The 112,810-nt window shown below is 66.7% G+C and carries 106 protein-coding genes and 1 tRNA gene (2 of these 107 only partly in view); 32 read left to right on the plus strand and 75 right to left on the minus strand.

Annotated elements, in window-relative coordinates; genetic code table 11:
• The 3 genes in view from paaZ to BMW87_RS08705 are tightly spaced (at most 29 nt apart) and all read left to right on the plus strand, a layout consistent with a single transcriptional unit that may run on beyond the window.
• Positions 1-1,607, plus strand: the 3' portion of a protein-coding gene (paaZ, locus tag BMW87_RS08695) for a phenylacetic acid degradation bifunctional protein PaaZ (protein WP_093075797.1). It extends 466 nt beyond the left edge of the window; 1,607 of the gene's 2,073 nt are visible here — the last part of the coding sequence; its start codon lies off the left edge, out of view; the stop codon is at positions 1,605-1,607.
• Positions 1,607-2,365: an SDR family NAD(P)-dependent oxidoreductase gene (locus BMW87_RS08700; protein WP_093075799.1), complete on the plus strand. Its 759-nt coding sequence runs from the start codon at positions 1,607-1,609 to the stop codon at positions 2,363-2,365. Before paaZ ends, BMW87_RS08700 begins: the two co-directional genes overlap by 1 nt.
• A gap of 29 nt (positions 2,366-2,394) precedes the next feature.
• Positions 2,395-2,955 (plus strand): methyltransferase family protein, encoded by a 561-nt coding sequence (locus tag BMW87_RS08705; RefSeq protein WP_093076072.1) that lies wholly within the window; start codon positions 2,395-2,397, stop codon positions 2,953-2,955.
• A gap of 35 nt (positions 2,956-2,990) precedes the next feature.
• Here the strand turns inward: BMW87_RS08705 and BMW87_RS08710 are convergent, their stop codons facing one another.
• Positions 2,991-3,368: a DUF3703 domain-containing protein gene (locus BMW87_RS08710; RefSeq protein ID WP_093048810.1), complete on the minus strand. Its 378-nt coding sequence runs from the start codon at positions 3,366-3,368 to the stop codon at positions 2,991-2,993.
• Positions 3,369-3,540: 172 nt separating this feature from the next.
• Between BMW87_RS08710 and BMW87_RS08715 the strand changes: the two genes are divergently transcribed.
• From BMW87_RS08715 to BMW87_RS08740, 6 genes are all read left to right on the plus strand, one after another.
• Positions 3,541-3,990, plus strand: coding sequence for a hypothetical protein (locus BMW87_RS08715; protein WP_093075800.1), 450 nt, complete (start codon positions 3,541-3,543; stop codon positions 3,988-3,990).
• Between the two features lie 162 nt (positions 3,991-4,152).
• Positions 4,153-4,749 (plus strand): phosphatase PAP2 family protein, encoded by a 597-nt coding sequence (locus BMW87_RS08720; RefSeq protein WP_093075802.1) that lies wholly within the window; start codon positions 4,153-4,155, stop codon positions 4,747-4,749.
• Complete coding sequence (locus BMW87_RS08725; protein ID WP_093075803.1) at positions 4,746-5,798, plus strand: glycosyltransferase family 2 protein; 1,053 nt, start codon at positions 4,746-4,748, stop codon at positions 5,796-5,798. Before BMW87_RS08720 ends, BMW87_RS08725 begins: the two co-directional genes overlap by 4 nt.
• Positions 5,795-7,375, plus strand: a complete 1,581-nt coding sequence (locus BMW87_RS08730; RefSeq protein WP_093075804.1) for an ArnT family glycosyltransferase — start codon at positions 5,795-5,797, stop codon at positions 7,373-7,375. Before BMW87_RS08725 ends, BMW87_RS08730 begins: the two co-directional genes overlap by 4 nt.
• On the plus strand, positions 7,368-8,195 hold the full coding sequence (locus BMW87_RS08735; protein ID WP_093075806.1) for a ChbG/HpnK family deacetylase: 828 nt from the start codon (positions 7,368-7,370) through the stop codon (positions 8,193-8,195). The genes BMW87_RS08730 and BMW87_RS08735 overlap by 8 nt, the downstream gene beginning before the upstream one ends.
• A 49-nt stretch (positions 8,196-8,244) precedes the next feature.
• Complete coding sequence (locus BMW87_RS08740) at positions 8,245-9,048, plus strand: CPBP family intramembrane glutamic endopeptidase (protein WP_093075807.1); 804 nt, start codon at positions 8,245-8,247, stop codon at positions 9,046-9,048.
• Between the two features lie 7 nt (positions 9,049-9,055).
• Here BMW87_RS08740 and BMW87_RS08745 read toward each other — a convergent pair whose 3' ends face one another.
• The 4 genes from BMW87_RS08745 to BMW87_RS08760 form a co-directional block, all read right to left on the minus strand.
• On the minus strand, positions 9,056-9,664 hold the full coding sequence (locus BMW87_RS08745; protein WP_093075809.1) for a flavin reductase family protein: 609 nt from the start codon (positions 9,662-9,664) through the stop codon (positions 9,056-9,058).
• Between the two features lie 103 nt (positions 9,665-9,767).
• A complete protein-coding gene (locus BMW87_RS08750; protein ID WP_093075810.1) occupies positions 9,768-10,652 on the minus strand; it encodes a PhzF family phenazine biosynthesis protein in 885 nt (294 codons plus the stop codon).
• A gap of 11 nt (positions 10,653-10,663) precedes the next feature.
• A complete protein-coding gene (locus BMW87_RS08755) occupies positions 10,664-11,386 on the minus strand; it encodes a transporter substrate-binding domain-containing protein (protein WP_093076073.1) in 723 nt (240 codons plus the stop codon).
• 50 nt (positions 11,387-11,436) lie between these two features.
• Positions 11,437-12,636 carry a pyridoxal phosphate-dependent aminotransferase gene (locus BMW87_RS08760; protein WP_093075812.1) on the minus strand — a complete coding sequence of 400 codons (1,200 nt, stop codon included), beginning with the start codon at positions 12,634-12,636 and terminating at the stop codon, positions 11,437-11,439.
• A gap of 164 nt (positions 12,637-12,800) precedes the next feature.
• Between BMW87_RS08760 and BMW87_RS08765 the strand changes: the two genes are divergently transcribed.
• Both BMW87_RS08765 and BMW87_RS08770 read left to right on the plus strand, forming a co-directional pair.
• A complete protein-coding gene (locus BMW87_RS08765) occupies positions 12,801-14,237 on the plus strand; it encodes an aminotransferase-like domain-containing protein (protein WP_093076075.1) in 1,437 nt (478 codons plus the stop codon).
• A 320-nt stretch (positions 14,238-14,557) separates the two neighbouring features.
• Entirely contained in the window at positions 14,558-14,872 is a 315-nt protein-coding gene (locus tag BMW87_RS08770; protein ID WP_093075813.1) for a hypothetical protein, read from the plus strand.
• Here the strand turns inward: BMW87_RS08770 and BMW87_RS08775 are convergent.
• Entirely contained in the window at positions 14,869-15,489 is a 621-nt protein-coding gene (locus BMW87_RS08775) for a DUF4337 domain-containing protein (protein WP_093048790.1), read from the minus strand. The two genes, BMW87_RS08770 and BMW87_RS08775, sit on opposite strands and share 4 nt — an antisense overlap.
• 131 nt (positions 15,490-15,620) lie before the next feature.
• Here BMW87_RS08775 and BMW87_RS08780 point away from each other — a divergent pair, with 131 nt between their 5' ends.
• Positions 15,621-17,276, plus strand: coding sequence for a SulP family inorganic anion transporter (locus BMW87_RS08780; protein ID WP_093075815.1), 1,656 nt, complete (start codon positions 15,621-15,623; stop codon positions 17,274-17,276).
• 22 nt (positions 17,277-17,298) lie between these two features.
• Here the strand turns inward: BMW87_RS08780 and BMW87_RS08785 are convergent, their stop codons facing one another.
• The 6 genes from BMW87_RS08785 to BMW87_RS08810 form a co-directional block, all read right to left on the minus strand.
• The gene (locus BMW87_RS08785) at positions 17,299-17,928 is read right to left on the minus strand and encodes a hypothetical protein (RefSeq protein ID WP_093048775.1); all 630 of its coding nucleotides are present in this window, start codon (positions 17,926-17,928) and stop codon (positions 17,299-17,301) included.
• A complete protein-coding gene (locus tag BMW87_RS08790; protein WP_256216701.1) occupies positions 17,928-19,511 on the minus strand; it encodes a vWA domain-containing protein in 1,584 nt (527 codons plus the stop codon). Before BMW87_RS08790 ends, BMW87_RS08785 begins: the two co-directional genes overlap by 1 nt.
• Positions 19,508-20,761, minus strand: coding sequence for a toxic anion resistance protein (locus BMW87_RS08795; protein ID WP_093075818.1), 1,254 nt, complete (start codon positions 20,759-20,761; stop codon positions 19,508-19,510). The genes BMW87_RS08790 and BMW87_RS08795 overlap by 4 nt, the downstream gene beginning before the upstream one ends.
• 32 nt (positions 20,762-20,793) lie before the next feature.
• Positions 20,794-21,918 carry a hypothetical protein gene (locus BMW87_RS08800; RefSeq protein WP_093075819.1) on the minus strand — a complete coding sequence of 375 codons (1,125 nt, stop codon included), beginning with the start codon at positions 21,916-21,918 and terminating at the stop codon, positions 20,794-20,796.
• Between the two features lie 74 nt (positions 21,919-21,992).
• Positions 21,993-23,285 carry an aminotransferase class V-fold PLP-dependent enzyme gene (locus BMW87_RS08805; protein WP_093075821.1) on the minus strand — a complete coding sequence of 431 codons (1,293 nt, stop codon included), beginning with the start codon at positions 23,283-23,285 and terminating at the stop codon, positions 21,993-21,995.
• A gap of 3 nt (positions 23,286-23,288) precedes the next feature.
• Positions 23,289-24,185, minus strand: a complete 897-nt coding sequence (locus tag BMW87_RS08810; RefSeq protein ID WP_093048764.1) for a transporter substrate-binding domain-containing protein — start codon at positions 24,183-24,185, stop codon at positions 23,289-23,291.
• 155 nt (positions 24,186-24,340) lie between these two features.
• Here BMW87_RS08810 and BMW87_RS08815 point away from each other — a divergent pair, with 155 nt between their 5' ends.
• Entirely contained in the window at positions 24,341-25,279 is a 939-nt protein-coding gene (locus BMW87_RS08815) for a LysR family transcriptional regulator (protein WP_093048761.1), read from the plus strand.
• Between the two features lie 15 nt (positions 25,280-25,294).
• On the opposite strand, the gene BMW87_RS08820 is transcribed toward BMW87_RS08815, so the two are convergent.
• Positions 25,295-25,480 carry a hypothetical protein gene (locus tag BMW87_RS08820; protein WP_093048758.1) on the minus strand — a complete coding sequence of 62 codons (186 nt, stop codon included), beginning with the start codon at positions 25,478-25,480 and terminating at the stop codon, positions 25,295-25,297.
• Positions 25,481-25,798: 318 nt separating this feature from the next.
• On the opposite strand from BMW87_RS08820, the gene BMW87_RS08825 reads away from it, so the two are divergent.
• Together BMW87_RS08825 and BMW87_RS08830 are read left to right on the plus strand one after the other, a co-directional pair.
• Positions 25,799-27,328, plus strand: a complete 1,530-nt coding sequence (locus tag BMW87_RS08825) for an FAD-binding oxidoreductase (protein WP_093075823.1) — start codon at positions 25,799-25,801, stop codon at positions 27,326-27,328.
• A gap of 319 nt (positions 27,329-27,647) precedes the next feature.
• Complete coding sequence (locus tag BMW87_RS08830) at positions 27,648-28,883, plus strand: lactonase family protein (RefSeq protein ID WP_093075824.1); 1,236 nt, start codon at positions 27,648-27,650, stop codon at positions 28,881-28,883.
• Here the strand turns inward: BMW87_RS08830 and BMW87_RS08835 are convergent, their stop codons facing one another.
• The 9 genes from BMW87_RS08835 to BMW87_RS08875 are packed head-to-tail and all read right to left on the minus strand — an operon-like array spanning position 28,884 to position 39,254.
• Complete coding sequence (locus BMW87_RS08835; protein ID WP_093075826.1) at positions 28,884-30,359, minus strand: N-acyl-D-amino-acid deacylase family protein; 1,476 nt, start codon at positions 30,357-30,359, stop codon at positions 28,884-28,886.
• Positions 30,356-31,270: a MurR/RpiR family transcriptional regulator gene (locus tag BMW87_RS08840; protein ID WP_093048748.1), complete on the minus strand. Its 915-nt coding sequence runs from the start codon at positions 31,268-31,270 to the stop codon at positions 30,356-30,358. Before BMW87_RS08840 ends, BMW87_RS08835 begins: the two co-directional genes overlap by 4 nt.
• Positions 31,271-31,280: 10 nt before the next feature.
• Positions 31,281-32,588 carry an amino acid deaminase gene (locus BMW87_RS08845; protein ID WP_256216702.1) on the minus strand — a complete coding sequence of 436 codons (1,308 nt, stop codon included), beginning with the start codon at positions 32,586-32,588 and terminating at the stop codon, positions 31,281-31,283.
• A 2-nt stretch (positions 32,589-32,590) separates the two neighbouring features.
• Positions 32,591-33,574, minus strand: coding sequence for an ABC transporter ATP-binding protein (locus BMW87_RS08850; protein WP_093075829.1), 984 nt, complete (start codon positions 33,572-33,574; stop codon positions 32,591-32,593).
• Positions 33,571-34,608, minus strand: coding sequence for an ABC transporter ATP-binding protein (locus BMW87_RS08855; RefSeq protein ID WP_093048739.1), 1,038 nt, complete (start codon positions 34,606-34,608; stop codon positions 33,571-33,573). Before BMW87_RS08855 ends, BMW87_RS08850 begins: the two co-directional genes overlap by 4 nt.
• Positions 34,608-35,447 (minus strand): ABC transporter permease, encoded by an 840-nt coding sequence (locus tag BMW87_RS08860; protein ID WP_093048736.1) that lies wholly within the window; start codon positions 35,445-35,447, stop codon positions 34,608-34,610. The genes BMW87_RS08855 and BMW87_RS08860 overlap by 1 nt, the downstream gene beginning before the upstream one ends.
• 3 nt (positions 35,448-35,450) lie before the next feature.
• Positions 35,451-36,392: an ABC transporter permease gene (locus BMW87_RS08865; RefSeq protein WP_093050319.1), complete on the minus strand. Its 942-nt coding sequence runs from the start codon at positions 36,390-36,392 to the stop codon at positions 35,451-35,453.
• An 11-nt stretch (positions 36,393-36,403) separates the two neighbouring features.
• Positions 36,404-37,663, minus strand: a complete 1,260-nt coding sequence (locus tag BMW87_RS08870; protein ID WP_093075830.1) for a lactonase family protein — start codon at positions 37,661-37,663, stop codon at positions 36,404-36,406.
• A 16-nt stretch (positions 37,664-37,679) separates the two neighbouring features.
• Entirely contained in the window at positions 37,680-39,254 is a 1,575-nt protein-coding gene (locus BMW87_RS08875) for an ABC transporter substrate-binding protein (RefSeq protein WP_093075832.1), read from the minus strand.
• A 190-nt stretch (positions 39,255-39,444) separates the two neighbouring features.
• Here BMW87_RS08875 and BMW87_RS08880 point away from each other — a divergent pair, with 190 nt between their 5' ends.
• Positions 39,445-39,834, plus strand: coding sequence for a RidA family protein (locus BMW87_RS08880; protein WP_093048728.1), 390 nt, complete (start codon positions 39,445-39,447; stop codon positions 39,832-39,834).
• Here the strand turns inward: BMW87_RS08880 and BMW87_RS08885 are convergent, their stop codons facing one another.
• Complete coding sequence (locus tag BMW87_RS08885; protein ID WP_371127339.1) at positions 39,835-40,449, minus strand: ATP-dependent Clp protease proteolytic subunit; 615 nt, start codon at positions 40,447-40,449, stop codon at positions 39,835-39,837.
• Positions 40,450-40,530: 81 nt separating this feature from the next.
• Between BMW87_RS08885 and BMW87_RS08890 the strand changes: the two genes are divergently transcribed.
• Positions 40,531-41,298, plus strand: a complete 768-nt coding sequence (locus BMW87_RS08890; protein ID WP_093075833.1) for a sigma-70 family RNA polymerase sigma factor — start codon at positions 40,531-40,533, stop codon at positions 41,296-41,298.
• Here the strand turns inward: BMW87_RS08890 and lolD are convergent.
• The gene (lolD, locus tag BMW87_RS08895; RefSeq protein WP_093048718.1) at positions 41,295-41,972 is read right to left on the minus strand and encodes a lipoprotein-releasing ABC transporter ATP-binding protein LolD; all 678 of its coding nucleotides are present in this window, start codon (positions 41,970-41,972) and stop codon (positions 41,295-41,297) included. The genes BMW87_RS08890 and lolD overlap by 4 nt on opposite strands.
• Entirely contained in the window at positions 41,965-43,221 is a 1,257-nt protein-coding gene (locus BMW87_RS08900) for a lipoprotein-releasing ABC transporter permease subunit (protein WP_093048715.1), read from the minus strand. Before BMW87_RS08900 ends, lolD begins: the two co-directional genes overlap by 8 nt.
• A 55-nt stretch (positions 43,222-43,276) precedes the next feature.
• Here BMW87_RS08900 and BMW87_RS08905 point away from each other — a divergent pair, with 55 nt between their 5' ends.
• The 9 genes from BMW87_RS08905 (at position 43,277) to BMW87_RS08945 (ending at position 58,659) form a co-directional block, all read left to right on the plus strand.
• The gene (locus BMW87_RS08905; protein ID WP_093075835.1) at positions 43,277-44,239 is read left to right on the plus strand and encodes a hypothetical protein; all 963 of its coding nucleotides are present in this window, start codon (positions 43,277-43,279) and stop codon (positions 44,237-44,239) included.
• On the plus strand, positions 44,236-45,957 hold the full coding sequence (gene recJ / locus BMW87_RS08910) for a single-stranded-DNA-specific exonuclease RecJ (protein WP_093075836.1): 1,722 nt from the start codon (positions 44,236-44,238) through the stop codon (positions 45,955-45,957). The genes BMW87_RS08905 and recJ overlap by 4 nt, the downstream gene beginning before the upstream one ends.
• Positions 45,958-45,966: 9 nt before the next feature.
• Positions 45,967-47,124, plus strand: a complete 1,158-nt coding sequence (locus BMW87_RS08915; RefSeq protein ID WP_093075838.1) for a GGDEF domain-containing protein — start codon at positions 45,967-45,969, stop codon at positions 47,122-47,124.
• A 111-nt stretch (positions 47,125-47,235) separates the two neighbouring features.
• A complete protein-coding gene (locus BMW87_RS08920; protein ID WP_093075839.1) occupies positions 47,236-51,360 on the plus strand; it encodes a WGR and DUF4132 domain-containing protein in 4,125 nt (1,374 codons plus the stop codon).
• The gene (locus BMW87_RS08925; RefSeq protein ID WP_093075841.1) at positions 51,357-51,776 is read left to right on the plus strand and encodes a hypothetical protein; all 420 of its coding nucleotides are present in this window, start codon (positions 51,357-51,359) and stop codon (positions 51,774-51,776) included. Before BMW87_RS08920 ends, BMW87_RS08925 begins: the two co-directional genes overlap by 4 nt.
• A gap of 17 nt (positions 51,777-51,793) precedes the next feature.
• Complete coding sequence (locus tag BMW87_RS08930; RefSeq protein ID WP_093075842.1) at positions 51,794-52,930, plus strand: ATP-binding protein; 1,137 nt, start codon at positions 51,794-51,796, stop codon at positions 52,928-52,930.
• A 10-nt stretch (positions 52,931-52,940) separates the two neighbouring features.
• Positions 52,941-55,385, plus strand: coding sequence for a DUF5682 family protein (locus tag BMW87_RS08935; RefSeq protein ID WP_093075844.1), 2,445 nt, complete (start codon positions 52,941-52,943; stop codon positions 55,383-55,385).
• The gene (locus BMW87_RS08940) at positions 55,382-56,506 is read left to right on the plus strand and encodes a VWA domain-containing protein (RefSeq protein WP_093075845.1); all 1,125 of its coding nucleotides are present in this window, start codon (positions 55,382-55,384) and stop codon (positions 56,504-56,506) included. Before BMW87_RS08935 ends, BMW87_RS08940 begins: the two co-directional genes overlap by 4 nt.
• A complete protein-coding gene (locus BMW87_RS08945; RefSeq protein ID WP_093075847.1) occupies positions 56,503-58,659 on the plus strand; it encodes an SWIM zinc finger family protein in 2,157 nt (718 codons plus the stop codon). Before BMW87_RS08940 ends, BMW87_RS08945 begins: the two co-directional genes overlap by 4 nt.
• A 41-nt stretch (positions 58,660-58,700) precedes the next feature.
• Here the strand turns inward: BMW87_RS08945 and BMW87_RS08950 are convergent.
• The 7 genes from BMW87_RS08950 to BMW87_RS08980 form a co-directional block, all read right to left on the minus strand.
• Positions 58,701-58,776: transfer RNA gene (locus tag BMW87_RS08950), tRNA-Thr, on the minus strand.
• Positions 58,777-58,840: 64 nt separating this feature from the next.
• On the minus strand, positions 58,841-59,416 hold the full coding sequence (locus BMW87_RS08955; protein ID WP_093048685.1) for a ClpXP protease specificity-enhancing factor: 576 nt from the start codon (positions 59,414-59,416) through the stop codon (positions 58,841-58,843).
• A gap of 41 nt (positions 59,417-59,457) precedes the next feature.
• The gene (locus tag BMW87_RS08960) at positions 59,458-60,069 is read right to left on the minus strand and encodes a glutathione S-transferase N-terminal domain-containing protein (protein ID WP_007835362.1); all 612 of its coding nucleotides are present in this window, start codon (positions 60,067-60,069) and stop codon (positions 59,458-59,460) included.
• A 96-nt stretch (positions 60,070-60,165) separates the two neighbouring features.
• The gene (locus BMW87_RS08965; RefSeq protein ID WP_093048682.1) at positions 60,166-60,939 is read right to left on the minus strand and encodes a cytochrome c1; all 774 of its coding nucleotides are present in this window, start codon (positions 60,937-60,939) and stop codon (positions 60,166-60,168) included.
• 34 nt (positions 60,940-60,973) lie between these two features.
• Positions 60,974-62,410: a cytochrome b gene (locus BMW87_RS08970; protein ID WP_093048679.1), complete on the minus strand. Its 1,437-nt coding sequence runs from the start codon at positions 62,408-62,410 to the stop codon at positions 60,974-60,976.
• A gap of 14 nt (positions 62,411-62,424) precedes the next feature.
• Positions 62,425-63,042: a ubiquinol-cytochrome c reductase iron-sulfur subunit gene (petA, locus tag BMW87_RS08975; protein WP_093048676.1), complete on the minus strand. Its 618-nt coding sequence runs from the start codon at positions 63,040-63,042 to the stop codon at positions 62,425-62,427.
• 168 nt (positions 63,043-63,210) lie between these two features.
• Positions 63,211-63,999 (minus strand): response regulator transcription factor, encoded by a 789-nt coding sequence (locus tag BMW87_RS08980; RefSeq protein WP_093075848.1) that lies wholly within the window; start codon positions 63,997-63,999, stop codon positions 63,211-63,213.
• A 618-nt stretch (positions 64,000-64,617) separates the two neighbouring features.
• On the opposite strand from BMW87_RS08980, the gene BMW87_RS08985 reads away from it, so the two are divergent.
• The 3 genes from BMW87_RS08985 (at position 64,618) to mscL (ending at position 70,087) form a co-directional block, all read left to right on the plus strand.
• On the plus strand, positions 64,618-66,948 hold the full coding sequence (locus tag BMW87_RS08985) for a YadA-like family protein (protein WP_256216703.1): 2,331 nt from the start codon (positions 64,618-64,620) through the stop codon (positions 66,946-66,948).
• A gap of 158 nt (positions 66,949-67,106) precedes the next feature.
• Positions 67,107-69,596 carry a tetratricopeptide repeat protein gene (locus BMW87_RS08990; RefSeq protein WP_093075850.1) on the plus strand — a complete coding sequence of 830 codons (2,490 nt, stop codon included), beginning with the start codon at positions 67,107-67,109 and terminating at the stop codon, positions 69,594-69,596.
• Positions 69,597-69,655: 59 nt separating this feature from the next.
• On the plus strand, positions 69,656-70,087 hold the full coding sequence (gene mscL / locus BMW87_RS08995) for a large conductance mechanosensitive channel protein MscL (RefSeq protein ID WP_093048667.1): 432 nt from the start codon (positions 69,656-69,658) through the stop codon (positions 70,085-70,087).
• Here the strand turns inward: mscL and pdxA are convergent, their stop codons facing one another.
• From pdxA to BMW87_RS09010, 3 genes are all read right to left on the minus strand, one after another.
• Entirely contained in the window at positions 70,088-71,128 is a 1,041-nt protein-coding gene (gene pdxA / locus BMW87_RS09000) for a 4-hydroxythreonine-4-phosphate dehydrogenase PdxA (protein WP_093075851.1), read from the minus strand. It lies immediately after the preceding gene.
• A 61-nt stretch (positions 71,129-71,189) separates the two neighbouring features.
• Complete coding sequence (locus tag BMW87_RS09005) at positions 71,190-71,963, minus strand: Nif3-like dinuclear metal center hexameric protein (RefSeq protein ID WP_093075853.1); 774 nt, start codon at positions 71,961-71,963, stop codon at positions 71,190-71,192.
• Positions 71,960-73,312: an MFS transporter gene (locus tag BMW87_RS09010; RefSeq protein WP_093075854.1), complete on the minus strand. Its 1,353-nt coding sequence runs from the start codon at positions 73,310-73,312 to the stop codon at positions 71,960-71,962. Before BMW87_RS09010 ends, BMW87_RS09005 begins: the two co-directional genes overlap by 4 nt.
• 295 nt (positions 73,313-73,607) lie before the next feature.
• Here BMW87_RS09010 and BMW87_RS09015 point away from each other — a divergent pair, with 295 nt between their 5' ends.
• Complete coding sequence (locus BMW87_RS09015) at positions 73,608-74,771, plus strand: trypsin-like peptidase domain-containing protein (protein ID WP_093048655.1); 1,164 nt, start codon at positions 73,608-73,610, stop codon at positions 74,769-74,771.
• 20 nt (positions 74,772-74,791) lie between these two features.
• On the opposite strand, the gene tatC is transcribed toward BMW87_RS09015, so the two are convergent.
• The 9 genes from tatC to BMW87_RS09060 form a co-directional block, all read right to left on the minus strand.
• Entirely contained in the window at positions 74,792-75,601 is an 810-nt protein-coding gene (gene tatC / locus BMW87_RS09020; protein WP_093075856.1) for a twin-arginine translocase subunit TatC, read from the minus strand.
• Positions 75,602-75,667: 66 nt separating this feature from the next.
• Positions 75,668-76,135 carry a Sec-independent protein translocase protein TatB gene (gene tatB / locus BMW87_RS09025; protein WP_007835284.1) on the minus strand — a complete coding sequence of 156 codons (468 nt, stop codon included), beginning with the start codon at positions 76,133-76,135 and terminating at the stop codon, positions 75,668-75,670.
• Between the two features lie 13 nt (positions 76,136-76,148).
• A complete protein-coding gene (gene tatA, locus BMW87_RS09030) occupies positions 76,149-76,394 on the minus strand; it encodes a Sec-independent protein translocase subunit TatA (protein WP_093048649.1) in 246 nt (81 codons plus the stop codon).
• 65 nt (positions 76,395-76,459) lie between these two features.
• Entirely contained in the window at positions 76,460-76,819 is a 360-nt protein-coding gene (locus tag BMW87_RS09035) for a histidine triad nucleotide-binding protein (protein ID WP_093048646.1), read from the minus strand.
• Positions 76,820-76,831: 12 nt separating this feature from the next.
• Positions 76,832-77,200, minus strand: a complete 369-nt coding sequence (locus BMW87_RS09040; RefSeq protein WP_176928690.1) for a DUF4870 family protein — start codon at positions 77,198-77,200, stop codon at positions 76,832-76,834.
• Positions 77,197-77,607 (minus strand): phosphoribosyl-ATP diphosphatase, encoded by a 411-nt coding sequence (locus BMW87_RS09045; protein WP_093075857.1) that lies wholly within the window; start codon positions 77,605-77,607, stop codon positions 77,197-77,199. Before BMW87_RS09045 ends, BMW87_RS09040 begins: the two co-directional genes overlap by 4 nt.
• Positions 77,604-77,993 (minus strand): phosphoribosyl-AMP cyclohydrolase, encoded by a 390-nt coding sequence (gene hisI / locus BMW87_RS09050; RefSeq protein WP_013539725.1) that lies wholly within the window; start codon positions 77,991-77,993, stop codon positions 77,604-77,606. Before hisI ends, BMW87_RS09045 begins: the two co-directional genes overlap by 4 nt.
• Before the next feature lie 42 nt (positions 77,994-78,035).
• Positions 78,036-78,821 (minus strand): imidazole glycerol phosphate synthase subunit HisF, encoded by a 786-nt coding sequence (gene hisF / locus BMW87_RS09055; protein WP_093048640.1) that lies wholly within the window; start codon positions 78,819-78,821, stop codon positions 78,036-78,038.
• Positions 78,822-78,846: 25 nt separating this feature from the next.
• The gene (locus tag BMW87_RS09060) at positions 78,847-79,680 is read right to left on the minus strand and encodes a D-hexose-6-phosphate mutarotase (protein ID WP_093075859.1); all 834 of its coding nucleotides are present in this window, start codon (positions 79,678-79,680) and stop codon (positions 78,847-78,849) included.
• Between the two features lie 167 nt (positions 79,681-79,847).
• Between BMW87_RS09060 and BMW87_RS09065 the strand changes: the two genes are divergently transcribed.
• Together BMW87_RS09065 and BMW87_RS09070 are read left to right on the plus strand one after the other, a co-directional pair.
• On the plus strand, positions 79,848-81,152 hold the full coding sequence (locus tag BMW87_RS09065; RefSeq protein WP_093075860.1) for a dicarboxylate/amino acid:cation symporter: 1,305 nt from the start codon (positions 79,848-79,850) through the stop codon (positions 81,150-81,152).
• An 8-nt stretch (positions 81,153-81,160) separates the two neighbouring features.
• Positions 81,161-82,084, plus strand: a complete 924-nt coding sequence (locus BMW87_RS09070) for an amino acid ABC transporter substrate-binding protein (RefSeq protein ID WP_093048631.1) — start codon at positions 81,161-81,163, stop codon at positions 82,082-82,084.
• A 15-nt stretch (positions 82,085-82,099) separates the two neighbouring features.
• Here BMW87_RS09070 and BMW87_RS09075 read toward each other — a convergent pair whose 3' ends face one another.
• The 31 genes from BMW87_RS09075 to BMW87_RS09225 form a co-directional block, all read right to left on the minus strand.
• Complete coding sequence (locus BMW87_RS09075) at positions 82,100-83,272, minus strand: AAA family ATPase (protein ID WP_093075862.1); 1,173 nt, start codon at positions 83,270-83,272, stop codon at positions 82,100-82,102.
• Between the two features lie 19 nt (positions 83,273-83,291).
• On the minus strand, positions 83,292-84,035 hold the full coding sequence (hisA, locus tag BMW87_RS09080) for a 1-(5-phosphoribosyl)-5-[(5-phosphoribosylamino)methylideneamino]imidazole-4-carboxamide isomerase (protein ID WP_093048625.1): 744 nt from the start codon (positions 84,033-84,035) through the stop codon (positions 83,292-83,294).
• Between the two features lie 63 nt (positions 84,036-84,098).
• Positions 84,099-84,755, minus strand: coding sequence for an imidazole glycerol phosphate synthase subunit HisH (gene hisH, locus BMW87_RS09085; protein WP_093075863.1), 657 nt, complete (start codon positions 84,753-84,755; stop codon positions 84,099-84,101).
• A gap of 19 nt (positions 84,756-84,774) precedes the next feature.
• The gene (hisB, locus tag BMW87_RS09090) at positions 84,775-85,392 is read right to left on the minus strand and encodes an imidazoleglycerol-phosphate dehydratase HisB (protein ID WP_093048619.1); all 618 of its coding nucleotides are present in this window, start codon (positions 85,390-85,392) and stop codon (positions 84,775-84,777) included.
• Positions 85,389-86,483 carry a histidinol-phosphate transaminase gene (hisC, locus tag BMW87_RS09095; protein ID WP_093075865.1) on the minus strand — a complete coding sequence of 365 codons (1,095 nt, stop codon included), beginning with the start codon at positions 86,481-86,483 and terminating at the stop codon, positions 85,389-85,391. The genes hisB and hisC overlap by 4 nt, the downstream gene beginning before the upstream one ends.
• Positions 86,480-86,830, minus strand: coding sequence for a hypothetical protein (locus BMW87_RS09100; protein ID WP_256216704.1), 351 nt, complete (start codon positions 86,828-86,830; stop codon positions 86,480-86,482). The genes hisC and BMW87_RS09100 overlap by 4 nt, the downstream gene beginning before the upstream one ends.
• Before the next feature lie 5 nt (positions 86,831-86,835).
• Positions 86,836-87,666 carry a hypothetical protein gene (locus BMW87_RS09105; protein WP_093075866.1) on the minus strand — a complete coding sequence of 277 codons (831 nt, stop codon included), beginning with the start codon at positions 87,664-87,666 and terminating at the stop codon, positions 86,836-86,838.
• A gap of 35 nt (positions 87,667-87,701) precedes the next feature.
• Positions 87,702-89,024 carry a histidinol dehydrogenase gene (hisD, locus tag BMW87_RS09110; RefSeq protein ID WP_093075868.1) on the minus strand — a complete coding sequence of 441 codons (1,323 nt, stop codon included), beginning with the start codon at positions 89,022-89,024 and terminating at the stop codon, positions 87,702-87,704.
• An 11-nt stretch (positions 89,025-89,035) separates the two neighbouring features.
• Entirely contained in the window at positions 89,036-89,677 is a 642-nt protein-coding gene (hisG, locus tag BMW87_RS09115; protein WP_093048604.1) for an ATP phosphoribosyltransferase, read from the minus strand.
• Positions 89,674-90,966: a UDP-N-acetylglucosamine 1-carboxyvinyltransferase gene (murA, locus tag BMW87_RS09120; protein WP_093075869.1), complete on the minus strand. Its 1,293-nt coding sequence runs from the start codon at positions 90,964-90,966 to the stop codon at positions 89,674-89,676. The genes hisG and murA overlap by 4 nt, the downstream gene beginning before the upstream one ends.
• 41 nt (positions 90,967-91,007) lie before the next feature.
• The gene (locus BMW87_RS09125; RefSeq protein WP_093048598.1) at positions 91,008-91,250 is read right to left on the minus strand and encodes a BolA family protein; all 243 of its coding nucleotides are present in this window, start codon (positions 91,248-91,250) and stop codon (positions 91,008-91,010) included.
• 22 nt (positions 91,251-91,272) lie between these two features.
• A complete protein-coding gene (locus BMW87_RS09130) occupies positions 91,273-92,028 on the minus strand; it encodes an ABC transporter permease (protein WP_093076078.1) in 756 nt (251 codons plus the stop codon).
• Positions 92,029-92,033: 5 nt separating this feature from the next.
• Entirely contained in the window at positions 92,034-92,981 is a 948-nt protein-coding gene (locus BMW87_RS09135; RefSeq protein ID WP_093048586.1) for an ABC transporter ATP-binding protein, read from the minus strand.
• Between the two features lie 33 nt (positions 92,982-93,014).
• The gene (locus tag BMW87_RS09140; RefSeq protein ID WP_093075871.1) at positions 93,015-93,290 is read right to left on the minus strand and encodes an STAS domain-containing protein; all 276 of its coding nucleotides are present in this window, start codon (positions 93,288-93,290) and stop codon (positions 93,015-93,017) included.
• Between the two features lie 13 nt (positions 93,291-93,303).
• Positions 93,304-93,960 carry an MlaC/ttg2D family ABC transporter substrate-binding protein gene (locus BMW87_RS09145; RefSeq protein ID WP_093048580.1) on the minus strand — a complete coding sequence of 219 codons (657 nt, stop codon included), beginning with the start codon at positions 93,958-93,960 and terminating at the stop codon, positions 93,304-93,306.
• A 156-nt stretch (positions 93,961-94,116) separates the two neighbouring features.
• Entirely contained in the window at positions 94,117-94,854 is a 738-nt protein-coding gene (locus BMW87_RS09150; protein WP_176928689.1) for an MlaA family lipoprotein, read from the minus strand.
• A 26-nt stretch (positions 94,855-94,880) separates the two neighbouring features.
• Complete coding sequence (gene mlaD / locus BMW87_RS09155) at positions 94,881-95,369, minus strand: outer membrane lipid asymmetry maintenance protein MlaD (protein ID WP_093048574.1); 489 nt, start codon at positions 95,367-95,369, stop codon at positions 94,881-94,883.
• A gap of 40 nt (positions 95,370-95,409) precedes the next feature.
• Positions 95,410-96,192 carry a lipid asymmetry maintenance ABC transporter permease subunit MlaE gene (gene mlaE / locus BMW87_RS09160; protein WP_093048571.1) on the minus strand — a complete coding sequence of 261 codons (783 nt, stop codon included), beginning with the start codon at positions 96,190-96,192 and terminating at the stop codon, positions 95,410-95,412.
• Positions 96,189-97,019, minus strand: coding sequence for an ABC transporter ATP-binding protein (locus BMW87_RS09165; protein ID WP_256216705.1), 831 nt, complete (start codon positions 97,017-97,019; stop codon positions 96,189-96,191). The genes mlaE and BMW87_RS09165 overlap by 4 nt, the downstream gene beginning before the upstream one ends.
• A gap of 100 nt (positions 97,020-97,119) precedes the next feature.
• Positions 97,120-98,598 (minus strand): glutamate synthase subunit beta, encoded by a 1,479-nt coding sequence (locus tag BMW87_RS09170; RefSeq protein ID WP_093075874.1) that lies wholly within the window; start codon positions 98,596-98,598, stop codon positions 97,120-97,122.
• A gap of 170 nt (positions 98,599-98,768) precedes the next feature.
• Positions 98,769-103,523, minus strand: coding sequence for a glutamate synthase-related protein (locus BMW87_RS09175; protein WP_093048563.1), 4,755 nt, complete (start codon positions 103,521-103,523; stop codon positions 98,769-98,771).
• A 186-nt stretch (positions 103,524-103,709) separates the two neighbouring features.
• Positions 103,710-104,405 (minus strand): transposase, encoded by a 696-nt coding sequence (locus BMW87_RS09180; protein ID WP_093075875.1) that lies wholly within the window; start codon positions 104,403-104,405, stop codon positions 103,710-103,712.
• A 32-nt stretch (positions 104,406-104,437) separates the two neighbouring features.
• Positions 104,438-105,331, minus strand: coding sequence for a class I SAM-dependent methyltransferase (locus BMW87_RS09185; protein ID WP_093075877.1), 894 nt, complete (start codon positions 105,329-105,331; stop codon positions 104,438-104,440).
• Entirely contained in the window at positions 105,328-105,903 is a 576-nt protein-coding gene (locus BMW87_RS09190) for a DUF1415 domain-containing protein (RefSeq protein ID WP_093075878.1), read from the minus strand. The genes BMW87_RS09185 and BMW87_RS09190 overlap by 4 nt, the downstream gene beginning before the upstream one ends.
• Positions 105,900-107,159 (minus strand): MFS transporter, encoded by a 1,260-nt coding sequence (locus tag BMW87_RS09195; RefSeq protein WP_093075880.1) that lies wholly within the window; start codon positions 107,157-107,159, stop codon positions 105,900-105,902. The genes BMW87_RS09190 and BMW87_RS09195 overlap by 4 nt, the downstream gene beginning before the upstream one ends.
• The gene (locus BMW87_RS09200; RefSeq protein ID WP_093075882.1) at positions 107,156-108,286 is read right to left on the minus strand and encodes a deoxyguanosinetriphosphate triphosphohydrolase; all 1,131 of its coding nucleotides are present in this window, start codon (positions 108,284-108,286) and stop codon (positions 107,156-107,158) included. Before BMW87_RS09200 ends, BMW87_RS09195 begins: the two co-directional genes overlap by 4 nt.
• Positions 108,283-109,392, minus strand: coding sequence for a 3-dehydroquinate synthase (gene aroB, locus BMW87_RS09205; RefSeq protein ID WP_177192750.1), 1,110 nt, complete (start codon positions 109,390-109,392; stop codon positions 108,283-108,285). Before aroB ends, BMW87_RS09200 begins: the two co-directional genes overlap by 4 nt.
• A gap of 36 nt (positions 109,393-109,428) precedes the next feature.
• Entirely contained in the window at positions 109,429-109,977 is a 549-nt protein-coding gene (locus tag BMW87_RS35450; RefSeq protein WP_093075883.1) for a shikimate kinase, read from the minus strand.
• A 23-nt stretch (positions 109,978-110,000) separates the two neighbouring features.
• A complete protein-coding gene (pilQ, locus tag BMW87_RS09215) occupies positions 110,001-112,151 on the minus strand; it encodes a type IV pilus secretin PilQ (protein ID WP_093075885.1) in 2,151 nt (716 codons plus the stop codon).
• Positions 112,148-112,687: a pilus assembly protein PilP gene (locus BMW87_RS09220; protein WP_093048542.1), complete on the minus strand. Its 540-nt coding sequence runs from the start codon at positions 112,685-112,687 to the stop codon at positions 112,148-112,150. The genes pilQ and BMW87_RS09220 overlap by 4 nt, the downstream gene beginning before the upstream one ends.
• Positions 112,684-112,810, minus strand: the final stretch of a protein-coding gene (locus tag BMW87_RS09225) for a type IV pilus inner membrane component PilO (protein ID WP_093075886.1). The gene runs 551 nt beyond the window's last position; the window shows 127 of its 678 coding nt (coding positions 552-678); the start codon falls outside the window, past its right edge; it ends in the stop codon at positions 112,684-112,686. The genes BMW87_RS09220 and BMW87_RS09225 overlap by 4 nt, the downstream gene beginning before the upstream one ends.

A 112,810-nucleotide genomic window follows, 5' to 3' on the forward strand; every position in this document is an offset into this window, starting at 1 on the left:
CGTTCAACTTTCCCATCTGGGGCCTGCTCGAGAAGTTCGCGCCCAGCTTCCTCGCGGGCATGCCCTGCATCGGCAAGCCGGCCACGGCCACCAGCTACCTCACCGAAGCGCTGATGCGCCTCATCGTGCAGTCGGGCATCCTGCCCGCGGGCAGCCTGCAACTCGTGATCGGCAGCACGGGCGACCTGCTCGACCGGCTCGAAGGCCCCGACGTGGTGACCTTCACCGGCTCGGCCGATACCGCTGCCAAGCTGCGCGTGCACCCGAACATCGTGCGCCAGTCGATCCCGTTCAACGCCGAGGCCGACTCGCTGAACTGCGCGATCCTCGCGCCCGACGTGACGCCCGACGACGAGGAGTTCGATCTCTTCGTGAAGGAAGTGGCGCGCGAGATGACCACCAAGGCCGGCCAGAAGTGCACGGCCATCCGCCGCGCGATCGTGCCGCGCCAGCATCTCGATGCGGTGGCCGAGCGGCTGCGCGCACGGCTCGCGAAAACTGTCGTCGGCGATCCGTCACGCGAAGAAGTGCGCATGGGCGCCCTCGCCTCGCGCGACCAGCAAGCCGACGTGGCCGAACGCGTGGCCACGCTGCTGAAGGGCGCGGAGCTGGTGTACGGCGAGCGCGACGGCTTCTCGCCGGTGGGCGACGGCGTGAGCGAAGGCGCGTTCTTCGCGCCCACGCTGCTGCTGAGCCGCAAGCCGCTCGAACACGACGCTGCGCACGACGTCGAGGCCTTCGGCCCCGTCAGCACGCTGATGCCCTACGACGGCATCGATGAGGCGCTGGCACTGGCCGCGCGCGGCCGCGGCAGCCTGGTGGGCACGCTGGTCACGCGCGACCCGGCCATCGCGGCCAAGGCGATCCCGGTTGCTGCCGCATGGCACGGCCGCCTGCTGGTGCTCGACCGCGAGGCCGCGGCCGAGTCGACCGGCCACGGCTCGCCGCTGCCGCAGCTCAAGCACGGCGGCCCCGGCCGCGCGGGCGGCGGCGAAGAGCTCGGCGGACTGCGCGCCGTGAAGCACTACCTGCAGCGCGCCGCGGTGCAGGGCTCGCCCACCATGCTGGCCGCCATCACCGGCGAGCACGTGCGCGGCGCGGCCGTGCGCGAGAGCGATGTGCACCCCTTCCGCCGCTACTTCGAAGACCTGCGCATCGGCGACTCGCTGCTCACGCACCGCCGCACCGTCGGCGAGGCCGACATCGTGGCCTTCGGCGGCATCTCGGGCGACTACTTCTACATGCACTTCGACGAGGTGGCCGCGAAGCAGTCGCCCTTCGGCAAGCGCATTGCGCACGGGTACTTCGTGCTGTCGGCCGCGGCCGGTCTGTTCGTGTCGCCATCGCCGGGCCCGGTGCTGGCCAACTACGGCCTCGACACGCTGCGCTTTACCAAGCCCGTGGGCATCGGCGACACCATCCAGGCGCGCCTGACCTGCAAGCGCAAGATCGACCGCAACAAGAAGGACGCGAGCGGCCAGGGCCAGGGCGTGGTGGCATGGAACGTGGAAGTGACGAACCAGGACGGCGAGCTGGTCGCCAGCTACGATATCCTGACGCTCGTTTCCAAGAAACCCGAAACCACCTCCACTCCAGCCTCTACCTGATGTTCGATCTCACTGGCAAAGTCGCGCTCGTCACGGGCGGCAACGGGGGCATCGGCCTCGGCATGGCGCAGGGCCTTGCCAAGGCCGGCGCGCGTGTCATCGTCGCCGCGCGCAATGCGCAGAAGTCGGCCGCTGCCGTCGAAGCGCTGAAGGCGCTGGGCAGCGACAGCTTCGCGCTCGAAGCCGACGTGAGCGACGAAGCCTCGGTGCAGAAGCTGTTCGACGACGCCGCCGCGCGCTGCGGCCGGCTCGACATCCTGGTCAACAACGCCGGCACCACCGTGCGCAAGCCGGTCGACCAGCTCTCGCTGGACGAGTGGCACAAGGTGATGAACACCAACCTCACCAGCGCCTTCCTGTGCAGCCGCGCCGCGCACCCGCACCTGAAAGCCGCGGGCGGCGGCAAGATCATCAACATCGGCTCGATGATGTCGATCTTCGGTGCGGCCTACGCACCGGCCTATGCCGCGAGCAAGGCCGGCATCGTGCAGCTCACCAAGTCGACGGCGCTCTCGTGGGCGGCCGACAACATCCAGGTCAACGCGATCCTGCCGGGCTGGTTCGAGACAGAACTGACCGATGGCGCGCGCAGCCAGGTTCCGGGCCTGTACGAGCGGGTGAAGGCCCGCGCCGCCGCCGGCCGCTGGGGCCAGCCGGCCGACATTGCCGGCACCGCCGTGTTCCTCGCGAGCCCCGCGTCGGACTACGTGACGGGCACGGCCATTCCCGTCGACGGCGGGTTTTCCATTTCGGGCTGATGCCCGCGGGCCGTGTAAATTCGCCCGCCATGCTCTTCTGGATTCAGCTCTTCCTTTTCGTCGCCGGCACGGCCGCTTTGCTGTACGTGTCGCGCGGCCCGCTGAGCCAGCCCGGCTCGCACGGTTTCTACCGCTTCTTCGCATGGGAATGCATGCTGGTGTTGATCGTCGTGAACCTGCCCATGTGGCATGACGATCCGTTCTCGCCCAAGCAGATCGTCTCGTCGCTCTTCTTCGTGCTGTCGATCTGGCTGCCGATTCACGCGGTGCGACTGCTCAAGGCGCAGGGCAAGCCGACCGAGGCGCGCAGCGACGACCCCGCGCTGTACGGCTTCGAGAAAACCTCGGCCATCGTCAGCACCGGCGCCTTCCGCTATATCCGCCACCCGATGTACACGGCGCTGATGCTGCTGGCCTGGGGCGCTTTTCTCAAGCAGTTCACCTGGCTCACGCTGGCGCTGGTGCTCGCGGCCACGGTGCTGCTGTTTCTGACGGCGCTGCGCGACGAGCAGGAGTGCATCGCGCACTTCGGCGATGACTACCGTGCTTACATGCGGGGCACGCGGCGGTTTATTCCGTTTTTGCTTTAGCGGGCGGCCGAAGCTCGTCTCCGCGTGAGCGCCGTTCAGCAACGGCGTGGTGATGCCGAAGGATCGATCCGCTCGAGAGAGTGAGGGTCGAGTTCGCCAGGCCAGTCAGCAGGCGATAGCGCACTCACGCGGCCACTGCCGGGGTTGAAGGCGGGCAGGCGGCCAAGCATGTGACCCAATGGAACCAAGGCCAAGCGCAACAGTTGTGCGCCCGTTTCCTTCAGGTCGTTGTGCCGCACCGCGACACCGAGCATCGCCATATGGACGCGCAGATGCAGAAGGAAGCGCGACTGCCCGATGACGTGTGCAAGTTCGAGCGCACGCCACCCTTGTGCGGTGTCGCCGTTTGCCAGTGCGGCGCGCGCGAATGACATTTCACGGTCAAAAGCCTGATGCTGAAGAGCTGGATTCATGCAGGCGATTGAAAGCCCCAAAGCCACTCCAGGGTCAAGAAGCAGCCTTGCGGCACGAGGGGTCGATGAAGCAGCCCACGAAGGCCTTTTCACACGCACGTCATCCTCAACCTTGCGGGATGCTGACCCGCCCGATCAGGTTCTGTTCACACGAGCCTCCTAGCATTCGTGCATGCTGCTCGCACGCATCCGTCGTTTTGCTGAGGCGCACTACAAGGCGTGGTGCGTTGCCGGCATCCTGCTGATCTTTCTGCAGCCGTTCATCGCAGTGCATTTCCGCTGCGACGGGCTGGAAGACGAGCCGATGCTGCGCTTGCGCAACCTCAGCGAAACCACGCAATTCGAAGCCGACGACCGTGCGGATCATTCGTCCGACCGCGAGACCACGGTGTTCACCCAGGCGCCGGCGAGCATCGACCACCCCGATGCCTTCAAGCTCGGGCTGAACACGCTGATGGCGATGGTGCTGGCAGTGCTGCCGCTGGCCGTGGCTGTCGCACGGCTGGTGGTACCCATCGTGCGCGAAGCGCCCGAACACGTGCCGCCGCACGGCGGTGCCCCGCCTCTCTCGCAGCCCTGGCGGCTTCTGCCGCCCACTGCTGCACCACCTTCCGGGATCTGAGACACGACGCCTCGCGCGTCTGGTGGTCCGCTGCTTCGCGCTGCGGGCTCCTGCGTCCCTCTCGAAAGGTTTGACCATGTCCGGATTTTTCTGGTGCGCGCGCCGCACCGGGTGCTGTCGCACGCCCATTGTTTTCTCCAGCTTGCCGAAGAAGGTGGCGCCATGAATGCGCTGAACCTCACACTCTTTCAATGGCTCACGGCCGGCAGCCAGCCGACGCCGTGGGTGCTGTCGGTTGCATCGGCCTTCGCGCTCTGGGGCAGCTGGCTGTGCGCGGGCGTGCTCGTTGTGGCGCTGTGGCGGCATCGCGCCGACCGGGCCTACCTTTGCATCGTGGCAGCGCTCGCGGGCTTCGCATCGATGGCCTCGCACGCGATTGCGCTGTCGCTCAACGCTCCGCGGCCCTTCATGCTGGGGCTGGCGCCTTCGTACATCGAGCATGCGGGTCGCGGCTCGCTGCCCAGCACGCACGCAACGGTGATGTTCATGGTGGCGCTGGCCTTCCTGCTGCGCCCCAGCCTGCGCAGGCTGAGCGTGCCGCTGCTGCTGCTGGCCGCCATCACCGGATGGGCGCGCGTCTACGTGGGCGTTCATTTCCCGCTCGACATCGCAGCCGGCCTGCTGCTCGCGGTCGCGATCGCAGGGCTGCTCGCCGCCGCGCAATGGATCGGGCACCGGCTCATTTCTTTTCCGGCGTCGCACGCTGGCCGCACGCGCGACGACAAGACAGCGGCCGCTTCTTTCTGGAGGCATCCATGATCTCCCCGACCAACGCCAGCAGGCATTCGCGCGCACCGGCCAGGCTGCAGCAGGCCGAGGCGCCAGCACCGCGCACGGCCACGCCGCTCGCATCGCCGGCCGGAGCGCGCAGCATCTCCTGCGTGATCCCCTGCTTCAACGAGGCGGCCAACCTGCGGCACCTGCTGCCACTGCTCGAAGACATCCTCTGGGCCACGCACATGCGCTGGGAGATCATCGTGGTGGACGACGGCAGCACCGACGACACCGCCGCGGTGGCCGAGGCGTGGTGCGAGCTCTCGGGCTTTCGCTGCATCTCTCTGTCGCGCAACTTCGGCAAGGAGGCCGCACTCACTGCAGGCCTTGCCGCTGCCACGGGCGATGCGGTGGTGCTGCTCGACGGCGACCTGCAGCATTCGCCGCAACTCATCCACACGATGGTCGCGCAGTGGGTGGCCGGCGCAGAGGTGGTGTATGCGGTGCGCGAAGAGCGCAGCGACGAGAGCCGCTTCAAGCAGATCGGCAGCCGGCTCTTCTACAGCCTCGTCAATTCGTCGGACCGCTTCGCCGTGCCCAAGGATGCGGGCGACTTCCGCCTGATGGACCGCAAGGTGGTCGATGCGCTCATGAGCCTTCCGGAGCGCAGCCGCTTCATGAAGGGGCTGTACGCCTGGGTAGGCTTTCGCGCAGTGGCGCTGCCTTACACGCCCGCACCGCGTGCGGAAGGCCGCAGCACTTTCAACGCACGCCGGCTGGTGCGCCTGGCCATCGACGGGCTCACCGCCTTCACCACCTGGCCGCTGCGCATGGTCAGCGTGGTGGGCCTGCTGCTGGCGTTGCCGGCCTTCGGCTATGGTGCCTTCGTGGCAATCGACCACCTGTTGTTCGGCAATGCCGTCTCGGGCTGGACCACCATCGTGGTGAGCCTGATGTTCTTCATCGGCATCCAGATGATCTCTACCGGCATCGTGGGCGAATACATCGCGCGCATCTACGAGGAAGTCAAGGGCCGCCCGCTGTATGTGGTGCGCGAAGAGCGCGGCACGGGGATCGAGACCGGCAAGCCATGAAGCAATTCGACTCTGCATGGCGGACCGTGCCCCGGCCGCTGTGGCTCATTGCCGCGCTCTTCGCGTGGCTGCTGGCCACCGCCTGGCTCCGTCCGCTGATGGCGCCTGACGAGGGCCGCTACGGCGGCGTCGCGCTCGCGATGCTGCACTCCGGCGACTGGCTGGTGCCTCGGCTCGACGGCCTGCCCTTCTTCCACAAGCCGCCGCTGTTCTACTGGATCGGCGCCGCCGCGATGGCGGTGACCGGGCCGGTGGAATGGGCGGCGCGACTGCCGTCCGTCCTGGGTGGTGGCGCAGCGGCGGCTTCGCTGTTCTTCTTCCTGCGCCGGTGGACGACGGTGCCGCAGGCGCTGCTGTCGACGGTGGTGCTGGTGACCACGCCCTTCTTCTTCCTGGGCGCGCAGTTCGCGAACCTCGACATGCTGGTGGCCGGCTGCATCTCTGCCACGGTGCTTCTGACGGCCGGCGCCGCAATGGCGAAGGAGCGCGGGGAACCATGGCAGGCGCTGCTGGCTGGCGCCTACCTGTTCGCCGCGGCCGGCTTGCTGGCCAAGGGCCTGATCGGCCTCGTGCTGCCCGCGATGGTGATCGCGATCTGGTGCGCGGCAACGCGCAGGCTCGCAACACTGCGGCTCGCGCTGTGGCTGCCCGGCTGGGCAATAGTGCTGGCGGTGGCCGGCCCTTGGTTCATCGCAATGCAGATGAAGTACCCGGAGTTCTTCGACTACTTCGTCATCACGCAGCACTTCCGGCGCTTTGCTTCGTCGGGCTTCAACAACGAGCATGGCTTCTGGTTCTACCTGCCGGTGCTCGCAGGCTTCACGCTGCCGTGGTTCGCGTGGGTGTTCGTGCCCAGGGGCAAGGACGGCACCGCGCGCCCCCGGCTCAGCGATGTCGACTGGTTGATGTGGATCTGGCTCGCAGTCATCGTGGTGTTCTTCTCGCTGCCGCGCTCCAAGCTCGTCGGCTACGTGCTGCCTGCCCTGCCGCCGCTGGCGTACCTGATCGCGCAGCGCGTGCTCGCCGGCCGCGTGCTGGAGACGCTGCTACCCAAGGTGCGCGCAATGGCGCTGGGGGCCGCCGCCGTGTGCATCGCCTGCGTGGTTGCCATTTCGATCCTTTCATCGCCGCCGGGCACACGGCTGCGGCTGCCGGCCGGGCAGGCGGTGGCGCCCGGCGACCAGGTGCTGATGCTCGACAGCTACTACTACGACATTCCCTTCTACTGGAACCTGCGCGGGCCGGTATTGGTGTCGGACGACTGGAAGGCGGCAGCGCTGGACACCCGCGACAACTGGCGCAAGGAGATCTCCGACGCCGGCCGCTTCGAGCCGGAGCGCGCGGCCCGCACGCTGATCGACCGCACGCAACTCGCGGCCACGCTGTGTCTGCCGCGCACCACATGGCTCGTCGCTTCGAACACGGCGCAGCTCACGCACCCTTGGCTCTTCCGCGCGCAACTGGTGGCGGTGAACGACGGCGTCGCCGTATGGCGTTTCGCAGGCAGCGCCACGAGCGACCCGCATTGCCTGGAAGCCACGCCCGCCCCGATCTCCGGAACGAACGGCGATGAGTGAGGCCTTGCGCTACCTCTGCATCTGCGCGGACGACTTCGGCATGAGCGCGGGCATCAACTCCGCCGTGTTCGACCTGGCCGAGCAGGGAAAAATCTCCGCGGCCAGCTGCATGGTGCGACGCGATGCCTGGCTGACCGGAACGAGGATGCTGCGGCGCATCGACCCGGCGCGGTTCGATACCGGCCTGCATCTGGATCTCACGCGGCCCGCCCGTGCTGGTGGCACCGAGCCCGGGCTCTTGGGGCTGCTCGCACGGACGTACACGCGCACGGTGTTCGCACCGGGGCTGCAGGCCGACATCCGCGACCAGCTGACGCGCTTCGAGGACGCCTTGGGCCGCGCGCCCGCCTTCGTCGACGGGCACCGGCACGTGCACCAGTTCCCGGTCGTACGCGATCTGCTGGTGGAGGAAATCGCGCGGCGCTATGCCGCGTCGCCGCCCTGGATCCGCAGCACGGCGCCGGGCTTGCGCCAGGGCCCCGAGCGGCTGAAGGCCCGGGTCATCCACGCACTGGGTGGCCCGCAGTTGGCCGCACTGGCCGCGCGGCGCGGCATTCCCGTGAGCACCCACCTGCTGGGCGTCTACGATTTTTCGGGCGACATGCAGCAACACGAGCAGCGCCTGTCCGAATGGATCTCGGCATGCAATACCGGCGACGTGCTCATGTGCCACCCCTCCGCCGGGATCGAGCCGGGCGACCCGCACGGCGCTGCCCGGTTGCGCGAGTACGCATTGCTGCGCGAACTGGTGCTGGCGGCGCAGGACGGCAGCAGCGGGATAGCGCTCGCGCCGCTCTCGCAACACCTGCAGCGAGGCTGACAAGCCGGTCGCGTAACATCCGCGCCACCCTCCCTCCGCGCCCCGCCCAATGCCCTCCCCGAAAAGCGCCGCCTTTCCCTCGGCGGTGCAAGCCGCCCTCCTGTTCGTGGCGCTGTTCCTCTGCGAGTTCGTCATTGGCGCAGCGCTGCGCGACGCCAACGGATGGCTGGAGCTCAACACCATGCAGATCGGTGTGCTTGCAGCCGTGCTGGGCAACGGCTGCGTGTTCGCGGTGGTGATGCACGCCCAGAAGCTCACGTACCGCGAGCTGTTCCACCAGTCGCCGGCTTCCGCCGGGGCAGTGCTCATGCTCGTGGTGCCGCCGGTGCTGCTGCTGGTGCCCGCGCTGCTGCTGACGATTACTTCCGCGCTCAACCTGCTGATGCGCGTTGTTCCGCTGTCGGCCTGGGAAGAATCGATGTTCAGCCGCATGGCCGACGGCAGCATCGCCGCCGTGCTCGCGGTGTGCGTGCTGGCGCCGCTGCTGGAGGAAATGCTGTTCCGCGGCATCGTGCTGCGCGGCTTCCTGCAGCGCTATCCGCGGGGGCAGGCAATCTTCATGTCGGCGCTGTTCTTCGGCGCGGCGCACATGAACATCTACCAGTTCGTGGTCGGCTTCGTGATGGGCACCGTGCTCGCGTGGCTGTACGAGCGCACGCGCTCGCTCATTCCGTGCATTGCGCTGCACGCCGCCTACAACATCACCACCTTGCTGCTGGCCGACTGGCTGGATGCTGCATCGCCCTCGCGCCTGCTCTGGGCCGTGCTGCTGGCACTGGCGGCAGCCGTGTGCGGCGTGCTGGCCTTGCGGGCGATGCTGGTGCCCCGCGCGGCGCGGGGCACTTCGGCCTGAACGTCCTCTAGCGAGACAGCGGCGGCAGTGGCTGCGCGTCGACCGCATCGCCATCGACGATGAAGTGCCCGCCCGCCACGTGGTGCAAGGTGCGCAGTTCGTCGTGCCCGGTGAAGTTCCAGCGACCGTTGGCAAACACGCGCTCATCGGCCTGCGCGGCGATCACCTCGCCAAGGAACAGGTCGTAGCGCTGCTGGATCGAGGGCTCGGGCAGCAGCCGGCATTCGAGCCAGGCCGCGCAGCCTTCGAGCAACGGCGCATCGGTGGCCGTGCCTGTGAAAGTCTCCAGCCCATAGGCGGCGAACTTGTCCTGCCCCGACTTCTCGACGATCTCGCGGCCAGAGCTGTTGCCCAGCGCCTCGGTCAGGTCGAGCTGAGCACGCACCGGCACCTGCAGCGCGAAGCTGCCGGCGCCTTCGAGCAGTTCGCGCGTCCAGGTACTCTTGTCGAGCACCACCGCCACCTTGGGCGGATCGAAGTCCAGCGGCATGGCCCAGGCCGCTGCCATGATGTTGCGCTGGCCGCCATGTGCAGCGCTCACTAGCACGGTGGGGCCGTGGTTCAGCAGGCGATAGGCTTTGTTCAGTGCAACAGGCTGGCGGTGAGAGGCGATCATGGGCGAGATTGCTCAGGTTGGGATTCGTCCGCGGGGCAGCCGGCGGACGGTGACTGGGCGGATGCGCAACGCATTGGCGCCGGTCACGGCGAAATCGTACCTGTCATGCGCCCAGCTCGCATCCCACTATCGAGCCTTCGACACATGTGACGCAAGAACCGCCGATGCGAATGCGCCCGCCTGCATCCACGTTCACTTCGATGCGTCCATCCCGACCGACACAGCGCCCCTGGGTCGCAAGGTAGTCCTTTCCATCGGTGGGCAACAGGCCTCGCGCCCACAGGAATGCGGCCACGCTGCCGTTGCCGCTTCCGCACACGGGGTCTTCCGTCACGCCGCACGAAGGCGCAAAGGTGCGAACTTCTATTGCGGCATCTCCGGCCTGATGCGGTCCGAACACTGTCAGGCCCGTAACGCCCAGGCGGCGTTCGAGATCAGCCAGCTTCGCAAGATCCGGATGCAAGCCGATGACGCTGCCCGCATCGTCCATGTGTGCGATGAGCCAGACCGGCCCCACATTCACGATGGCCGGTTCAATCTTCAACTTGCTTCCGAGAATCGACTCCAGCTCTGCCAGATCTGCCTTGCCCAAGGCGTCCAACCTTGCCGGTGGCAGCGCGAAGCTCAGGCGGCGGTTGTCACCTGTTTGCCCAACTGTCAGCTCGACAAGACCGATGCTGCACTCCTGAACCAATCGCCCACTGCTGCGCGGCACGACACGTCCAGACTCCAGCACCGCATGAGCGCTGCCGAGCGTGGGATGACCGGCAAAGGGAAGCTCGCTGCGTGGAGTGAATATCCGCAATCGATAGTCGGCCTCCCCCGACGAGGGCGGAAGCACGAAGGTCGTCTCCGACAGATTGGTCCAGCCCGCTATGGCCTGCATCTCGCCGGTATCGAGCCCTTCGGCATCGAGGACCACCGCAACCGGGTTACCCAGGAAAGGCCTGGAGGTGAAGACATCGACCACTCTGTAGGATCGTTTCATGATTCGGCTTCCTATCGCTCGCCCGCGACTACGCCATCGATTTCTGTCGCCTCGATTCCGTACTTCGCCATCCGTGCTCGATGATCGGCCGTGCCCAGGTACGCTCGAAGCTCCCTATTCACCACCTGCACAAACTCCTGATTCTTCTTGTTGAACGAGAAGGCCCCGACAGGGAGCCGTCCGCCCTCGCTGTTTTCATTCGCAACCACCTCCACGTCCTTGTGGGTCGCTGCGAGAGCGCGGCTGCCGACCGTGGTGCTCACGTATGCGTCGATCTTCCCCGCCAGCAGCGCGGCAATTGCGTCAGGCTGGTCCTTGAACGTCACGATCCGGTCTTCAGCGACACCCGAAGACTTCGCCGAGTCGATCTGCACGGTGCTAACGACGGCCCCCAGCCGGGCATCGCTACTTGACGCTATTGCCTTGTAGCCCGTCAGTGCCTTCGGATTTCCGCGCGGAACCAGGAACCCATCGCCGATTGCCCAGACCGGCTCGCTGAACGTGACCTGCCTGGCACGTTCGGGCGTCACGAAGATCGGCACGTTCATGTCCCAGCGGCCCTCCTGCACACCGGGCAAGAGTTCCCCGAAGGAGGTGAGATGGTGCTCGATGCTCGAAACTCCGATGGCCCGAAGCACTGCATCGGCCAGTTCGATGTCTGCTCCGGTTGCGGCCCGGTCCGGGCCTGTCCAGTAGAAAGGCGGCTCTTCGATGTATGCGATTCGTACTTTCATGCTTTGCTCGACTTTCCAAAAGAGAAACACACGGCTCTTCTTTCTGTCACTCACGCTGCAGCGGCATCGAGGCTCGATGAAAGAGCAGCCAACGCCGCCCCCAGACGCGCTGGAGGCAGATACCCGAAGCCCAACCGGAACACCCTGTCGCTTTCACCAAACCACTTGCCCGACGCTAGCTGCAAGTCGTGCTGAGGCAGCAGGTTCCAGAAGCGCGAGACGGCAGCATCGTCGAACGCATCGGCGCGTAGCCTGAGGCAGCACAGCGCGCCGCCCTCCGGCCTTATCCACTCGATGCGCCTTTGCTCACCCTGACACCAATCCGACAGTTCCTGCAGGGCGCCAGCAAGAAGCCGGCGTCTCGGCGCAAGCACGCGTTCCCTGTGGCGCAACAACGCAGCAGCGAGTGTTTCATCGAGAACCGATCCGGAGATCACGGTGTTCATCTTCGCGATCATGAGGCGTGACCTGAGCTCGGCGTCCGCAACCGTGAGCCAACCGGTCCGCAGCCCCGGCGCGCCGAGCGCCTTAGAAACAGATGCACCGGTAACGATGCGCGGATCGAGACTTGCGAAGCTCTCGGCCGCCGCGTCGTCTCCGTAAGTGGCCTCGCGATAGGTCTCGTCGATGAAGAGAAGCGCATCCGGAGACAGGCGCTCCATCAATCCTAGGAGCTTCTCGACATCGGCGCGAGAGGTGCGAACACCGCTCGGGTTCTGGGGAGAGGCGATGCTCACCAGCTTTGTCTTCGATGTCAGATTCGCCTCGATCTGATTCAGGTCCAAGCGGTAGCCGCTCTCGAACGAAAGCTTCACCTCGCGTACGATCACGCCGGCCCCCAGGAGACAGTCGCGACTGGGCGGAAAGCACGGTGTCGCCAGCACCGCCTCGTCGCCGGAACGGCAGACTTCGAACGCAAGCAGGAAAAGCCCCAGCGCCGTGCCTTGCGTCGTGATGACGTGTTCTGCCGAAACCTTGCAGGCATCCGCGATCTCCTGGCGAAGAGCGAGTGCACCGGCAGACGTTCCATAGCCAAGCTTCAGGTCGCGAATGTTTTCCAGGCCGGGGAGGTCCAGCAACTCGCCGAGGCTCAGGTCCTGCGACGTGCTTTCCGCCAGGTTGAACGGACGGTTCACATCGAGAAGAGAAATGATCTCGTTATAGGGAAACCTTCCACGCCACACCGAAGGAGTTGTCTCTCGCAGGTTGGCTCGCCGGCCATCGGCAAGACTCTCTTGAACAGCTGTCATTCTTTCGCCTCGATCCCGTTTTCAATACTGGAACGGGCGAATCGTATCGAGCCGGAGGCAACCGCAACAGCCACAGTTTTGTGCTTTCTCGACCAGCACAGTTCGCTTGGCAAAGCGCACTCATGCAATCGACAATCGCACTCGTCTTCACGATGAGCGCAACCATGGACGTGCACGCACCCTACCGATACGAACAGCTGGCCGACCTCATCGTCGACATGATCGACAACGGCGCGCTTTCCCCAGGGATGCGCGTTCCGTCCGTTCGCGCCATCAGCGAGCAGCATCGGATCAGCATTGCGACTGCACTGCAGGCATATCGCATGCTCGAGGACCAGGGGATTCTTGTGGCGAGGCCGCAGTCGGGCTTCTACGTTTCGAATGCGCGCCATGCAGCATTCGCCCTGCCTTCCACCTCCCGGCCTCGCGCGAGGGCATCGACCGTTTCGATCAGCGGTGTTGTTGCAACCTTGCTCGAGCACGCCTCGAACATGTCGCTCGTTCCGCTCGGATGCGCAGTGCCCGATGCGGGCTTGCTGCAGTCGCAGCGGCTCGACTTCACGCTCGCACGCATGGCGCGCCAGCACGGTTCGCGTCACAACGTCTACAGCCCGCCGCGCGGCGAACCCAGCCTGCGCCGCGAGATCGCGAAGCGGTCGATGCGCATCGGGCACGCGCTCTCTCCGGACGACGTGCTCATCACCAGCGGCTGCACCGAGGCGCTGACGCTCGCACTCGGCGCCGTGGCCAAGCCGGGCGACACGATAGCCGTCGAATCACCCACCTACTTCGGGCTACTGCACACCCTCGAGGTTCTGGGCCTGAAGGCGCTGGAACTGCCGACGGACCCAACTCGTGGCGTCGACATCGCGGCGCTGGCGCGCCTGCTCGGAAAAGAGCCAGTAGCGGCCTGCGTGCTTTCGTCGAGCTTCAACAATCCATTGGGGTCCGCGATGGCTGAAGCAGACAAGAGGTCGCTGCTCGCGCTGCTGTCGGAACACTCCATCCCCTTGATCGAAGACGACGTGTATGGCGACATCCACTTTGGCCGCGACAGACCCAAGCCATTCATCGCGCTGGCTCGGAGCGCCAACAGGGTCATCTACTGCAGCTCCTTCTCGAAGAGCCTTGCGCCGGGATACCGGGTCGGCTGGATCGTGCCTGGCGCCTATTCGCAGCAGGTGATGGAGCGCAAGCTGGCGTTCAGTCTTTGCAGCCCGGTCTTGCCGCAACTCACGGTTGCGGAGTTCCTGGCGAGCAACGCCTATGACATTCATCTGCGCCGGGTGCGGCGCATCCTCGAGGAAAACCTCACGCGCATGGTGCGTGCGATAGAGGCCAGTTTTCCGGCCGAGACAAAAGTGAGCCGGCCCGCTGGCGGCTTCATGCTCTGGCTTGAGCTTCCCAAGCAGTTCGACTCGCGCGCGCTGTTCGAAGAAGCGCTGGAGCATGGCATCTGCTTTGCGCCCGGCGATGTGTTCTCTGCAAGCCGGCGCTTTCGCAACTGCCTGCGGCTGAGCGCCGGGCATGCGTGGACCGAGCGGATTGATGCCGGCGTACGGCGGCTGGGGCGGCTTGCGCGGGCGCTGCTTGATCGGTGAGCGGTGGCTGGTGCTGCGCACATCGCGCATGCGCGGGTCGTAGGCGCTTGACCTGCGTGGCTATACTGCGCCCGTCACGTCAAAAACAGGCGTGATCGGGATTGGCGTCCCGCGCAATCACTGCGACGCAAGCCGCAGTTACCCCGCAGGGTCTGCGGCTTTGTCGTTCGTGCCTCCAGTTTTGGCGGCTCGACGGGAGGGCTCGCGCCCTGCCGGTTTCACGCAAGTGATTGCCCGGTACGCCAACCCGTCGAGCTGCCGCCCTCAATTGGCGTTGAGTGCGTCGGTTTCAGCAAACCGCAATCACTTGGAGGCCATTCATGGCTGCATCCGCTCGCGCGTCCGCGCAAGTCTCTTCATTTCCCGAATCTTCTGAAGCCACCAGCGTTGAATCGCTTGCGCTGCAAGCCTGCGATGACATCGACAGCCTTCACGAGATGCAGCGTGCATATGCCGGCCTCGAAAAGCTCATCGCTCCGCAGAAGGTGAACGATGCGGAAGAGGTTCATCCGACCCGTACCGAACTCGGCGCGCTGGTCCGGGTGGTCAATGAGGAATTGCAGCGGCGGATCGAAACGGCCGACATCACAATTCAATCGTTGCGTGCCGCCTTGTGTGAAGGCGGTGCGCGCTAGATGTGAAACGCCGCCAGCCCACCCACCACAAGCCCCGCAGCCGCCACACCGAACATCGCCCGCTCCAGCCACTTCTTCTTCGTCAGCAGCGCAATGGCAGCCAGCGCAATCGACACCTGCAGCACAGTAGTCGCCTGGGCCCACCGATGGTGCTGGTGCATCTGCTCGTCAGACTGCGCATCCCACCGGCTCGCCTCCGCCTCCAGCTTCTTCGCCTCGGTCTGGATGTCGGTCTTCTCCTGCTCGTAGCGCGCTACCTTGACCTGCCAGCCCTGCCTGCGGGTGTCGTCGGTCGCGGTGTCGCGCGCGAACTCGGCCAGTGCCTGCTTGGTGCTCTTCGACTGGAAGTAATTCCACTGGTTAGATGCCTCGGTCTTCTTGATCGCGGCGTTGTTCTTGTAGAGGCCGGCGTTGGCCTGCGTGGCCCCGCCCATGTACGAGAAGATCGCGCCGACGGTGGCGATCACGGCGGTGCACACCGCGATCTTGCTCGTCATGCTCATGCCGCCGGAATGCGCTGCTGCTGCGTCGTCATGGCCACCGCCATGGCCGCCTGATGCAGCGTGTTCCAGTTCGTGGTCGTGCGGGCCGTGCACGTGAAAGCCGTGTCCTGACATGGGATCCTTGCTGAAATATGGTTTTTAGGGCGCGCGCGAGTATGCACGGTCGCGCGCCGGTATCTCCCTGCTCCGTCAGGTTCCGGTCCGCTACCCATTGCCAGCATGAAGCGACAACAACAAACTTGCCCATGACCGCAGAAACTCCCCCGATGCCCACGCCCACGACCGCCCCACGCCGCCCTGGCCTAGCCGACGTCGTCGCGGGCGTCTCCATCGCGGGCCTGCTGCTGCCCGAGGCGGTCGCTTATTCGGGCATAGCGGGGCTGCCACCGCAGGCCGGCGTGATCGCGCTGTTCGCGGGGCTGCTGGTGTACGGCCTCTTCGGCAGCAGCCGCTTCGCGATCGTCTCGGCCACTTCGTCTTCCGCCGCGGTGCTGTTCGCGGCCACGATGTCGGTGACGGGTGTCGATGCGGTCACGCGGCTGGCGTTGGGCGCGGGCATCGTGCTGCTGGCCGGGGTGTTCTTCGTGATTGCGGGCATCGCCCGACTCGGCGCTGTGTCTAGCCTGATCGCCAAGCCGGTGCTGCGCGGCTTCGCACTGGGGCTGGCGCTCACCATCGTGGTCAAGCAGTTGCCCAAGGTGCTCGCGGTGCAGCCGGTGCACAGCGATTTCTTCCGCCTTGCCGCGGGGCTGGTGGCCGAATGGCGGCACTGGAACCTTGCGGGCGCGGCCATGGCGCTTGTCGCGCTGGTGCTTCTGCGCGGCCTGGCGCGATGGCGCGCGGTGCCGGCGGCCCTGCTGGTGATCGTGGCCGGTATCGTGCTCGACGTGAATGGCCTATGCCATGCCTGGGGCGTGGCGGCGGTGGGGCCGATCTCGCTCGACTTCTCGCACCCGGGTGTGCCGCAGCTCGACCGGGAACAGTGGCAGAGCCTCGGCGGGCTGGCCTTCGCGATGGCGCTGATCCTCTATGCCGAGTCTTACGGGTCTATCCGCACCTTTGCGATGCGCCACGGCGACAACGTGTCGGCCAACCGCGACCTGCTGGCGCTCGGCGGCGCGAACCTGCTGTCGGCGCTGTTCCAGGGCATGCCGGTGGGTGCGGGCTACTCGGCCACGTCGGCCAACGAATCGGCCGGTGCGAAGACTCGCACGGCCGGCATCGTAGCGGGGCTGGTGGTGCTGGTGGCGGTGCTCACGCTGCTGCCGTGGATCGCGCATACGCCCGAGCCGCTGCTGGCGGCCATCGTGATCCACGCGGTGAGCCACACGCTGAGCCCGGCGGCGCTGCGGCCGTACTTCCAGTGGCGGCGCGACCGGCTGGTGGCGCTGGTGGCGATTGCCGCGGTGCTGCTGCTGGGCGTGCTCAACGGGCTGCTGGCTGCCATCGGCGTGAGCCTGCTGTTGCTGCTGCGCGGCTTCTCGCGCACCACCGTGAGCTGGCTCGGGCGGCTGGGCCAGAGCCACGACTTTGTAGACACGGCCCGCCACCCCGAGGCCGTGGTGCCGCCTGGCGTGCTGATCGCGCGGCCCGATGTGCCCTTGTTCTTCGGCAATGCGGATGCAGTGTTCGCATCGATCCGCGCACGCATCGACGCGACGCCGGGCCTGCAGCGCATGGTGCTGAGCCTGGAAGAGTCGGCGGACCTCGACGCGACCAGCATCGAGGCGCTGTGCGACTTCGCAGCCTATGTGCGCGTGCGCGGCGCGCGCCTGTCGCTGGCGCGCGTGAAGGATGACCTGCGCGACCTGCTGGCCAAGGTGAACTCGCCCGATTTGCACGCCGACGTGTACGCGCCTTGGAGTGTGGACGACGCGGTGCAACCGCAGGTTGCCGCCTGAGCTCGCTCGAGAGGCAGGCGCCTCAACCCGCCAGAAAGTCCGGCTGGCGAAACTTCTTTTCAAGAAACTGCCCGTTGGCCACCAGCGCGGCTGCATCGCTCGAAGCGACGTTGGCAACGATCTCGCGCAGCTTTGCATCGAGCAGGCCCAGTTGCTCGCCGAGCAACTGGCGCGCGGTCTTGCCGTCCTTCACCGCATGGGTGATGCGAAAGGCCGGCGGCAGCGCGACGTAGTTGGCGAGCGTTTCGGGCAGGTAGCGCAGCACGGTCTCGCGCACGGTGAACAGGTCGTCGCCATGCGAGCCCGTACCGACGAGGCGCGGCAGCACTTCGCCCACCGAGCCGCGCACGTTGTCGAGGCTCTTGCGCATGTCTTCGGTGAGGTGCGGCTGCGCCTGCGCGACCACGCGGTCGAGGCGCTCCAGCGTCTGCTCGACGCTGAGGCTGTCTTCGATGCGGCGTTCGAGTTCAGGTGCCCTGCGGCCCAGCAGCCAGCCGGCCACGTACAGGCCGGCAGTGATCAGCAGCCAACCGGTGTCGATGACGCCGGCAAACAGCAGTGCCGGCCCCAGCAGCGCCAGCGCGCAGCCGAGGATGTTGCCGTTGCCGTAGAGAAACAGCAGCGCGCGCAGTTTGAGCGAGCGCTCCGGCATCACTGGTAGCCCCGGATTTCCTTGAACACCTGCCCCAGCTGCAGCTTGCGGCCGTCGAACTCGCGCCCGCCCGAGAGCTGCGCGATCTCCTGCATCTCGCTCACGTTGGCCTCGCCGAAGAGGATGGGGAAGATGCGCGCGGGCAGGCCGCCCGCGGCATAGCGCTCGCGGAACTCGCGCGGCTTCAGGCCCGCGTTGTTCTCGCCGTCGGTCAGCAGCACGATGCTCACGAAGCGGTCGGGTTCGCGCTGCTGTTCCTTGCGTGCCACTTCTTCGGCGGCAGCGAGCGCCGAATAGATGGCCGTGCCGCCGTTGGCAGTCATCGCGTCGGCCTGCTCGCGCAGCGTGGCGCGGGCCGCGTCGATCCGGTCGGCATCGAAGCGCACCCACACCGGCTCCTGCACCTCGGTTGAGAAGGTGATGAGCACCACGCGCTCGCGGCTCTGGAAGGCGCTATAGCGAGCGCTTGCGGTGGTGGCCTCGTCGGCGCCCGAAAGCAACTTGAGCGCCTCGCGCATCGAGGCCAGTCGCTTGCCCGCCATCGAGCCGCTGAGGTCGAGCACGAAGATCGAGGTGGCGGGCTTGCGCCATTTCGACTGGTAGGTGCCGAGCACCGCGTCGATCACCTCCAGCCGGTTGGGAAAGCCCAGCTCGGCCACGGCGGCGGTGGGCAAGGCGCCGGCGGCGGCAACCTCGGGGTTGGCGGGGCGCAGAAAGGCAGCCGAGAGCGCATCGCGCTGGAACGGCGCGGCCTTCAGCGTGGCGACCAGCTGGGTGTAGGCCTCGCGCTTGTCGGCGTTGAGCAGCATCAGCGGGTAGTCGGCCGAGATCATGCCGTCGCGCGGGTAGATCAGCGTGAGCTGGTCGGCGGCGGGCAGCTTCTCGTTGGCGCGCAGGATCACGGCTTCGTAGTTGACCATCGCGTCGATGGCCGACGGGTCCTTGATGTAGGCATCGGCCAGCCAGCCCGAGCTGCCGGCGGTGAGCTTCTGGCCGGAGAGAAAGGCCTTCAGCGTTTTCTCGTCCACGTCTTGCGCGGTCAGGTCTTCGGTCTTGCCCGCGAGCGCGGAGGCCACGGCGAACAGCGCGCTCATGCCGGTGTTGGAGCTGGTGGCGTTGGTCATGCCGTAGCGCAGCTGGCCTGCGCCCGCGGCCCTCGCGATTTCGGCCCAGCCCGGCGGTTTCCTGTTCCACCCGAGCTGCGCGGCCTTGGCGCTCTTCACGCCAAGCGCGATGCGCGAATAGAAGAGCTTGTCGCGCGCCAGCGGCTTGGTCTGCAGCGCGAGCGCGGGGTACGCGCCGTTGGGCGGCAGGATCGCGTCGAAGCGCTCGCCAGCGTTGATGCGCTCGACGATATCGAGCGTGCCGGCGTACGAGAGCTTCACGTCCACGCCGGCTGCCTTTGCGGCGGCGACGATGGGGGCTTCGAGGTCTTTGAGTTCGGAGCCCGCGAGGATGGTGAAGGTCGCGGTGGCTTGCGCGGCCGGCGCGGCGTTCATCGCCTGTGGCGGCTCTTCCTTGCCACAGGCCGCGAGGCCCAGCACCACAGCCGTCAGAGCTAGCAGCCGGGTCAGCAGACTCACAGCGCGACCTCGCCGCGCGGCGACTGCAGCGCCTCGGTCGTTTCCTGGCGGCGCACGCGGTCGAGATAGGTGCGGCTCTTGGCGACTTCATTCGTCAGCGTGTCCACCGTGGTCTGCATGGAGTCGAGCGCCTTGCTCTTGAAGTCGGCGATCGTGTCCATGGTCTGGTAGATGTTGGCGAAGGCCTGCTGCAGCTTGGCGATCTCGATGGTGCTGGAGGCCGCCTGCTGGTGGATGGCACTGCTCTGGTCGCGCAGCATCTCGCTGGTGCTGGCAATGAGGTTGCCGGTGGTGGCGTTGAGCGCGCTGATCTGGTCGAGCACCAGCTTCTGGTTGGACAGCGCCTGCGCCACGATCACTGCGGTGCGCAGCGCGGCCACGGTGGTGGTGGTGGCGCGGTCCACGCCCTTCATCAGCTCCAGGTTGTTCTTGCGGATCATGTCCAGCGCGAGATAGCCCTGGATGTTCACCGCGAGCTGCGTGAGCAGGTCGGTGACCTTCTGGCGCGAATAGAACAGCATTTCCTCGCGGATCACGCGGGCCTTCTCGGGGTCGGTGGTTTCCAGCGCGCGGGCCTTGGCGTCGAGCTGGCTGTCGAGCGCCTTGCCGATGTGCACGTATTTCTCGAGCCGTTCCATCAGCGTCCAGAGGTTGACCTTTTCCTGCTCGATGGCGGTGTTGTCGCGCAGCAGCTCGTCCTTGCCGCGCTTGAGCGATTCGATGATGGCGTTCAGGTGCGTCTGCGACGACTGGTAGCGCTCGAAGTACGCCAGCAGCTTGTTGCCCAGCGGAATGATGCCGAGCAGCTTGCGCGCCGAGAACAGGTCGCCCTGCTTCGAGGGGTCGAGGTCTTCCACCTGGTGGCGCAAGTCGATCAGCGACTGGCCGATCTGCGCGCCCTTGTCGAACAGGCCGTTGCGCAGCGAACCCACGGGCCGGTCGAGCATGCGGTTGGAGACCGATGCAGAGGCCTCGATGTCCTTGTTGCCCATCGAGTGGATGCGCTCCACGGCCTCTTTGAACTGCGGATGCTGGCTGTCGTGTGCGGTGATGTCGTCGATGAAGCGCGCCACCTGCGCGTCGAGCTCGGCCACGTCCTCGGGCTTCAGGCGCACCTTGCCGCTGGCCGACTCGACCGGCACCAGGGCAACGGGCGCGGGCGGTTCGAGCGTGAAGGCCTGCGGCGGCTGCAGGTCGATGGGCGCGGGGGCCGTTGCGGTGGTGGTGGTTGCGGTGACAGGCGCGTTCATGAATGCGTTCCTTGGTTCAGTCGTTCGGTCGTTCACTTGAAGCGGGCTTCGATGCCCGTGGTCATTCGCTCGAGCCACTCGAAGCTCGGCGGGTCGATCACGTCGACCAGCACGTCGGGCACCTTCACGCCGCGCGCGGCCCAGGTTTCGGGGCCCTTGGCGTCGCCGCCGGTGCGGTAGCCGTATTCGTGCGCGAGCTCGCGCAGGGCCGGGTCGTTTTCCAGCGCCGCTCCGAGCCGCGCGCCGCCGGGCGTGTAGGGCACCAGCACGTGCTTCGAATAGACGGTGGGCTTGGGGTAGAGCAGCACCATGTCGCTCTTGAGCCGGTCGGGGTTCTTCAGCCAGAACTCGATCATTTGCGACTCGTAGGCCACCAGCAGCGGCGCCTTGCCCATGCCGAGCGCGAGATAGTCTTCGAACGGCCCGGCCGACGATTGCTCCTGGAAGCCCTGGCGCAGGAACAGCGGTGCAACCACGGGCATGACGCGGTCCACGTCTTCCTGGCTCTGCACGATCTGCTGGCTGTTGGCGAGGTAGCTCGCGAGCGCGAGGTACATTGCCGCCGAGTTGGAGGTGCGCACGTCGGTCGAGTTGATGAGCAGCGACTTGCTGGTGGAAAACGCGCTGCTGGCCTTGAGCTCCTTCCAGCGCGTGCCCTTCTCGATCATGGCCATCAGGCCCGGCAGGTCGACCACGTAGTAGAAGTCGCCCTGCTTCTGCGCGATGCCGTTGGCCACGAGGATCTCGGCAATCGGCCGCCAGCTGGCCAGCACGATGGGCGTGTAGAACGGGTTGAAGACGTTAGGCGCCTTGGCGAGCGTCTTGAGCTGCGCCGCAGCGGGCGCGCCCGAGGGAAAGCCGAAGTCGAACTTGGTGGCGTCGTAGCGGCTGGCAATGGCACGCGAACCGGCCTTCTCGACGGTGACGGTGATGTCCTGCGCCGCCAGCGCCTTCTGCACGCGCGGGTCGGCAAAGAAGGTTTCTTTTTCGGAGCCGATCAGGCCCCGCAGCGTGACCTGTTTCTGCTGCTCGATGCGCGCGGCGGCGGCGGTGGCCGATTCATCGTGCAGGCGGGTGTTCGAATACCAGACGCCGGACCCGACCGCGGCCAGCAGGACGACGGCCAGCGCTGGTGCGATCAGCTTGCGGATTTCCAAATCTCATGCTCCTCTCCCCCTGTGAACGGGGGTAGAGAAACATGCTAACTACCGAATATGACGGTTTGTGACAGTCAGATGTCGGTGGCTATTTCCTGGGTAATGCGCAGGAATTTCTCGATGTCGGCGACGGAATTGCAATGCAGCGGCGACACCCGAACGGTGCCCGCGAGCCCGAAGGATTCGAGCATGCGCTTCGAGTAGATGCTGGTTGCCACACGCTCGTAGACGGTCACGCCGCGCTTGCCGTACTCGACCACCGCCTGCGTGCAGTCGATACGGTCGAAGCCGATGCCCAGGATCAGGTCGCGCTTGGTCAGGTCTTCGTGATCGAGGAAGACGTTGACGCCCTTCATCTCCCGCATGCCGGTGGCGTTCGCGTTGCCGTCGAGCAGCAGTGCCAGCAGCGCGCGCTCGTGCAGTTCGATGTGCGTGATGCCGGCGATGAACAGTGCGCGCCGGTCGGTGGCGTCGCTGAAGTGGCCGCCCAGCCAGCAAACGTAGTCGACGATTTCCGTGAGCACCGCGAACTGCCACGGCGCCGCGCTGCCCAGGTCCCAGTAGTCGGGCTTCTTGCCCGCCAGCTTGTGGTGCGGCAGCACGGCCGCGCGCTCGGACACCCACGAGAGCCCCGAGCCCCGGCAGCCGAAGAACTTGTAGGGCGCGAGGTTGATGCCGTCCACCGGCGTCTTCTGCAGGTCGATGAGGCCGTGCGGCGCGTGCTGCACGGCGTCGACCAGGATGTACAGGTCGGGCTTGATCTCGCGCGCGCGGCGCACGATTTCGGCCATGTCGAGCTTGGCGCCGGAGATGTTCGACGCGTAGATCACGTTGAGCAGGCAGGTATCTTTGTCGACCAGTCGCACGATCTCTTCCACGTCGACGCCACCGGTGACGGGGTTGCTCTGCGCCACGCGCAGCTCGCGGCCGAGGCGCTGGGCGTAGAGGCTCATCGCGTCGAAGGCCGACGGATGTTCGAGCACGGTGGTGACCATGTTCGTGCCCGGCACGTTCTCCGCGATGGCGCGCACCATGTCGAACATGGCGCCCGAGGCGCTGAACGAGGCGTACACGCTGCCGCCCGTGGCATTGAGGATGGTGCGCAGGTCGGCGCTGCCCTTGGCCTGGATGTTCTGCAGCTCGACGGCCGTGGCGTGGATGCGCTCGGCGTTGTCGGGAATGGCATCGACCTGCGCGAAGCGCTCGACCGCGGCCTTGAGGCGGAACGAGCCGCCGGCGTTGTCGAAGTACAGGCGCTCGCGGCCGTGGTGGTCATGGTCGACCTGCAGGAAGCGCGCTTTCACCTCGCGCATCAGCGCATCGGAAAAGGCCTGGCCGCGGTCGGGATCAGGAAGCTGGAGAGTCATCGCTCAGACGCCCTTGTTGTTCGGGTTCTTGTAGATCTCGCGCACCGCATCCGTCATCGGGAAGTTGAGGTTCGCGTTCTTCGGCGGGATCGGCGACATGAACCACTTGGTGTAGAGCTGCTCGATGGCGCCCGACTTCATCAGGCCCGTGACGGTCTCGTCGACGAGTGCCTTGAACTGCGGGTCGTCCTTGCGCAGCATGATCCCGTAGGGCTCCTGGCGCAGCGATTCCTTCAGGATCTTGTAGTCGCCCGGGTTGGTCGCGCTGGCGATCATGCCGGCGAGCTGCACGTCGTCGAGCACATAGGCGTCGGCGCGGCCGGTGGACAGCAGCAGGAAGCCGTCGGAGGTGTCCTTGCCGGCGATCTCGTTCACTTCGATGGTGCCGCTCTTGCGCGCGCCGCGCAGCAGCTGGATCGAGGTGCTGCCCGAGACGGTGGCCACGTTCTTGCCGTTGAGGTCGCCCAGTGCATTGATGCCCGAAGCCTTCTTCACGGCGGCGGTGATGTTGGTGACGAAGTGGCTGGGCGCGAAGTCGACCTGCTGCTGGCGCTGCGTGGTGTTTGTGGTGGTGGCGCAGTCGAGGTCGACGGTGCCGTTCTGCAGCAGCGGAATGCGGTTGGTCGAGTTGAGCATGGTGTAGCGCACCTCGATCTTGGCCAGGCCCAGCTTGGCCTTCACGGCGTCGACGATCTTCAGGCAGATGTCGTTGGTGAAGCCGATGGGCGCGCTGTCGGCGCTGAGCTTGTACGAGAACGGGATCTGGCTGTCGCGCGCGCCGATCTGGATCGTGCCGCTCTCCTTGATCTTCTGCAGCGTGCCGCCGTCCTGGGCACTGGCGGCGCCGCAGGTGAAGGCAAAGACAAGTCCGAGCGCGAGGGGCAGTTTCTTGAAGTCCATGGAGAGTTCCTTGAAGAGTCGATGACGTTGGTCGAACGCGGTGGTTTTGGCGAATCTTCTGCCTCGCAATGAATTTCTAAAAGCGATTTTTTGTGATCGAATCGCATGAATAAAAGCGTTCTTTCAGTCAGCCTTCACAGGAGCAACGCACCGTGATGACCTTCAAGCAACTCGAAGCCCTGTACTGGATCGCCCGGCTCGGCGGCTTCGCGCAGGCGGCCAACCAGCTCAACACCTCGCAGTCGGCCATCTCAAAGCGGGTGCACGAGCTGGAGCAGCTGTTCGACACCGAGCTGTTCGACCGCAGCCAGCGCGCCGCGCGGCTCACCGAGAAAGGCGAAGAGATGTTCGTGCTCGCCCGGAAGCTGCTGGAGCAGCGCGACGCCGCCGTCGAGCAGTTCGGCAAGCCCGGTGTGGTGGAGCGCCGCATACGCCTGGGCGTGACCGAGCTCACCGCGATGACGTGGCTGCCGCGGCTGGTGGGCCTCATCCAGCAGCACTATCCCAAGGTGATCCTCGAGCCCGATGTGGACGACAGCCTCCAGCTGCGCGACAAGCTGCTGGCCGACGAGCTTGACCTGGTCATCGTGCCCGACACCTTTGCCGACTCGCGCCTGCCGCACAAGGTCATCGGCCAGGTGAAGAGCGCGTGGATGTGCAAGCCCGGCGTGGTGCCGGCCGGCGGCACCGTGCGACTGCACGAACTGGCGCGCCATCGGATGCTGGTGCAGGGCAACAACTCCGGCACGGGCCGCGCCTACGACGCATGGATGAAAGAGCAAGGCGTGCAGCCCGCCAACGTGATCGTGGTGAGCAACCTGGTAGCGCTGACCGGGCTCACCGTGTCGGGGCTGGGCGTGAGCTACCTGCCGCGCGAGTGCCTGCAGCCGCTGGTGGCGGCGGGGATGCTTACGGTGATCGACGTGACGCCAGCCTTGCCCGTGGTGCGCTACGTGGCGATGCACAAAGGCGAGCACCGCAGCGCGCTCACCTCATCCATCGTGATGCTGGCGCAGGAATGCTGCGACTTCACGCGGATGTTCCAGGCGCAGGCGGAGGGAGAAGAAGAGGAAACGGAAACGACGCGCGGCTGAATGCGAGCTTCTGTCCTAGCTGTTGTCGTCGACGGGGGACAGGTCCGGATGCAATTGCCGCAGCGCCAGAGACAACCGGAGCACTCGCTCCCGCGCACCCGGCTCACCCCGGGCCAGTGCGCCCAATGCTGCTTCGTAGTCATCAGTGAGCTGCTGCCACAGCTCGAAATCGGCGCCAAGGCCTTCAGCGTCCTTGTCCATCTTTGCTCCAAGTCGGAATTCGACGGCCGGTGAGTGCGTCAGTTTGACCGATTTTTGCCGGGAGCGTTAGAACTTTAGGGGTCGTGGGGTCATATCCAACTGGATACGACGCAGTGCCGGTACCGCGGCCCCTGACTTTGAGGGGCACCGATTCGGGGTTGTCCTTATGAAAATATCTTTCAAACAATCCAATAATTGACGTCAATATAGGCGACGTAGCGCGATATTTTCGTCAAATCAAGGAAATTAAGAAAAAGTCTTTCATTTCAGGCGCCTGCTTCCCGCTCACCGTCGCAAGACGACCATCAGAAAGTGCCCATGACCATCACCGTGACACGCCAGGATGCTCGCTACAACACCCTGAAAAAGGGTTTCAACCTGCGATGGCCTGCAACGGAGTCAGACGCCGCTTCGCGCATCGAACTGGCGGAGAACGCCGGCGATGCGGCCGCCGCCCTGCAGCGCATCGTCGATGCTGGCCTTCGGCCCACGTTGCGCAGTGGTGGGCATTGTTATGAAGACTTCGTCTCCAACAACCCCGACGGCGCGATCCTCGACCTGAGCCTGCTCAACCAGGCGAGCCCCGCCAGCGGCGACGGGCGCTACCGTGTCGGCCCCGGCACGCAGAACTGGAACGAATACCTCGACCTGTACAAGCGCAGCAACGTCACGCTGCCCGGCGGCTCCTGCTATTCGGTCGGCGCGGGCGGGCACATCTGCGGCGGCGGCTACGGCCTGCTGTCGCGCCTGCAGGGGCTGACGGTCGATTGGCTCTCCGCTGTGGACATCCTCACGGTGGACTCTCGCGGCAAGGTGGTGCCGCGCACCGTGGATGCGCGCCGCGAGCCCGATCTGTTCCGCGCCTGTCGCGGCGCGGGCGGCGGCAACTTCGGCGCGATCACCAGCTACGTGTTCGACACCCTGCCGCCCGCGCCGCGCGAGGTTGCGCTGGCGGTGGTCGCCTTCGACTGGGCCACCATGACGCCCGAGAGCTTTGCCACCCTGCTCTCCACCTACGGCGAATACTGGGCGACCCGCGGCAAGTCGCCCGACACCTGGGGCATGTTCTCGCTGCTCAAGCTCACGCATCGCTCGTCGGGCCAGATCGTGATGCTGACGCAGTTCTGCAACCCCGACGGCACCTGCAACGACCTGACGGTGCTCAACGAATTCCTCGATCGCTTTCGCGCCTGCGCGCCGGTGCCCGCCAAGGGCCGGCCGCCGGGCGTGGGCCCGGCCCCGCAACGCGACGCGGGGCAGTTGCTGTGCTCCAAGCCGCACACGGTGACGCGCTACGACTGGCTAACAGCCACGCAATACCTCAACGGCTCGGGCGATAACCAGCGCGGCAAATACAAGTCGGCCTACATGAAGCAGAACTTCAGCACCCGCGAGGCGCAGCGCATCTACACGCACCTGACGCGCGTGATACCGGGCGTCGATCTCAGCCAGTCGCTGGTGCAGGTGGATTCGTACGGCGGCGCCGTCAACAAGCCCGAGCGCATCGCAGACACCGCGGTGCCGCAGCGCGCTTCGATCATGAAGCTGCAGTACCAGACCTATTGGCGCGATGCGAAGGACGATGCCGGCCACCTGCGCTGGATCAACGATTTCTACCGAGACGTGTACGGCACGCCCGACGTACCCGAGCGCTACGCCGGCACCCCTTACCCCGGCGAGCGCTACGAGGGCTGCTACATCAACTACCCGGACAGCGACATGCTGGCCTACCCTTTCTGGTCGCAGCTCTACTACGGAGACCAGGGGCTCTATGACTTCCTGCGAAAGGTGAAGCGTCGGTATGACCCGAACAACATCTTTCACCATGCAATGTCAGTACGGCCTTGAAATGACCTCCCGCTTTTCGAGTCGCTGCGTTTCGGGGCGCGATCACGCCGACGGGGTACCTTGCTCCGCGAATGTCCCCCGGCCTGCGGCCTCCTCCTTTATTTCGCTGCGCAAGGCACCCCATCGACGTGATCGTTCAGCGCAGCGTTTGATCGGCCCGCACAACGACTGCGTCCATGTGCGAATGGCATCGGGTGCTCCCCGCAGCGAAATAAAGGAGGAGGCCGAAGGCCGGGGGACATTCGCGGAGGGGAGTACCCGGTGGCATTCGTACACGCCCTGAACAAAAACCATCGAGCCTAATCACAAGAGGAATCCCATGACACATCGCCCCCAACGCCGCACAGTCATGCAATGGATCGGCGGCACCTCCGCCCTCGGTGCCTTGACGCCGTGGCTACCTGCCAACGCACAAACCCCAGACGCCGCAGCCACCACTCGCAGCACACCCGCACCGCGCTTTGCATATGTCGGCACCTACACCAGTGACGCCCCGGGCGGCACCGCTGGCGGGCCAGCGTCGAAGGGCATCTACGTGCTCGCCATTCAGGACAGCGCCTGGACACAGGTGCAAGCAGTCACCAGCGCGAACCCTTCGTTTCTAGCGGTGCACCCCAGCCAGCGCTTCCTGTACGCGATCAACGAAATCGACACCTACCAGGGCCTGCCCACCGGAACAGCCGAAGCCTATGCCATCGATGAACGCAGTGGCCGCCTGACGCTGATCAACCGCCAGCCGCTGTCCCTGTCGGGCGTCATCCCGGCGCATCTGGCCGTGGCACCCGATGGGCGCGCCCTGGTCGTGGCGCTGTATGGCGGCGGCGCCTACAACGTGCTGCCGATCAATGCAGACGGCAAGCTCGGCAAGGTATCGAGCATTGAGAAGGAAACCGGCTCCGGCCCCGACACCGAACGGCAGGAGTCGCCACACCCGCACATGGTGCAGTTCGACGCCTCGGGCCAGCGCGTGCTAGCCACCGACCTCGGCAGCGACCGCATCAACGTCTTCACGCTCACCGACGGCAAGCTGGCACTGGTCGGCCGCACTGCCACGCAGCCCGGCAGCGGCCCGCGCCACCTGGCGCTGCATCCGTCGCAACGCTTCCTGTACCTGGTGAGCGAACTCGATGCCACGGTCGCCTGCTTCGGCTACGACGCGGCCAGCGGCCTGATAGACGGACAACGCCAGCGGATCTCGACAGTGCCGCAAGACTTCACCGGCCAGAAAAACTCGGCGGCGCTGGTGATGCATCCCTCGGGGCAGTTTCTCTACGCGAGCAACCGCCGGCTGAAGTCGGAACACCCGCTGGCCGACAGCATTGCAGCATTCCGCGTCGATGCAACCAGCGGCACGCTGACACCGCTGCAGCACTGGAGCGAAGGCCTGCGCTTCCCGCGCGCGCTGGCGATGGCGCCCAGTGGCAGTCACCTCTACGCGCTCAGCCAGAAAGGCGACGCCATCCTGCGCCTGCGCATCGACCCCGCGAGCGGCAAGCTGGACCAGCCGGTGCAGGTGGCACAAGTGCCGACGCCGGCCTGCCTGGTGTTCGCCTGATCAGCTCCCGCGCGTGAGCATCCGCCCCGCGCGCGCCAGCACCCGTGCTTCGGCCTCGCCGCCGCGGTAGGCCAGCACGCCGTTCACGAACACGCGCTCCACGCCCAGACTCACGCCGTGCGGCTGGTCGTAGGTCGCGGTGTCGGCGATGGTCTCGGGGTCGAACACCACCACATCGGCCATCGCGCCGGTGCGCAGCAGGCCGCGGTCGGCGATGCGCAGGTTGCGCGCGGTCATGCCGGTCATCTTGTGCACGGCCTGCTCCAGCGTGAACAGCCTGCGCTGGCGCCAGTAGCGCGCAAACACGCGAGGAAAAGCCCCCCACAGGCGCGGATGCGGATGCCGGTCGTGCGGCAGGCCGTCGCTGCCGATCATGGTGAGCGGATGCGCGATGACACGCTCCACGTCTTCCTCCTGCATCTGGAAGTAGCAGGCGCCGCCCGGCTTCAGGCGCAGGCAGGCCTCCCGCTCGGTGACGCCCCACTCGCGCGCGATGTCGGAGACAAGGCGCCCCGTCATCTCCGGATGCGGGTCGGACCAAGTGAGCAGCACGTCGATCACGCCATCGACAAGATCCTCGCGCAGCACGGTCGAGCCGGCCACGTAGGGGTACACGTCCATCGCGATCTTCTGGCGCTGCGCCAGCGACTCGATCAGCGGCAGGGTCTCTTTCGTGCGGCCCCAGTTGGCGGGGCCGGCGCACTTGTGGTGCGAGATGACGAGCGGCACGCCGGCATTGAAAGCCGAGTCGCCGGCCTCGTGCAGCGCCTCGATGATCTGCTGCATCTCGCTGCGCAGGTGCGTGGCGTACACACCGCCATGGCGTGCCACGACGCGCGCCAGCGCCGTCACTTCTTCGGCGGGCGCAGCAAAGGCCTCTTCGTAGAACAGGCCCGACGACATGCCGTGCGCACCGTCGGCCATGCAGCTGTCGAGCAGCGCTTCCATGCGCGCCATCTCATCGGCGCTGGCGGGCCGGTCCAGCGCTTCCATGGTCGCGAAGCGCAGCGTGGTGTGGCCGACCAGCGCTGCCACGTTGAGCGCAGGCTGCGTCGCATCGACCGCCGCGCGGTACTCCGCCATGGTCGCGTGCTTGAACGAATCGGCGCCCAGCAGCGTGAGCGGCGGCAGCGACTGCGGCGTGCGGTAGGGCGCGAGCGAAATGCCGCAGTTGCCCGTCACCACCGTGGTGATGCCCTGCGACACCTTGGGCAGGCACAGCGGGTCGCGCAGCACGATGGCGTCGTCGTGCGTATGCGCGTCGATGAAGCCAGGGGCGATGACCTTGGCGCGGCAGTCGACGATCTCGACGTCGGCCAGCGCGAGGCCATCGGGCAGCCGCTCGCGCAGGCCTTCGCCGAGCGCGACGATGCGGTCGCCCTGCAGCAGTACGTCGCCGGGCCACGAAGGGCCGCCCGAGCCGTCGACCACCAGGCCAGCTTCGAGCAGGATGGCCTTGCCTGTCGTCGCACTCACGATGCGGCTCCCTTGTTGCTGTTGATGCCGCCGCCGTCCCAGCTTTGCAGCGGGTGCGTGGTGGCGTCGATGCCGTGGCGCTGGAAGGCCTCGCGCGCGCGCTGAAGGCGCTGCACGGCGGGTTCGCCGCGGCGCTGGGCCACGAGCACGGTAAGGATCTCGATGGCTGTGAGGTGCGTCAGGTAGGCGTCGATGCCCACGTGCATCACCGCGTCATCGGGCACCGACAGGCCTAGCAGAAAGTCGGCCTTGGCCGCGAGTGCCGTGCCGGGCCGCGTCAGCGCAACCACCTTGGCGCCCTGCCCGCGCGCGATGTCCACCGCGTCGAGCAGCGAGGGCATGCCGCCCACGTGCGAGATGGCGATGACCACGCCGCCCGGCCGCTGCGCCGCGCCGGCCACCTGCTGCAGGTGGTAGTCGGCCCAGGCATTGGCCGACAGGCCGAGTCTGAAGAGCCGCGCCTGAAGGTCGTTGGCCATGAACCATGATGTGGCGCCCGCGCCGTACAGGTCGACGTGCGGCGCGGCCGCAATCGCCGCCACGGCGCCGTCGAGCACCTGCATGTCGAGCTGGCCGCGCACGCCCGAGACCGATGCCGCAGCGCTGCGCGCGATCTTGCCGACCACTTCGTCGGCCGCGTCCTCGATGTTCACGCGGCGGTGCAGCGGCGAGCCACCGAGCGCCAGCTCCTGCGCGAGCGCGAGCTTGAACTCGCGCAGCCCGGCAAAGCCGAGGTCGCGGCAGGTGCGCATGATGGTGGGCACCGAACTGCGCGAGCGCTCGGCCAGCTGCTCGAAGCTCTCTTCGAGCACGCGGTCGGGGTCTTCGAGGATCAGGTCGAGAATCGCGCGCCGCGTCGCCGGGGCGTCGCTGCGGATCTGCGCGATTTTCTGAAGCAGGGAGGGTGTCATCGCAGCGTGCTCAGAAGTGCATGGCGACGGCGTCGCTCACGCGGTAGTCGTTCTCGACCACGGGCATCCAGTGCCATTTGTCGAAGGTGGTGCAGGGGTGCGAAATGCCAAGGCCGACGCGGTCGCCGACCTTGGGCGCTTCGGCTTCCTCGCTCGCGTCCCAGCGCAGGTAGGCGTGCTGGTCGTTGAGCGCGGTGATCTTCCAGCCCGCGGGCACGGCCTGCGGCTGCAGCACGCCCCGTGCAGCACGTGCGATGGGCACAGGCAGCGAGAGATCGAAGGAAATGTCGCGCTTGCCGACCGCAAGAATCGCCAGGCCCGGCTCGGGGCGCGATTGCACCGTGGCCCAGACTTCCATCGCCGGCACCAGGCTCTCGCCACAGCCGCAGCCCAGGCGCTCATCGACCGCGCTCACCATGCGCTTGTAGAAGCCATGGTCGTGCGTGACGTAGCAGCCCGAGCGCAGCAGGCCGCGCACCGGCGCGCCGAGCGCGGGCTTCAGGCGCCCTGCCACGAGGTCGAAGATGGCCGAGCCACCGGCCGAAACCAGCACCTCGTCGGTCTCGAAAAGCTTGTTGGTGTCGCAGTGGCGTGCCACGGCTTCCACACGGTCCATCAGCGTCTTCGCGTAGGCCGCATCGGGCTCGCTCTGGCCGGTAGCGCCCTGCCCTTCGTAGCACTCGATGCCCACGAGCTTGACCGCATCGCTCGCGCGCAGCCGTGTGGCCAGCTCCACGGCTTGCTCGTGCGTACGGCAGCCGGTGCGCGCGCCGTCGACGCCGATCTCGATCATCACCTCGAAAGGCACGCTCGCGGGGTGGCGCTTCGCCCAGTCCTCTATCAGCGCGAGCTGCGCCAGCGAATCGACCAGGAACACGATGCGCAGGTCGACATGCTCGCTCAGCAGCATCTGGATTCCCGCGAGGTCTTCGTCGCTCACCACCTGGTTGGCGATGACCGTACGGCGCGCGCCGGCCGCCACGCCCACGGCCAGCTGCGTGACGGTGGCGAAGGTCAGGCCCCAGGCGCCGGCGTCGAGCTGGCGCTGGAAGAGCTGCGGCGACATGGTGGTCTTGCCATGCGGCGCGAGGTCGATGCCCCATTCGCGCACGCGCGACTGCATCCAGGCGAGGTTGTGTTCGAGCGCCTCGCGCTTGAGCACGGCCAGTGGCAGCGGCAGGTCACCGGCGAGCACGTTCCATCCGGCAGCGCCGATCTCGCTGCGGCGGCGCGGCGCCTGGGTGCGCGGGTAGCCCTTGAAGTTGCTGCCCAGCAGCGGGTCGTTGAAATCGTTGGCGGCGACGGCTTTGTCGGTCATGGTCATGCGGCAATGTTGGATAGCAGTTCTTTGCGGATGCAGGCGCTGTAGTGTCCTGCCGAAACTTCTTCGAGCGGCGGCACAGTCTGCGCGCAGGCCTCGATGGCATGCGGGCAGCGCGTGCGAAACACGCAGCCCGAGGGTGGCGAGATGGGGCTCGGGATGTCGCCTTTCAGCGCAATGCGCTCGGTCGCCACCTCGGGGTCGGGCTTCGGGCTCGCGGCCAGCAGCGCCTGTGTGTAGGGATGCGAGGGCCGCGCGAACAGCTCTTCGGTGGTGGCAACTTCCATCACCTTGCCCAGGTACAGCACCACCACGCGGTCGCACAGGTACTCGACCACGTCGAGGTCGTGCGAGATGAAGAGCATCGTCAGGCCCAGCCGCTCGCGCAGGTCGGCCAGCAGATTGATGACCTGCGACTGAATGGACACGTCGAGCGCCGACAGCGGCTCGTCGGCCACGATGAATTCGGGCTCCACGGCCAGCGCGCGCGCCACGCCGATGCGCTGGCGCTGCCCGCCCGAGAACTCGTGAGGAAAGCGGCTCGCATGCTCGGCGCGCAGGCCCACGGTCTCGAGCAGCTCGGCAATGCGCTTGTCGCGCGCCGCCGCGCCCTTGTGCAGGCCGTGCGTGGACAGCGCCTCGCCGAGGATCGCGCTGATGCGCATCTTGGGGTTCAGGCTGGCGTACGGGTCCTGGAAGATGATCTGCAGCTTGCTGCGCAGCTTGCGCATGCGCTCGCCCGACAGCGTGCCGATGTCGTCGCCCCGGTACAGCACTTGCCCGCTGGTGCGTTCGAGCAGGCGCAGCACGGTGCGGCCGATGGTGCTCTTGCCCGAGCCCGATTCGCCCACCAGGCCCAGCGTTTCGCCGGGCTGGATCGCGAACGACACGTCGTCGACCGCGCGCACCGGGCGGTCGCTGCTGCCGAAGTATTTCTTGAGTCCGCGGACTTCGATGAGTGGAGAAGAAGAAACAGCGGTCATGCGACCCTCACGAGTGGTTGCGCCGGCTGCACGCGGATGCAGCGCGCCTGGCGGCCGTGGTGCGTTTCGATCAGCGGCGGCATCCCGGCGGTGCAGCCGGCCAGCGCGAGATCGCAGCGCGGCTCGAAGGCGCAGCCCGGCGGCGGTGCCAGCGGACTCGACACCTGGCCGCGAATGGCGAACAGGCGCTTGGGCTTGGGCTGGCCGGGCAGGCGCGCCTTGCCCGGCAGGCAGGCCAGCAAGCCCTGCGTGTACGGATGCTCGGGCTGCGCGAACAGCGGCCGAACCGGTGCGCTTTCGACCACGCGGCCCGCGTAGAGCACCACAACGTCGTCCGCATGGTGCGCGACCACGCCGAGGTTGTGCGTGATGAAGAGAATGCTCATGCCCGTCTCGGCCTGCAGCCGGCGCATGAGCTCGAGGATCTGCGCCTGGATGGTCACGTCGAGCGCGGTGGTGGGCTCGTCGGCAATCAGCAGCGTCGGGTCGCAGGCCATGGCCAGCGCGATCATCACGCGCTGGCGCATGCCGCCCGAGAGCTGGTGCGGGTACTCGTGAATGCGCTGCGCGGCGGCCGGTATCTCGACCAGCTCCAGCATGCGCAGCGCATGCGCCAGCGCCGCCTTGCGGTCGAGGCCCTTGTGCAGGCGCACGCTTTCCGCGATCTGCTCGCCGATGGTGAACACCGGGTTCAGGCTGGTCATCGGCTCCTGGAAGATCATCGACAGCTGGTTGCCGCGCAGCGAGCGCATCTCGCGTTCGCCGATCTGCAGCAGGTCGAGCGTCTTGCCTTCGCGCGTCACGAACGAGGCGCTGCCGCTGACCTGCGCGTTCGCGGTCTTGGGCAGCAGGCGCATCAGCGTGAGGCTGGTGACCGACTTGCCCGAGCCCGATTCGCCGACCAGCGCGGTCGTCTTGCCGGGCTGGATGGAGAAGCTCACATCGGCCACCGAACGCACGAGGCCGTCTTCGGTGGGGAAGCTGGTGCTCAGGTTGCTGACCGTGAGACGTGGTGTTTGATTGGCGTTCGTCATCACGATGTCTTCTTGAGCTTCGGGTCGAGCAGGTCGCGCACACCGTCGCCCAGCAGTTGCAGCGACAGCGCCGTGAAGATGATCGCGAGCCCCGGGAACAGCACCACCCAGAAGGCCTGGTGCGCGTACTGCTGGCTGCCCGCGACCATGGTGCCCCAGGTCGGGATCTCGGGCGGCACGCCGACGCCGAGGAACGAAAGGCCCGCCTCGGCCAGGATCGCGTACGCGAAGATGAATGACACCTGCACGAGGATCGGCGACATCAGATTCGGCAAGATGTGTCGCCACAGGATGCGCGAGGTGCGCACGCCCAGCGCGCGCACGGCCTCGACGAACAGCAGCTCTCGCACCACCAGCGTCGAGGCCCGCACCACCCGCGCCACACGCGGCGTGTAGACCAGCACCAGCGCCAGCACGGTGTTCATCAGCGAGGGCCCGAGGATGGCCACCAGCGCGATGGCCAGCAGGATGTCGGGGAAGGACATCATCGCGTCGACCACGCGCATCAGCGGCGCGTCGAGCCGGCGGAAGAAGCCGGCCATCAGGCCCAGCACCGTGCCGGCGATGACCGCGCCCAGCGCCGTAAGCGCAGCGATGGCCAGCGAGTAGCGCGCGCCGTGCACGATGCGCGAATACAGGTCGCGGCCCAGTTCGTCGGTGCCGAGCAGGTGCTCGGCGCTCGGCGCCTTCAGGCGCTCCAGCACGGCCGTGTCGTTGGGGTCGATGGAGGCGAACAGCGGTGCGCCGATCGCGAGCACCGCGATCACCAGCAGCACCAGGGCGGAAACCATCACGATGCGGCGATGCATCAGCTGACGGAGCATTCGGGGCATACGCATCGCTCAGACCTTCACGCGCGGATCGACCACCGCGTACAGCAGGTCGATCGAGAAATTGATGAGCACATAGATCGCGGCGATCACGAGCAGCGCACCTTGAATGACGGGGTAGTCGCGCCGCAGCACGGCACTGACCACGAGGTTGCCCACGCCGGGCAGGCCGAACACGGTCTCGGTGATGACGGCGCCGCCGATCATCAGCGCGACCGTGAGGCCGATCACCGTGACGATGGGCACCAGCGCGTTGCGCAGCGCGTGCTTGAGCACCACCGTGCTTTCGCTCAGGCCCTTGGAGCGCGCGGTGCGCACATAGTCTTCGCCGAGCACGTCGAGCATGGAGGCGCGCGTGAAGCGGATGATGAGCGCGGAGTTCAGCAGGCCCAGCACCGTGGCCGGCAGCACCAGCGAATGCAGCCGCTCGGCCAGCGCCGCATCGGGCGCGCCATAGCCCGACACCGGGAACCAGCCGAAGGACACGGCAAAGATCTGGATCAGCACGATGCCGAGCCAGAAGCTCGGAATGCTCGCGCCCAGCATCGCGATGCCGGTGAACAGCTGGTCGACCGCGCGCCCGCGGAACACGGCGGAGACGATGCCGCACGGCACGCCGATCAGCGCCGCGATGGCCACCGCCATCAGCGCGAGCAGCGTGGTGGGTTCGGAGCGCTCCCACAGCGCCTGCGTCACGGGGCGCTGCAGGAAGATCGAAGTGCCCAGGTTGCCCTGCAGCACCTCGCGCAGCCAATAGCCGAACTGCACGGGCAGCGGCTTGTCGAGGCCGTACTCCTTCTGCACGCGGGCGATGTCGGCCGCGGTGGCCTGGTCGCCCAGCAGCACCGAAACCGGATCGCCCGAGGCCGCGCGCGTGAGCACGAAGACGAGCACCGCCACGATGGCGAGCACGACCAGCATGCCCGCCGCGCGGGAGGCGATGTAGCGGAACATCGATTTCTTCATCACGCGGAAAACTCGATGGCCGCCGCGCTGCCCACTGCAACGTACTGGCCGGTGAACTTGATGTCGCCACCCTGCACGCGGAAGACGGTGACGTTGTCGCCCTGCTTGTTGTGGCACACGTAGAGGAACCTGCCGCTCGGGTCGAGCGTGCAGCTGCGCGGGTAGTTGCCGCGCGACCATTCCTCGCGCACCAGCGTGGGCGCGCCGGTGCGTGCGTCGATCTTGAAGAGCGAGATCGAGTCGTGCAGGCGGTTGAGCGACACGAAGTGCTGGCCGTCCGGCAGCATGCGGATGCCCGATGCGTAGCTGGTGCCCTTGAAGCCCTTGGGCAGCGCCGAGGTTTCGCTCACCAGCGTGAGCACGCCGGTGGCGTTGTCGTAGCGCATGAATGCGATGGTCGATGCTTCTTCGTTCACCAGGTAGAGCCACTTGCCGTTCGGGTGGAACACGAAGTGGCGCGCGCCCGAGCTTTCCGACACGGCCACCGTGCTCGGCTGGCTCAGCACGCCGGTGATGCGGTCGAAGCGGTAGGAGATGACGCGGTCCAGCCCGAGGTCGGCCACCAGCACGAAATTGCCCTTCGGGTCGGCGTGCACCATGTGCGCGTGCGGGCCGTCGTGGTCGCTGGTGGCAAAGCCTTCGTACGAGCGCGCGGCTGCCGGCACCACGTCGGCGCCGGGCTTGCAGGGCGTGGATGCGCCGCAGGCCTCGACGTCCTTGTAGACGACTGCGGGGGTGCCGGCATCGGGCGTGCCGTCGGCGCGCAGCGCGATCACGCTGACGTCGCCGCTGGCGTAGTTGGCCGTGAACAGGAAGCGGCCGTCGGGGTGCACGCTGATGTAGGCCGGGTCCTTGCCGCCGCAGGCCGTCTCGGAGACGAACGACAGCGCGCCATCTGCACCGATGCGGAAGGCCGAGACCGAGCCGGCCTCGAACTCGTTGGCCGCATAGAGCATCGGCAGTTTCGGGTGGCGCGCGAGCGACGCGGGGTTGCGCAGCTTCGCGCCCTCGCCCGCACTGGTCACGGCCGGCGGCGCGCCGGGGATGGGCTTGAGCGCGCCGGTGGCGCTGTCGAGCACGAACTGGTGCACACCCAGTCCGCGCCCGCCGCGCCACGGCTTGCCGCCGTCGCTGTAGGTGCCGACGTAGGCGTAGACGGGGCCGGAGGTTGCGGCTTGAACGGTGGAGGCCGTGAGGCCAAGGGCTCCGAGGCCGGAGGCCAGTGCGCTGGCTTGCAGAAGTTGGCGACGCGATGGCATGGCTGGTATCCCTGCCTTACTTGATCTTCGCGTTCCAGAAGAACGGCCAGGTCGCGGGCGTGTAGTTGTCCAGCGCCGGGCTCTTGGCCGAGAGGCCGTTGAACTTGCCGACGTTGATGTACGGCACTTCGTCATAGACGACCTGCTGCACCTTGCCCCACAGCGCGCCGCGCTTGGCCGGGTCGCTCTCGACATTGAAGGCCTGCAGCGCCGACTTCTTCGCGGGCGTGTCCCACCAGCCGGGCGCGCCGTCGCCGAGTTGCGGCGGCGAGAGCATCGGCTCGGGGAACTGGCCCGAATGGGTGACGTAGATGTCCCACAGCTTGGCGTCGTTGCGGCGCTGCACCAGCGTGGCCCAGTCGACCACGTTGAGGTCGACCTTGAAGCCGGCGCGCTTGAGCTGCTCGGCCATCAGCAGCGCCATGTTGTAGTGAAAGTCGTACTGGCGGCTGGTGAGCACGCGGATCGGCTCGCCCTTGTAGCCGGCCTTGGCCGCAGCCTCCTTGGCCTTGGCGGCGTTGCGCTGGTTGTACTGGTCGGCACCGGCCGTCGAATAGAACGGCGAGCCCTTGGGGAAGTGGTTGCCCTCGGCCACGAAGAAGCGCGTGTCGCCGAAGCCGGCCGCGAGCATTTCGCCTTCGCCCAGCGCGGTCTGGATCGCCTGGCGCACCGGCTGGCTGGCGGCCACGCCTTCCTTGGTGTTGAGCACGAGGTAGGGGAAGCCGAACGAGGGCGTCATGATCGGCACGGTCTTGCCGCCGGACTTTTCCAGGCGCGGCAGTGCTTCCACTGGCAGCAGGTCGGCAAAGTCGTACTGGCCGGCCAGCGCGCCTTCGACGCGCGTGCTGGCGTTGGGCACGGGCACGAAGCGCAGCTCCTCGATGGCCGCTTCGCGCTTGCCGCCGTAGCCGCTCGCGGGCTCCTTGCGCGCCGTGTACTTGTCGAAGCGCGTGAGCAGCACGAACTGGTCGGGGCGGCGCTCCTTGAACTTGTAGGGGCCGGTGCCGACGAAGTCCTTCAGCGGCGAGGCGATGGAGTCCTTGGCCATGATGGCGGCCATGCCGCTGGGCAGCGCGAGTTGCGAGAGCAGCGGTGCATAGGGCTCCTTCAGCACCACCTCGACCGCCAGCGGGCCCTTGGCCTTGAGGCTGTCGATTTCCTTGCCCACGGCCTTGCCGCGCGGCGACTGTTCCATCCAGCGCTGCAGGCTGGCCACCACGTCGTCAGCAGTGAGTTCGCGGCCGTTGTGCAGCATGACGCCCTTGCGCAGGGTGATGGCGTAGGTCTTGCCGTCGGCCGAGATCTTCGGCATGCCTTCGGCCAGCATCGGCACCACGTTCCACTTGGCGTCGAAGGTGTAGAGCGTCTCGTACACGTGCTGCATGATGGTTCCGACCAGGTCGGCGGTCGAGGCCATCGGGTCGAGCGTCTGCGGCTCGGCCACCATCGCCAGCGTGGCGAAGTTGCGCGGGCCCTGGGCCTGGGCGCTCTGGTAGGGCAGCGCGGCGCACAGCATCGCGAGCAGGGAAGCGCCCAGCAGGCTGCGCTTCGACAGCATGGGCAGGCGCTGGACAAGACCGACGTGGGGCATGGGGAACTCCTTCATGGGGCGGGCGAGTTTGTGAAAGAAAATTTCTCTTCGGCCCGGACTTTGAAGCAGTATTCATGCCAAATCATCCGTGTTAACCCTCGATAAAGGGTTTTTCTGAAATAGATTTTCAGATTGGATGGATACTCGCCAATCCCCTTCCATCGTTGACTTCAACCCCAGGAGCCCTCCCATGCCTCTCGAATACCTCGGCGCCCCGCCCCTCGCCTCCGACCGCCAGGTTCGCCCCTTCTCCCCGGCCGTGCGCGCCGGCGACTTCGTCTATGTGTCGGGCCAGGTGCCCGCCAACAAGGACGGAGAGATCGTGGTGGGCGGCATCGAGGCGCAGACGCGCCAGGTGATGGAAAACCTCAAGACCGTGCTCGCGCTGGCCGGCGCCACGCTCGACGACGTGTGCAAGAGCACCGTCTGGCTGCAGGACGCGCGCGACTTTGGTGCCTTCAACCGCATCTACATGAGCTACTTCGGTGAAAACAAGCCGGCGCGCTCGACGACCGAGGCGCGGCTGATGGTCGACGCCAAGGTAGAGATCGACGTGGTCGCCTACAAGCCCAAGGCCTGATCAGGCCTGCAGTTCGGTCTTGCGCTGGATGATGCGCGAGACCAATCCATATTCGACGGCCTCCGTGGCCGAGAGCCAGCGGTCACGCTCGATGTCGGCCAGCACCACGTCGATGGGCTTGCCGGTCTCGCGCGCGATCTCGTGCGCGATGCGCTGGCGGGCCTTGATGATTTCCTGCGCCTGGATGGCGATGTCGGTCGCCTGCCCGCCCGCGCCGCCGCTGGGCTGGTGGATCAGGAAGCGCGTGTTCGGCAGGCACACGCGGCGCTCGCGCGGCGCCGCCAGGAACAGGTGCGTGGCCGCACTGCCGACCCAGCCGGTGCCGATCATGTTCACCGGCGCGCTGATGAAACGCACGATGTCGTGGATGGCATCGCCCGACTCCAGATGCCCGCCCGGCGAGCTCACGAGGATGTCGATGGGCTTGTCGGGGCTGTCGGCGTCAAGTGCGATGAGCCGGCGCGTCACATCGGCCGCCACTGAGTCGCTGATGGTGCCGAAGATCAGCAGCGTGCGCGACTTGAACGCCTTCTCCTCCAGGTAGGAGTTGCGCGGCTCGGCGGTGGCGGCGGGCTTGGTGTCGTCGTCGGATTCCATTGAAAACATGGGCTGCATGGAGAAAGCTCCTGTGGTTGAACTGTCTTGACGAACAAGCCCACAGTTTCGTGACATTGCGCGCTATGGCAAGCTGCGGCGATGCTCGATGAACGCTATCTCTCGCAATTCCCGGCGCTGCGAAGCCGGCTGGTTCGCGCGGCGGCGCGAATGCTGGGTGGCCCGGCGGATGCCGAGGACGTAGTGCAGGAAAGCTACCTGCGCGCGCTCGAGGCTGGCGGCATGCCCGAGCCCGACTCGGTGCAGGCCTGGCTGACGACGGTGATGCAGAACCTTGCCATCGACAAGTTGCGGCGGGAGAACTGGATGCAGCGGTGGCTGCGGGATGCCGAAGGGCTTGCGCCCGAGGCACCTTCGGCGGAAGTGGATGCGGCGCAGGCCGAATCCATCGAGCGGGCGCTGCGTCTGATCGCCGCGAGGCTGTCGCCAGCGGACGGCGCCGCGGTGCTGCTGCGCGAAGTATTCGAAGCCAGCTTCAAGGAAATTGCCCAGGCCAGCGGCAAGACTGAGGCGGCTTGCCGGCAGCAGTTGCATCGGGCGCTGCTGCGTCTTCGGCAGGACAAGGACGGAACAGAAAGCGCCTCGGAAGCGGCCTTCCATGTGTATCGGCAGGCGCTGAGCGACTGCGATGCACGAACGCTGTTTGCGATGCTGCGGCAGCCACCGACGCGTGCTGTCGCAGTGTCGGCAACGGCTGCCCCAAGGCCTGATGCTCCGCGCGTGGTCTGCCAGGTGATGCAGATTGGCGGCCGGCTCGGCCTTGTGCTCACGCTGGGTGGAAGGGTGTTGTGCGTGCTGCCGCTGGATGTGCGGCAACAGGAAGAAATGACCGAACTGCTGGCTGTCTAGCCCGCCAGCCGCCCCGCCACCAACTGCAACACCCGATCGCACCGCTTCGCCAGATCCTGGTCATGCGTGACCATCACGAAGGCAGTGCCATGCCGGTGCGCAAGTTCGAGCATCAGTTCGAACACCGTGTCCGCTGTGCTGCGGTCGAGGTTGCCAGTAGGCTCGTCTGCCAGCACGCAGGCCGGTTTCGTGACCAGTGCGCGCGCGATCGCAACCCGCTGGCGCTCGCCGCCCGACAGCTCGGCCGGCCGGTGATGCAGGCGCTGGCCCAGCCCCACGCTTTCGAGGATCTTCGTGGCCGACTGCGCGGCCGCATGGGGCTCCACGCGCCGGATCTTCAGCGGCATGGCCACGTTGTCGAGCGCGCTGAACTCGGGCAGCAGGTGATGGAACTGGTAGACGAAGCCCAGGTGCTGGTTGCGCAGCCGCCCCTGCTCCGCCGCATCGGCGTGCGCGATGTCCTTGCCCAGCAGTTCGACCTTGCCGGCCGTGGGCTCGTCGAGCCCGCCCATCAAATGCAGCAGCGTGCTCTTGCCGGAGCCCGAGGCGCCGACGATTGCCAACGTTTCGCCGGCATGCACGTCGAGGTCCACGCCGTGCAGCACGGTCAGGTCGAGCCGGCCTTCGTGGAAGCGCTTGGTCAGGCCTCGGGCCTTCAATACGACTTCACTCATAGCGCAGAGCCTCGGCCGGGTTCACGCGGCTGGCGCGCCAGCTCGGGTACAGCGTGGCCAGGAAGGCCAGCACGAGGGAGATGATTGCAATGGGCATGATGTCGCTGCGCTGCGGATCGCTCGGCATCTTGCTGATCAGGTAGATGTCTTTGGGCAGGAAGCTCGCGTGGAACAGCTGCTCCAGGAAGGGCACGATCACGTCGATGTTGTAGGCGATGCCAAGCCCCAGCAGCAGCCCGGCCACGGTGCCGATCACGCCTACCATCGCGCCCTGCACCACGAAGATGCCCATGATGCTGCGCGGCGAGCTGCCCAGCGTGCGCAGGATGGCGATGTCGGCGCGCTTGTCGGTCACGGTCATCACCAGCGTGGAGACGAGGTTGAAGGCCGCCACCGCCACGATCAGCGTGAGGATGATGAACATCATGCGTTTCTCGACCTGCACGGCCGCGAACCATGTCTTGTTCTGGCGCGTCCAGTCGCGGATGAGGAACTCGCCCGGCAGGGTCACTGCCAGCTGGTCGGCCACGTCGCGTGCCTCGTTGAGGTTCTTGAGCTTCAGGCGGATGCCGGTCGGCCCTTCGAGGCGGAACACCTTGGCCGCGTCCTGCTCGTGGACCATGGCCAGCGCCGAGTCGTATTCGTAGTGGCCCGAGTCGAAGGTGCCGACCACGGTGAACTGCTTGAGCCGCGGCACCACGCCCGCCGGCGTGACCTGCCCGCCCGGCGCCACCAGCGTGACCTGGTCGCCCGGCTGCACGAAGAGCGAACGCGCCAGTTCCGCGCCGAGCACGATGCCGAACTCGCCCGGCACCAGCTTGTCGAAGGTGCCCTTCGAGGCGATGCCGTTGATGTCGGTGACTTCGGGTTCGAGCTTGGGATCGATGCCGCGCACGATCGTGCCCTTCATGTCCTCACCACGCGCAATGAGCGCCTGCGTATTGATGAAAGGCGCCGCGCCGACCACTTCGGGGTGCTTGCGCGCCGCGGCCATGATCTGGTCGAGGCTTTGCAGCGCCTGCCCGTCGCGCGAGAAGATCTCGATGTGCGACACCACGCCGAGCATGCGGTCGCGCACCTCCTTCTGGAAGCCGTTCATCACACTGAGCACAATGATCAGCGCCGCCACGCCCAGCGCGATGCCGAGCATCGAGACACCGGAGATGAAGGAGATGAAGCCGTTGCGCCGCGTCGCCCGGCCTGCGCGCGTGTAGCGCCAGCCAAGCTGCAGTTCATAAGGAAGTCGCATAGGGGCGGAATTGTGGCATTCCGGATGACCTTGAGGCTTCCCGGACAATACGGGAATGGCCGAAACCTCCCCACGTCACTTGTTGATCCCCTTTGCCGGCCGCGGTTCCCCGGCATGCCGCGCGGCGCTGCCGACGCTTCGGCTCCCCAATCTCGAAACCCTGCTGCAGCGGCTCACCCTCGCGGACACCGACACGCAGGACGAAAGCACGCGCTCGCCTCCGCATGAACGCGCGCTGGCGCAGGCGCTGGGCATCTCCGCCGCCGACGGCTGCATCCCCTGGGGCGCGCTCGATGCGCGGCGGCTGGGCATCGCCACGCCCGGCGATACCGAAGGCTGGGGCGTCGTCATGCTGTGCAACTGGCAGGTCGGCATCGACGACGTGGTGCTGGGCGACCCCGCCGCCATCGAAATCGACGCCGACGAATCGACCGCCCTGCTGGAAGCCGCGCGTCCCTTCTTCGAGGAAGACGGCATCGTGCTGCACCCCTCCCCCGTGCCCGGCCGATGGCTGGCACGCGCGCGCATCTTCGACGGCCTGGCCACCGCCTCCATCGACCGCGCCGTGGGCTACCCGATCTCGCAGTGGTCGCCGCTGGCCGATGCTGCGCGGCCGCTGCGCCGGCTGCAGAACGAAATGCAGATGCTGCTGTACACGCAGCGCGTGAACGACGACCGCGCCGCGCGCGGCGTGCCGCCCATCAATTCGTTCTGGCTCAGCGGCACCGGCGCGCTGAACAAGGAAGCGGCACCGGCCGCGGCACCGACAGTGAGCGACGCCCTGCGCATCGCCGCCCTGCGCGACGACGGCATGGCCTGGGCCGCCGCCTGGCAAGAGCTGGACGCGGGCCCCGTCGCCGCGCTTCTGGCCGACTACACGCGCGGCGACGCCGTGTCGCTCACGCTGTGCGGCGACCGCACCGCCCAGCGCTACACCGTGCAGCCGCGCGGCCTGGCCGGCTGGGCCAGGAGCCTGTTCGACCGCAAGCGGGCCGCCACCGTGCTGGAGGCGCTATGAAGATCATCGCCAGGGAGATTCCCCCGCGCACCGTCTGGGCGCTGGAGCAGGCCGGCGTGCATCCGCTGCTGGCAAGGCTCTTCGCCGCCCGCGGTGTGCGCGCCAAGGAAGAGCTCGACGATGGCCTCGCACGCCTGCTGCTCCCCGACACGCTGCGCGGCACGCACGAGGCCGCAGTGCTGCTGGCCGACGCCATTGCGCAGGACAAGCGCCTGTGCATCGTCGCCGACTACGACTGCGACGGCGCCACCGCCTGCGCAGTCGGCGTGCGCGGCCTGCGTCTGCTGGGCGCCAGGCACGTGAGCTACCTCGTGCCCGATCGCGTGGTCGACGGCTACGGCCTCACGCCACCCATCGCCGAGCGCGTGGCCGACAGCGGCGCCGACATGCTGATCACCGTCGACAACGGCATCGCCAGCGTCGAAGGCGTGGCGGCCGCCAAGGTGCGCGGCCTGCAGGTGCTGGTGACCGACCACCACCTGCCCGGCCCCGAGCTGCCCACGGCCGACGTGCTGGTCAACCCGAACCAGCCCGGCTGCGAGTTCGAGAGCAAGAGCATCGCCGGTGTCGGTGTGATGTTCTACGTGCTGCTCGCACTGCGCTCCGAGTTGCGCAAGCGCGGCGTGTACGACACGGCCACGCAGCCCAAGCTCGATGTGCTGCTGCCGCTTGTGGCGCTCGGCACCGTGGCCGACGTGGTGAAGCTCGACGCAAACAACCGCCGGCTGGTGGCGCAGGGCCTGCGCCGCATCCGTGCCGGCACGATGCCCGCCGGCGTGGCAGCGCTCTTCAAGGCCGCGGGCCGCAATGCCTCGGCCGCCACAACATTCGACTTCGGCTTTGCACTCGGCCCGCGCATCAACGCCGCCGGCCGGCTGGCCGACATGACACTGGGCATCGAATGCCTGCTGACCGACGACGCAGGCCGCGCCGAAGAACTTGCGCGCATGCTCGACGGCATCAACCGCGAGCGGCGCGACATCGAGGGCGGCATGCGCGACCAGGCGCTGCTGCTGGCCGAATCGCTGTTCGCCACCGATGGCGAAGGCATCGAAGCCCCGCCGCCTGCCATCAGCGTGTTCGACGCGGGCTTTCATGAGGGCGTGGTCGGCATCGTGGCCTCGCGCATCAAGGACCGCTTTCACCGCCCCACTTTCGTCTTCGCCGCGAGCGGCGCGCCGGGCAAGGAGCAGGAGCTGAAAGGCTCGGGCCGCTCGATTCCCGGCTTCCATCTGCGCGACGCGCTCGACCTCGTGGCCAAGCGCCACCCTGGCGTGCTGCTGCGCTTCGGCGGCCACGCGATGGCGGCCGGCTGCACGGTCGCGCGCGAGCACTTCGAGACCTTCGAAAAAGGCTTCGCGCAGGTGGCCGGCGAATGGCTGGCCGAGGCCGAGCTCACGCGGCAGATCGAGACCGACGGGCCGATAGCTCGCGAGTACATGCGCATCGACCTCGTCGACACGCTGCACCGCGAGGTGTGGGGCCAGGGCTTTGCGCCGCCCACCTTCAGCGAAGAGGTGGAAGTGGTGTCGCAGCGGCTGGTGGGTGAGAAGCACCTGTCGCTCAAGCTCAGGCACCAGGGTCAGCCTATCGACGCGATCTGGTTCAGCCACACCGAGCCGCTGCCGCCGAAGGTCAAGCTGGCGTTCCGGCTCGATGCCGATGAATGGCAGGGCGTGCGCAGGCTGCGCTTCCTGGTCGAAGGCGCTGAGTTCTAAGAGGCCTCGATGTTCGACGGCGTGAGCTACGGCCTGCTGGCTGGCCTGACGACCTGCGGCCTGGTGCTGCTGCTGGTGTTCGGCACGAAGATCCACGGCTGGTACGCGTTGAGCTGCGCGTGCGCGCTGGCAGCCTTCGCCGGGTTGAACAGCCTCGCGCCTTTCGCGCAATTCGCGCAATGGCCCGCGGCGGCGCTGGTGTTGTGGACGGCCTGCCGGCTGCAGTTCGTGCGGCAATTGCTGCGGCTGGAAGATTTCTCGCCCCGGCTCGACCGGGTCGCGCGGGCAACCCTGGTCATCTTCGCGATCGCCACGCTCTATGCCGCCCTCGAGACGCAGCGCCTGTGGACGCTGCGCATGGTGCAGGCGCTGGCGGTGGCTTCCACCGTGATCCTCGCGGCAGGCGCTGTGAAGGTGCTGCGCCGCCAGCCGTGGCCGGCGGCGCTCTTCCTGGCCGGCGCGGCACTGCTGCTCGGCGGCCTCTCGACCGCGCGGATGTCGGCCTGGATCGGGCCGGCGTGGGCGCCGCCCCAGCCGAACCTGGTGCAGGCCGCAGTGATCGCCGAACTCGTGGTCTTCGTCCTCGCGCTCGGCATGCGCCTGCGGGGCGATGGCGCTGGCGAGGCACGCGTCCAGCAGAAGGCGGGAGACTCGGGCACCGACGCTCTCACCGGCGCCGCCAGCCGCACCGGCTTCGAGAGCCGCGCCGAAGAATGGCTGCGCGACGGCCGGCCTTTCTCGCTGATGCTGATCGACCTGAACGGCTTCAAGGCCGTGAACGAGCGGCATGGCCGCGCGGGTGGCGATGCGGTGCTGACCGCCATCGCCCAGCGCCTGCGCGAGCAGGTGCGCGCCGACGACATGGTCGCCCGGCTCGGCAGCGACGAGTTCGCGATTCTTCTGGTCGGCAGCCCGCCGCGGCAGAAGCTCGCGGAGATGGCCATCCGCATCGAGACCGCAGGCGCCAGGCCGGTGGCCTACGAAGGCCGGCTGCTCGCAGGGGGCGAGCTCAGCATGGGCATTGCCTGCCACCCCGCCGACGGCGACACGCTGGCCGGCCTGCTCGAATCGGCCGGCCGCGCGCTTCAGCATTGCAAGCGGCAGCGCATGGGGCCGGCCTATGCCTTCGCGGGGGAACATGCGGGCGGCGCGGCGGCACGTGAATAATTTCTTCGTAAGCGTTGTCGCGCGGAGCGAAATCTTCTTGCTGTAGAGGGGCCGAGCTTTCACGCAGGCCCTTTATCCTCTGCGGCGAACTCACAGGAGGATGTTTTTTCCATGCGCCGCTTTGAACTCATCGAGGGAACCGCCAGCAAATTCTGGGAAATCGAGCAGGCAGACACCGAGCTCAACATTCGCTGGGGCCGCATCGGCACCGCGGGCCAGAGCCAGACCAAGTCGTTCGACGACGCCACCAAGGCAGGCACCGCGCTGACCAAGCTGGTGGCCGAGAAGACCGGCAAGGGTTACTCCGAAGTGGGCGTGGCCGAGGCGAAGCCGAAGGTGGAGAAGGCAGAGCCTGCGGAAAAGCCCCCTACGCCGACGGCCGTCGCCGCCAGCACCACGGCCGCGGATGCGGCGCCCACCGAAGGCATCGACAGCCAGGCCGACCGCGTGTTCGAAACCGTGCGCGCGCAGATCGAAGCCGGCACGCTGACCTCCAGCGACACGCTCTCGGCCGGCACTCTCAAGCGCCAGCACGGCGTGAGCGAGCAAGGCGCGGCGCTTGCCTTCAAGCGCCTCAAGAACGAGGGCCTGCTGTCAGGCTGGGGCACCAGTTGCACGCCAGCCAAGGACGCCCAGGCCATCGCGAAAGCACTGGGCGCCGCAGCGCCAGGCGCATCGCACGCAGTTCCCCCCGCGACCAGCGTCGAAATACCCGCAAGCGCCGACACCCCGCCCTGGCTCGCCGCCGGCACGCCCATACGGCTCTCGCCCGACATGCAGCGCGAAGCCTTCCCGTCGCGCCGCTTTCCGCCAAAGCCCTCCGACGAAGCGGTGAGCGTGGCCGCAGCCTGGCTGCCGGTGCGCCGCAAGCTCGAGCTCAACGTCAACATGACCGGCACTGACGCGGCCCTACGGGCGGCCACGCAGCGCATGGTCGACCGCAGCACGCAGCCCGACCCCGCGGCCGACGCCGAGGCCGACACCGTGCTGCTGGCACTCGCGCTGGGCACCGGGGGCCGCTACAACGTGCACGAGATAGGCAACGTGCTGGTGAACTACCTCGTGAAGCAGTACGGGCTGCCAGCCACCGTCGACATGGCGCTGGCCGCGCAGCAGATCGATGTGCAGACCGCCTACGACCGCGCAACCCAGAAGCACCAGAGCAGCTTCGGCACCGCCGTCGCCCGCCAGATGGGCGACTCTTACTACGGCCCGCTGGGGCAAGGCGAACAGACGCTGCGCGCACACCTGGCGTTGGCTACCCCCGATGTCTGGCAGGACTGCCGCGACCGCATCGAAGCCGGCCTGCCCAAGGTGCACCCCAGCCGTCAGCCCGCGCTGGCAATGCTGCTGCCCGATGCGCCCGAGATCTCGAACACGCTCGTGCACACGCTCGCGGCCGACAAGACCACGCCCGAAACCATGCACTGGCTGCTGCTGACAGCCACCGACCCCGACGCCATCGCGCTGGCCGCGAAGGTCCGCCTGAGCTATTCAACCGGCTTCTGGGGCAGCGGCCCCATGACGAGCACGCTGGTGCAGGAGCGCGGCCTTGACGCGGTGCCGGTGCTGGAGCGCGGCGCCGCCACTGACGATGCGGGCGATGCGCTGGCTTGCATCGGCACGCCCGAAGCCGTGCAGGCGCTGGCCCGCGTGGCGAGCAATTCGAAGGGTGCGCTGGCGCGGCTGGCGCTGGCCGTCGACCGCTGGCCAATGGCGGCCATTCCCGCGCTGTCGAGGCTGGTCGCGGCGGGAGGGAAAGACGCCAACCTCGTCACGCCCAGCCTCACGCGCCTGCTGCGCGCGCACAGCGCGTCCCTGCCGGCCTTGCGGCCCTGGCTCGATGCCGGCGCGCAGGCGGTGATCGACCGGCAACTGGCGCTGCTGGCCGGCCCCACCGAAGTGGCCGACGCGAGCGAGCTGCCCGGCGTGCTGGCAGCGCCGCCGTGGCTCGCCAAGGTGCAGAAGAAGGCGGCCGGCGCGCTCGTGCTGGAGCCGCTGGCGCTGGCGCCGGTGGAGCAGTGGGGCGAAGGCGAGCGCGAGAAGGCGCTGCGCCTGAACTCATGGCAAACCGGCCGCTACGACGCCGCGCGCAAGAACACGGAGGCACTGCTCGACTCGCTGGGCTTCGACAAGGGCAGGATCAGCCTGGCGCCCTTCGCCAAGACCGCCGCGGCGGCCATCGCGGCCGGCGACGCCGACGGCCTGACCGCCAGCTGGCGCGCGATGGTGGCCGAGCGCAAGAAAGACCGCTACTACTGGTTCACCTTCAATGCAAGCTTCTCGGCGCTGCTGCCGGCGGCAATCGGCGTGCCGTTCTGGAATGCGGTCGCAGGCGAAGCCGAGAGCGACAGCATCGGCATGATCCTGGCCACGCACGGCCTCGCCGTGCTGCCGGGGCTGGTGGCCATGGTGCGCTCCAAGCCCACCGACAATCTCTCGTACGCCCTGAACTACGGCGCCGCCGAACTGGCCATGCCGGCCGCGCGCGCCTTCGCCAAGCTCAAGACGCTGCGCGCCGAAGGCCGCGAATGGCTGCTGAAATATCCAGAGCACGCCGCCGCCGGCCTGATTGCGCCCGCGCTCGGCAAGGCCGGCGAAGCACGTGACTGCGCGGGTTCAGCGCTGCGCCTGCTGCAGGCCAACGGCCACGAAGCGCTGTTGCTCGACGTGGCCGGCCGCTACGGCAAGCCCGAAGTTGTTGAGGCGCTGCGCGCCGTGCTCGACGAAAGCCCGCTCGACCGCTTTCCCACCAGGCGCGCGAAGCTGCCCGAGTTCTGGCAGCCGCGCGGCTGGCGCCGACCCACGCTGAAGAACGGCAAGGCCCTGCCCGACGACGTGCTCGACAACCTCGGCCAGATGCTGACCTTTCCGACCAACGAGGAAATCTACGGCGGCATCGCCGTGGCCAAGGAGGCTTGCGACGCCGACTCGCTTGCCGAGTTCGCCTGGGACGCCTTCACCGCCTGGCTCGAAGCCGGCGGCCCGAGCAAGGAAGGCTGGGCGCTCACCGCGCTCGGCTTCTTCGGCAATGACGACACCGCACGCAAGCTCACGCCCTTCATCCGCGCCTGGCCCGGCGAGGCCGCGCATGCGCGCGCAGTGACCGGGCTCGACGTGCTCGCCACCATCGGCAGCGACGTCGCGCTGATGCTGCTCAACGGCATTGCGCAGAAGGTCAAGTTCAAGGGCCTGCAGGACAAGGCGCGCGAGAAGATCGATGCCATCGCCGAAGCACGCGGCCTCAGCACCGAGGAACTCGAAGACCGGCTCGCGCCCGACCTCGGCCTCGACGAGCAGGGCACGATGCGGCTCGACTTCGGCCCACGCGCATTCAAGGTCGGCTTCGACGAAACGCTCAAGCCCTACGTGCGCGAGACCGGCGCCGACGGTGTCGACGGCGCGCGCCTGCCCGACCTGCCCAAGCCCAAGAAGACCGACGACGCCGAACTGAGCAAGGAAGCGGTCGAACGCTTCAAGCTGCTGAAGAAGGACGTGCGCACCATCGCCAGCCAGCAGCTGCTGCGCCTCGAAGTGGCAATGTGCGCGCGCCGCCGCTGGACGCCCGAGGTGTTCCGCATGTTCCTGGTCGAGCACCCGCTGGTGCGCCACATCGTGCAGCGGCTGATCTGGGGCGTGTACGCGGTGCAAGGCAGTGCCAGCTACGGCGGCACGCTGCAGGCCTGCTTCCGCGTGGCGGAAGACGGCAGCTACACCACGGCGGAAGATGATCCGTTCGAACTGCCCGAGGGCGAGAACATCCGCATCGGCGTGCCGCATGCGCTGGAGCTGCCAGCCGCCGACGCAGCGGCCTTCGGCCAGGTGTTCGCCGACTACGAACTGCTGCAGCCCTTCGCGCAGATCGGCCGCGACATCTACACGCTGACCGACGAAGAGAAGAAGAGCCTGAAGCTGGAGCGCTGGAAAGACGCCAAAGTGCCCACCGGCCGCGTGCTGGGGCTGGCCAACAAGGGCTGGCGCCGCGGCCAGGCGCAGGACGGCGGCTGCATCTGGTATTTCAGCAAGCCGCTGGGCACGGACCGCGTGATCGAGCTGAGCCTGGACCCCGGCATCATCGTCGGCATGGTGGACGAATACCCCGAGCAGACGCTCGGCCAGGTGCAGGTGGGCAAGCCCTCGGGCTGGGGCGACATGCGCGATGCCGAGGCGCTGCACCAGCTCGATCCGATTTCCGCCAGCGAACTCATCCGCGACATGGAAGGCCTCAGGGCATGAGGCTGCGCTGCTGGATGTTGGCCACAGGGCTCGCTCTGGCTGTGACCACGGCCGCAGCCCAAGGCATGGCGCCCGAGGTGCCGACGCAGGTCCGCACGGTGGCAACAGGCGGCGAATGGCTCTCGCCGAAAGGCGGCGGCGTGCTCCGCGTCGTGATTGCCGACGAGGGCTTCGAGCATGTGCACTCGCGCCTCTGGATCGAATGGCTGACCATTGGCGAGCGCGGTACGCCACGGCGAACGGCCCGAGTGCTCGTGAAGGAACTGTCGAACGGCATGGCTGTGCTCAGGCTGGACGACCGGGGCGAGGCTTTCCAGGGCGGCAAGATCCGGCTGAGGTCCACCCACACCTATTCTCAAGACAACACGGACATCACGATCGAGACCGGCAAGCCCGGTCACTACAGGATCCTCTAGCTTCACCCGCACCCATCATGGCCACTTCCAGCAAGTCCTCCCCAGACACCGGCGCATCGAACCTGCAGCGCCCGCCAGCCGAGATCCTGTACGCCGCACAGCTCGCGCGGCTGCAGGCGCAGGACAAAGACCCGCGCCCGCCCGGCTGGGTGCTCGGCCTGAAGGCCGCACGCTCGTTCATCCTCGGCGACGCGGCGCTCGACATCGCACCCAAGATCGTCGCGCCCGTGGCCAGCATCGAGCGCATGCTCGTCACGCTGGCCACCGGCCGCGGGCTGATGCTGGTGGGCGAGCCGGGCACGGCGAAGTCGATGCTGTCGGAGCTGCTGGCCACGGCCATCTCTGGCATCTCGACGCTCACCATTCAGGGCGGCGCATCGATCACCGAAGACCAGATCAAATACGGCTGGAACTACGCGCTGCTCATCAACGAAGGGCCGAGCCCGCGCGCGATGGTGCCGGCGCCGCTGTTCCTGGGTATGCAGAAGGGCCAGGTGGTGCGCTTCGAGGAAATCACGCGCGCACCGCTCGAAGTGCAAGACTGCCTGCTCGGCATGCTGTCGGACCGCGTGATGGCGGTGCCGGAGCTGTCGGGCGAGCACGGCATGCTCTACGCGCGCGAGGGCTTCAACATCATCGCCACCGCCAACACGCGCGACCGCGGCGTGAACGAGATGAGCGCGGCGCTGAAGCGGCGCTTCGACTTCGAGACGGTCTTTCCCATTCTCGACTTCGACCGCGAACTGGCGCTGGTGCAGGAATCGTCGACGCGGCTGCTTGCGCAGAGCGGCATTCCGAAGACGGTGCCCGCACCTGTGCTGGAGCTCCTGGTGTCGACCTTCCGCGACCTGCGCGGTGCGCCCGCGAAGGGCGACAACGGCAATGCGGGCAGCGATGCGGCCATGGACCGGCTCACCGCCGTGATGTCCACCGCCGAAGCCGTGAACGTGGCGCATGCGGTCGGCGTGCGCGCCTGGTTCCTCGAACAGCGCGAAGGCTCGCCCGCAGACCTGGTCGACTGCATCGCCGGCACGGTGGTGAAGGACAACGCAGACGACCGCGCAAAGCTGCGGCGCTACTTCGAGCAGAAGGCAGCCAAGCGCAACGGCGCCCACTGGCGCGCCTACTACGAAGCACGCCACCGCCTGCCCTGAACACGCGCCGATGCAGCAACCCCACATCGTCGGCGTGCGCCACCACAGCCCCGCCTGCGCGCGGCTGGTGGCCGAGCGCATCCGCACGCTGCGCCCGGCGTACGTGCTGATCGAAGGCCCAGCCGACTTCAACGAACGGCTCGACGAGCTGTACCTGCCGCACCAGTTGCCGGTGGCGATCTACAGCTATCTCTCGGGCGACCAGACGCACCGCGGTTCGTGGTCGCCCTTTGCCGAGCATTCGCCGGAGTGGCAGGCGCTGCAGGTGGCACGCGAGGTCGGTGCCGCCGTGCGCTTCATCGATCTGCCGGCCTGGCACGACGCCTTCTCGCGCATGGAGAACCGCTACGCCGACGTGGCCGACCACGAACACGAGGAGCGCGCCGAAGCCTACGAGCGCGCGCTGACCGAAAAGCTCTCGGTGCAGGGCCGCGATGCGCTGTGGGACCACCTGTTCGAGGACGGCTGCGATGCGGCCGAGCTGGCGCAGCGCCTCTCGACCTATTTCGACAACCTGCGCGGCGAAGACCGCGGCTCGCAAGGCAACCAGGCGCGCGAGCAGATGATGGCGCGCTGGATCGCCTGGGCGATGGCGCAGCCGGGCGAACCGGGCCGGGCGCAGGCACTGGTGGTGTGCGGCGGCTATCACGCGCCCGCGTTGGCGCGGCTGTGGCAAAGCGTGCCGACTGAACTGCCCGCCACGCCACAGCCCTCGCTCGAATCCTCCGACGATGAAGAAGCGCCGGGGACGCCCGATCCCGAGGCCACGCTGCGCTTCGGCTCCTACCTCGTGCCCTACACCTTCAAGCGCCTCGACGCCTTCGCGGGCTACGCATCGGGCATGCCCTCCCCGGCCTACTACCAGTGGGTCTGGGACCATGGCCCCGAAGGCGCCGCACACCGCGCGCTGCAACACGTGATGCAGCGCCTGCGCGAAAAGAAACTGCCCGCTTCCACCGCCGACCTGATGGCTGTGCACTTGCGCGCGCAAGGGCTCGCGCGGCTGCGCGGGCACGAGAAGCCGCTGCGCTCCGACTGGCTCGACGCACTGGCCGGCGCGCTGGTGAAAGACGCGCTCGACGCGCCCCTGCCCTGGACTTATCGCGGCGCGATCCGCCCCGGCACCGACCCCGTGCTGGTGCAGGCCATGGACGTGCTGGCCGGCGACACCGTCGGCCGCCTCGCGCCCGGCACGCCGCAGCCGCCGCTGGTGGCCGCCGTACAGGCCGAGCTGGCGGCACACGGCATCGTGCTGCGCGGCCAGCTCAAGCTCGACCTGCTGCTCGAAACCGACCGCGCGAAGAGCCGCGTGCTGCACCGGCTGTCGGTCCTGCGGCTGCCCGGCGTACGCCGCACGCAAGGGCCGAAGCTCGCGATGTCGGGCGAACGCACCGAACTGTGGTCGCTGAGCGAGCCGCTGGAGCAGCAGGCCGCGCTGATCGAGGCCGGCGCCTGGGGCGCGAGCCTGCATGACGCGGCGCGCGCCCGGCTCGAGGACGATCTGCGCCAGGCCCACGGCCGCATCGGCCCGCTGGCCGACGGACTCAACCAGGCCGCGTGGGCAGGGCTGTCGGCGCTCAGCGATGCGCTGCTGCGCGAGTTGCGCGGCGCGATTGCCAGCGAGCCGCGCTTCGAGGCACTGGGCCCTGCCCTGTCGGTGCTGCACACGCTGCTGCGCCACGGCCAGATGCTGGGCATGGCCGATGCGCCGGTGCTGCGCGTGGTGATCGAATCGGGCTTCGACCGTGCGCTGTGGCTGCTGGAGCCGCCCGCCGCCATCACGCCGGCAGACATGCAGGCGCATCTCGAAGGCCACCTCGCGCTGCGCCGGATCGTGGCCGACGTGCTGGCCCATGCGCAGGACAACGCACACGATGCGCACGCACCATCGCTGCTCGACGTGGAGCCGGCCCGCGCGCTCGCCGTATGGCAACGCAAGGCCGCCGACACCAGCGCCGCACCCGTGAGCCGCGGTGCGGCGCTCGGCGCAACGCTGAGCCTGGCTGGCCGGATTGCCGATGCTCAAGCGCACAGCGATCACGGCGTGAGCGAAGCCATGCAGCTGCTGCATTCGCTGCCCGCGCCGGTGCTCGGCGACGCGCTCACTGGGCTGCTGGCGCTGGCGCGCGAAACGCTGTCGTCCGAGCCCGCTTTCGTCGCCGGCATGGACCGCACCGTGCAGGCGCTGGACAACGCCGACTTCGTGCGCGCCATGCCCAGCCTGCGCGCTGCCTTCGCCTGGCTGCCGCCGCAGGAGCGCGGGCTGCTGGCCGACCAGGTGCTGGCGCTGCACGACGCCACGCACCTGTCGCGCCGCGCGCTCACGGCCCACCGCGCCGGCGAGGCTGCGCCCGAGCAATTGGCCGAGGCCCGCCGCGTGGAAGACGCCGTGCTCGCGCGCCTTGCTGCCTGGGGCGTGACGCTGGAAGACGCGCAAGGAAGGCCCCACCCATGAGCCTCGACATTCCCGATCCGCTGCAGCGCTGGCGCCTGCTGCTGGGCGACCCCGCCGAATCGGCCTGCGGCAGCCTGAGCGCCGAGGCACAGGCCGCCGATGCCGCGCTCGACTGGCTCTACGGCCGAGACGGCGACCGTGCGACCCGCGGCGAACGCAGCGCGGGCCTGGGCCCCTCGGCTCTGACCACGCCGGACTGGATCAACGCCATCCACACGCTCTTTCCCAAGGAAGTGATCGAGCGGCTGGAGCAGGACGCAGTCGAGCGCTACGGCATCGACGAAGTGGTGACGAATCTCGAAGTGCTGGAGCGCATCGAACCTTCTGAATCGCTGCTGCGCGCGGTTCTGCACACCAAGCACCTGATGAACCCGCAGGTGCTGGCAGCCGCGCGCAAGCTGGTGGCCGAGGTGGTGCGGCGCATCATGGAAAAGCTCGCCACCGAAGTGCGCCAGGCCTTCAGCGGCAGCCGCGACCGGCGCCGCCGCTCGCGCATGAAGGTGGCGCGCAACTTCGACTTCAAGCAGACGCTGGCGGCCAACCTGCACCGCTACGACCCGGAACGCCGCAAGCTCTACGTGGAGCGGCCGGTGTTCATCAGCCGCACCAAACGGCATGCCGAGCCGTGGGACATCATTTTGCTGATCGACCAGAGCGGCTCGATGGTCGACTCGGTGATCCACAGCGCGGTGATGGCCGCCTGCCTGTGGCAGTTGCCCGGCATGCGAACGCGGCTCGTGGCCTTCGACACCGCGGTGGTCGACCTGACTGCCGACGTGTCGGACCCGGTAGAGCTGCTGATGAAGGTGCAGCTGGGCGGGGGCACCGACATCGCGAAGGCTGTGGCCTATGCGCAGTCGCTCGTCGCCAATCCGCGCAAGAGCATCGTGGTGCTGGTGAGCGACTTCTACGAAGGCGGCAGCGAGCATGAACTGGTGCGCCGCGTGAAGGCGCTGGTCGAGTCCGGCGCGAAGGTGCTGGGGCTGGCCGCGCTCGATTCGAAGGCCGAGCCCAACTACGACCGCGAGATGGCCGCGCGGCTGGTGCGCGAAGGCGCGCAGATCGGCGCGATGACGCCTGGCCAGCTCGCGGGCTGGCTGGCCGAGAAGGTGCAGGGATGAGCGGCTCCACGACAACTTGGCGCGCCGACCTGCTGGAGCTGACGCCAGAGGCGCTGACGGCGCTGGCCAACGCTGGCTTCGTCAAGCGCGCGCAGAAGGATGTGGCGGCCGGCCTGCTGCCGAAAATGGAGACCGGAGCCGACGGCGTGGTGCAGGCGCATTTCGACGACGGCGTGCGCACCAGCCTGCCGCCGGGACGCACGCTGCGCGACGCGCAATGCAGTTGCCCGGCAAGCGGCATGTGTCGGCATCGGGTGATGCTGGTGCTGGCGTACCAGGCGCAGGCTGCGTCGGCAAAGGCCGATGCGCCGGACACGCCCGATGAGGCTTCGGCAGAGCCGGACGGCGCATGGAGCCCCGCGCAGTTCGACGATGCCGCGCTGGCCGCGAGCCTCGCGCCGTCGGTGCTCGAACAGGCGAACAAGCTCGCCGCCGCGCGCCCTGTGGTCGGCGTGCAGGCCTGGCGCAGCGCCAGTGCGCCGCCCGTGGCGCGGCTGCCGATGTGCAGCGTGCGCTTCTTCTCGCGCAGCTCGCTGGTTCATGCGCGCTGCGACTGCAAGCAGGGCAGCGGCTGCGCGCACGTGGTGATCGCGGTGTGGGCCTTCCGGCAGGCCGGATCGCTGGTGCCGGGTTCGGCGGAGGTGATGGTCGAGGTGCAACCGTCCGCGTCCGCTGGCGTGGACACGGCGGAACCCGCGCCGCTGCCCTCAGCCATGCAGGGCGAAGCCGCGCTGACCCTGCGCGCGCAGATCGACGCCCTGCTGCTGTCGCTCTGGCTCGACGGTTCCAGCCAGCCGCTGATGGCGCTGGCGGCCCGCTTCGAGTCCGTGCGCAGCCAGGTGCGCGCGCTGGGCTGGAACTGGATCGACGACGCGCTCGACGAACTCTGGCAGCTGCTGCAGGCCCAGCAGGCGCGCAGCAGCCGATTCGATCCGCTGCGGCTGGTGCGCGTGCTGACCGAGCTGTGGGCGCGGCTGCAGGCGGCGGCGCATGCCGGGCGGCCGCAGGATGGCTCTGCACGGCCCGCGCTACCGGCCAGCCAGATCCTTGGCATCGGCGTGAAGGGCGAGGTCGCGCTCGATCATCTGCGGCTGGTGTCGCTCGGCGCGGAGCTCTGGTCCGACGAGACGGCCGAGGGCGCGAACATTCTCTTTGCCGACCCCGACACGCAGAACGTGACCGTGCTGGAGCGCCAGTGGTCGCGCGAGGCCGATGCGGCAGCCGGCGGCGCGGCGCCCAACCTGCTGAACCGGCGTGTCGCGGGCTTTCCGCTGCGGCAACTGGCGAGCGGACAGGTCATCACCAAGACCGCGACGCGGCGCGCCAACGGGCTGGTCGACATCACGGCGGGCGCGCGGCAGACCGGCGTGCTGCCGCTGTCGCCGAAATCGTGGGACGACCTGGTCGCACCGCTGCGGCAAAACAGCGTGGCGGGGCTGGTGGCGCATCTGAAAGAAGCGCAGCCCGATTTCGTCCGGCCGCGGCAGGCTGCGAGTGGCGCATCGGCTGGTGCCTCAGGGCAGCTGCATGTGGTGGCGTTCGAGCGCATGGAGGTAGCGTCTTGCCATTGGGATGCGGCGGCGCAGGTGCTGCATGCGCGGCTCGGACAGGCAGCGGCGGACGAAGCGAACGAAGCCAGGACCGAAGACGCGCAGCTGCATCTGGCGTTGCCGCATCGCGCGGCCACACCTGGCGCGGTCGATGCGCTGGCACGCGCGCTCGCCGGCGAGTACGGCGTGCTGCGCGCCGTGGCGGGCACGGTGCATCTGCAAGGCAGCCAGGCCGTCATGCAGCCGCTGAGCCTGCTGACGGCACAGCGCGCGGTGGTGCTGCAGGTCGAAGCGGTCGCGCCGAAGCCATTGGATCTGGAAAGCGACGCCGAAGAAGTACCGGCGCTGAATGCGCTGGCCGGCGACACGCTGGAGCTGTTGGCGCTGTGGCTGCGCCAAGGCCTGCGCCATCAGGGCGGCGGCGCAATGTCGAAAGCGCAAGCGCAGGTGCTGCGGTTGAAGCAGGCCGGGCTGGGGCGAGGCGCAACGCTGCTGGAGGCCGTGCTCGAGAACCTGCGGTCGGCGCAAAGGCCGGCGCTGGTGGCGCAACTGGCAATGCTCGGCTTGCTGATGCAGGGCGTGGCGCAATCGGCCTCGGCATGAAAAAACCCCTGAGCCGGTTCAGGACTCAGGGGTTCTTTGCATGGTGCCGCTTGTCGGAATCGAACTGACGACCTTCCGCTTACAAGGCGGGTGCTCTACCAATTGAGCTAAAGCGGCGAAATTCCAGTGCGTGATTCTAGTAGCGCCAGCCGGCATGCCCGGCTGCTCGCTCCTGCCACTGTTACTTGATGCGCTTGAGCGAGGGCCTGGTGCCGCCACCGGCTGGCGGGCGCGGCGGCTCGTCGACCGGATCGGCGGGCGAGCCCGCATCGACCGTTTCGTCGCCGTCCTCGCCCGTCACCAGGTGAACGATCTTGCCGGCATCGCCTTCGGTGCCACGCGAGGCGTCACGCAAGGGCATGCGGGCCGGACCTTGAGGCGAAGGCGCGGAGACCGGACCATCGCTGCCATCGTGCTCCGCAGGAACCGACGGTGCCGGCGCGGGAAACGCCATGCCCTGTCCGTTTTCGCGTGCGTAGATGGCAATCACGCGCCCAACCGGTACGCTGATTTCACGCGCCGTGCCCGCAAAACGGGCCTTGAACTCGATGAAGTCGTTGCCGAGCTTGAGCGAGCTGGTCGCGTCGAAGCTGATGTTGAGCACGATCTCGCCGTTCTTCACGTACTCGCGCGGCACCTGGACGGTGTCGTCGACCTGCACCGCGACATAGGGCGTGAACCCGTTGTCGGTACACCATTCGTACAGCGCCCGGATGAGGTACGGGCGGGTGGAAGACGACTCGAGCGCGTTGATCATGAAAAGCGACGGAAAACGATGGAAGCAGGCACGAAGCTTACTTACTTTCGCATGACCTTTTCAGAAGGCGTGAGTGCTTCAATGTAGGCCGGGCGCGAGAAGATGCGCTCGGCGTACTTCAAGAGCGGTGCCGCGTTCTTGCTGAGGTCGATGCCGTAGTAGTCCAGGCGCCACAACAGCGGCGCGATGGCCACGTCGAGCATCGAGAAGTTGTCGCCCAGCATGTACTTGTTCTTGAGGAACACGGGTGCCAGCTGCGTGAGGCGGTCGCGAATGTGCGAGCGGGCCTTTTCCAGCGCCTTCTCGTTGCCCTTGGTGGTGCGGTTCTCGAGCGTCGAGACGTGCACGAAGAGTTCCTTCTCGAAGTTGAGCAGGAACAGGCGCACACGGGCGCGGTCGACCGGGTCGCCGGGCATCAGCTGGGGATGCGGGAAGCGCTCGTCGATGTACTCGTTGATGATGTTCGACTCGTACAGGATCAGGTCGCGCTCGACCAGGATCGGCACCTGGCCGTACGGGTTCATCACGCTGATGTCTTCGGGCTTGTTGTAGAGATCGACGTCGCGGATCTCGAAGTCCATGCCCTTTTCGAACAACACGAAGCGGCAGCGGTGGGAAAAGGGGCAGGTCGTTCCTGAATACAAGACCATCATGGCGAGAGACTCCTAAAAATCAAAAAGAGTGGGTCGCGTTGGCAACCCACTCTGTGGGACCGGATGCCCGAGGGTATCCGGTCGGCGTGGACGGAACTACTTGACGTCTTTCCAGTACGAGGCGTTCAGTCGCCACACGAATACCACCGACATGGCCAGGAACAGCAGCACCCACACGCCGATGCGGATGCGGGTGTTCTGTGCCGGTTCGGCCATCCATTGCAGGTAACTCACCAGGTCGCCGACCGCATTGTCGTACTGCACGGGCGTCAGGGTGCCGGGAGTGACTTGCTCCCAGCCCTTGAACACTTCGGTTTCGTGGCCGTGCTGTTCGACCTTGGTGTAGACCGGGCGGCGTTCGCCTTGCAGTTCCCACAGGGGGTTCGGCATGGCGACGCTCGGGAACACGAGGTTGTTCCAGCCGGTGGCCTTGGTGTCGTCGCGGTAGTAGGTGCGAAGGTACGTGTAGAGGTAGTCGGCGCCGGTGCCGCCGTGGCCGGCGCGCGAGCGGGCGACCAGCGTCAGGTCGGGCGGCGTGGTGCCGAACCATTCCTTGGCCTGGCGCGCGTCGATGTTGGCCTTCATGGTTTCGCCGACCTTGTCGGTCGCGAACAGAAGGTTGTCCTTGATCTGCTGCTCGGTGATGCCGATGTCCTGCAGGCGGTTGTAGCGCATGAAGGCTGCCGAGTGGCAGTTCAGGCAGTAGTTGACGAACAGCTTGGCGCCGTTCTGCAAGGCGGCCACGTCGGTCGTCTTGTTGGGCGCCTTGTCCCACGCGATGCCTTCGGACTCGGCCGATGCCGCCGCGGAAAAGGTCAGGCCCAGTGCGAGACCCAGGACCGCGAGCCAGCCGGAAATGCTTTTCTTCATCGTGTTTCTCTCAGCTCTCTTGCGCTTCTGGTTCTCAATGAGCGGCGAAGACCACGCGCTCGGGCACGGTCTTGAACTCGCCCTTGCGGCTCCACCACGGCATCAGCAGGAAGAAGCCGAAGTAGAAGAGCGTGCCGATCTGCGAAATGGTCTGCGCGATGTCGAGGGCGAAAGAGCCGATGACCAGGTTGCCCCAGACGCCGGGCGCCTGGATGCCCAGGTAGCCCAGGATCAGGAAGAAGAACACGAACACGCCGTACACATACTTGTGCCAGCCCGGACGGTAGCGGATCGACTTGACTTCGCTGTGGTCGAGCCACGGCAGGAAGAACAGGATGATGACCGAGCCGCCCATGATGACCACGCCCCAGAACTTGGCGTCGAAGTTCTTGAGCAGGAAGATCACGACAGCCGCCACGACGACGCCGGCAATCTTCAGGCCCATGCCCGACTTGCCCTTGACGAGGTTCCAGATGGCGGCCGCGGCAACGATGAGCGCGAACACGTTGACCATGTCGTCGGTGGTCGCACGCAGCATCGAATAGAAGGGCGTGAAGTACCAGACCGGAGCGATGTGGTTCGGCGTCTTCAGCGAATCGGCCGGAATGAAGTTGTTGTATTCGAGGAAGTACCCGCCGGCTTCAGGGGCGAAGAAGATCACCGCCGAGAAGATCGTGAGGAACACCACCACGCCGAAGATGTCGTGCACCGTGTAGTACGGATGCGACGGAATGCCGTCCAGCGGATGGCCGTCGGGACCGCGCTTGGCCTTGATCTCGATGCCATCGGGGTTGTTCGAACCCACTTCATGCAGTGCGATCAGGTGGGCCACCACCAGGCCGAGCAGCACCAGCGGCACGGCGATCACGTGGAAGCTGAAGAAGCGGTTCAGCGTGGCGTCGCTCACCACGTAGTCGCCGCGGATCAGCAGGGCCAGGTCAGGGCCGACGAAGGGAATGGCGGCGAACAGGTTCACGATGACCTGGGCGCCCCAGTAGGACATCTGGCCCCAGGGCAGCAGGTAGCCCATGAAGGCTTCGGCCATCAGGCACAGGAAGATCGCGCAGCCGAATACCCAGATCAGCTCGCGCGGCTTGCGGTAGCTGCCGTACATGAGGCCGCGGAACATGTGCAGGTACACCACGATGAAGAACGCCGAGGCGCCCGTCGAGTGGATGTAGCGGATGAGCCAGCCCCACGGCACGTCGCGCATGATGTACTCGACCGATGCGAACGCCTGGTTCGCGTCGGGCTTGTAGTGCATGACGAGGAAGATGCCGGTGACGATCTGGATCACCAGGACCAGCATGGCCAGCGAGCCGAAGATGTACCAGAAGTTGAAGTTCTTCGGCGCGTAGTACTTGCCCCACTGGTCGTTCCAGAGCTTGCTGAGCGGGAAGCGGTTGTCGACCCAGTTCAGCAGCTTCTCGCTGGCAGGAGCGTTGGGGGAAATCTCGTGGAATTCAGCCATGTTCTTCTTCCGCCTCAGGCCTTCTTGGAGTCTTCACCGATCAGGAGCTTGGTGTCCGACAGGTACATGTGCGGCGGCACCGGCAGGTTGTCGGGCGCGGGCTTGTTCTTGAAGACCCGGCCAGCCAGGTCGAAAGTGGAACCGTGGCAGGGGCAGAGGAAGCCGCCTTCCCAGTCGTTCGGCAGCGAAGGCTGCGGACCGGCCTGGAAGCGGTCGGTCGGCGAGCAGCCCAGGTGGGTGCAGATGCCGACCACGACCAGCACGTCGGGCTTGATCGAGCGGTGCTCGTTCTGCGCGTACTTGGGGGTGAATTCGTCGGGATGACGCTTGGAGAGGGGGTCGGCCAGCTGGCCGTCCAGCTTGGGAAGTTCGGCGATCTGCGCGGGGGTGCGCTTGAGGATCCAGACCGGCTTGCCGCGCCATTCGACGGTGATTTTCTCGCCGACCTTGAGGCCCGAGATATCGACCTCGACCGCGGCGCCCGCGGCCTTGGCCTTCTCGGAAGGCTGGAAAGTGCTCACAAAGGGAACGGCGGTTGCCACGCCGCCCACCACGCCGGCGCAGCTGGATGCAATCAACCACGTCCGCTTGCTGGTGTCGATCCGGGGCGAGCCGGAGGTCATGTCACTCATGGGGATCCTCTTGTCTTCTTCGCTGGAGCAGGAGTCAACCCGCGATTGTAGCGGGGCGCTCAAGGGATATTCAATGGCCGCCATGCGCGTGGCCGGCGAACGACGGCAAGGCGCGCCGCATTCGCGGGGCGCCCGCCGGGGGCGACAAGGGCTGTCGCCGCGGGGACTTCAGTTCAGAAGACCGTGCTGCATCGCCTCGTGGACCGCCTGGGTCCGCGACTTGACGGAGAGCTTGCGATAGATGCTCTTCGCATGAAACTCGATGGTGTTGACCGACAGATAGACCGCGTCCGCGATCTGTCGGTTGCTCCAGCCCTGTGCGATGAGGCGCAGCACCTTGAGTTCCCGTGGCGACAGCAGGCCCTGCGGCAGCCTGGCGGCAGAAGCCTGCTCCGACGACGACGACGACGACGGCGCCGGCACCGGGGCCTGGACGCGGATGGGTTCGATCGTGCGCGCCTTCGCGTAAGCGGCAATCGAACCGAGGATGCGCCGCGCGATGCGCGAATCCATCGGCGAGCCGCCGCGCTCGATGGAGCGCAGCAGATAGGCGAGTTCGGCGTCGTCGGCTTCGGTCAGCAGATAGCCGATGGCGCCGGCAGCGATTGCTGCGTTCACGAGTTCCTGGTCGTCGGTTGCCGACATGCCGATGCTCTCGATGCGCGGATAAGCCTGGCGCACATGATGAAGCAGCGCAGCGCCGTCATTGCCCGGCAGCCGCATGTCGACCAGCACGAGGTCATAGGGCAATGCCGCCAGCAGGTTGAGCGCCTCGGCCCGGCCCGACGCGATCACCACGCGGCGATGCGGTGCGAGTTCGGCGAGGATGCGCCGCATGCGGTCGGCGGCGATGGAATCGTCCGCGACGATCAACGCTGCGTGAAAAACGCCGCCATACAACTGCGCGGCCGATGGCACATGCCGCACGGCGGCGGCGTATTGCATGTTCATTTCCATGACCGCTCTCCTGCCGGCACGCAGCGGACTTCGCCCGCGCTGCATGCGTTTTCAATGCCCAAGAAAAAATTGATCACGCGACGTCCTCTGGCTCTGTAGCTACCCGCAGGCAGCGACGAAATGTTGACTTTCGTTTCAGATACCGCAGGAACGATGCCCGCGCGGAGGAACACCGGGGCGCACGGCGCGCCAGCGCGTGTAGTACTTTGATTTCATTGGAGAAATTGCCTCGAACGACCCGAAAAACGAGGGCTTGAGGAGGCCTTGAAAAGGCCGTTTTTTCGCCGTTGTTACGTACGGGTTACTGCGTGTGTTACGTAGCACCGCGCCACACGAAACGCGCTCCGAAACGCGTATCGAAACGTCACCACGCGATTTGCGCGATGTCTGCGAAGCCGCATGGGCGTTGGCTTTGCGAGCACCTCGTTGATTTGCCGATGCTTCGTCAAGCTGCGTGCATACATCCAGAACTACGGATCCCGGTGATGTTCATCGAAGACCTCGATTCCTAGCATCAGTTGCATTGGGTAACGCAATGAAACCCAACCCTGCTTCCACGCGACGAGGGCGCTTGGAAGACCAGAAATGGCAACTGATTCTTCAAGGAAAAAAGTCCAAATGACTACATCCAAGCGCTCCAGCGTTCGCTCGTTCATCGTTCATCGCCCAGGCGTCAGCCGCCTTCTCGCTTCGGTGCTCGTGGGCGCCGGCTATGTGATGACGTTGCCGGTGGCATATGCCCAGGTCCAGGTGGGCGGAAACAACGTCAATGTGGTGGGGGGGCCGAACAACGGGGTCCTGACCTCCGCAGACGGAATATCTACGCCCACGCTGACCGCAACGAGCGTCAGTGCGGGCAGCGTGACTGCCAACAACGGCAGCATCAATACGTTGAGTTCGGGCAGCATCACGGCCGGCACAGTCGCCGCAGGCAGCATCACCGCAACCCGGGTGACCACCACCAGCCTGAGCGCAACATCGGCAACGGCCACCAACCTGACCTCGACCAGCATCAGCACCGGCACGATCACCGCAGGCACCGTGTCCGCAGGCAACGTCAGTGCCGCGACCGTCACGGCCGGCACCGGCACGATCACCAACCTGACATCCACCAGCATCAGCACGGGCACCCTCACCGCAGGCACTGTGTCTGCAGGCAACGTCAGCGCCGCGACCGTCACGGCCGGCACCGGCACGGTCACCAACCTGACCTCCACCAGCATCAGCACGGCCACTCTCACCGCAGGCACCGTGTCTGCCGGCAGCGTCAGCGCCACTAACGTCTCGGCCGCCAACGGCACGATCAACAACCTGGCCACGACCAGCATCTCGGCAGCCAACGGCACGATCAACACGCTGAGCGCGAGCAACGTGACCACGGGCAACCTGTCGTCGGGCAACGGCACTATCCAGTCGCTGACCTCGACCAACATCCTGACGACCGGCCTCACCGCGACCAACGTGCAGGCAACCAATGTCGATGCCACCAGCGTCGTCACGACCAACCTGACGTCGAACACCGGCAGCATCTCGACGCTCACGTCCACCAACGTCAGCACCACCAACGTGACGGCGTCGAACGGCACCATCAACACGCTGAGCTCCGCCAATGTCAGCACCACGAACCTGACAGCCAGCAACGGCACGATCAATACGTTGAGCTCGGCCAACGTCAGCACGACGAACCTGACGGCGTCGAACGGCACGATCAACACACTGAGCGCAACCAACGTCAGCACCACGGACCTGACGGCTGCAAACGGCACCATCAACACGCTGAGCGCGACCAATGTCAGCACCACAGATCTGACGGCCAACAACGGCACCATCAACACGTTGAGCGCAACGAACGTCAGCACGACGGATCTGACCGCCAGCAATGGCACCATCAACACGCTGAGTGCCACTAATGTCAGCACCACGGACCTGACTGCCAACAACGGCACCATCAATACGTTGAGCTCGACCAATGTCAGCACGACGAACCTGACAGCCAGCAACGGCACGATCAACACGCTGAGTGCTACCAACGTCAGCACGACGGATCTGACCGCCAACAACGGCACCATCAACACGTTGAGCGCCACCAACGTCAGCACCACCAACCTGACGGCCAACGCCGGCACGATCAACACGCTGAGTGCTACCAACGTCAGCACGACGGATCTGACTGCCAACAACGGCACCATCAACACGTTGAGCGCCACCAACGTCAGCACCACGAACTTGACGGCCAACGCCGGCACCATCAACACGCTGAGCGCCACCAACGTCAGCACGACGAACCTGTCGGCGAGCCGCGGCACGATCAACACGTTGAGCGCAACCAACGTCAGCACCACCAACCTGTCGGCAGCCAGCGCCACCATCAACGCGCTGACCGCCAACACGGTGAGCGCCACGACGGTGAATGCAAGCACGGTGAACGCCACCACCGGCAACTTCCAGACGGTCACGGCGGCCAACGGCAACATCACGGTGCTGAACACGCAGACCGGTAACATCACCACGATCAACGCCGTGACCGGCAACGTCACGACACTGAACGCGGGCACGGTCAACGTCACCGGCAACGTGACGGCGGGCGGCACCATCACGGCGGGCAACGGCGTGGTCGCCAACGGCCGCGTGCAGAACGTGGCTCCCGGCGTCCTGCCGACGGACGCCGCGAACATGTCGCAGTTGAACCAGGTCCGCAACGAAGTGCAGGACATGCGCAAGACCAGCAGCACCGGTGCAGCCATCGCCCTGGCGGCGGCCTCGGTGCCGGCGCTCGAAGCGGGCAAGAGCTTCGGCATCGGCGTGGGCGTGGGCTCGTACGACGGCCGCTCGGCCCTCGCTGCGGCGGCCAGCTTCCGCATCGGCGAAGGCGCGCAGATCAAGGTGAACATCGGCAGCGGCAGCAGCGGCAAGGTCGGCGGCGGCATCGGCGCCTCCTGGTCCTGGTAATCCGGCCCGGCGTGCCTGCGGCGCCCCTGCGCTGCGGGAACGCCCGCTGATGAAACGGAAGGCCGGCCCCTATACTGGGTTGCCGGCCTTTTTCACTTGCATGAAGGCCGGCATTTCCTGCAGCGGCCGACCTTCTGACCCGTCCATCACACGGCTTCATGAACTCACCTTCTCTCGCCCCCGCACCCTCCACATCGGCAGCAGATGCCGGCAGCCTTCTGGAACAGGGACTGGTGCTGCACCGGGTGGGCCGTTTCGCCGAGGCCATCCAGGTCTACGAAGCCCTGCTGTCGCGCTTTCCGGAGCATGCCGATGCGCTGCACCTGACGGGCGAGGCGCTGTACCGGCAAGGACGACCGAAGCTGGCACTGAACTATGTGAACCGCGCAATCGCGCGGTCGCCGCACCACTTCTACTTCAACACCCGCGCGACGATCTTCATGCACATGGGCCTGCCGGCCGAAGCGCAGCAAGACCTTCGCCGCGCGATCAAGGCGCTGCCGAACTACCCCGAGGCCTACGTGAACCTGTCGGCGGTGTACCGCCAGCAGAAGAAGTTCCGCCAGGCACGCGAAGCCGCAGCCGAAGCCACGCGGCTCGCACCGCAGGCGCCCGCGGCATGGAACAACGCCGGCGCAATCGACATGGAGCAGGACCGCTTCGACGAGGCGATCGTGCAGTTCCGCCAGGCGCTCGCGCTCGATCCTGGCTATGCGGCCGCGCACAAGAACATCGGCAAGATCCGCGCGCATCAAAAAGACTGGGCCGCCGCGCTCGACTCGTACGAGCGGGCTGCGGCCGACCCGCAGGATTGCGAGGCCGCCTTCATGCTCTCCAGGGCGCTGCAGAGCTGCGGCCGCACCGAGGAGGCCATCGCACCCATGCAGCGCGCCATGCGCAACTGGCCGGCCGAGGAGCGCCACAAGGCGCTGTCCGACCCCGAAGGCGTGGCCGCGCTCTACGGCGTGTGCGGCGCGCTCGAAGGCGTGTCGATGCGCTTTGCGGAATCGGCCGAGCTCTACAAGCTGGCGCTGGAAAGCCTGCCCGAGCACGAGCTCCTGCTGAACAACCTGGGCACGGTGAACTTCCGCCTCGGCCATTTCGACACCGCCATCGAAGTGCTCAAGAAGGCGCTCGAAGTGCATCCGCGCCAGGTGCTCGCACGCTGCAATCTGGGCGTGACCTATGTAATGGCCGGCCAGTCGGAGGCGGCCATTGCGGAGTTCGAGCAGTGCCTGCGCGACGACCCCGACTTCATGCCGGCCATGGTGTGGATGCTGGGCGAAAAGGCGCACATCGCCGACTGGAACGGCGTACCCGAGCTGCGCGCCAGGATCGCGGCGCTGCTGGACAACCCGAACAACGACCAGACCGTGTCGTCGTTCATCCTGATGTCGAACTACGACGATGCGCGCCGGCTGATGAACTGGACCGAGCGCTCCGCCACGCTGGCTGACCGGAACACGGGCATCAGGCCTTTCGCCGATGCCGGCGCGCGCCGCACGGCGCCGCGCATCCGCGTGGGCTACTACTCATTCGACTTCCGCAACCACCCGGTCGCGCACCTGACCGCCGAGCTGTACGGCCAGCATGACCGTAAAGATTTCGAAGTCTTCGTCTACTCCTACGGTCCGGACGACGGCCATCCTGCGCGGGCGCGCATCGCCGCGTCGGCCGAGCACTTCGTCGACATGCACGGCCAGTCGATCCAGCAGATGGCCGAGCGCATCCGCGAGGACGAGATCGACATCCTGATCGACCTCTCGGGCGACACGCGCGGCGCCAAGCCGCAGGTCATGGCCTATCACGCGGCGCCAGCGCAGCTCATGTGGCTGGGCTACATGGGCACCAGCGGCACGCCTAACTACGACTACCTGGTGTCCGACAACTTCCTCTCGCCGCCGGGCACGGAAGACTGCTACACCGAGAAGCTGCTGCGCCTGCCCGAGACCTTCCAGGTGATCGACACGAAGCGCCCGGTCAACCCGCAAAAGGCCACGCGCGCCGAGCACGGCCTGCCCGAAGACGCCTTCGTGCTGTGCAACTTCTCGCAGTCGTTCAAGATCCAGCCCGAGACCTTCGAGGCGTGGGTGCGCATCGTGCAGGGCATTCCGAACTCGGTGCTGTGGCTGGCACAGGGCCCGCACGGCTTCGAGCACAACCTGCGCGCGCAATGGGACAAGGCGGGCCTGCCGGCCGAGCGCCTGATCGTGTCGCCGCGCATGCCGGTCGACCAGCATCTGGCGCGCATCGGCCTGGCCGACCTGTTCATCGACACCTTCCCCTACAGCAGCGGCGCCACCGCGAACGACGTGCTGTGGTCGGGCGTGCCGCTGCTGGCGCTCACGGGCACGACGATGGTGTCGCGCATGGCGGGCAGCCTGCTCGGCGCCATCGGGCTGCCGGAGCTGGTGGCCACGAACCATGACGAGTACGTGCAGAAGGCCATCCACTACGCCACGCACCCGGAGGAGCTGGCCGCATTGCGCGCGCGGCTCGTGGCGGCCAAGGATGCGCGCCGCGGCTACTTCGACACGCCGCGCTTCGTGCACCATCTCGAGGACGGCTTCAGGCAAATTGCCGCGCGCAGTCGTGAAGGGTTGCCGGCCGCGCATGTCGATGTTGCGCCACGCTCGCTGGAGAAGTGAGCAATCGCGGGCATACTCGACTTTCCTTCAACAGCAGAGCTCCAGCAGCCTTTTGAATCATGAGCATCCTCAGTGAATTCAAGGAATTTGCCGTCAAGGGCAATGTCATCGACCTTGCGGTCGGCGTGATCATCGGCGCAGCGTTCGGCAAGATCGTCGACTCGCTCGTGGCCGACATCATCATGCCGCTGGTCGGCGTGGTGTTCGGCAAGCTCGACTTCTCCAACCTCTATGTGGTGCTGGGCACGGCGCCCGCCGGCGTGGCAAACACGCTGGCAGACCTGAAGAAGGCCGGCGTTCCGGTGCTGGCGTATGGCAACTTCATCACCATCGCAGTCAACTTCGTGATCCTGGCCTTCATCATCTTCATCATGGTCAAGCAGATCAACCGCCTGAAGCGCAACGAAGAGCCCGCGCCGGCCGCAGCACCCGAGACACCCGAAGACGTGGTGCTGCTGCGCGAAATCCGCGACAGCCTCAAGCGCCCCTGATCAAGCGCCCTTGAGCACCCGGGCCATGCGCAGCGCCTCGACGAGGCTCGACGCATCGGCCAGCCCCGTTCCCGCGATGTCGAACGCGGTGCCGTGATCGGGGCTGGTGCGCACCAGCGGCAAGCCCAGCGTCACGTTCACACCCTTCTCCACGCCCAGGTACTTGACCGGGATCAGGCCCTGGTCGTGGTACATCGCCACCACCACGTCGAACTCGCCACTGGAGGGCACGCCGTGCCTGGCGCGTGCGCGCATGAAGACCGTGTCGGGCGCATAGGGCCCGCTGGCGTCGATGCCTTCGGCGCGCGCAGCCTCGATGGCCGGCGCGATGATCTCGCGCTCTTCCGAACCGAACAGACCGCCCTCGCCCGCATGCGGGTTGAGGCCCGCCACGCCGATGCGCGGCGCGCGGCCCAGCGCATGCGTCAACGCGCGATGCGTGATGCGCAGCGTTTCGAGCACGCCTTCGAAACGCACCGCCTCGATGGCGTTGCGCAGCGACATGTGGATGCTGACGAGCACGGTGCGCAGCTCGTCGTTGGCCAGCATCATGCGCACCGGCACGTCGGCCACGGTGCGGCCCAGATGCGCGGCCGCCTCGGCCTGCAGCAGCTCGGTGTGGCCGGGGTACGGAAAGCCGGCGGCCGACAGCGCTTCCTTGTGCAGCGGTGCGGTCACGATGGCGCCGATCTCGCCGCGCAGCGCGGCCCGCGCGGCCCAGATCACGCATTCGCCCGCCACGCGGCCGGCCTCTGCGCTGATGCGGCCCGTTTCGATGTGCGATGGCGGCGCGATCACCTGCAGCACGGGGATGCAGCCCGGCGGTACGGTCGCGGCTTCGGCGACGGATTCGATCTCGAGCACAGGCCAAGCCAGCTGGCCCGGTCCGGCCAGGGCCTGCGAGGCCTGGCGCATCGTGCCCACGTCGCCGGCGACGAAGGCGCTGCGGGTCGCGTCAGGTGCATCACGAAACGCCTTGACGATGATCTCCGGCCCGATACCCGCGGGATCGCCCAGCGTGATGGCAATGGCCCCGCTCATTGAAATACCTCCGTGCTTCGCACTGCGGTGCGAGCTTGCTTGGGGCGGCCCGGCGCTGCGCTCATGCCGGGTTGTCGATGTCGATGAACTCGTGCTTCAGCCCGAGCTGCGCCGCCACATGCCCGGCCACCGCCGGCGCACCGTAGCGTTCGGTGGCGTGGTGCCCGCAGGCCAGGAAGGCCACGCCCATCTCGCGCGCGTAGTGAGCCTGGGGCTCCGAGATTTCGCCGGTGATGAAGGCGTCGGCGCCGGCCGCGATGGCCGCCTCGAAGTAGCCTTGCGCGCCGCCCGTGCACCAAGCTACGTTTTTGATAGCCCGATGCGCCGTATCGACGAGCGTGACTGGCCTTTTCAGCACGCTTTCGACATGCGTGGCAAGCGCCTTGGCGTTGGCAAAGCTCTCGCCGCTTTCCTGCATGCCGAGAAAGCCCAGCTCCTGCTCGCCGAAGCGCCCGGTCGAACCGGCATGGGCCACGAGCCCCAGCTTCAGGCCGAGCTGCGCGTTGTTGCCGAGTTCGGGATGCGCATCGAGCGGCAGGTGGTAGGCGAACAGGTTGACGTCGTCGCCCAGCAGCAGGCCCAGGCGCTGCTTCATCCAGCCGGTAACGCAGCCGTCCTGGCCGCGCCAGAACAGGCCATGGTGAACGAAGATGGCATCGGCCTCGGCGTGGATCGCGGCCTCGATCAGCGCGCGGCTGGCGGTCACGCCCGAGACGATCTTGCGGACCACGGTGCGCCCTTCGACCTGCAGGCCGTTGGGTCCGTAGTCCTTGAAGCGCCCGGGGGCCAGCAGCAGGTCGAATGCGTGGAGCAGTTCGTGGCGGGTGGTGCTCATCGCGCCATTGTCGCGCCGCCCGCGGGGGCCGCGCCATCCCGCATGGCATGGCCGCGCGCGGCCAGGGGCAGGAACGCCAGCAGGAAGCCCAGCCCGGCCAGCACTGCCACGTAGTGCGCCGGCGCCATCGTGTCGCGCTGCAGCCAGAGCGTGAGGATCACCGGCGTCAGCCCGCCGAAGACCGCGTAAGACATGTTGTAGGCGAACGAAAGCCCGGTGAAGCGCACCGGTGCCGGGAAGGCGCGCACACCTGCGATCGGTACGGTGGCGATGGTGCCCACGAACAAGCCCACCAGCCCGTAGTGCCAGAACAGCGTGGCCGGCGTTCCGGGCAGCCCGCTGTAGAACAGGTAGGCCGTGACGAACAGGCCACCCCAGCCGACAAGCATCACGGTGCGCGTGCCGATGCGGTCGCTGGCCCAGCCGGTGAGCATGCAACCGAGGGTCAGCGTGAGCGTGGCGAGCGCGTTGGCCTCGAGCGCCAGCGCAGCGGGAATGTGGTGCACCTTCTGCAGATACGTGGGCGTGTACAGCACCACGACCACGATGGCGGCAGACAGCACCCAGGTCAGCAGCGCGACGTACACGCAGGCCAGGCGGTGCTCGCGCAGCACGGTGCGCAGCGGCATCTCGCGCGCCACGCTGCGGCGGCCGGCCAGCTCCTTGAAGACCGGCGTCTCGTGCAGGAACCGGCGCAGGTACACCGACACCAGCCCGAACACGCCGCCCAGGATGAAGGGAATGCGCCAGGCGAAGTCGCTCACCTGTTCGGGCGAATAGTGGCGGTTGATGGCCACCGCGATCAGCGAGCCCAGCAGGATGCCGCCGGTGATGCCCGAAGTCAGCATGCCGATGCCGAAGCCGTAGCGCTTCGCCGGTACGTGCTCGCCCACGAACACCCAGGCGCCGGGCATCTCGCCGCCGATGGCCGCGCCCTGCAGCACGCGCATCGCCAGCAGCAGCAGGGGCGCCGCAACGCCGATGCTCGCGTAGGTCGGCAGCAGGCCGATCACCAGCGTGGGCGCAGCCATCAGGAAGATCGACAGCGTGAACATGCGCTTGCGGCCGAAGATGTCGCCGAAATGCGCGATGACGATGCCGCCCACCGGGCGTGCGAGGTAGCCGGCCGCGAAGATGCCGAAGGTCTGCAGCTGCCGCAGCCAGTCGGGCATGTCGACCGGGAAGAACAGCGCGCCCAGCACGGTGGCGAAGAACACGTAGATGACGAAGTCGTAGAACTCCAGCGTGCCGCCGAGAGCGGACAGGCCGAGGGTCTTGTAGTCGCTCGAGTCGAGCGTGCGTGCCGGCGCCGGCTGCGCGCCGTCCGGGAAGGTTGCTTCTGAAGTCATGGCTGGCAGGGAGATCGTGATCGCGCGCCAGCCCGCGGGACCGGGTGACAAAACGGAAAAATGGCGCGCTGGCGAAATGCCTGGCCGCTTCCACCGGGTGGGCAGCGCGGGAGGCCTGAAAAACACGGGCCGGATGGGACCGACCTGCGATGCTAGGTGTTAACCCGGCTTTACGTACGCAGGAAGTCTTAATCTCGACCTCTGCGAGCGGTTTCTGCACCAGGCGGTTGAGGGACAATTGACAACATTGCTGCGTTGCACTGCAGCCTTCCAACGTCTTTTTCACCAATCTTTCATGAAACGCACCTGGCTGCTCTTCGCCCAAGCCGTGACCGTCCTGCTCGCGGCCTACTTCGTCGTCGCGACGCTCAAGCCCGAGTGGATCAACAAGCGCGCAACCTCGTTGGGCGGCGTGGTGTCGATCGTCGAGGCACCGGCCGGCAACCCGGGCGTGACAACGCCCGGCAGCCTGAGCGTGCCGGCCAAGAAGGCCTCCCCGGCGGTGGTGAGCATCAACACCAGCAAGGCCGCGCAGCGCCACCCGCGAAGCAACGACCCGTGGTTCCGCTTCTTCTTCGGCGACCAGGACGACCAGCCCCAGGTGGGCCTGGGCAGCGGCGTGATCGTGAGCCCTGACGGCTACATCCTCACCAACAACCACGTGGTCGAGGGCGCCGACGAGATCGAAGTGACGCTCAACGACAGCCGCCATGCGCGCGGCAAGGTGATCGGCACCGATCCCGACACCGACCTGGCCGTGCTGAAGATCGAGCTCGACAAGCTGCCGGTGATCGTGCTGGGCGATTCAGACGCGCTGCAGGTGGGCGACCAGGTGCTGGCCATCGGCAACCCCTTCGGCGTGGGCCAGACCGTGACCAGCGGCATCGTCTCGGCACTGGGCCGCAACCAGCTCGGCATCAACAACTTCGAGAACTTCATCCAGACCGACGCGGCCATCAACCCCGGCAACTCGGGTGGCGCGCTGATCGACGTCAACGGCAACCTGCAGGGCATCAACACCGCGATCTACTCGCGCTCGGGCGGCAGCATGGGCATCGGCTTCGCCATTCCGGTGTCGATGGCCAAGATCGTGCTCGAGGGGATCGTGAAGGAAGGCCAGGTGCGCCGCGGCTGGATCGGCGTGGAGCCGAGCGACCTGTCGCCCGAACTCGCCGAGACCTTCGGCGTGAAGGCGGACGCGGGCGTGATCATTACCGGCGTGCTGCAGAACGGCCCGGCCGCCAAGGCCGGCATTCGCCCGGGTGACGTGATCACCTCGGTGGGCGAGAAGAAGACCGACAACGTGCAGGCGCTGCTGACCGCCGTGGCCGGCCTGAAGCCCGGCAGCACCTCGCGGTTCGCGCTGCAGCGCGGCAGCGACAAGATGGAGTTGGATGTGACGCCGGGTCTGCGCCCGAAGAGCCCGGTCCGGCAGGTACCGCCGAGTCAGCCCGAATAACGGGCTGTCAGGTCGGTCGATCAGGATTGCGCTGAATCAGCGCTTTCCTCTTCCTCTGGCTTCTTGCCGGAACTGGCGAAGTACCTGGCACCGATGATGCCCACTTCGTACAGCAGGCACATCGGCACCGCCAGCGCCAGCTGCGACACCACGTCGGGCGGCGTGAGCACCGCGGCAACGACGAATGCGACCACGATGAAGTAGCCGCGGAAGGACTTCAGCTTCTCGATGGTCACCATCTCGAAGCGCACCAGCAGCATCACGACGATCGGCACCTGGAAGGCCACGCCGAAGGCGATGTAGAGCGACAGGATCGCCTCGACGTACGAGGAAATATCGGGCGTTGCCTGCACCGCGGACGGTGCGAAGCGCTGGATGAAGCTGAACATCTTGTCCAGCACGAAGAGCTGCACGAACGCGATGCCCGCATAGGCCAGCAGGCTGCCGAAGAAGATCAGCGGCAGCGCGAATTTCTTTTCATGGCTGTAGAGCCCCGGCGCAATGAACATCCACGCCTGGTACATGAGCCAGGGCAGCGCCAGCAGCACGGCCGCCATCATCAAAACCTTGAGCGGCACGAAGAACGGCGAGAACACGCCGATGGCGATCAGCTTCGCGTCGTGCGGCATGTGCGCCTTGATCGGCATCGCGATCAGGTCGATCAGCCCGCCCGGGCCGGGCCAGATGGCCAGCAGGATGCCCGCGACCACGAGGCCGTAGACGCAATAGAGCAGGCGGTCGCGAAGCTCGACCAGGTGCGCCACGAACGGCTGTTCGGTGCCCGCCAGCTCGTCTTCTTTGTCTTTGTTCTTGTTGTCGGAATCGGCCATTGGAAAAGAAGATAGCGTGACGTCGGCCGGCGTGCGGCGCGCGCAGAACGCGGTGTTGTGGATGCGCTAGTTGATCTTGTTGATCGTGTGCGGGCGGAAGCGCGCAACGCGCGCCGCGCCCGACAGCGCCTTGGTGCGCACGCCGTTGCGCGCCTTGTACCACTGTGGCGTGGCGCCCTGTTTCAGGCGCCAGTTCTTGCGGGGATGCTTGTATTCGGGCGGCGACGGCTCGGGTTCGGCCAGCGCCGAGAGGGTTTCGCCCGAACCGCTGAACTGCTTCTCGAATTCGCTCGCGCCCGTGTGGATGCTGTGCTCGACGTCGCGCGCCGCATCCTCGACGGTGGTCTTCATCTTGCGGAGCTCGTCGAGCTCCATCGAGCGGTTGACTTCGGCCTTGACGTCGTTCACGTAGCGCTGCGCCTTGCCAAGCAGGGTGCCGACGGTGCGAGCCACGCGCGGCAGCTTTTCCGGGCCGATGACGATCAGCGCCACGACGCCGATCAGCGCCAGCTTCTCAATGCCGAGGTCGAGCACGTGCGGTCCGCGCTCAGGACTTCTGACGCGCTTCGACGTCGATCGTCGGCTTGTCGCTGTTGGCCGGCTGGCCGGTCACTTGCTGGGCGGGGGCCGACGAAGCGGCGGCATCGGACGAGCTGCCGTCCTTCATGCCGTCCTTGAAGCCCTTGACGGCGCCGCCAAGATCCGAACCCATGTTCCGCAGCTTCTTGGTGCCGAAGATCATGACCACTACGAGCAGCACGATCAGCCAGTGCCAGATGGAAAAAGAACCCATGGAGAACTCCTAAGAATGTGTCCGATTTTAGTCGGGCGGAATGTGACAGTTTGGCTTAATGCCGCTCAGCCGCGAAGCCACGGCCGGGGACCACCCATGACATGGACATGGAGATGGTGAACCTCCTGCCCACCCTCGGTGCCGGTATTGACCACGACCCGGTAGCCGCCGTCCGGATAGGGCCTGCAGCCCTGCTCCAGCGCCAGCTTGGGCGCCAGGATCATGATCTTGCCCATCAGCGCCTCGTCGTCGGGCGTCAGCTGGGCCATCGAGGCGATGTGCTTCTTGGGCACCAGCATGAAATGCACCGGCGCCCAGGGCGCGATGTCGTGGAAGCCGAACAGGTCTTCGTCTTCGTAGACCTTGCGCGAGGGAATCTTGCCCTCGATGATTTTGCAGAAGATGCAGTTGGGATCGTGTGACATGGAGGTTGTTCGTTAGACAGCCATGGGCTTGCGTTCGCTCCAGTTCAGCCAGCCCTTGACCAGCCGGTAGATCATCCACACGGCAGTGACGAAGAGAATGGGGAAGCCGATCAGGATCCAGATGGTGATGAACCCCAGGATGGACCAGACCAGGCCCCACCAGAAGGTACGGATCTGCCAGGTGAAGTGGCTTTGATAGAGCGTGCCCTCCGTATCCTCGCGCTTGAGGTAGTTGAGCACGATGCCCACGATCCCCGTGAGGCCGCCCGTGAACCACGAAAGCGCATAGAGGATGTACACCGCCAGCGTGATCTGGCGCAGGCTTTCCAGCTGCTCGGGCGTCTTGCCGGAGATGTCGTCGATCGCGGTGATTTCGTTCATTCGGAGGCCTGGCCTTTCTGCTGCTCTTCGATGCCGCGTTGCTGCACCTTGCGCAGCGCTTTTTCCTCGATGCCGCTGGTGCCCTCCCGGCGCTCGAGTTCCGCGGTGACGTCTGACGGGGAAAAACCGTAGTGCGCCAGCGCCACCATGGTGTGGAACCACAGGTCGGCCACTTCGTTCACTATTTTCGAACGGTCGCCGCCGTGGTCGGCGTCCTTGGCGGCCATCACGACCTCGGTGGCTTCCTCGCCGATTTTCTTGAGGAAGGCGTCGGGGCCCTTGTGCAGCAAGCGCGCGACGTAGCTTTTCTCGGGATCGCCGCCGCGCGCGGGCAGGCGGCTTTCGATGACCGCGGCCAGGCGTGCGAGGGCGTCGGAGGTGCTGTTGCTGTTCACTGTGGCCGTCATTTGTAGATCGACTCCGGGTCTTTCAAGACGGGTTCGACCACCGTCCACTGGCCCTTTTCGTACTTGCTGAAGAAGCAGCTGTGGCGCCCGGTATGGCAGGCGATGCCGGGCTCGTGGCCGAGTTGGGTGACCTTGAGCAGCACCACGTCGTTGTCGCAGTCGAGGCGGATCTCGTGCACGGTCTGCACGTGGCCCGACTCCTCGCCCTTGAACCAGAGCTTGTTGCGCGAGCGGCTGAAATACACCGCGCGGCCCAGCTCGGCGGTCTTTTCGAGCGCCTCGCGGTTCATCCAGGCGAACATCAGCACGTCGTTGCTGCCCTGTTCCTGCGCGATGACCGGCACCAGGCCGTTCGCGTCCCACTTCACTTCATCGAGCCAATTCATGGAAGTATTGTCGGGGATAGGAAAAGACCCTTTGGACACGCTTCAAGCGTCGATCCGCACGGGAATGCCGCGCGCAGCCATGCGGGCCTTGGCCTCGCCCACCGTGTGCTCGCCGTAGTGAAAGATGCTGGCCGCCAGCACGGCGTCGGCGCCGCCGGTCTGGATGCCGTCGGCCAGGTCGTCGAGGCTGCCCACGCCGCCCGAGGCGATCACCGGCACGCTGACGGCGTTGCTCACCGCGCGAGTCAATTCCAGGTCGAAGCCGCTCTTGGTGCCGTCCCGGTCCATGCTGGTCAGCAGGATCTCGCCGGCGCCGCGGCGCGCCATCTCGGTCGCCCATTCGACGGCGTCGAGGCCGGTGTTCTTGCGCCCGCCGTGGCTGTATACGTCCCAGCCCGCGCCGCGGGTGGCGGCTTCTTCGGGACTGCGGCGCTTGGCGTCGATGGCGACCACGATGCATTGCGAGCCGTACTTCTGCGCGGCGTCGCTGATCACCTGCGGATCGGCGATGGCGGCCGAATTGAAGCTGGTCTTGTCGGCTCCGGCGTTGAGCAGCCGGCGCACATCGGCCACCGTGCGCACGCCGCCGCCCACGGTCAGCGGAATGAAGATCTGCGAAGCCACAGCCTCGATGATCGGCAGGATCAGGTCGCGGCCATCGCTGGTGGCGGTGATGTCGAGAAAGGTCAGTTCGTCGGCGCCCTGGGCGTTGTAGCGCGCGGCGATCTCGACCGGATCGCCGGCATCGCGCAGTTCGAGGAAGTTGACGCCCTTGACGACGCGGCCGCCGGTGACGTCGAGGCAGGGAATGATGCGTTTGGCAAGCATGGGATGTTGAACAACCGGTAGGGAATCAGAGAACGCGGAGCTGTTGCCAGCCTTGCCATTGGGCGCCAGGCATCAGCAGCACGGGCTCGTCGATGCGGGCGGCCTCCACGCAAAGCATGTGGCGAAAGCCATCGGCAGGCATGTCGGCGAGTTTCGCACCGAGCACCGCTCCGGGGTTCCAGACCACGGTTTCGCTGCAGCTCGCGCTTTGGGAGATTTCGAGCTTGCCGCCCGGCTGGACCAGCCGCAGCGGCTGGGCGGGCGCGGCATAGACGCTGTCGAACTCTGCATCGAAATGCAACGCCGCCGCGGTTTCCACCCAGCGGTCATCGCGCAGCGAATCCCAGCGGTTGGCGCCCTGCAGGCCCTCCAGCCGCACGTTGGCGATGTCGTCGACGCGCAGGTAGGTGTGCAGCGCGGCGGCAAAGGTCCAGGGGGCGCGGTCGATGTTGACCAGCGTGAGCGTCGTGCGCAGCTGGCCGCCGGACAAAGCGGCTTCAAGCCGCGCCTCAAAAGCGTGCGGCCAGAGCTTTCGGGTGGCTTCGGAGTCGCGAAGCGTCAGCCTCAGCGTTTCGGGCGCATCCGAAACCTCGTGCACCCAAGGCAAATTGCGCATGAATCCATGCTTGGGCAACATGCCGCGCTGGTTGAATTGGGGGCAGCAAATGGGCACGCCGCCGCGGATGGCCGTATGCCCGTCGAACACCGCCGAAGGGCTCAGGTAGAGCCTTTCCACCCCGTCAGCCGCGGTCCACGAGAGCACTTGCGCCCCATGCAAGGCCACCGTGAGGGTGCTCCCATCGATGCCGTTGGCACGCAGAGCGGGCTGGCCGCGAAACTCGATCGGGGTGATTTCCATGGCGAGAATTGTAGGCAGCACCCGCACCGTGGCACGGAATTGGCATCAAGGGCCATTGCGTGCCCGGGGCCTTCTTGGATACCCTGTGATCGCTTGCATCGAGGGACAACGTGCAAGTCGGTCCCGTGCACTCGGAAAAACTACTCTCACACGACAAGGGGATACGCATGAAGAAGCTGCCGATGGCCGCCTGGATCCTGATCGCGATGGTGCTCGGCATCATCCTGGGCTACATGATCTTCTCCAGCTTTCCGGACAAGAAAGCCGCGAAAGAAATCGCAGACTACGTCTCCATCATCTCGGATGTGTTCCTGCGCCTGATCAAGATGCTGATCGGCCCGCTGGTGTTCTCCACGCTGGTGGTGGGCATCGCGCACATGGGCGACGCCAAGTCGGTCGGCCGCGTGTTCGGCAAGGCCATCGGCTGGTTCCTCACCGCCTCGCTGATCTCGCTGGTCATCGGCCTGGTCATGGCCAACCTGCTCAAGCCCGGCGAAAACCTCGGCCTGCCGCTGCCCGACATCGGCGCCTCGGCCAACCTGGCCACCTCGAAATTCACGTTGAAAGACTTCGTGAGCCACACGGTGCCGAAGTCCTTCGTCGAGGCCATGGCCAACAACGAGATCCTGCAGATCGTGGTGTTCTCGATGTTCTTCGGCGTGGCGCTCGCCTCGCTGGGCGACAAGGCCAAGACGCTGGTCGCCGCCATCGAGGAGCTGTCGCACGCCATGCTCAAGATCACCGGCTACGTCATGAAGCTCGCGCCGCTCGCGGTGCTGGCCGCCATGGCCGCCACGGTGGCCGTCAACGGCCTGGGCATCCTGCTGAAGTTCGCGGTGTTCATGGGCGACTTCTACCTGGGCCTGTTCGTGCTGTGGAGCGTGCTGGTGCTGGCGGGCTTCCTGTTCCTCGGCCCGCGCGTGTTCAAGCTGCTGGTGCTCATCAAGGAAGCCTTCCTGCTGTCGTTTGCCACTGCCAGTTCGGAAGCGGCCTACCCGAAGATCCTGCAGGCGCTCGACCGTTTCGGCGTGAAGCGCAAGATCTCCAGCTTCGTGATGCCGATGGGCTACTCGTTCAACCTCGACGGCTCGATGATGTACTGCACCTTCGCCGTGCTCTTCATCGCGCAGGCCTACAACATCCACATGCCGATCAGTACGCAGATCACCATGCTGCTGATCCTGATGCTCACCTCCAAGGGCATGGCCGGCGTGCCGCGCGCCTCGCTGGTGGTGATCGCAGCCACGCTGAACCACTTCGACATTCCCGAGGCCGGCCTGCTGCTGATCCTGGGCGTGGACACCTTCCTCGACATGGGCCGCTCCGCCACCAACGCAGTGGGCAACTCCATCGCCACCGCGGTGGTTGCCAAGTGGGAGGGCGAGCTGATGTCCGAGAGCGATGCCGAGGTCAACGCCAAGGCGCTCGACGAGGAAGCCAGCGCCACCCTCGCCCACCCCGCCCACGCGTGAGGCGCGCCATGAAGCCCAAGGCCACGCTGTCGGTTTTCCTCGCCGGACTGCTGGCGGCCGCCGTGTTCGTGCTGGCGGCACCGGCACAGGCGCAGGAACAGGCAGCGCCCACCGCGCTGACCGGCACCCTCGCCAAGGCCCGCGAAACCGGCGCCATCACCATCGGCTACCGCGAGTCGTCGGTGCCGTTCTCGTACCTCAATGCGCGCAAGGAGCCGATCGGCTATTCGATCGAGCTTTGCCGCGCGCTGGTAACGGCCATCGAGGACGCGGTGAACAGGAGCCTCACGATCAAGTGGGTGCCCGTCACGTCGGACTCTCGCATCGACGCGGTCGCGAGCGGCAAGGTCGACCTGGAATGCGGCTCGACCACCAACAACCTCGAACGCCAGAAGCGCGTGAGTTTCTCGCCCACGATGTTCGTCTCGGGCACCAAGGTGCTGGTGAAGAAGGGCTCGCCGATCAAGTCGTTCCGCGACCTCGCGGGCAGGAAGGTGGCAGTGACGGCCGGCACCACCAACGAGAAGACGCTGCGCGACCTGTCGGAGAAGTTCAAGCTGAACATCAACCTGCAGGTGACGCGCGACCATGCGGAGTCGTTCGGGCTGGTGAAGAGCGGCCAGGCCGATGCCTTCGCGACCGACGATGTCCTGCTCTACGGCCTGATCGCGCAGGACGCCGCCAAGGCCGACTACGAGGTGGTCGGCGACTTCCTCTCCTACGACCCCTACGGGATCATGTACCGCAAGGGCGACCCGCAGCTCAACAAGGTGGTCGTCGACACCTTCCAGGTGCTGGCAGAGGACGGCGAGATCGAGCGGCAGTACAAGCGCTGGTTCCTGCGCAAGCTGCCGTCGGGGGAAAGCATCAACCTGCCGATGAGCGCGCAGCTGGAAACGATCATCCAGACGATGTCGGTGAAGGCCGAATAAGCCCTCATTCAACTGCTACCGCGCTGGCCACTCCCAGCGCGGTATTTCGCTCATGTCAAGGTTGGCGATGCGCGTCTCGCCGAACTGCTTTTCGAGCACTACCGGCTGCAGGCCTTCGCTGTCGTCCAGCGCGGCAATCAGCCGGGCGGCGTGCGACACCACGATCACCTGCGACTGCCACGCGGCCTGCGCAATCAACCGCCCCAGGGCCGGCAGCAGATCGGGGTGCAGGCTGGTCTCCGGCTCGTTGAGCACCAGCAGCGCGGGCGGGCGGGGCGTGAGCAGCGCCGCGATCCACAACAGGTAGCGCAGGGTGCCGTCGGACAGTTCAGCGGCTGTAAGGGGCCTCAGCAGGCCGTGCTGGCGCATCAGCGTCTCGAAGCGGTCGCCTGTCACCTGAACCTCGATGCTTGCGCCGGGGAAGGCATCGTCCACCGCGCGGTCGAGTGCTTCGCCGTCCCCGATCTCTCGGACGGTCTGCAATGCCGCGGCCAGGTCGGCGCCGTCGTTGGCCAGCACCGGCGTGTAGGTGCCCAGTTGCGGCTGGCGCGCGGGCGCATCGGCGTCCGAGCGGAAGTGGTCGTAAAAGCGCCAGGAGCGCATCTGCTCGCGCAGCGTGAGCATCTCGGGTGCATCGCGCGGGTCGGCGTGCTCCGTCATCATGCTGGCGAAGGCAGGAATGGGACGGCCGACAGCCTGCCAGCTCTTGCCCTCACGCAGGCGCAGCGCGGCGCCCTTGCGGTCGACTAGGTGCGTCGAGGGGCGCAGCAGCGGGCCGCTCCAGATGGCCTCGTGCTTGATCTGCGGGTCGCTCGAAAAGGCCGTCGATGAACTCGGTGGCGGCAGGCCGATGTCGATGGCGTAGCCGAAATCTTCAGCCTCGACGCCAGCGAACCCCAGCTTCAGCGCGACCGGCTCGCTGCGCGATGTGCCCTGCACCGGCACCTCGCCCCGCAACATGGCCGCCGAGAAACGCTCGGGCCCGGCCCACAAGGTCGATGAAAGCCCGCCCTCGCGCACCAGCGAGCGGATCACGCCGCCATTGGCGATGTCCGCCAGCAGCCGCATCGCCCGGTACACGCTCGATTTGCCGCTGCCGTTGGCCCCGGTCACGACCGTGAGCCGGCCCAGCGGCACGGTCAGCTGCCGCAGCGAGCGGTAATTGGCGATGGCGAGCGCGGAGAGCACGCGCTGCGCGGTAAAGGCGTCAGGCGCCGGCCAGTTCGTCCGCGCGAGCCTGCGCGGCGGCGAAGTCGAGGTCGCCCGAATAGATGGCGCGGCCGCAGATCACGCCCTCGACGCCGTCGGATTCGACTGCGCAGAGCTTGTCGATGTCGGCCATGTTCGACAGGCCGCCCGAGGCGATCACCGGAATGGTCAGCGCCTGCGCGAGCTTGACGGTGGCCTCGATGTTGATGCCCGAGAGCATGCCGTCGCGGCCGATGTCGGTGTAGATGATCGATTCGACGCCGTAGTCCTCGAACTTCTTGCCCAGGTCGGCCACCTCGTGGCCCGTGAGCTTGCTCCAGCCGTCGGTGGCGACCTTGCCGTCCTTGGCGTCCAGGCCCACGATGATGTGGCCGCCGAAGGCGCTGCAGGCGTCCTTCAGGAAGCCGGGGTTCTTGACCGCGGCAGTGCCGATGATCACGTAGCGCAGGCCGTCGTCGATGTAGCGCTCGATGGTGTCGAGGTCGCGGATGCCGCCGCCGAGCTGCACCGGAATGTCGTCGCCCACCTCTTTCAGGATCGCCTTGATGGCCGCGTGGTTCTGCGGCTTGCCGGCGAAAGCGCCATTCAGATCGACCAGGTGCAGCCGGCGCGCGCCGGCCTCGACCCACTTGCGGGCCATGGCAGCGGGGTCCTCGCTGAAGATGGTGGATTGGTCCATGTCGCCCTGCTTGAGGCGAACGCAGTGGCCGTCTTTGAGATCAATGGCGGGAATGAGGAGCATGGAAGTGACGCGAGTATGCGGAAGCCGGGCTGTGAGAGGTTCGGCCCGGTCGGAAAAATAGGTTCAGGGATTCCAGTGGAGGAAGTTGCGATACAGCTGCAGCCCGTGGTCCGCACTCTTCTCCGGGTGGAACTGGGTTGCAAAAATGTTATCGCGTGCGATGGCTGCGGTAAAGCTTGCGCCGTATTCCGCCTCGCCCACACTGTGTTTGGGGTCGGTCGGGCGGGCGTAGAAGCTGTGCACGAAGTAGAAGTAGCTCTGGTCTGGCACCCCCGCCCACACGGCATGCGGCTGGGCCTGGCGCACCTGGTTCCAGCCCATCTGCGGCACCTTGAAGCGGCTACCGTCGGGTTGCAGGCGACCAACGAGGTCGAACTTGACGACCTCGCCTGGAATGAGGCCCAGGCCATCGGTCGGGCCCTCGTCGCTGCGCGACAGCATCATCTGCATGCCCACGCACACGCCGAACAGCGGCTTGCTCGCCGCGGCCTCGAGCACCGACTCCTGCAGGCCGGAGTCGCGCAGCTCGCGCATGCAGTCGGGCATGGCGCCCTGCCCCGGCAGCACCACGCGGGTCGCCTTGCGGACCACGTCGGGGTCGGAGGTGACGAACACCTCCACGCCGACCTGGTCGGCCGCATGGCGCACGGCCTGCGACACAGAGTGCAGGTTGCCCATGCCGTAGTCGACCACGGCAACGGTATTTGCTACAGATTTCATAGCTGATGGGCGAACGCGTTCAGAGCGAGCCCTTCGTCGAGGGAATGACGCCGACGGAACGCGGGTCGAGTTCGAGCGCGCCGCGCATGGCGCGCGCGAAGGCCTTGAACACCGTCTCGCACTGGTGGTGCGCATTGACGCCCTTGAGGTTGTCGATGTGCAGCGTGACGAAGGCGTGGTTCACAAAGCCCTGGAAGAACTCGTAGGTGAGCTGGCTGTCGAAGGTGCCGATCATGCCGCTGGTGAACGGCACGTGCATCACGAGGCCGGGACGGCCCGAGAAGTCGATGACCACGCGGCTCAGAGCCTCGTCGAGCGGCACGTAGGCGTGGCCGTAGCGGCGGATGCCCTTCTTGTCGCCGATGGCCTTGGCCACGGCCTGGCCCAGCGTGATGCCGACGTCTTCCACCGTGTGATGACCGTCGATGTGCAGGTCGCCCTGGCAGTCGATGTCGAGGTCGATCAGCCCATGGCGGGCGATCTGGTCGAGCATGTGGTCGAAGAAGCCGATACCGGTAGCAAGTTTGGCCTTGCCGGTGCCGTCGAGGTTGACGCTGACGGTGATCTTCGTCTCGGCGGTGTTGCGGGTGACCGTCGCTGTGCGATCGGCGCTGCCCGGGTTGGTGGGGGTGGTCATAGTGAGGCTTCGAGTGCCGCGAGCATCCGCGCATTCTCGTCGGCCGTTCCGACGGTGAGGCGCAGGCAGTTTGCGAGCAGTTCGTGCATTTTAGAAACGTTCTTGATCAGAACCCAGTGTGCCTTCATGCCCTCGAAGGTCTTGGCGGCATCGGGCACGCGCAGAAGAATCATGTTGGCGTCGCTGGGCCAGGTCTTCACGCCGGGCAGGCGGCCGAGGCCCATCATCAGGCGTTCGCGCTCCTCGCGGATCTGCCGGGCCTGCGCCTCGAACACCTCGGCGTGCTCCAGCGCGAACAGCGCGCACTCGCAGTTGAGCACGCTGATGTTGTAGGGCGGGCGCACCTTGTCGATCTCGGCGACCAGCGCGGCCGGCCCCATGAGGTAGCCCAGGCGGATGCCGGCCAGGCCGAACTTGCTGAGCGTGCGCATCAGCAGCACGTGGCCGTGCTTCGCGAGCCGGTCGATGTAGCTGCGGGCGGCAAAGGGCTGGTAGGCCTCGTCGATCACCACCAGGCCGCCCTGCGCGCCCTGGGCTTCGACGATCTTCTCGACGACGGCGTCGTCCCAGAGGTTGGCGGTCGGGTTGTTCGGGTACGCGAGGTAGACGATGGCGGGCTTCTCGCTCGCAATGGCGGCCAGCATGGCGGCTTCGTCGAGTTCGAAGTCGGCCGTGAGCGGCACGCCGACGAACTTCAGGCCCTGCAGCTTCGCGCTCATGGCGTACATGACGAAGCCGGGCACGGGCGCCAGCACGGTGGCGCCGGGCAGGTCGCAGGCAATGGCCAGCAGCGAGATCAGCTCGTCCGAGCCGTTGCCCAGCATCAGCCTGAAGCCCTCGGGCATCTGCGCGTGCGCGGCCAGCGCGCGCTGAAGGTCGGCGCCGCGCTTGCCCGGGTAGCGGTTGAGCGCCAGCGCGCCGAGGCGTGCGCCGAGTTCGGCCTGCAGCGCGGGCGGCAGGCCGAAGGGGTTTTCCATGGCGTCGAGCTTGACGAAGCCGCGCGCGTCCTGCACCGCGTAGGCATGCATGGACCGCACGTCGTTGCGGATGCGGTCGAGCGGCGGGCGGATGGATTCAGGAGCAGCGGTCATCGGGTGCAGCGGTAGCTGTTTCGGAGGGCGCCGGCCATGACCAGTTGCACTGGCATGTCGGCTTCGTAACTGTCGGCGTTGCGGGTCAGCTCGGTCTGGTAGAGCGAGCGCGCCATGGAGGGTTCGAGACGGCGGCCCTCGACGCAGAACACAGGCTTCTGCCCGTTGCGCTGCGACGATTCGACGCCTTCGCGCAGGCCTTCGAGCACGCCGACCAGGTAGTAGCTGGCGTAGGCCTTGCCGTCTTTCTCGCTGGCTTCGAGCGTGCGCAGTTCGCGGATGCTCATGGCCTGCGCGCCGGTGGCGGCCGCCAGCGCGAGCAGCAGGAAGGCGGCGGCACGCTTCATCGGCATCACTTGCGGTAGCGCGGCGGCGGCGCGTAGGCGCCGTCGGCCGGGAAGGCGCTGGGCTGCGACGGGGTCGTGTCGCGGCGCTGGCGGCGCGGTGCGTCGCGCTCTTCGAGTTCGAACAGCGCGGCGCCGATCACGCCGATGTTGCGCACGTCGCCCGCTTCGGTGTTCGCTGCGTAAGCACGGCCGGGCGCTGAAAAGCGGAAGGCCGCGACCTCGTTCTCGCTCTTGCGAAAGCCTTCGATGGTCAGCGCCTGCAGCGGACGCAGCACGTAGCCGCCGTTGCGCAGGCTGCCGGGCTTGCCGTTGAGCACGTCGAGGCCGTCGACCGTGGCGATCACCTCGTAGCTGCGCTCGCTGAGGTTGCGAAAGCGCAGCGTGTAGCGCGAGCCCTGCACGCCGGCGAGGCGGAACATGTCTTCGCCGCCACTGCCCCGGCGGGCGCGCTGCAGCGGCAACGGGCGGCTGTCTTCGCCGAGCACCGACCATTCGACGTCGCCATCGGCCAGCATCAGGCTCAGGCGGCTCTCAGGATTGCTGCCCACGGAGCGGCGCACGGCAGAGGCCTCGTTGTAGCCCAGCGAGGCCACGTCGTCCGGCTGGTCGGACAGGCGCTTGGTGATGACCGTGCGGGTCTTCGATTCGAGGCCCTCGCCCCACTGCGTGCCGAGTTGCGGGGCAGGCGCTGCCGGCGCGGCGCTGGGCGTAGCGCTGACGGCAGCCGACGTGCGCGGCGCCTGCGGCATCTGGCTGCAGGCGGCCAGCAGTGCGGCGCCCGCAACGAGGCTCGTGGCGAATCGAAAAAGACGTGAATGACGGAGACGATCGATCATCTTGCTTGCTCCTCCCGGTGACCGGTTGTTTGAGCTCAGATCTTACGCAGCCGCATGCGGGCGGCTTCGGCGTGCGCCTGCAGGCCCTCGCCTTCGGCCAGCGTGACGGCGATCGGGCCCAGCACCTGGGCGCCAGCCTCGCTGACCTCGATCAGGCTGGAGCGCTTCTGGAAGTCGTACACGCCCAGCGGGCTGGAGAAGCGCGCCGTGCCGCTGGTGGGCAGCACGTGGTTCGGGCCGGCGCAGTAGTCGCCCAGGCTTTCGCTGGTGAAGGCGCCCAGGAAGATCGCGCCGGCGTGGCGCAGCAGCGGCTCCCAGCGGTTCGGTTCGCTGCTGCTGACTTCCAGATGCTCGGGGGCGATGCGGTTGCTGATCTCGCAAGCCTCTTCCATGCTCTTCGTGTGGATCAGCGCGCCGCGGCCGTTGAGCGAGGCGGCGATGATTTCTGCGCGCGGCATGGCCGGCAGCAGGCGATCGATCTCGGCCTGCACGCGGTCGATGTAGGCGGCGTCGGGACACAGCAGGATGCTCTGGGCCAGCTCGTCGTGCTCGGCCTGGCTGAACAGGTCCATGGCCACCCACTCGGGCGGCGTGGTGCCGTCGGCCAGCACCAAAATTTCGCTCGGGCCGGCGATCATGTCGATGCCCACAGTGCCGAACACGCGGCGCTTGGCGGCCGCCACGTAGGCATTGCCAGGGCCGGTGATCTTGTCGACGGCAGGAATGGTGGCAGTGCCGTAGGCCAGCGCGGCCACGGCCTGCGCGCCGCCGATGGTGAAGCCGCGCGTCACGCCGGCCACGTAGGCGGCGGCGAGCACGAGCTGGTTCTTCTCGCCCTTCGGCGTCGGCACGACCATGATGATTTCGCCGACACCCGCGACGTGCGCCGGAATGGCGTTCATCAGCACGCTCGACGGATAGGCGGCCTTGCCGCCCGGCACATAGATGCCGACGCGATCGAGCGGCGTGACCTTCTGGCCGAGCAGCGTGCCGTCTGCATCGCGGTAGCTCCAGCTTTCGCCGCTGGCCTTCTTCTGTGCTTCGTGATAGCTGCGCACGCGGCGCGCGGCGGCTTCGAGCGCGTCGCGCTGGGCGGCCGGCAGAGACTCGAAGGCGGCCTTCAGTTCGGCCTGCGTCAGCTCAAGCTCGGGCAGCGTCTTCGCATCGAGCTTGTCGAAGCGATTCGTGTATTCGAGCACCGCGTCGTCACCGCGCTTCTGCACGTCGGCGAGGATGTCGGCCACAACCTTCTCGATGGCCGCGTCGTCGTCCGCGGACCAATGCAGCCGCGCCTTGAATTCAGCGTCGAAGCTGGCTGAAGTCGTGGACAGACGGGCGGGGGCTGCTTTCAGAGTCATGTGCTTGAGGTTCAGGCGGTGGGAATGGCTGACGCAAACGCGTCGACGATGCGGCGGATCGGCTCGCGCTTGAGCTTGAGCGCGGCCTGGTTCACCACGAGGCGCGCGCTGATGTCCATGATGCGCTCCACCTCGACGAGGTGGTTGGCCTTGAGCGTGTTGCCGGTCGAGACCAGGTCGACGATGGCGTCGGCCAGGCCCGTGAGCGGTGCCAGCTCCATGCTGCCGTAGAGCTTGATCAGGTCGACGTGCACGCCCTTGCTGGCGAAGAAGTCGCGCGCGAGGCCCACGTACTTGGTGGCCACGCGCAGGCGCGAGCCCTGCTTCACGGCCGAGGCGTAGTCGTAGTCGGCGCGCACGGCCACGCTGAGGCGGCAGGCGGCGATGCGCAGATCGAGCGGCTGGTACAGGCCCTGGTTGCCGTGCTCGAGCAGCACGTCGAGGCCGGTCACGCCGAGGTCGGCGCCGCCGTACTGCACGTAGGTGGGCACGTCGGAGGCGCGCACCAGCACCACGCGCACGTCGGGGCGGGTGGTTTCGAGAATCAGCTTGCGCGACTTCTCGGGGTCTTCGGTGACCTCGATGCCGGCGGCGGCCAGCAAGGGCATCGTCTCTTCGAAGATGCGGCCTTTGGAGAGGGCTAGCGTGATCATGCGGCGGCAGCTCCGGTCAGTCGTTCGATGTCGGCGCCCAGGCCGCGCAGCTTGGACTCCATGCGGTCGTAGCCCCGGTCGAGGTGGTAGATGCGATCGACCAGCGTCTCGCCCTCGGCCACGAGGCCGGCGATGACCAGGCTGGCCGAGGCGCGCAGGTCGGTGGCCATCACGGTAGCGCCAGAGAGCTGCTGCACGCCCTCGACCATCGCCACCTTGCCCTCGACGTGGATGCGTGCGCCCAGGCGCACCATCTCGTTCACGTGCATGAAGCGGTTCTCGAAGATGGTCTCGGTGACCATCGAGGCGCCACGCGCGATCACGTTCAGGGCCATGAACTGGGCCTGCATATCGGTCGGGAAACCCGGGTACTCGGTGGTGCTGAAGCTCTGCGCCTTCAGGTGTTCGTAGGCGGGGCCCTTGGAGCTGATGCGCACGCCGTCTTTTTCGGAGGCGACGGTGCAGCCCGCGTCGCGCAGCTTGTCGATCACGGCGTCGAGGTGGTCGCCGCGCGCATGGCGCAGGAAGGCCTCGCCGCCCGTGGCAGCTACGGCGCACAGGAAAGTGCCGGCCTCGATGCGGTCGGCCACCACGGCGTGCTCGCAGCCGTGCAGCTTCTCGACGCCCTGGATGCGGATGTGGCTGGTGCCGTGGCCTTCGATCTTCGCGCCCATGCGGATCAGCATTTCGGCGAGATCGACGATCTCGGGCTCCTGCGCGGCGTTTTCGAGCAGCGTTTCGCCCTCGGCCAGCGCGGCTGCCATGAGGAAATTCTCGGTGCCGGTGACGGTGACCATGTCGGTCAGGATGCGCGCGCCCTTCAGGCGGGTGCGGCCTTCGGGCAGGCGCGCGACCATGTAGCCGTGCTCGACCACGATCTCTGCGCCCATGGCTTGCAGGCCCTTGATGTGCTGGTCGACCGGCCGCGAGCCGATGGCGCAGCCGCCCGGCAGCGACACCCTGGCATGGCCGAAGCGCGCCAGCAGCGGGCCCAGGGCCAGCACGGAGGCGCGCATGGTCTTGACCAGCTCGTAGGGCGCCTCGGGGTTGCCGAGGTCGCCGGCATTCAGGCGGACCGTGCCGTTGTCGTTGCGCTCGGCCGTCACGCCCATGTTGCGCACCAGCTTGAGCATGGTCGACACGTCCTGCAGGCGCGGCACGTTGTGCAGCGTCACGGGCTGGTCGGTCAGCAGCGCCGCGCACAGCTCGGGCAGCGCGGCGTTCTTGGCGCCGGAAATGAGTACTTCGCCGCGGAGCTCTCGCCCGCCGCGAATCAGAAGTTTGTCCATCGAAGTTCCAGCGAAGTCAGGAGGCCACGAGGGGCCGGGAGTTATTTTTCCACTGCCGCCCATTCGGCCGGCGTGTAGGTCTTCATCGAAAGCGCGTGCACCTCGTCGGTGTGCATTTTCGCACCGAGGGTGGCGTAGACCCGCTGATGGCGCTGGATCGAGCGCTTGCCCTCGAATTCGGCCGAGACGATGGTGGCGTACCAATGTCGGCCATCGCCCTCGAGCGTGATGTGCTCGCACGGGAGATGGGACTGGATCAGGGCCTGGAGTTGTTCGGCGGTCATGGGGTGTGGGAAGAGGCTTTGTTCAGCCCCGGATTTTGTAGCCGATGCGAAGCAGGTGGACGGCAATCGCGCTCACCGCCAGCCAGGCGGTGCCGACGATGCCCAGGCTCAGCCAGGGCGAGGCGTCGCTTACGCCGAAGAAGCCGTAGCGGAAGCCGTCGATCATGTAGAAGAACGGGTTCAGGTGGCTCACGCTTTGCCAGAACGGCGGCAGCGAGCCGATCGAATAGAACACGCCCGACAGGAAGGTCATGGGCATGATCAGGAAGTTCTGGAACACCGCCATCTGGTCGAACTTCTCGGCCCAGAGACCGGCGATGAGGCCAAGCGTTCCCAGCATGGCCGAGCCCAGCAGCGCGAACACGATGATCCAGACCGGCGCAACGAAACTCGGCTGCGCGAACAGCACCGTGACGACGAACACGCCCAGCCCCACGGCCAGCCCGCGGATGACGGACGAGCCCACGTAGGCGAAGAACCAACCCCAGTGCGACAGCGGCGTGAGCAGCACGAAGACCAGGTTGCCCATGATCTTGCTCTGGATGATCGACGACGAGCTGTTGGCAAAGGCGTTCTGCAGCACGCTCATCATCACGAGGCCAGGCACCAGGAAGGCCGTGTAGCCGACCGTGCCGTAGACCTTCACGTGGTCTTCGAGCACGTGGCCGAACACCATCAGGTACAGCAGCGCGGTGAGCACCGGCGCCCCCACGGTCTGGAAGCCGACCTTCCAGAAGCGCAGCGTCTCCTTGTAGAGCAGCGCGCGCCAACCGGTCACGGCCATCATCGCGCCACCTCCAGCGGGGTTTGCTCACCGGCCATCAGGTCGATGAACACGTCTTCCAGGTCGGCCTTGCGCATTTCCACGTCTTCCACCGCGACGCCGGCTTCGCGGATCGCGGCCAGCAGTTGTTCGACTTCATGGGCGTTCTGCGCCGGCAGTTGCACGATGCGCCCGGTGATGCGCGCATGCTGGGCAATGGCCCAGGGCAGCATGGCGTCGGTCTTGAAGCGCAGCACGTTGCTCGCGGCCGATTTCAGCAGTTCGCTGGTGCGGTCGAGTGCGATCACGCGGCCCTGCTTGAGCATCGCGATGCGGCTGCACAGCGCCTCGGCCTCTTCGAGGTAGTGGGTGGTGAGCAGCACGGTGCTGCCCTGCTTGTTGAGCCGGGCGACGAACTGCCAGAGCGTCTGGCGCAGTTCGACGTCGACACCGGCAGTGGGCTCGTCGAGCACGATCACCGGCGGCTTGTGCACCAGCGCCTGCGCCACCAGCACCCGACGCTTCATGCCGCCCGAAAGCTGGCGCATGTTGGCCGTGGCCTTGTCTGCGAGGCCCAGGCTTTGCAGCAGCTCGTCGATCCAGGCCTCGTTGTTCTTGATGCCGAAGTAGCCCGACTGGATGCGCAGCGATTCGCGCACGTTGAAGAAGGGGTCGAACACCAGCTCCTGCGGCACGATGCCGAGCTGGCGGCGCGCCTGTGCAAAGTCGCGCTGCACGTCGAAGCCATGGACGCTGATGGCGCCGGCCGTGGGCCGCGACAGGCCCGCGAGCATGCTGATCAGGGTGGTCTTGCCCGCGCCGTTCGGGCCGAGCAGGCCGAAGAACTCGCCCGGTTCGATCTGGAAGCTGACCTCGTCGACGGCCTTGAGCCCTGGCTTGCCCTGGGCTTTTTGCTGTCTGGAGGGGGGGTAGGTCTTTGAGACCGATTGAAATGAAATCGCGGGCATGGGAGCCCGCGATTTTAAGGGGCCGTTACTTTTTCAGGGCGCGGCGGGCAAAAGGCCCGCAATGCCATACAGCGCCGCGAGTTCGCGCAAACGAGGCGACAGGCCCTTGACGGAGAAGCCGCGGCCCAGTGCGCTCGACTCGCGCCGGCATTCGAGCAGCACGGCCAGCGCCGAAGAATCGAACTGGGCCAGTGCGGTCGCGTCGACCACGGTGGACGACGAGTCGCCCTGGCCTTTCAGCCCCTGCTGCAGCATGCGCATGCAGGCGGGGGCCTCGTCGTGGGTGAGTCGGGTGGGCAGGACCAGCATCGCGTGCGCCCGGTCAGCCCTTGCCGTTGCCCTTGTTGCGCGCGGCCAGCGCGGCGATCAGGCCGTCGATGCCGCTCTTGTTGATTTCCTGCGCGAACTGGGTGCGGTAGGTGTCGACCAGCCACACGCCCAGCACATTCAGGTTGTAGACCTTCCAGCCGGCGCCCTGGCCGGGGGTCTTTTCGAGGCGGTAGTCGAGCTGCACCGGATCGCCGCGGCCTTGGACCTCGGTGCGCACCAGCACGTCCTTGTCGTCGGGCGAGCCGCGGAACGGGCGGATGGTGACGGTCTGGTCGGTCACCTGGTCGAGCGCGCCGGCATAAGTGCGCACCAGCAGCGCCTTGAACTCGTCCTGCAGTCGTTTTTGCTGTTCGGGTGTTGCAGTGCGCCAGGCCGGGCCGACTGCCGAGGCCGTCATGCGCTGGAAGTTGACGTTGGGCATGATCTTGCTGTCGACCAGCAGCATGATCTTGTTGACGTCGCCCGACTTGATGGACGAGTCGGCCTTGATCGTTTCGAGCACGTCGGTCGAGAGGCGCTTGACGAGCGCATCAGGCGCTTCATCGGCGGCACGGGCGGGCTGGACGAAGGCGACAGCCGCACCGAACAGCAGGGCGCCGGCCAGCACCAGGCGGCCGAGATCGCGACGTTGCAAGGTCTTGTTGTTCATGAAGAGTCCCTCATTCAAGTTTGAAAATCTGCAGGCACCCGAAAAAACCGGGTGCTGAGACAGGAACGGATTCGAGCCCCCTGGGGCCGACCGGGTTCCTGTCCGGGAGGTGAAGCCTTGCAACCGGATGCAAGCCGCGCCCCCTCCTCTTGCGGCTTACTTGTCGCTGCCACCACCGTCACTGCCACCGCCGTCGTCCGGCGGGTTGCCGTCGTAGACCTGGCTGCGGCGGCGCTGCAGGAACGCATCGCGCGTGAACGAATACTTGTCGAGCGCCGCATCGCCGAGCAGGCGGCTTGCGCGCAGGTATTGCGAGCGCGTGTCGACGATGCGCAGCACCGTCAGCGAATTGCGCCAGGGGATGTCTTCCACATGGCCCAGCGGGTCGCCGTACATGTCGAGCGGCTTGGCCGCGGTGTCGCGCAGTGTCGAGGAGCCCAGCAGCGGCAGCACGACGTACGGACCCGGGCCCACGCCCCAGTAGCCCAGCGTCTGGCCGAAGTCTTCCTCGTGGCGGGGAATGCCGGCCTCGGTCGCAACGTCCAGCAGGCCGCCGAGCCCGAAGAAGGTGTTGACGTTCAGGCGCATGAAGGTCTCGGCGCTGTTCTGCAGCTTGAGCTGGGCCACGTTGTTGGCCAGGCTCCAGACATCGCCGATGTTGCCGAAGAAGTTGTTCACGCCGGTGCGCACCATCGAAGGCAGCGCCTTCTGGTAGGCCGTGGCCACGGGAACGAGCACTGCGTCGTCAACGGTGTCGTTGAAGCGCGAGACCCCGCGGTTGAACGGCTCGAGAGGGTCGGCCGGATTGGCGTTGGGTCCGGTGGCGCAACCGGCCACCAGTGCAAAAAAAGCTGCGGCGCCCACCCAACGGGCGCGAATTGCTACGTTATTCATAGCAGAAGACAAAAAAGATCGTGTTTTCATTTCTTGTTGGCTGTTCCAGGCGTCGAATTGCCTTCGGCTGCCTTGCTGTACAGAAACTGGCTGATCAGGTTTTCAAGCACCACGGCCGATTGGGTCGAGGTGATGGTGTCGCCGGCCTGCAAGTTCTTGTCCTCGGCGCCCGCCTCGATCCCGATGTACTGCTCGCCGAGCAGGCCACTGGTCAGGATCTTGAGCGAACTGTCCTTGGGAAAACTGTAGCGGTTTTGCAAAGCCAGCGTGACGTCGGCCTGAAAGGACTTGTCGTTGAAGGAGATGGACTCCACGCGGCCGACCACAACCCCCGCGCTCTTCACAGCGGTTTGCGGCTTGAGCCCGCCGATGTTGTCGAAGCGCGCGGTCACCGAATAGGTCTTCTGGAAATTCAGGCTCAGCAGGTTGGCCGACTGCAGCGCGAGAAACAGCAGCGCCGCAGCGCCGATCAGGACGAACAGGCCGACCCAGATGTCGTTGTTGGAACGTTGCATGGTTTGACTCTCTGTCTAGAACGATGGAGGCCGAGCCTCTTTAGATACTGAACATCATGGCGGTGAGCAGGAAGTCCAGCCCCAGCACCGCCAGCGATGCCGACACCACGGTTCGCGTGGTCGCACGCGACACGCCTTCGGGCGTGGGCTGGGCCTCATAGCCCTGCAGCAGCGCAATGAAGGTCACGGTGAAACCGAAGACGATGCTCTTGATGACGCCGTTGCCGACGTCGCGCCACACGTCGACGCCGCCCTGCATCTGGCCCCAGAACGCGCCCGGGTCCACGCCCAGCATCAGCACGCCCACCACGTAGCCGCCCATGATGCCGACCGCGCTGAACACCGCCGCCAGCAGCGGCATGGTGATGACGCCGGCCCAGAAGCGCGGCGCGAGGATGCGCTGCACCGGGTCGACCGCCATCATCTCCATGGCGCTCAGCTGCTCGTCGGCCTTCATGAGACCGATCTCCGCGGTGAGCGACGTGCCTGCGCGCCCGGTGAACAGCAAGGCCGCCACCACGGGCCCGAGCTCGCGCACCAGGCTCAGCGTGACCAGCAGACCGAGCGCTTCGGAAGAACCGTAGCGCTGCAGCGCGTAGTACATCTGCAGCCCGAGCACGAAGCCCACGAACAGCCCCGACACGCCGATGATCGCGAGCGAGTAGTTGCCCAAAAAATGGATCTGGTCACGCACCAGCCCGAAGCGGCGCATGATCTGCGCGCCCGGGCCGACCAGGCGCATGAACAGCTTCGCGCCATAGCCCAGGTTGGCCAGATGGCGGCGCACGCCGAAGCCGACGTCGGCAGGCTTCCACCAGCTCATGAGCGCCCTCCTTCGACATTGCCGAAGTCGTCCTCGATGCTGACGCCCGGGTAATGGAAACGCACTGGCCCGTCGGGCAACGCATTGACGAACTGATGGACCAGCGGGTCGGCGCTGTGGCGCACTTCGTCGGGCGTGCCCTGTGCAGCGATGCCGCCGTTGGCCAGGATGATCACGTGGTCGGCGATGCGGAAGGTTTCTTCGAGATCGTGCGACACGATGATGCTGGTGAGCCCCAGCGTGTCGTTGAGCTGGCGGATCAGGCGCGCGGCGGTGCCGAGCGAGATCGGGTCGAGCCCCGCGAAAGGCTCGTCGTACATCACGAGGTCGGGGTCGAGCGCAATGGCACGCGCCAGCGCCACGCGCCGCGCCATGCCGCCCGACACCTCGCTGGGCATCAGGTCGCGGGCACCGCGCAGGCCGACGGCGTCGAGCTTCATGAGCACCACGTCGCGTACCAGCGCTTCGGAGAGTTGTGTGTGCTCGCGCAGCGGAAACGCCACGTTGTCGAACACGGTCATGTCGGTGAACAGCGCGCCGAACTGAAAGAGCATGCCCATGCGGCGCCGCGCCGCGTAGAGCGCGGTTGCATCGAACTTGCCGACATCGTGGCCGTCGAAGAGCACCTCGCCGCGCTGGGCCTTCTGCTGCCCGCCGATAAGGCGCAGCACGGTGGTCTTGCCACCGCCCGATGCCCCCATCAGGGCCGTTACCTTGCCTCGCGGCACGGAGAACGAAACGCCGTCGAGGATGGCGCGTGCACCATAGCCGAACTTGACGTCGCGGAACTCTACGAAGGGATGTGGCAGTGGTGCGGCTGGGTCCATCTCAATAAAAAAGCCGGGGCGCTTTTTCAAGCATCCCGGCATGCGGTTTGACGCGGATGATAACGGGGCCGTGACCGGCCCCGCGAAATTGAAACAAAATTCAGCGCGGCAGGTCGCTGAACCCCATCAGGAACTCATCCACCGAGCGCGCGGCCTGGCGGCCTTCACGAATGGCCCACACCACCAGCGACTGTCCGCGGCGGATGTCGCCGGCAGCAAAAACCTTCGGAATGTTGGTGACATAGCCGCCGATGAAGTCGACCGTGGCCTTGGCGTTGCCGCGGGCATCCTTCTCCACGCCGAAGGCGTCGAGCACGGTGGCAACGGGGCTGATGAAGCCCATCGCGAGCAGCACCAGGTCGGCCTTGAGGATCTGCTCGCTGCCGGCCACTTCCTGCATCTTGCCGTCCTTCCATTCGACGCGAACGGTCTTCAGGCCGGTGACCTTGCCCTTTTCGCCGATGAATTCCTTGGTGGAAATCGCGAACTCGCGCTCGCAGCCCTCTTCATGGCTGGAGCTGGTGCGCAGCTTGATCGGCCAGTACGGCCAGGTCAGCGGGCGGTTTTCTTCCTCGGGCGGCTGGGGCATCAGCTCGAACTGCGTGACGCTGACCGCGCCATGGCGGTTGCTGGTGCCCACGCAGTCGGAGCCGGTGTCGCCACCGCCGATGACGATCACGTGCTTGCCGTCGGCGCGCAACTGGCCCTTGACCTTGTCGCCCGCGTTGACGCGGTTTTGCTGTGGCAGGAACTCCATCGCGAAATGAATGCCGTCGAGGTCGCGGCCGGGCACCGGCAGGTCGCGCGATTGCTCTGCACCGCCCGTGAGCAGCACGGCATCGAATTCTTTCTGCAGTTGCTCGGGCGTGACGGTTTCCTTGGCCAGGTTCGTGACCTTGGAGCCCTTGCCCAGCGGGTCCTTCGCGGCGCCGACCATCACGCCGGTGCGGAAGGTCACGCCTTCAGCCTTCATCTGCTCGACGCGGCGGTCGATGTGCGACTTCTCCATCTTGAAGTCGGGGATGCCGTAGCGCAGCAGGCCGCCGATGCGGTCGTTCTTCTCGAACAGCGTCACGTCATGGCCGGCGCGCGCGAGTTGCTGCGCAGCCGCCATGCCGGCCGGGCCCGAACCCACCACCGCCACCTTCTTGCCGGTCTTGTGCTTGGCGACGCGCGGCGCCACCCAGCCTTCGTCCCAGGCGCGGTCGATGATCGCGTGCTCCAGCGACTTGATGCCGACCGCGTCGTCGTTCACGTTGAGCACGCAGGCTGCCTCGCAGGGCGCGGGGCAGATACGGCCGGTGAACTCGGGGAAGTTGTTGGTCGAGTCGAGCACCGCGAAGGCGTTTTGCCAGTCGTTGCGGTACACGAGGTCGTTGAAGTCCGGAATGATGTTGTTGACCGGGCAGCCGCTGTTGCAGAACGGCGTGCCGCAGTCCATGCAGCGCGCGCCCTGCACCTTGGCCTGTTCGGTGTCCAGGCCGACGACGAATTCCCTGTAGTGCTTGACGCGCTCTTCGATGGGCTTGTAGCCCTCTTCGACACGCTCATGCTCCATGAAGCCGGTGATCTTTCCCATCGTGATTCCTTTACACCCCCGTTGCTTGCTCACTGCGTGTAGCCGCCTCCCCCCTCAAGGGGGCAACACCAGCGGCCCGGCAAAGCCGGTTCCGCGGTGTTCCCCGAAGGGGCTGTGACTGTTTCACGCGCTGCATGCCGTACAGGGATTCATTCTGTTTTGGTTGATCTTCAAGCTGCGGCCGGGGCCGTTTGCGGTGCGGGGGCCAGCGCGTGCGGCTCGAGGCCGATGTGCGCGTTGTTGCCGCTGCTGGTGAGTTCGACCTTGCGGTCGTGCAGCTCGGCCAGCGCGCGCTTGTATTCGTTCGGGAACACCTTCACGAACTTCGTGCGCGACACGGCCCAGTTGTCGAGCAGCTCGCGTGCGCGCTTGCTGCCGGTCCAGCGGTGGTGCTCTTCGAGCAGCTTCTTCAGCTGCGCTTCGTCGGTGACGCCGCCGTGCCAGATCTTGCGATGCACGCTCGCGGTCTGCTCGGCCGAGGTCAGCACCTTGTCGAGCGACACCATCGAAAGGTTGCAGCGCGTGGCGAACTGGCCGTCTTCGTCGTAGACGAAAGCAACGCCGCCGCTCATGCCGGCCGCGAAGTTGCGGCCCGTCTTGCCGAGCACGGCCACCGTGCCGCCGGTCATGTATTCGCAGCCGTGGTCGCCGGTGCCTTCGATGACCGCCGTGGCACCCGACAGGCGCACCGCAAAACGCTCGCCGGCCACGCCGCACAGGTAGGCCTCGCCGGTGGTCGCACCGTACAGCGCGGTGTTGCCGACGATGGTGTTGCGCACCGCTTCGCCGCGGAAGTCGAGGCTGGGGCGAACCACCACGCGGCCGCCCGAGAGGCCCTTGCCGGTGTAGTCGTTGGCGTCGCCGATCAGGTACAGCGTGATGCCGCGCGCCAGGAAGGCGCCGAACGACTGGCCGCCCGTGCCTTCGAGCTGGATGCGGATCGAGTCGTCGGGCAGGCCCTGCGGATGCACCTTGGTCAGCGCGCCCGAGAGCATGGCGCCCACCGAGCGGTTGACGTTGCGCGCCACCTCGATGAACTGCACCTTCTCGCCCTTGTCGATGGCGGGACGCGACTTCTCGATGAGCTTGACGTCCAGTGCCTTGTCGAGGCCGTGGTCCTGGTTCTCGACATGGAAGCGCGGCACGTCGGCCGGCACGTTCGGCAGTGCGAACAGGCGGCTGAAGTCCAGGCCCGAAGCCTTCCAGTGCTCGATGCCCTTGCGCATGTCGAGCAGGTCGGCGCGGCCGATCAGGTCGTCGAACTTGCGGATGCCGAGCTGGGCCATGATCTGGCGCACTTCTTCCGCAACGAAGAAGAAGTAGTTGACGACGTGCTCGGGCTTGCCCGAGAACTTCTTGCGCAGCACCGGGTCTTGCGTGGCCACGCCCACCGGGCAGGTGTTCAGGTGGCACTTGCGCATCATGATGCAGCCCTCGACCACCAGCGGCGCGGTCGCAAAGCCGAACTCGTCGGCGCCCAGCAGCGCGCCGATGGCGACGTCGCGGCCGGTCTTCATCTGGCCGTCGGCCTGCACGCGGATGCGGCTGCGCAGGCGGTTGAGCACCAGCGTCTGCTGCGTTTCGGCCAGGCCGATTTCCCACGGGCTGCCAGCGTGCTTGATCGACGACCAGGGCGAGGCGCCCGTGCCGCCGTCATGGCCGGCGATCACGACGTGGTCGCTCTTGCACTTGGCCACGCCGGCTGCGATGGTGCCGACGCCGATCTCGCTCACCAGCTTCACGCTGATGCTGGCGTGCGGCGCGGTGTTCTTCAGGTCGTGAATGAGCTGCGCCAGGTCTTCGATCGAGTAGATGTCGTGGTGCGGCGGCGGCGAGATGAGGCCCACACCCGGCACGGCATAGCGCTGCTTGCCGATGTACTCGGTGACCTTGCCGCCCGGGAGCTGGCCGCCCTCGCCCGGCTTGGCGCCCTGCGCCATCTTGATCTGGATCTGGTCGGCCGAATGCAGGTACTCGGCCGTGACGCCGAAGCGGCCCGATGCCACCTGCTTGATGCGCGAACGCAGCGAGTCGCCGTCCTTCAGCGGCAGGTCGACCTCGACGTTCTCGGCACCGATCACACTCTTGAGCGTGTCGCCCAGCTTGATCGGGATGCCCTTGAGCTCGTTGCGGTAGCGCGCCGGGTCCTCACCGCCTTCGCCGGTGTTGCTCTTGCCGCCGATGCGGTTCATGGCAATGGCGAGCGTGGAGTGCGCCTCGGTGCTGATCGAGCCGAGCGACATCGCGCCGGTAGCGAAGCGCTTGACGATGTCAGCGGCCGACTCGACTTCGTCCACCGGAATGGCCTTGGCCGGATCGATCTTGAACTCGAACAGGCCGCGCAGCGTGAGGTGGCGGCGGTTCTGGTCGTTGATGAGCTGCGCGTATTCCTTGTACGTGTTCCAGTTGTTGGAGCGCGTGCTGTGCTGCAGCTTGGCGATGGCGTCGGGCGTCCACATGTGCTCTTCGCCGCGCGTGCGCCAAGCGTATTCGCCGCCGGCGTCGAGCATGTTGGAGAGCACCGGGTCGTCGCCGAAAGCGGCCTTGTGCATGCGGATGGCTTCTTCGGCGATCTCGAAGACGCCGATGCCTTCCACGCGGCTGGCGGTGCCGGTGAAGTACTTGTTCACCGTCTCGCTGTTCAGGCCGATGGCTTCGAACAGCTGCGCGCCGCAATAGCTCATGTAGGTGCTGACACCCATCTTCGACATGATCTTCGACAGACCCTTGCCGATGGCCTTGACGTAGTTGTAGACCGCCTTGTCGGCGCTCAGGTCGCCCGGCAGGTCGGCGTGCATGGCCGCCAGCGTTTCCATGGCGAGGTAGGGGTGCACGGCTTCGGCGCCGTAGCCCGCCAGCACGCCGAAGTGATGCACTTCGCGCGCCGACCCGGTTTCGACGACGAGGCCGGCGGTGGTGCGCAGGCCTTCGCGAACGAGGTACTGGTGCACGGCCGACAGGGCCAGCACGGCGGGAATGGCCACCTGCGTCGGACTCACGCCGCGGTCGCTCACGATCAGGATGTTGTGGCCGCCCTTGATGGCGTCCACCGCTTCGGCGCACAGCGAGGCCAGCTTGGCCTCGACGCCTTCGTCGCCCCAGGCGAGCGGATAGGTGATGTCGAGCGCGTAGCTCTTGAACTTGCCCTGCGTGTACTTGCCGATGTCGCGCAGCTTCGCCATGTCGGCGAAGTCGAGGATCGGCTGGCTCACTTCGAGCCGCATCGGCGGGTTGACCTGGTTGATGTCCAGCAGGTTGGGCTTGGGGCCGATGAAGGACACCAGCGACATCACGATGGCTTCGCGGATCGGGTCGATCGGCGGGTTCGTCACCTGCGCGAACAGCTGCTTGAAGTAGTTGTACAGCGGCTTGTTCTTGCTCGAGAGCACGGCCAGCGGGCTGTCGTTGCCCATGGAGCCGATGCCTTCTTCGCCGGCCTGGGCCATCGGGCTCATCAGGAACTTGATGTCTTCCTGGGTGTAGCCGAAGGCCTGCTGGCGGTCGAGCAGCGCGACCTGGCTCAGCGGCGCGGAGACCGGCTCGGCCTTCACGCTGTCGAGCTTGATGCGCAGGTTCTCGATCCACTGCTTGTAGGGCTTGCTGTTGGCGAGGGTGGCCTTGACCTCCTCGTCGTCGATCATGCGGCCCTGCTCCAGGTCGATCAGGAACATCTTGCCGGGCTGCAGGCGCCACTTGCGCACGATCTTCTGCTCGGGCACGGGCAGCACGCCGGACTCAGACGCCATGATGACCAGGTCGTCGTCGGTCACGCAGTAGCGCGAGGGGCGCAGGCCGTTGCGGTCGAGCGTGGCGCCGATCTGGCGGCCGTCGGTGAAGACGATGGAAGCAGGGCCGTCCCACGGCTCGAGCATGGCGGCGTGGTATTCATAGAACGCGCGGCGGCGCGGGTCCATGGTGGCGTGCTGTTCCCAGGGCTCGGGAATCATCATCATCACGGCCTGGCTGATGGGGTAGCCGGCCATCGTCAGCAGCTCGAGGCAGTTGTCGAAGGTGGCGGTGTCGGACTGGCCGGCGAAGCTGATGGGGTACAGCTTCTGCAGGTCGGCGCCCAGAACCGGCGACGACATCACGCCTTCGCGGGCCTTCATCCAGTTGTAGTTGCCCTTGACCGTGTTGATTTCGCCGTTGTGGGCGACGTAGCGGTACGGGTGGGCCAGCGGCCACTCGGGGAAGGTGTTGGTCGAGAAACGCTGGTGCACCAGGCCCAGGGCCGAGACGCAGCGCTTGTCCTGCAGGTCGAGGTAGTAGGTACCGACCTGGTCGGCCAGCAGCAGGCCCTTGTAGACCACAGTGCGGCTCGACATGCTGGGAACGTAGTATTCCTTGCTGTGCTTGAGCTTCAGGCGCTGGATGTTGGCGCTGGCGGTCTTGCGGATCACGTAGAGCTTGCGCTCCAGCGCGTCCTGCACGATCACGTCGTTGCCGCGGCCGATGAAGACCTGGCGCAGCAGCGGTTCCTTTTCGCGCACGGTGGGCGACATGGGCATGTCGCGGTTGACCGGCACATCGCGCCAGCCGAGCAGCACCTGGCCTTCGGCCTTGATGGCGCGTTCCATCTCTTGTTCGCAGGCTTCGCGCGAGGCGTGTTCCTTCGGCAGGAAGATCATGCCGACGCCGTACTCGCCCGGCGGGGGCAGCGTGACGCCCTGCTTCGCCATTTCTTCGCGGTACAGGTGGTCGGGCAGCTGGATCAGGATGCCGGCGCCGTCGCCCATCAGCTTGTCAGCGCCCACGGCGCCGCGATGGTCGAGGTTTTCGAGGATCTTCAAGCCCTGCAGCACGATGGCATGGCTTTTTTCGCCCTTGATGTGTGCAACGAAGCCGACGCCGCAGGCATCGTGCTCGTCGGCACCGGAATACAGACCGTGTTCTTGGAGATGTTGAATCTCGGCAGCCGTCGTCATGGGCGCGCTCCTTCAGTTTTCGCAGGGAAAGGGAGCATATTGCGATGCACAAAGAATGCCAAACACTTTAATAGGGGTCAGATTCTTATTAAATGTTGAGCTTTCTTCTCGGAATTAAATTAGGGACATATCAAAAACAGGAGCAAAAAGACCAGGCGGCACAATAGATTGGCGCTGCTTTTCAGCTCAGGATGAGGTGTTCGAAGGCGGCCGGCCGGCCTTGGCTTTGACCACGCGGCGGTCGGTGGACTTCTGCAGACCATCGAGAAAATCGTCGTCACCGGCAGCCCAGCCGCGCAAAGTGGCTTCGGTCAGCGCGCTCTGGTCGGCCGCGCGTACCCCGCCGCGCACCAACTCGACATACGCAGCCTCCCGCGCGAACGGCGTGTTGCCGAGCTCCCAGTACAGCGGATGGGGCGTCAGCAGCCGGTCATGCCGCAGGCCGGCGTAGTGGCCGTGGCTGGACCATGGAAAGTCGCGCGCATCGGCCGCCATGCCCGCCCGCACCGGGTTGAGGTCTATGTAGGCCATGCAGGTCAGCAGATAGCGGTCGGTCTGGATCAACGTCGACCGGTAGCGCCCCTCCCACAGCGTGCCGCTGCGGCCGTGGCGGTCGTTGAAGTAGCGCACATAGCTGCGGCCTACCGATTGCATGAACTGCGGCAGGCCGGTGGTGCTGTTGGGCGTGGCCAGCAGATGAAAGTGGTTGTCCATCAGCACATAGGCGTGCAGCGCGATACCGAAGCGCGTGGCGTTTTCGGCCAGCAGCGCGAGCAGCTTCTCGTGATCCGCGCGGTCCATGAAGATCGGCTGGCGGTTGTTGCCGCGCTGGATCACGTGGTGCGGCATGTCGGCCAGCGTGAGGCGGGGAAGACGGGCCATGGGGTCTGCAGACGCGAGTTGCGCGCCGGCGCTCAGGCGAGACGGAAGCGCGTGTCGCCCAGCGTGTCGAGCCCGAACTGCGCCAGCAACTCGCGCAGCCGCGTCGCTGCGCTCGCCTTGCGCTGGCCGGTGTAGCGCGCCAGGATCAGTTCGTTCTTCATGCTGTGCTCCCAGCCGACCAGTTCGGTCACGGTGACGCTGTAGCCGTTGGCTTCGAGATACAGGCAGCGAAGCACGTTGGTGAGCTGGCTGCCGATTTCGCGCGTGTGGAGCGGATGACGCCACAGCTCGGCCAGCGGCGTGCGCGAAAGCGCCAGCGCCTTGGTTTCGCGCAGGCAGGCGGCCACTTCGGCCTGGCAGCAAGGCACGAGCACCATGCAGCGCGCCTTCTTGGCCAGGCCGAAGGCGATGGCGTCGTCTGTGGCGGTGTCGCAGGCGTGCAGCGCGGTGACCACGTCGATCTGCTCCGGCAGTTCGCTTGCCTGCGCCGATTGGGCCACGGTGAGATTCAGGAACGACATGCGGTCGAAGCCCAGCCGCTGCGCCAGCGCGCGCGAGCGCTCGACCAGTTCGCCGCGCGTCTCGATGCCGTAGACATGGCCGCTGCTGCCCTGCCGTGCCCGGAAGAACAGGTCGTAGATGATGAAGCCGAGGTACGACTTGCCCGCGCCATGATCGGCCAGCGTTGCGCCTGCGCCCTCTTCCGGCAGCTCGCGCAGCAGTTGCTCGATGAACTGGAACAGGTGGTAGACCTGCTTGAGCTTGCGCCGCGAGTCCTGGTTGAGGCGCCCCTCGCGGGTGAGGATGTGCAGTTCCTTGAGCAGCTCGACGGACTGGCCAGGGCGCAGGGCTTCGGCCAGTTCGGCATCAGCCTTGGCGGCTTTGTTCGTCTTCGTCACCGGTTTCGATGCGGCTTTGGTGTTCATGGCCTGGCGCTCCCGGGGCCGACGTCGAGAGCTACCCAGCCATCGGACCCCAGCGCTTCGAGCGTGTCGATGTTGCGCTCGAAGATGGCCTCCGCCTCGGGGAACGCCTCGACCGCGCGGCTCACGCTGTCCTCGCGCAGCAGGTGCAGCGTGGGGTATGGCGCGCGGTTGGTGGCGTTGCCGAGGTCGTCGGCTTCGGTGCCGGCGAACTGGAACTGCGGATGAAAGCTTGCCAGCTGGTGCACGCCGTCGAAACCGGCGCGCGCAAGCCGGCGTTCGGCACGCGCCGTGAAATCGTTGAAGTCCAGGAAATCGGCCAAGGTATTCGGTGCAATCAGAAGTGTGGTGTCGCGCACGGCGGCGTCGAGCGCTGCGAGGTCTTTGGCTTCGGCCAGCAGCGCGTCCATCAGGTCGGCAGCTTCGGCGGGTTCGTACACGGCGTAGTGGATCTGTGCCTTCACGTGCACGGCTTTTGCGAAGGGGCACAGGTTGAGGCCGATCACCGCGCGTTCGAGCCAACGCCGCGTGTCGGCTTCGGCCTGGGCGGCTGCAATTGTCGTCGGATGGGTCATGCCATCTCCGCCGCAGGGCGAATCCGCCCCAGGCGCCGAGCGATCGCCATGCCGGCCAGCGAACAGGCCAGCGTGGCCGTCCAGGTCCAGTGCCAGCCGCCAACGCGGTGGGCCAGCCACGCTACCGCGGGCGGAGCCAGGAACTGGCCAAGCGACGACGCCTGCTGCATGAGGCCGACGGTCGTCGACACGGTGGTGGGCCCGGGTGCCAGCCGCACCCCCAGCAGGAACAGCGTGGCCGGCACCATGCCACCGCCCAGCGAGAACGCACAGACGGCGATGTAGCGCAGCACGGGCGGCAGGCCCAGGGCGTCGGCGCCCTGCCCTGCTTGCGCGAACGCGGCCACGCCGCCCAGCGCCATCGTCAGGAAACCGAGCTGCAGCAAACGCTCCGGCGCCACGCCGCGCTGCAGCCAGCGGCCACCGGCGATGTTGCCGACGATGTTCATGGCGGCCGCGAGCGCAGTCAGCACCGCGTTCCAGGCAGCCGGCACGCCCGCACCCGCATAGATGGCGGGCAGGAAGCCGATGACAGCCATCCACTGTGACGAGTACACGGCGAACGTCAGCGCAACCAGCCAGGGGGCGCGCGCACCGACAGTGGCGCGCAGGCGCGATGACCAGCCTTCGCTGGGCTGGCCTGCCGCCGCCTGGCGGGTGCGATCACCAGGCACGACCGTCCACACCCAGAGCGCAGCACCAGCCGACACGACCGACAGCGCCCACCACCAGCCCGTCCAACCGCCCCAGGCGATCAGGGCGGGCCCAAGCAGCAGCGCAAGGGCCAAGCCGAGCGGCATGTAGGCGCCCCAGAGGCCCAGCGCTGCCTTGTCCGCGCCCGGCGGGGTCAAGGCACGGATCAGCCCCGGTCCCGGCATGACCGCCAGCAGAAAGCCGATGCCTTCGATGCCGCGCAGCAGAAGCAGCCATTGCACAGCATGCACACCACCGTCCGCGCTGGTGCCGACCAGGCCACCCAGCAGGCTCGCGACCGTCAGCACGAACAGCCCCGTCAGCATGCTGCGGCGCAGACCGATGGTGTCTGCCGCAAGCCCGACCAGCAGCCCCAGGGTCATGCTCGCGACCTGAACCAGTGACAACAGGAATCCCGCCTCGACCAGGCCGATGCCGAGCGATGCCTGCAGCGCCGGCACGGCAGGCGGCAGCTTGCCCAGATGCAAGGCCCCGCTGACGCCGCCCAGCAGGACGGCGAAGGCCGCGGCGGGAACGCGCGGACGTGCTGCGACGGAACTCACGCGATCACCCGGCGGCCGGTGAGCCGCTCGTGCTCGCGCACAGCGAAACGGTCCGTCATGCCGGCGATGTAGTCGGCCACGGCTCGGTGCCTGTCGCCGCGCTCGGCGAAGGAAGTTGGCATTTCGGCACCGCGCTCGAGATAGGCCTCGAACAGCTCCCGCACCACGTCACGCGCCTGATCGGTGGTCTGGGTGACCTGCGGGTGCCGATAGAGGTTGTGGAAGAGAAAACGCTTGAGGTCTTCCGACTGGGCCTGCATGGTGCCGCTGAACGCGACGACCGGCGGGGCCTTGCGCACCGCGTCGGCATCGACCGGCGCGAGGGCTTCGAGCGCCGCGCGCGTCGCGTCGATCACGTCGTAGACCTGCGCGCTCAGCATGCGCCGGATGGTTTCGTAGAGCACGCGCCGGCCCTGCAACTGCGGATGCTCGGCAAGCGCCTCACGACGATGGCGCTCGAACAGCTCGACCTCGGACAGTTGCTCGACGCTGATGAGCCCCGAGCGCACGCCGTCGTCGATGTCGTGGGCGTTGTAGGCGATGGCGTCGGCGAGGTTGCACAGCTGCGCCTCGAGCCCCGGCTGCGTACGGTCGAGAAACCGCCGGGCCACGCCGTTGGGCTCGGCCGCCTCCAGACGCTCCGCATTCGCGCGGGAGCAGTGCTTGAGGATGCCCTCGCGGGTCTCGAAGCTGAGATTCAGTCCGTCGTACTGAGGGTAGCGGTGCTCCAGCGCATCGACCATACGCAGGCTCTGCAGGTTGTGCTCGAAGCCACCATGCCCGGCCATGCAGTCGTTGAGCGCGTCCTGGCCCGCATGGCCGAAGGGCGTGTGGCCCAGGTCGTGCGCCAGGGCAATCGCCTCGACCAGGTCTTCGTTGATCCGCAGGGCACGGGCGATCGAACGGCCCAGTTGGGCGACTTCCAGCGAGTGCGTGAGCCGGGTGCGGAACAGGTCGCCCTCGTGGTTCAGGAACACCTGCGTCTTGTAGACCAGCCGGCGAAAGGCCGTGGAATGCACGATGCGGTCGCGGTCGCGCTGGAAGGCATCGCGCGTGGGCGCGGGCGGCTCGGCATGCCGACGGCCGCGCGACTGCGCGGGCAGGCAGGCATAGGCCGCGAGGCTCATCCCGCGCAGCACTGCGCGAGCACTTCGCGCACCAGCGCGTCGGGCGCGCTGCGGACCACGGCGGAGCCGGGCCGGTCGATCAGCACGAAGCGGATCTCGCCGGCTTCCGATTTCTTGTCGACGCGCATCAGCTCCAGATAGCGTTCGGCACCCAGCGCGGGGCCGACGATCGGCAGGCCGGCGCGCTCGATCAGGCGCGTGAGCCGCTCGACGAATGCAACATCGACGCCCCCGAGCCGCTGCGACAGGTGCGCCGCCAGGACCATGCCGCAGCCGACGGCCTCGCCGTGCAGCCATTCGCCATAGCCGAGGCCCGATTCGATCGCGTGGCCGAAGGTGTGGCCGAAATTGAGGATGGCGCGCAGGCCGGTTTCGCGCTCGTCCTGGCCGACCACCAGCGCCTTGATCTCGCAGCTGCGCTTGACGGCGTAGGCCAGCGCGGCCGGATCCCGCGCAACGAGGGCGTCGATGTTCGCCTCGATCCAGTCGAAGAACGCCATGTCGTGGATCGGGCCGTACTTGATGACTTCGGCCAAGCCGGCACTCAGTTCACGTGGGGGGAGCGTCTGCAGCGTGGACAGATCGCACACGACGAGCTGCGGCTGGTAGAACGCGCCAATCATGTTCTTGCCGAGCGGGTGGTTGATGGCCGTCTTGCCGCCGACCGAGGAATCGACCTGCGCCAGCAGCGTGGTCGGCACCTGCACGAAAGGCACGCCGCGCATGTAGCTGGCGGCGGCGAAGCCGGTCATGTCGCCCACCACGCCACCGCCCAGGGCGAACAACACGGTCTTGCGGTCGCTGCCATGGCCCAGCAGGTCGTCGAAGATCAGGTTCAGGGTCTGCAGGTTCTTGTAGACCTCGCCGTCGGGCAACTCGAGCAAGTGCACGGTACGGAAACGGCCCGCCAGGGCAGTCTGCAGCGCCTTGGCGTAAAGCGGCGCCACTGTGGTGTTGCTGACGATCAGGGCCGTGGCCGCGGCGGGCGTGACAGCAAAGCTCTGGGGATCGTCCAGCAGGCCGGCACCGATCAGGATCGGATAGCTGCGGTCGCCGAGCTGGATGTCGACGCGTTCTGGCGAAGCGGAAAGTACGGGCAAGGACATGGGCAGCGAGTTTAGGCGCTGGCGGCCCGGGCGGGCTCAGGCGGGGGGCTCTTCGGGGTGGGCGCCCGGCTCGACGACACCTGCCAATTCGAGCTGCATCACGATGATGTTCACCAGCGTGGCGATCGACGGGCGGCCTGTATCGACCACGTCGTGGGCCGTTTCCCGATAGAACGGGTCACGCGCATCGTGCAGTTCGCGCAGCCGGCCCAGCGGGTCGGCCACCTGCAGCAGGGGCCGCTTGACGTCGTGGCGCAGGCGCCGGAACAGGTCCTCGGGGGAGGAGCGCAGGTAGATCACGTGGAAGTGATCGCGCAACTGGGTGCGGTTGGCCTCCCGCAGCACCGCGCCGCCTCCGGTCGCCAGCACGCCCTGGGCATTGGCGGCCAGGTCAGTGATCACAGTTTGCTCGAGATCCCGAAAGGCTACTTCGCCCTCGCGCTCGAAGTAATCGCGGATCGAGCAGCCTATGCGCTGCTCGATCACGTGATCGGTGTCGATGAACGGAAGGTCCAGCCGCATCCCCAGGCGCCGGCCCACTGCGGATTTTCCGGCGCCGGGCAAGCCGACGAGTGCGACCGCCACGCGGTGGCTGCTACGCCCGCGCGTCAGCGCGCGGCGTTGCGGTCGGTAATCATCTTCGGGGTGATAAAGACGAGCATTTCGGTCTTGTTGGCAACGCGTTCGCGCTTGCGGAACAGTGCCCCCAGGTAGGGCACTTCACCCAGCACCGGCACGCGCGATTCGTCATTGGTTTCGGTGAGCTCGAAGATACCACCGATGACGACCGTGCCGCCGTTCTCCACCAGCACCTCGGTCTGCACGTGCTTGGTGTTGATTGCCGGACCTGCCGAGGTATTCACGCCGCGGGCGTCCTTGCTCACGTCCAGCGTCAGGATGATGTTGCCTTCCGGCGTGATCTGCGGCGTGACTTCGAGCTTCAGCACCGCCTTGCGGAACGAGATCGAGGTAGCACCGCTGGACGTGGCCTGCTGGTACGGGATTTCTTCACCCTGCTCGATCAGCGCCTTGGTCTGGTCGGCCGTGATGACACGGGGGCTGGACACCAGCTTGCCCTTGCCGTCGGCTTCGAGCGCCGAAATTTCGAGGTTCAGCATGCGCGAGAAGCTCGAATTGAAGAGCGAGATCGCGAAGGTGCCCGCCGCGTTGCCGGTACCGCCTGCATCGCCTGCCGGGAGGTTGATGAAGTTGGAATTAGTCCAAGTGGTGGTGGCAGTGCTGGCGCCACCGTTGGTGCCCGCCGTGACGACGGGCATTACGCCAACGTTGCCATAGGCCCGATTCCCAGCGGACGAGGCAAAGCGCTCGCCCGAGATACCGCCGCCCAGTCGCACACCGAGCGACTTGCCGAAGGTGTCAGAGGCTTCGACGATCCGGGCTTCGATCAGCACTTGGCGAACCGGGATGTCCAGCTTCTGGATCAGATCGGTGACCTGAGCCAGGCGCGACGGGATGTCCGACACGAAGAGCTGGTTGGTGCGCGACTCGGCGATGACGCTGCCGCGGGGGCTCAGGATGCGCGTCGTCGTACCGCCGCCACCGCCACCGCCCGATGAAGCACCCGTGCCCGTCAACCCCTGCGCGATGGCAATCGCCTTGGTGTAATTGAGCTGGAACGACTGGGTGCGCAGCGGCTCCAGATTCTCGATCGCGGCCTTGGCCTCGAATTCGAGCTTTTCCTTGGCGTTGATTTCGTCCTTGGGTGCGATCCACAGCACGCTGCCGTTCTTGCGCATGCCCAGGTTCTTCGCCTGCATGATGATGTCGAGCGCCTGATCCCAGGGCACGTCCTTCAGTCGCAGAGTCAGCGCGCCGCTCACCGAGTCCGAGGTCACGATGTTGAAGTTCGTGAAGTCGGCAATCACCTGCAGCAGCGAACGGATTTCGATGTTCTGGAAGTTGAGCGACAGTTTCTCGCCGTTGTAGCCGACGCCTTGCGTCAGCTTGGTCGGATCGACCTTGCGGGCGCGGACTTCGACCACGAACTGGTTCTCGCTCTGGTAGGCGCTGTGCTCCCAATCGCCCTTGGCTTCGATCGTCATGCGAACGCGGTCGCCCGATTGCTGCGAGGTGATCAGCTGGACCGGCGTTCCGAAGTCGGCCACGTCGAGGCGGCGGCGCAGCCCCTCTGGCAGCGTCGACTTGGTGAACTCCACAACGAGGTTCTTGCCCTGCTGCTTGACGTCGACACCGACCTGGTTGTTCGGAAGATCGACGATGACGCGGCCCGTGCTGTCGGCGCCAAGGCGGAAATCGACGTCGCGCAACGGCAACATGTCCCGGTTGCGGTTTTCAGCGAAAGTCGTGGCGGCAGACGTGACAAGCGCCGAACCGGCCACCGGTTCGAGAATGACCAGCAGCGACTTGCCCTGGATCTCGGCCTTGTACGCAGTCGCCTGCTTCAGGTTCAGCACCACCCGGCTGCGTTCACCGGCCTGCACCACGTTCACCGAGCGCAGGTTGCCCTGGTTCACTTCGATGGCAGAGCGGCCGATGGCGTTCGTGACACCCGGGAAATCGAGCGCAATGCGAGCCGGCGTTTGCACGGCAAACCCGGCGGGCACCGCGGTGAGCGGCTGCGCAAGGTCGATGCGGATCACTTCCGCACCGGACTGTGTCGAGCTGGTCACGGCCTCGATGGCGTTTTGCGCATGGGCCACGGCCAATGCACCGAAGGCCAGCAGACCCAGGCCGGCAGCGCGCAGCCACTGTGCCATCGTTGATTTGTTTTGGTTCATTTCGCACTCTCTTGCAGCTGCAGCGTCGCGACGCGTTCGATCCATTCACCGGCGGCGTCTTGCACGATTTCACGCAAGGCGACTTCGGTTTCGTTGATACGGGTAATGCGCCCGTAGTTGAGTCCCAGGTATTCGCCGACGCGCACCTTGTAGAGCAGCTTGTCGACACGAACCAGCGCCACTGGCTGGCCGTTGCGGTTCATGCTGCCGACCATCGCCATCGAGTCGAGCGGGAAGGCTTCGAGCGCCTCCTTGCGGCGAGCCAATTCGGGTGCGATCAGCTCCGACGTGCTCGGCTGGTTCGAGTCGCGGCGCAGCGCCTGCGTCAGCTTCAGGATGTTGAAAGGCTCGAACGACGAGGCTTCGGTGTAGGCCTGCGGCGTGAACTTTTTGGGCTCGGAAATGGGCGGCACCGAAGGCTTCACCTGGGCGCGCTGTTCGGCCATCCAGCGTTGCAGGTCGTCCTGGCCCGAGTCGCAGGCACTCAGCCCCAGCGCGGCCATCGTCAGCCACAGTACTTTGGCGGCGATCTTCATTTCTTCGCCTTCGGCGCAGCGGCGCGCTTCTGCGCGGCCCGCTCGTCTTCATCGAGGTAACGGAAGGTGCGTGCGGTGGCGTCCATCGTCAGCACGTCCTTGTCCTTTTGCGGGGTGACGGTG

The organism is Variovorax sp. OV084 (assembly GCF_900111625.1).
Classification (GTDB): Bacteria; Pseudomonadota; Gammaproteobacteria; order Burkholderiales; family Burkholderiaceae_C; genus Variovorax.

Coding starts and splice junctions, on each gene's coding strand:
- BMW87_RS08700 (WP_093075799.1), top strand. CDS start 1,607: ATGTTCGATCTCACTGGCAAAGTCGCGCTCGTCACGGGCGGCAACGGG.
- BMW87_RS08705 (WP_093076072.1), top strand. CDS start 2,395: ATGCTCTTCTGGATTCAGCTCTTCCTTTTCGTCGCCGGCACGGCCGCT.
- BMW87_RS08710 (WP_093048810.1), bottom strand. CDS start 3,368: ATGAATCCAGCTCTTCAGCATCAGGCTTTTGACCGTGAAATGTCATTC.
- BMW87_RS08715 (WP_093075800.1), top strand. CDS start 3,541: ATGCTGCTCGCACGCATCCGTCGTTTTGCTGAGGCGCACTACAAGGCG.
- BMW87_RS08720 (WP_093075802.1), top strand. CDS start 4,153: ATGAATGCGCTGAACCTCACACTCTTTCAATGGCTCACGGCCGGCAGC.
- BMW87_RS08725 (WP_093075803.1), top strand. CDS start 4,746: ATGATCTCCCCGACCAACGCCAGCAGGCATTCGCGCGCACCGGCCAGG.
- BMW87_RS08730 (WP_093075804.1), top strand. CDS start 5,795: ATGAAGCAATTCGACTCTGCATGGCGGACCGTGCCCCGGCCGCTGTGG.
- BMW87_RS08735 (WP_093075806.1), top strand. CDS start 7,368: ATGAGTGAGGCCTTGCGCTACCTCTGCATCTGCGCGGACGACTTCGGC.
- BMW87_RS08740 (WP_093075807.1), top strand. CDS start 8,245: ATGCCCTCCCCGAAAAGCGCCGCCTTTCCCTCGGCGGTGCAAGCCGCC.
- BMW87_RS08745 (WP_093075809.1), bottom strand. CDS start 9,664: ATGATCGCCTCTCACCGCCAGCCTGTTGCACTGAACAAAGCCTATCGC.
- BMW87_RS08750 (WP_093075810.1), bottom strand. CDS start 10,652: ATGAAACGATCCTACAGAGTGGTCGATGTCTTCACCTCCAGGCCTTTC.
- BMW87_RS08755 (WP_093076073.1), bottom strand. CDS start 11,386: ATGAAAGTACGAATCGCATACATCGAAGAGCCGCCTTTCTACTGGACA.
- BMW87_RS08760 (WP_093075812.1), bottom strand. CDS start 12,636: ATGACAGCTGTTCAAGAGAGTCTTGCCGATGGCCGGCGAGCCAACCTG.
- BMW87_RS08765 (WP_093076075.1), top strand. CDS start 12,801: ATGGACGTGCACGCACCCTACCGATACGAACAGCTGGCCGACCTCATC.
- BMW87_RS08770 (WP_093075813.1), top strand. CDS start 14,558: ATGGCTGCATCCGCTCGCGCGTCCGCGCAAGTCTCTTCATTTCCCGAA.
- BMW87_RS08775 (WP_093048790.1), bottom strand. CDS start 15,489: ATGTCAGGACACGGCTTTCACGTGCACGGCCCGCACGACCACGAACTG.
- BMW87_RS08780 (WP_093075815.1), top strand. CDS start 15,621: ATGACCGCAGAAACTCCCCCGATGCCCACGCCCACGACCGCCCCACGC.
- BMW87_RS08785 (WP_093048775.1), bottom strand. CDS start 17,928: ATGCCGGAGCGCTCGCTCAAACTGCGCGCGCTGCTGTTTCTCTACGGC.
- BMW87_RS08795 (WP_093075818.1), bottom strand. CDS start 20,761: ATGAACGCGCCTGTCACCGCAACCACCACCACCGCAACGGCCCCCGCG.
- BMW87_RS08805 (WP_093075821.1), bottom strand. CDS start 23,285: ATGACTCTCCAGCTTCCTGATCCCGACCGCGGCCAGGCCTTTTCCGAT.
- BMW87_RS08810 (WP_093048764.1), bottom strand. CDS start 24,185: ATGGACTTCAAGAAACTGCCCCTCGCGCTCGGACTTGTCTTTGCCTTC.
- BMW87_RS08815 (WP_093048761.1), top strand. CDS start 24,341: ATGACCTTCAAGCAACTCGAAGCCCTGTACTGGATCGCCCGGCTCGGC.
- BMW87_RS08820 (WP_093048758.1), bottom strand. CDS start 25,480: ATGGACAAGGACGCTGAAGGCCTTGGCGCCGATTTCGAGCTGTGGCAG.
- BMW87_RS08825 (WP_093075823.1), top strand. CDS start 25,799: ATGACCATCACCGTGACACGCCAGGATGCTCGCTACAACACCCTGAAA.
- BMW87_RS08830 (WP_093075824.1), top strand. CDS start 27,648: ATGACACATCGCCCCCAACGCCGCACAGTCATGCAATGGATCGGCGGC.
- BMW87_RS08840 (WP_093048748.1), bottom strand. CDS start 31,270: ATGACACCCTCCCTGCTTCAGAAAATCGCGCAGATCCGCAGCGACGCC.
- BMW87_RS08845 (WP_256216702.1), bottom strand. CDS start 32,588: ATGACCGACAAAGCCGTCGCCGCCAACGATTTCAACGACCCGCTGCTG.
- BMW87_RS08850 (WP_093075829.1), bottom strand. CDS start 33,574: ATGACCGCTGTTTCTTCTTCTCCACTCATCGAAGTCCGCGGACTCAAG.
- BMW87_RS08855 (WP_093048739.1), bottom strand. CDS start 34,608: ATGACGAACGCCAATCAAACACCACGTCTCACGGTCAGCAACCTGAGC.
- BMW87_RS08860 (WP_093048736.1), bottom strand. CDS start 35,447: ATGCGTATGCCCCGAATGCTCCGTCAGCTGATGCATCGCCGCATCGTG.
- BMW87_RS08865 (WP_093050319.1), bottom strand. CDS start 36,392: ATGTTCCGCTACATCGCCTCCCGCGCGGCGGGCATGCTGGTCGTGCTC.
- BMW87_RS08870 (WP_093075830.1), bottom strand. CDS start 37,663: ATGCCATCGCGTCGCCAACTTCTGCAAGCCAGCGCACTGGCCTCCGGC.
- BMW87_RS08875 (WP_093075832.1), bottom strand. CDS start 39,254: ATGCCCCACGTCGGTCTTGTCCAGCGCCTGCCCATGCTGTCGAAGCGC.
- BMW87_RS08880 (WP_093048728.1), top strand. CDS start 39,445: ATGCCTCTCGAATACCTCGGCGCCCCGCCCCTCGCCTCCGACCGCCAG.
- BMW87_RS08885 (WP_371127339.1), bottom strand. CDS start 40,449: ATGCAGCCCATGTTTTCAATGGAATCCGACGACGACACCAAGCCCGCC.
- BMW87_RS08890 (WP_093075833.1), top strand. CDS start 40,531: ATGCTCGATGAACGCTATCTCTCGCAATTCCCGGCGCTGCGAAGCCGG.
- lolD (WP_093048718.1), bottom strand. CDS start 41,972: ATGAGTGAAGTCGTATTGAAGGCCCGAGGCCTGACCAAGCGCTTCCAC.
- BMW87_RS08900 (WP_093048715.1), bottom strand. CDS start 43,221: ATGCGACTTCCTTATGAACTGCAGCTTGGCTGGCGCTACACGCGCGCA.
- BMW87_RS08905 (WP_093075835.1), top strand. CDS start 43,277: ATGGCCGAAACCTCCCCACGTCACTTGTTGATCCCCTTTGCCGGCCGC.
- recJ (WP_093075836.1), top strand. CDS start 44,236: ATGAAGATCATCGCCAGGGAGATTCCCCCGCGCACCGTCTGGGCGCTG.
- BMW87_RS08915 (WP_093075838.1), top strand. CDS start 45,967: ATGTTCGACGGCGTGAGCTACGGCCTGCTGGCTGGCCTGACGACCTGC.
- BMW87_RS08920 (WP_093075839.1), top strand. CDS start 47,236: ATGCGCCGCTTTGAACTCATCGAGGGAACCGCCAGCAAATTCTGGGAA.
- BMW87_RS08925 (WP_093075841.1), top strand. CDS start 51,357: ATGAGGCTGCGCTGCTGGATGTTGGCCACAGGGCTCGCTCTGGCTGTG.
- BMW87_RS08930 (WP_093075842.1), top strand. CDS start 51,794: ATGGCCACTTCCAGCAAGTCCTCCCCAGACACCGGCGCATCGAACCTG.
- BMW87_RS08935 (WP_093075844.1), top strand. CDS start 52,941: ATGCAGCAACCCCACATCGTCGGCGTGCGCCACCACAGCCCCGCCTGC.
- BMW87_RS08940 (WP_093075845.1), top strand. CDS start 55,382: ATGAGCCTCGACATTCCCGATCCGCTGCAGCGCTGGCGCCTGCTGCTG.
- BMW87_RS08945 (WP_093075847.1), top strand. CDS start 56,503: ATGAGCGGCTCCACGACAACTTGGCGCGCCGACCTGCTGGAGCTGACG.
- BMW87_RS08955 (WP_093048685.1), bottom strand. CDS start 59,416: ATGATCAACGCGCTCGAGTCGTCTTCCACCCGCCCGTACCTCATCCGG.
- BMW87_RS08960 (WP_007835362.1), bottom strand. CDS start 60,069: ATGATGGTCTTGTATTCAGGAACGACCTGCCCCTTTTCCCACCGCTGC.
- BMW87_RS08965 (WP_093048682.1), bottom strand. CDS start 60,939: ATGAAGAAAAGCATTTCCGGCTGGCTCGCGGTCCTGGGTCTCGCACTG.
- BMW87_RS08970 (WP_093048679.1), bottom strand. CDS start 62,410: ATGGCTGAATTCCACGAGATTTCCCCCAACGCTCCTGCCAGCGAGAAG.
- petA (WP_093048676.1), bottom strand. CDS start 63,042: ATGAGTGACATGACCTCCGGCTCGCCCCGGATCGACACCAGCAAGCGG.
- BMW87_RS08980 (WP_093075848.1), bottom strand. CDS start 63,999: ATGGAAATGAACATGCAATACGCCGCCGCCGTGCGGCATGTGCCATCG.
- BMW87_RS08985 (WP_256216703.1), top strand. CDS start 64,618: ATGACTACATCCAAGCGCTCCAGCGTTCGCTCGTTCATCGTTCATCGC.
- BMW87_RS08990 (WP_093075850.1), top strand. CDS start 67,107: ATGAACTCACCTTCTCTCGCCCCCGCACCCTCCACATCGGCAGCAGAT.
- mscL (WP_093048667.1), top strand. CDS start 69,656: ATGAGCATCCTCAGTGAATTCAAGGAATTTGCCGTCAAGGGCAATGTC.
- pdxA (WP_093075851.1), bottom strand. CDS start 71,128: ATGAGCGGGGCCATTGCCATCACGCTGGGCGATCCCGCGGGTATCGGG.
- BMW87_RS09005 (WP_093075853.1), bottom strand. CDS start 71,963: ATGAGCACCACCCGCCACGAACTGCTCCACGCATTCGACCTGCTGCTG.
- BMW87_RS09010 (WP_093075854.1), bottom strand. CDS start 73,312: ATGACTTCAGAAGCAACCTTCCCGGACGGCGCGCAGCCGGCGCCGGCA.
- BMW87_RS09015 (WP_093048655.1), top strand. CDS start 73,608: ATGAAACGCACCTGGCTGCTCTTCGCCCAAGCCGTGACCGTCCTGCTC.
- tatC (WP_093075856.1), bottom strand. CDS start 75,601: ATGGCCGATTCCGACAACAAGAACAAAGACAAAGAAGACGAGCTGGCG.
- tatA (WP_093048649.1), bottom strand. CDS start 76,394: ATGGGTTCTTTTTCCATCTGGCACTGGCTGATCGTGCTGCTCGTAGTG.
- BMW87_RS09035 (WP_093048646.1), bottom strand. CDS start 76,819: ATGTCACACGATCCCAACTGCATCTTCTGCAAAATCATCGAGGGCAAG.
- BMW87_RS09040 (WP_176928690.1), bottom strand. CDS start 77,200: ATGAACGAAATCACCGCGATCGACGACATCTCCGGCAAGACGCCCGAG.
- BMW87_RS09045 (WP_093075857.1), bottom strand. CDS start 77,607: ATGACGGCCACAGTGAACAGCAACAGCACCTCCGACGCCCTCGCACGC.
- hisI (WP_013539725.1), bottom strand. CDS start 77,993: ATGAATTGGCTCGATGAAGTGAAGTGGGACGCGAACGGCCTGGTGCCG.
- hisF (WP_093048640.1), bottom strand. CDS start 78,821: ATGCTTGCCAAACGCATCATTCCCTGCCTCGACGTCACCGGCGGCCGC.
- BMW87_RS09060 (WP_093075859.1), bottom strand. CDS start 79,680: ATGGAAATCACCCCGATCGAGTTTCGCGGCCAGCCCGCTCTGCGTGCC.
- BMW87_RS09065 (WP_093075860.1), top strand. CDS start 79,848: ATGAAGAAGCTGCCGATGGCCGCCTGGATCCTGATCGCGATGGTGCTC.
- BMW87_RS09070 (WP_093048631.1), top strand. CDS start 81,161: ATGAAGCCCAAGGCCACGCTGTCGGTTTTCCTCGCCGGACTGCTGGCG.
- hisA (WP_093048625.1), bottom strand. CDS start 84,035: ATGCTCCTCATTCCCGCCATTGATCTCAAAGACGGCCACTGCGTTCGC.
- hisH (WP_093075863.1), bottom strand. CDS start 84,755: ATGAAATCTGTAGCAAATACCGTTGCCGTGGTCGACTACGGCATGGGC.
- hisB (WP_093048619.1), bottom strand. CDS start 85,392: ATGACCACCCCCACCAACCCGGGCAGCGCCGATCGCACAGCGACGGTC.
- hisC (WP_093075865.1), bottom strand. CDS start 86,483: ATGACCGCTGCTCCTGAATCCATCCGCCCGCCGCTCGACCGCATCCGC.
- BMW87_RS09100 (WP_256216704.1), bottom strand. CDS start 86,830: ATGAAGCGTGCCGCCGCCTTCCTGCTGCTCGCGCTGGCGGCCGCCACC.
- BMW87_RS09105 (WP_093075866.1), bottom strand. CDS start 87,666: ATGATCGATCGTCTCCGTCATTCACGTCTTTTTCGATTCGCCACGAGC.
- hisD (WP_093075868.1), bottom strand. CDS start 89,024: ATGACTCTGAAAGCAGCCCCCGCCCGTCTGTCCACGACTTCAGCCAGC.
- hisG (WP_093048604.1), bottom strand. CDS start 89,677: ATGATCACGCTAGCCCTCTCCAAAGGCCGCATCTTCGAAGAGACGATG.
- murA (WP_093075869.1), bottom strand. CDS start 90,966: ATGGACAAACTTCTGATTCGCGGCGGGCGAGAGCTCCGCGGCGAAGTA.
- BMW87_RS09125 (WP_093048598.1), bottom strand. CDS start 91,250: ATGACCGCCGAACAACTCCAGGCCCTGATCCAGTCCCATCTCCCGTGC.
- BMW87_RS09135 (WP_093048586.1), bottom strand. CDS start 92,981: ATGCCCGCGATTTCATTTCAATCGGTCTCAAAGACCTACCCCCCCTCC.
- BMW87_RS09140 (WP_093075871.1), bottom strand. CDS start 93,290: ATGCTGGTCCTGCCCACCCGACTCACCCACGACGAGGCCCCCGCCTGC.
- BMW87_RS09145 (WP_093048580.1), bottom strand. CDS start 93,960: ATGAACAACAAGACCTTGCAACGTCGCGATCTCGGCCGCCTGGTGCTG.
- BMW87_RS09150 (WP_176928689.1), bottom strand. CDS start 94,854: ATGAATAACGTAGCAATTCGCGCCCGTTGGGTGGGCGCCGCAGCTTTT.
- mlaD (WP_093048574.1), bottom strand. CDS start 95,369: ATGCAACGTTCCAACAACGACATCTGGGTCGGCCTGTTCGTCCTGATC.
- mlaE (WP_093048571.1), bottom strand. CDS start 96,192: ATGAGCTGGTGGAAGCCTGCCGACGTCGGCTTCGGCGTGCGCCGCCAT.
- BMW87_RS09165 (WP_256216705.1), bottom strand. CDS start 97,019: ATGGACCCAGCCGCACCACTGCCACATCCCTTCGTAGAGTTCCGCGAC.
- BMW87_RS09170 (WP_093075874.1), bottom strand. CDS start 98,598: ATGGGAAAGATCACCGGCTTCATGGAGCATGAGCGTGTCGAAGAGGGC.
- BMW87_RS09175 (WP_093048563.1), bottom strand. CDS start 103,523: ATGACGACGGCTGCCGAGATTCAACATCTCCAAGAACACGGTCTGTAT.
- BMW87_RS09180 (WP_093075875.1), bottom strand. CDS start 104,405: ATGGCCCGTCTTCCCCGCCTCACGCTGGCCGACATGCCGCACCACGTG.
- BMW87_RS09185 (WP_093075877.1), bottom strand. CDS start 105,331: ATGAACACCAAAGCCGCATCGAAACCGGTGACGAAGACGAACAAAGCC.
- BMW87_RS09190 (WP_093075878.1), bottom strand. CDS start 105,903: ATGACCCATCCGACGACAATTGCAGCCGCCCAGGCCGAAGCCGACACG.
- BMW87_RS09200 (WP_093075882.1), bottom strand. CDS start 108,286: ATGAGCCTCGCGGCCTATGCCTGCCTGCCCGCGCAGTCGCGCGGCCGT.
- aroB (WP_177192750.1), bottom strand. CDS start 109,392: ATGTCCTTGCCCGTACTTTCCGCTTCGCCAGAACGCGTCGACATCCAG.
- pilQ (WP_093075885.1), bottom strand. CDS start 112,151: ATGAACCAAAACAAATCAACGATGGCACAGTGGCTGCGCGCTGCCGGC.
- BMW87_RS09220 (WP_093048542.1), bottom strand. CDS start 112,687: ATGAAGATCGCCGCCAAAGTACTGTGGCTGACGATGGCCGCGCTGGGG.